Below are 92,682 nucleotides of genomic sequence, written 5' to 3' on the forward strand. Positions count from 1 at the left end.
CGCCATTGGGAGATCCGTTTGCGACGGGAAACACCATTCAGCAGGATGCCTATCTGACCTCCACGGCGGTGACCAGCACGCGCACCACCACGACCAAGACGACGGTGAAAACCATCACCTCGTTGTTTGAAGAAGGCATGGAAGGCTGGGATATTGAGGCGGCGATGCTGGTTCCCGGGGTGGATCAGTATCTGGATGTTTCGTTGATTGCCGGTTACTACAGTTTTGACAATCAGCCTTTCGGGCCCCAGCGCGGTGGGAGTGGCAACACGGAAGGTTGGAAGCTTGGGATTGAGGTTCGCCCGGTGCCGGCGCTGGTGCTGACAGCAACGTGGTATGATGATGAAGGATTGACCGGCAGCGACTGGGTAGCGGGTGTGGGCTTGCAGATACCGCTTGGCAAGGATTGGAAGGATGCGTTCAAGTCACGGCGGCGTCATTTGGCGGAGAGATTGGCTGAACCAGTGGCGAGGCAGAATGCGGCGATCAAGACATCGCGCAGTGTCGATGTTGATCAAGAGGTCAGCCAGACGAGCAGCACGCGCACGGCGGTGGTTCGGCGGGTGGTGAGTGAAGGTCAGGGACGCATCACGATCAAGGAAGACATCGTTTTTGTGAACAACGGTGGTGATGTGGGCAATGGCATCCAGACAGGGAGTGACATCACGGGGGATGGGACAGCGGAACAACCGTTCGAAACCATCCAGAAGGGGGCGGATCTGGCAGCGACCAACCACGTGGACAACCAGAAGACTTGGACGGTCTACACCCAGGGCGCAGGTGCTCATGGGGGCATTGGTTATGGAGAGAGCGTGAGCATTGGCAGCAGCACCGCCTTCATCAGTTCGGCCACGTCGATTGTGAGTCCGATCGGGGGAAGCTTTGGAACGGGTGATCGACCAACGGTGTTTGGTGGCTTTGCCGGAGACGCCTCGTTGTTTGTAGCGGGTTCGTCCCCGTCGACTTTTGTGGGGATTTCAGGTTACGAGATACAGGGTGGATACGACGATGACAGCATGTCTCCGCCCCATCCTTCGGTAGTGGCTCAGGCTGCCGGGGATGGCATCCATCTCCGCGATGTGGACCGGGTTGAGATTGTCGACAACATCATTGCGGAAGCGGAGGACGACGGGGTGCAATTGTATCATCAGGATGTGCTTGAAGCGCTCTTTGAGGACAACAGGATTGTGGACACCGTTGATGAAAACGGCATTGAAATTGACACTTATGGTTCCGACATCAATTTCATGAGTTTTGTGAACAACACGATCACCGGCAACGGGGACGACGGAGTGGATCTTGATATTGAAGGGGGACTGAATGGTTGGTTTGTCGACAATAACGTTTCGGACAACGGGGCCAACGGAATCAATGTTGGTGTCGGTCGCGACTTGATTGCGAACATTGTTGGAAACACTGTGAGCGACAATGAGGACGATGGTTTCTACAGTTTTGTCGGAGGTGATTTTATTGGGTCTGTAGTAGAGAATTCGGCCAGCAACAACGGTGCTTCAGGTCTGAATTTCGAGGTGCTGGGTTCGATGACAGCGGGCGTGATTGGGAATGTGGCGGATTCCAACGATCGGGCAGGAATTCAGGTGCTGGCCAATCAGTTTACTGGCTCGATGGCATTTAACGAAGTCACGAACAGTGACTTCACGGTGGGCATGTTGGTTTATTTGACAGGAAACTACACGGGAGACTTTGTTAACAATTCGGGATTGAACAATTATGCAGGGTCATTTTTGCTAACCTTGGGGTCTGACGGTGATTTCATTGGGAACTTGTCATACAACTCGGCCACTGGAGACGACGTTGGGATCTCGCTGAGTATGGATGCTCTAAATCTTTACGGCAACGTTGTCGGGAACAACATGAGCAACAACGGGAGCACTGGCATAGGGCTGAGCCTGGGAGAAAGGTTTCACGGTGATCTTTCCGACAACGTGGTTACTGGGAACGGGGCAGGAGGGGGGCAGGGAATCGTTGTGTCAGCGGCCGATTTCAAGGGCAACGTGATTAACAACGACACCAGTGACAATGCCTTCCGGGGCCTAAGCATCACCATATTTGACGGTGGAGGGATGTTGTCGGGCGATTTTGAGGGAAATGTCATCGGAAACCGTTCCAATAACATCTTGTCAGGCGATGGAATTGGTATTGTTGCCCAAGGGTCGTTTAAGGGTGACGTGGTTTCCAATATCGCCAACGGAAACAGGGTTGGCGGTATCAGCGTCCTGTCATTCGATGGAATTGAGGGTAACTTTTCCATGAATCAAACCTTGGACAACTCAGATAGTGTGGGATTGGTAATCAATACAGGCGGCAACGGAATCACGGGAAACATTACGCAAAATACCTCTACCGGGAACGGGATTGCGGGTTTCTTCCTCACTGCAAATGTCGGGAGTAATTTTGTCGGGAGCTTTTCGGACAACATTGCGAACAACAACAACACTCAGAACATTAATGGTGGAGGTGGCATTGTTGTTAATATCGACGGAATGTGGGCTGGCGACACTCAGAACAACGTCTCCAACAACAACCTTGGTGTTGGGTTTCGGATCAATGTCTCCGGTGGCTTCACGGGAACAGCCAGTGGAAACTCCTCCAACTTGAATGATGTCGGCTTCAGCACTGGGGCAATACTTGGGTTGGGGGCTGGAGCGGTGACCGGGCCAAATACGGCCACCGGAAACACGGTGTTCGATTTCGAATCTCCAGCGGGCTCGGCGATCTTAACCCCTCTGCCGTAAAAAACTTTGTAAGATTGTGCTGAAGGGAGGGAATTCTTGTGAAATTCAACTGACAGACCACATGGTTTTCGCTGTTGCTGATCCCCTGGGTGGACGTGGTCACCACGCCCGCTCTCAAGAAACGACTCTTGTCTGGTTGCTCCTCAATTTCACCTTCAGTTTCCCAAAAACTCTACCATCATGAACCTCACAAAACCTTTGTTTTTTCATCGTTGTGTTGCCGCCCTCAGTGCAGCGGCCATGCTGTCGGTAACGGGTCCCGTTGGGGCGGGTTCCGTCGCGAAAGCTCCTTTGACGGACCCGGTCAATGAGTATCACCCGATGTATTTTGGCACATTCAATACTGGGGTGAAAACCAGTGATGTTTACACGGAGGGCAACATTTCATTTGTGGTGCCGATCTGGAGTTCGATTGGCATGGATGGCACCCTTGGCGGAGGCACGGTGTTCCTGAGTCCTTATGTTTCGTTGGGTGAACAGGGCGAGCTGGCGACGTCACTTGGGTTGGGTTGGCGCTATCTTTTTAATGATCAGCCGATCGGGGCATTGAAGTCGAATGATCGTGCCGGATTCCTCACCGAAGGTTTTTATGTGGGTGCCAATGTGTTTGTGGACAACTTGCGCACCCAGTTTGACAACGACTTCTGGCAATTGGGCATCGGTGCGGAGATCGGCTCGCGCTATCTTGAGTTGCGGGGCAATTATTATCTGCCATTCAGCAGCGGTCAGAAGCTGGCGGAACGCACGAGTTCGACGGAGAAATTCACTTCACAAAGCCGTAGCAGCAGCACCCGTATGGAGCAGGACGCCGCGCCATTGGGAGATCCGTTTGCGACGGGAAACACCATTCAGCAGGATGCCTATCTGACCTCCACGGCGGTGACCAGCACGCGCACCACCACGACCAAGACGACGGTGAAAACCATCACCTCGTTGTTTGAAGAAGGCATGGAAGGCTGGGACATTGAGGCGGCCATGCTGGTTCCCGGGGTGGATCAGTATCTGGATGTTTCGTTGATTGCCGGTTACTACAGTTTTGACAATCAGCCTTTCGGACCACAGCGCGGTGGGAGCGGCAATACGGAAGGTTGGAAGTTCGGCATTGAGGTGCGCCCGGTGCCGGCGCTGGTGCTGACAGCAACGTGGTATGATGATGAAGGATTAACCGGCAGCGACTGGGTGGCGGGTGTGGGCTTGCAGATACCGCTTGGCAAGGATTGGAAGGATGCGTTCAAGTCACGGCGGCGCCATCTGGCGGAGAGATTGGCTGAACCGGTGGCGAGGCAGAATGCGGCGATCAAGACATCGCGCAGCGTTGATGTTGATCAAGAGGTTAGCCAGACGAGCAGCACGCGCACGGCGGTGGTCCGGCGGGTGGTGAGTGAAGGTGAGGGACGCATCACGATCAAGGAAGACATCATCTTCGTGAACAACGGCGGAGATGTCGGCAACGGCATCCAGGAAGCTTCCCCTCCCAACGGCGACGGCACGGCGGAGAATCCCTTCTTCGATATCCAATCCGGCGCTGATCTGGCGGCCACTAACTCCGCTGTTGACCAGAAAATTTGGACCGTCTACACCCAAGGTGACGGAGCGCATGGGGGCGGCAAATATGATGACCACGTCACCATCAGTTCGAGCATCAAGTTCACCAGTTCCTTGATTCCCATCGTCAGCCCCATCGGCGGCAGCTTTGGAACTGGCGATACGCCCACTGTTTCCGGTGGCTTCGCAGCAAACGCCGCTGACTTCATCTCAGCATCGACCACCCCCTCGGTTGAAATCCACGGTTATGAAATCATGGATGGTTACGACAGCAGCCTGACCACTTCCGTGAATATCCCCGGTGGCTTCAGTGCCGCCGACGGCGATGGCATTCACCTCAACAACATCAATCAAGTCGCCATCACCACCAACAACATCCACGATATTGTTATCGGGAATGGCGCCTACCTGGGCGGCAACCTCCCTGGCGGCCACCAGATCCTCGTCGCCGACAATGTCTTCAACCAGACCGGCGGCACCGGCCTGGAGTTGGATTTTTTCGGCGCCGACGTCAACGCCAACATCATCAACAACTCCGCCAACTCCAACGCCACCGGAATCGACATCGACCTGCAAAATGGCAACTTCACGGTCGTTATCGACGATAACATCACCAACTTGAATGGCGGCGACGGTCTTGTTTATTATCAGGACGGAACCGGCGACTTTGTCGGCAGCATCACCAACAACGCCGCCAACCTGAACGGCAGATTTGGGCTCAACATTGAACTCGATTCCGGCGACTTCGCGGGCGTGATTGCTTCGAACATCGTGCAGCGAAACGTGAACGATGGCATCTACCTCGAAATCGACGCCGGCGACCTCACCGGCTCGATCATCGGCAATACCTCGGCTCAAAACCTGGAGAACGGCATCCAAACCTACATCAGCGGTCTTTACCAGGGTTATACTGCCGACAACAACTCCAGCGGCAACAACGGGCACGGCATCTTCATTGAGCAGCGCGGCAATGGCAACTTTGGAGGCTCCATCATCAACAACACCGCCATTGGCAACGATTTGAGCGGCATTCAAATGGAGAGCCGCCAGGGTGACTTTACCGGCCTCGTCGCCAACAACACGGTCGAGGACAACAATGATGGCATCTTCCTCCGACTCACCGACGGCAACATCAACGGTTCCATCACCGGCAACATGGCTATGAACAACCGGGTGGGTTTAAATATCGCAACGGCTGTCGGCGACTTCAACGGCACCATCTCTGATAACACTGTCAACGAAAGCGGCGGAATAGGGATCAATCTTGCTTTGTTTGACGGTGACTTCGGTGCCGGAGGTCGTATCACCAACAACACCGCCAACGGAAATGATACTTTCGGCATCAATGTCTCCCTTTTTGCCGGAGATTTTGCCGGTATCATTTCTGGAAATACCGCCGGTGCCTCCCTGGCAAATTCGCAGCTTTATGGCATCTACATCACTTCAGTTGGAACCGGGGATTTTTCCGGTGCGATTTCTGACAACATCACCAATCGCAACTTGATTGGTGGAACTACACTGCTCCTGCAAAATGGGAACTTTTCCGGGTCCATCATCGGCAACACATCCAATGAAAACGAAGGTTCCGGCATCAATTTGAATGTTATCGTGGGGAACAGCACTGGCACCGTGTCCAGCAACACGACCAACTTGAACACCGAAATCGGCCTCAGTGTAAACCTTGGCACTGGCAACCTCTCCGGGTCCATCACCAGCAACACGGCCAACAACAATGCTGACTCCGGCGTCAGGCTCTCGGTTAATGGCACCTTCTCCGGGGACTTCTCCGGCAATTCTGCCATGGACAACACCAATTTTGGTTTCGACACGGGTGCCGTGGCCGTCGATCCAGGGGCCATCACCTCCCCTAACACCGCCACCGGCAACGGCATCAATTTTGGTAACTTAGTCTTCCCCCAGGCAATCGCCCAGCCATGATCGAATTGCTGGCATTTTGTAAGATCGATCCATCAGCCCCCAATCCCTGCATATGAAATCCAGTTCCCTTTGTGTTGTTTTTACGCTCCTAAGCATGACCTCTCTCGCTCATTCTCAGTCAGTGAATTTGGATGATCCCGTTGCGACGGTTCCGTTTAAAGAGGAAAAAGTGGGGGATTTTGCGGCGAGCGGTATTCTTGGTTCCGTGAAGGTAGAGGGAGCTTTTTCGGGAAGTCTGTTGACGGTCGATGAGGCGTTCACCACCAAGTATGAGAACAATCCACCGAGTGCGCCATTCAAGGTGATCGTTCCGAAGGATAAAGGTTTGCGTTTTCTTCCAGGGGGAAAGAAGTCGGGCGCGCCAGAGTTGATTCGTATCACGCTGCCGGACGCGGAGGAAAAGAAGGCGGTGGAGATTTTGCGTTTTGGTCCGCTCCGCTTGAAACAGGGGGCAGCCGAGGAACGGGTCAAGGCGGCGGTGAATTTGCTGAAGAAGGCAGCATTTCCGATGTTCACGAATGGATTCGAGAATGCCCGCGAACTCGAGGTCTATCTCACCAAAGTGGGTTCTTATGATGCGGCAGTGATGCACATTGAGATGTCAGCCCCCGCTGGAGGCCCGGACTATCTGGTCAAGGCCATCGCCATCCTTCATCCCACCAAGGATGGCGGCGCGATGGGTTTTCTGATGGCGGACAAGAACTTGAGCGAGGTGAAGTCGGTGGAGGATTTGAGTTCGAAAGGAGTCGGGATGCAGATCATTCACTCGCTAAAGTTCGTGGAGGAATAAGCGGACTCATGAGAACGACAATCGCACCAGCTGGACAACGCACGGAGATTTACAAAATCCGTCAGGGAAGCATTCCGATGCACTTCGACTTCACAGTAGAGCCGGTTGAGGATGGTGCAAAATTGAGTGGGGTGCTGGAGGTGACGTCTTCGGCGTGGATCATTCCACAAGCGCCGCAGCGTCTTCCCTTGCAGGCGAGGCATCAGGTGAAGCGGGGCATGTTCAACACGTTTTTCACCCTGGCGGTGATCCCGGATGTGGAGGTGAGGGTGGCTCCGGTCAGGGACGATGAAGGTGGGGGATCGGGCAAGATCTTTGTGCTGGTGCTGGGGTTGTTGATCGGCTTGATCCTGGCGATGGCGATAGGAATGTTCTTTCTTGGTGGGAGGTAAATGGTATGAGATATGTGTTTCCTTTTGATCTCCGGGTTTTGTGTCTTGGATGGGGGTTGTTGTCGTTTTGTGCCATGACGGTCAGTCAGGCCGCGGAACCGGCCGACATGAGTTCGTTAAACGCCGGGCAAAAAAAGGCGGTTCAGGAATATGTGGCCGAATCGAAGGCCTCGCTGGCGAAGCTGTTGGTGATTCTCAACCGGGGACAGGGGGCGGGCAACTGGCGCTCGGCATGTCGGGATGCGCAGTCGTTGTTGCAAGGGCTGCGTGATGACAAGCACATTACCCCGGCGTTGCAGAAGTGGTGGGATGACGAGGAGATTGCCTGGGAACGCATGGAAGTGGCGGGCGGTGCGGTGGCGGCCGCGAATGAGAAGCTTCTCGAGTTTTTGGATATTGTGGAGATGGACACGAAGCGCAGCGAGCTGGAGATCGAGACCATGTTTGAGTCGATGAAAAAGAACGTTGACCATCAGATCAAGCAACTCACGGATGGAGTGAAGGATGTCAACGATGGCGCCAAGGTGATGGAGGAGGTCAGGGAATTCCATGAACTGAGCAAGACGGAACTGAGTGAGGTGGCGGAGTCCTGGGGACTGATGAACATGGGCACCTCGTTTGTGATGAACTGGATGAACCGGATCACCGCGACCGAGAAGGCGATGTTTCGGATGGCGGACAGTCTGTCGCGCAACAAGGTGCGTTATGCGACGGAGCAGGAGCGGGAATTGGAAGCGTATCGCCGCATGCTGGATCGACTGGTGAACGAGAAGATCGATCCAGATGGGCGAGGTGCGTTTCATGAGGTGGAGAAAAAGATGGACGCGATGGTAGAAAAAAATCTCGATGCGTATCGGAAGGCGGTGGAGAAGTGGAGGGCGGTGAATGGTCCGTTATTGGAGAATGCCAAGGTGTATTTTAACGAGGTGGTGATTCCATTTGCGAACTCAGAGGTGGGGACGGCGTTGACCGTGGTGGGGCCCAAAACGATTGCCAGGGTGATGGTGGGAGTTGGAACCGCCGATGAGGCGTTGAGCGATTTTGCCAAGCGGGTTCATGATGCGTGCCGGGAGTTGACGGACCGCAGGAGTGGCGAGATTCATCAGAAGCGGTTGGAGGTGATCATGAACAACGAGGAGCGCAGGGACATCCTGACCGAGGCGGAACATCCGGTGCAGGACGGCAGGTTGAAGCGGGCGTTGTGGGAGAAGGAGGATGATGTCACGGAGGCCATGGAGAAGGCATTGGAGCCGCTCGAATCGAAGAAAGAGAAACTGCTGGATCAGATTGCCTCGGCAGATGTGGATCAGAAGCAGCTTGCCCAGTGGCGGTTCGAACTGCAAGGGGTGGAGAAGGAGATGGAGTTCAAAAAGGCGGGTGCGGCCAGGGAGAAGGCGTCGATCAGGTCCGGCTGGTATGCGCGTGAGAGGGCGGCGCTGGACAAAAAACAGAAGGATGAGCTGGCTGCGATTGATTTACAGATCAAGGAGGCGAACGCGCTGAAAAAGGTGGGTGGCTGATGATAGTCTGACGTTGTTGTTGTTGTTATGAAATGGTCCATTGTTATTTTTTGTCTGGCGGCTTTGATGTCGGGGCTGCCGCTTGGGTTGAATGGTGCTGAGAGTGCGCCGTCTGCGGAGTTATCCCGGGCGAGATACGAACTGGACAAGGTCGTGACGAAATCGAAGCAGCACGCGGGGCTGCCGTTTGAGCTAAGTGAAGGCGACCAGCGTTCGTTTCGCGAGGTTCAGCAGATTGCGGAGCGTTACCCGGATGATGTAAAGGTGCAGGAGCTGGTCGCGAAGGCGAAGGAAATTTACCGCAGCGCCAAGGGTGAGCGGTTTCAATTCACGCCCGAGATGCTTGCCTACCGTCAACGAGGTGCCAAGCTGGCGGAGGTGGTGGCCGCAGCGGGCAAGGCGCGGTGGGAGGTATTGCAAAAGGAACTTGGAGATGACGGGTTGCTGGTGGAGAAAATCTTTCCGACGGCTGACCCGCTTGAGGAGGGGCCCGATGGATTGTCAGGTCGGCGTGTGGTGCTGGCGGATGTGCCTTATGAGCAGGATTTGTTTGTCAGTGCAGGGGTGAACTGGGTCGGGGTGGGGTCGGCGGCTCAGGGACATTATTGGGTCAATGGTTCGGGCCCGCGGTTCAATCAGTTGTTTGAAGCACTGGGCCGCTATCGCGGATTGGTGCAGCAGAACCTTCCGCCCAAGTGGACCTTTGTGGGGAGCGTGGATGGTCCGGAGCTGCTGGCCCCGGGCGGGAGTGCGGCGGACATCAAGGAAGCCTACATGGGATGGGCGGTGAGTCCTGAAGTTATTTATATTCCGGGTGTGGTGCTGGTGGAATGGCGGGCGGATGCAAAAGCCGGGGCGGTTTTTGCGGGCGAGGAGGACATGGCAAAACGGATCACTTATTCAGTGAATTCGGTGCCGGATGATGTGGAGCCAAAGCAATTGCTGGAAATTTATATCACGGCGTTGAAGGAGAAGAACTTTGATCTTCATCTCGAGTGCATTGATCCCGAGCTGCGCAAGGTGGAGCCGCAGATTCATGGGTTGCGTTACAACTGGGAGGTTCAGCAGAAGGGAATTGAGCAGATTCATGTGCATGCGGAACCTTTCGAGATCGGAGAGGTCAAGGTGATCAAGGGGGGGACGGATGACGGGCTCGAGTCTTTCTTCGGCGATGCGGAGAAACCATTGAAGACCGCTTTTTCAAAAGAGGAGGAAGTGGTGGTGAACGTGCGGCTCTTTGACAAGGACGGGGTGCAGTCGGTGAGACCAAGGGTGGTGAAGCTGATCCGGCGTGAGGGAGGCAGATGGTATATCCGTTCGGGTGCGACGCTGACGTTTTGAGGGCCTAACTTTTGAGTGTTATGGGATTCTTTTCCAATTTATTCAATCCGGTGCCGGACAATCCGACGCGGGAGTTTCCGCCATTGACCGCGCCTCTGAAGTTGGTGTGGCACACGGAGCTTGGTCAGGTCAACCGAGTGTCTCCTGGCGCATCGGTGAATGAGCTGGTGGTGTTCGGGCCTTGCGACAATTTCCTGGAGCTGGGCGAGCACGCGTTCGAGTTTACTTATCCTGAGTTGGGTTTGATCTTGCAATGCTCGCAAGGATCATTGGAGTTTATTACTTTCATGATATCGGAAGACGATCTGGATGATCCTGAAATGCAGGTCACTTATGCGAGACCGTGGATCGAACCGATTGGCCAGTTATTGACACCGGAAACCGATGCGCGTGCGTTGACCGCAATGTTTGGAGCATTTGAAGTGGCGAGTGAAGATGAGGAGGAGGTGATTGGGAATTTTCGATTGGGCGGGATGGTTTATGAGGCGTCGTTTGGGGCGGATGCGCTGTTGAAGCGCCTCATGATTTATCTGGATGACGCCAGAAAATGACGTGTTGGTCGAGGTAGTTGGCTATCGTTTTTGTATTCAATTTAAGTGATGACTTCCAGAAAAAGCAAACGTGCTCCTGTTGCGCTGAAGGACTCCAGGGGAGTTCGATGGTTGTATCTGGCGATCATATTGGGGATCTTTGGCCTTGGGTGGTTGGTGGGACGCAGCGGGGAGGTGCGGAGGTTTCGATGAGCGAAGGGATAGAACATTTGAAAAAGCCGCAGGGTTCTTTGTCCACCGGCACGATCGTGCGGGTCCTGGTGCAATTGTGGTTTACCTGGCATGCGGTAATTTTGATGCCGGTGTTGGTTTACATGTCGGTGCGCAATATGATGCAGCCAAGGCCTGCAAACCTGATGGTCTATGCGTTCATGCTTCTGCCTGTTTGTTGTGTATTTTTGATGGTGAGCATTTTTGCTCCGCAACGTTGGTATCGACGACGGCGGCTGGGGTGGTTCTTGATGCTGATGCTGCTGTTGGGATGTGCTTGTGTGGGAGTGCTTGCAAGAATCTTTTTTACTGATGAGGATCTGAAGAGTTACAAGGACTATCACATGCTGTTCGGTCCGGTGGTGGTGGCATTGTGGAATGTTGTGCGCATTGCGAGGGTGCAATGGAAGACAGCGGTGGACCTTGAACCCCAAGCCATGAATCCATGATGGCATCGCGATCATCTTCAAAACGATGGGCTGTGTCAATGGCACTGCTGTTGGGACTGGCGGCAAGCGGAACGGCTCAAAGCATGGAAGATCTACGGAGGGACTATGAAGAGTATCGGTCGGAGTTGAATGAACTTGCGTTGCTTCGTCCCGATGCGGAAACGCCTTTGAGTGCAAAGGTTGAACTGCCTCCGGTCTTCATTCCGGACAAACCAGATGAGACCAACTCGGCCGTGGTGTTGCTGGATCATCTTGGCGCAAAAGGAAAAATTCAACCGGTGTATGGTCGGCTTAACCTGAAGTTTCCGGGGCCCATGCTGGCCTGTCTTGAGCTGGCCGGGCTTTCTGAGGACGAGTGGCTTGGTTTGTCGGAGGATGACGTTCTTGGATTGAAACGGGTGATGAGGCTACGTTATCTCGCGGTGGTGGAGGTCACTCATTACAAGTCGGGGGTGGCGCTTGCTGCGGGAAAGGTGGATCCGGGGTTGGTGGACATTAGGGCATGGCTGATCGATCGGAACTTAAACCAAATTATTTGTGTCACAAAGGCAAAGGCATCGAACCAACAATTGGGTAAGCGGATGAATGCAATTTCCAGGCAGCATGATCTGGCGGGTGATCTGGTGACGAATGCGAGAAAGTCCGTTTACGAGGTGTTGCAGGGTGCGACCGGAGGAGTGTTTCGAGACAGCGAATCCGAGTAATTGAATGATGCAAAATCGTGATCCAGACATGAATGATTTGGCAGCGCTTCGGGCTCGCTTTGATGCGGCGTTGGGAGCGAAGGAGGCGATTGTCTGGAAGGCGGGCGCGCCGGAGTATCCTGTGGCGGTGGGAGAGTTTTTTCGGGCGTTGAATTTGCCGCCTTGGAATCATCCGGGCTATGACCCTGCTGCCCATGGAACTTCGCTGGAAGGTCTAGATGAAGCAAGCCTGAATGAGGTGAAGTCCATTTTGACAGGCTGGGGAAGAAGTGAACGTTTTTCAGATGGTGCCTGGCAGGTGGCCCTGGAAAAGGCGCCGATCAGCAAGGTGCTGGATCGTGCTGGTGAATTGATCCATGGATCCATCGGCGATCCGAAGCTGAAGATGGTGCCGTTGAATCATCCGATGGTGACCGTGGCGGGGGGGATGATTTGGGGCTGGCTCGGGTTAAAGGGGTTCTTTGTGGGGCTGGGGCTTGTGGTGGAATTCTTGCGCAGTCAGGGGTTTATTCCGCGCGGGGAAACGCCCATGCCGCTGTATATGCTGGCCTGTCTGATGATGTTGGGGGTGATCTTCAATCTCGTCGTGGATTGGCGGGCGAAGCGGGAGTTCGCGGCCATTCGACGCGGAGAGTATTTTGCCAGGTGGACTTATGAAAAGGGTGAAGCGCAGATGATGATCACCATTGATGAGGGACAACGGGAGGGAAAGGTCAAGTTCCTGTTCTGGTTGCCGGTCATTGGATTGGGATTGGGGGCATTGATTCTTGGGGTGATCGGAGCGGTGGTCAAGGGCGATTGGATGCTGCCCTTGAAGGCAGTGGGCATAGGTCTGGGGATTGGTCTTGGGTTGGGGGTGTTGTTGTCGGTGCCCGCCCATTTTATGACCGGAGTGAAGCCCAGGCTGACACGGGAGATGGTTGCCGAGGTAATTTTTACGCGTGAGGGATTCTACCGGCCCGGGGAGTTCATCCCGGTGATGGCATACGGCAAAGGCATGCGCCTGTGCATTGACGATTTTGATCGGGGCATCGGTCGTGGTTGGCTGACGTTCCGACTGATCCAGAGTTCTCCAAACAATCCGGCTTCGAAAATGTCATCGATTTTTAAATTGCTGGTCCCAGCTGGTGAGGAGGAACAAGCCAAAAGTCTTGCCCATTATTATCAGAACAGCGAAGTTTAAGCATCATCAACATTCATCCCAACCATAAATATGAAAATAAGTCATTTATTACTCGTCCTGCTCCCAGCCTTGTTTCTGACATCCTGTGGAGGTGGATACAAGACGGATGTTCCTCCTCCATCCGGCAAGGAGACTTACAAAGAGATTCTGCCTGCCGAGATTGGCGGAGTGGCCGTTGATGGCAAGAAGCTGGAGCTGGATGCTTCACGTTATCAGGGAGTGGCGGCAAGTTATGGCGCCGGGGCGAAGCTGACGGTGTTGCAGTGCAAGGATCAGGCGGCGTTGGATGAGTATGTGAAGGGAACGGTGGTGCCGGGGTTGGAGGAGTTTGGCAGTCGTTCGAGCGGCAAATTCAACGGCGTTTGGAGCTTGAAAGGCAGCGGCAAGACAGGGCGCATTTATGGGTGGCAGAACGGCAACTGGCTGTTTGTGATCCAGGCGTCGAATGATGAGTTGTTTGACGAGGTCGTCGATAAGTTTGCCTACATCAGCAAGGAATAATTGATTTTCAAAAGAAAAGGAAAGCATGCCGAATCAACGCAAGCGTCCTCGTTCCTTCCCTTTGGAATATTCAAAGGGAAGGAATTGGTTGATCACGGGATGTATTCTGGCGATTGCTGGGGTGCCAGTCTTTGGATTGGCGGCTTACGAGTATCTCAACGCCAGTCCTGCGATGGGGTGGCCGACGACCATCGGAATGATTGAGTATTCGAGGGTGGGCAGCGGAGTGGATGCTTCCGGGAGGCTGGGCATAAGTTCTTCGTATTTTCCTGAAGTGGGTTATCGCTATGAAGTCGATGGGGTGAGTTATTCGGGGAACAACGTTTATCTTGGGATAGGTTCGCCATTTAAAAAAGAAACAGCGGCAGTGGTGGCAAAGTATCGACCGGGGCAGCAGACGAAAGTGTATTATGATCCGCTGCAACCCGACACGGCGGTGTTGGACCCAAAAGTGCAAGGGCAGAATTTTGTGGCGTTGTATCTCAGCGCATTGGCCTCGGGCATGGGGGTGTTGTGTCTTTCGGTATTTCGCACCATTCGAAGAAAGGAGCTTTGGGGATGAAGATCACGTTGTTGAAATGGATGATATTCACGGCAACATGTCTGGGGTTGATCTCTTGCAAGGAGAGGCCGGGGGAACGCGTGGAGGAGTATTGGGAGGAGCGCGTGCAGCATAACCTCAATGTGGCTGACCTGTCCCGCAGTCCGTGGAAGCTAATCGACTGGGGAGATTCGGAGATGCCGGTGACGGGTGATTTGCCCTGCATGTTGAACTTTGTCGGTCCCGACAAGGCGCTGGTGGTGAGCATGGGAGAAGGTCGATTTCAAGGGATTTGGAAAATTTCAGGATGGCGCATACAAATCCAGGAACTTGCCACCAAACCTTGGATCCCCTTGCCAGGGGAGATTGGTTCGAGAATCAGCAACGTAGCTGAGTGGGGTATTGACGCAAATGTTCTTACCCTGAAAGGCCGGGACGGGAAATGGATGAAATTTCAACGTGATACTCAGTCGCCATCAGGGGGATCGGAATCATGAAGCGACGCATTCAAAGCATGATGAGCGTGGTGGTGCTGATGTTGAGTTGGGACTGCTTGTTGGCGCAGCAACCGGGGGACGAAGTGATGGCAACCGTGGGGCAGGTCAGGCAGGAGTTGGAGAAGAACCAGGATAATCATGCGAGGCGGTTGATGCTGGCAAGGTTTTTGCATGGGTTCGGAGAGGTCAAGGAAGCGATGAAGTTTTGCGAGGGGATAACCATTGAAGCCCAGAATTCCTCCCTGCGTTGGAGGGCGCGGTTCGAGATGTTTTTGATGCGCAGTGAGCTTGGCGATGGGCAGGCGGCAAAAAAAGTTTTGCTGAAAGAGCTTAAGACACCTCCACCTGCCAATGAAAAATATGATCCGTGGATGTTGAAGATTGGGAATTATCTGGTGGGCAAAATGGAGGAGGAGGAGTTTGCAAAGCGAAGTTTGCCAAAGTTACAAGACCCGCTCTTTCATGATACCCACTATTACATGGGGATGAAAATGTGGATTGAAGGGGATCGGGATGGCGCGTTTGCTCAATTTAGGAACGCGATGGAAGTCAGCAAGGAATCGAGCGCGACTTATCAGGCAGCGAAGCTGAGGTTGGAGATAGATGAAACAGGAAAACCATTGTTGGAACCATGAAAAAGCAGAAGAAAACGTCCAGTCGTCCTTGTTCCGTGTGGATGTCGATTTTCATCACCTTGATCATTGGTGTGTTTGTCCTGCTCGGCATGCACCCTTTGTTTGAGATGGTCGCTCTGGCTGCGCCCACCAAGGAGGTGCCGGTGAAGTTGGTGGATCGGGATTTGGTGGAGACTTGGGGAGCTTCAACCCGGTTTTATACGTCCAAGCAACTGTCGCACCGGGTGACCGTTGAGTTTGAGGACGGGAGCACACGCCAGCTGGCGTGTGATAAGGAGTTGTTCGCGGCGGCGAGGGGGGCAGGCCGAAATCTCGCTGAGTTGAAACTGAAGATGTCGGTTTTTGGGGATCGTCCGAGGGCATTGATCATGACAACGAAATCCTTGGTGAGTGTGCCGATGCTCGGAGTGGAGGGCAAAACGAAAACGACTGAGTATCGCCTGGCGTGGACCAATGCAGCGTTGGTGATCGGATTGTTTTTTTGCTGGAGCATAGTCGGGTGGTTTGTGTGGCGACTTCCTTGTTTGGAGGGGTTTCAATGGAGTGTGTTTGTGATCGGTATGGCGGTGATTGTGGTGCTGTCGTATCGCTGGTGGGTGGGAAGTGTGTGAGGATTTATTTATGAGCATGATGTTGACGCAGTTGAGGGAATTGGAGCTGAAGGTCGAAGGCGGTGGCGTCGGCTCCGAGCACAAGAGGGCGCGTGCGCTTCCCTTGGCGATGTGCTTGTCGGTGATACTGTGGTGTTTGGGTGGTTGCGTGTCAGTAAAGAAAGATTGGGCTTTGGTGGGAAGCGGAGGGCTGGGACGGGTTGAAGTTGCTGTTCTTCACGAACAGGGTAGGGAGCATGTGGCGGCGTTGCTAAGTAGCACGCAGGATGACAGGCGGAGAAACCAGTATGCGTTCCTGTTAGGGAAGTGGGAGGCTTCTTATTGTCAGATGATGGTCTTTGAGCGGGACGGAGGGAAGTGGATCCGTATGCAATTTTTTCCGAAATCGCTGGCGACGCGGCAAGGGTTTCAAGGTTGGCGTTCCAGGCCGCTGTTGATTGGGGGTGGGGGGGAAGATTTTTGGGTGATTGAATATGACCCAACCCAGCGGAGGTTCTCCAGGCCGGTAGTGCATGAATCCATTTAAACTGATATTGATGATATGAACGCTGACGTCTCAAATAATTCGCCGCCTGTTTGGTTGATTGTGTTCATTCCATTTATCGCCATCGGGTGTTTTGGGATGTTTTGGGTGTTTGTCGTTTGGATGAGCAGCTGGCTAAGTGGCTGGAGGCGGCTGGCGAAGCTATATGGAGGCCATGCGCCGCCACAGGGAAAAGTATGGCCTGGTCTGTCTGGCAATATCGGTCTGATTTCTTATCGGGGTTCTCTCTGTGCGGTAACAAATGAGGATGGAATGTTCCTTCGTCCGGGGCATTTGTTTGGATTTGGCCATGAGCCGATCTTTATCCCTTGGTGTGAGTTTTATCAGGCGAGACGGAAGAAGTTCCTCCTTAGTAATTTGGTGTCGGTGAACATTGGTTCGCCGAAAGTGGCAGAGATCACATTGGCGGCGCAGGTTTTTGAACAATCAGAGGGGGCGAAGGTGCTGAATTAGGTTATGAGGCATTCCGGCAATTTCTATCTGTTTCGACTTGGGCCCGGCTGGCGTGGCCTGGTTACGCTGGCGGATGGGTTGGTGCTGGCGATAGCGTGGATGGGAGTAATTCTCTCGGTGGGCGGGGTGTTTGTTTTGTGCGTTTGGTGGTTCGGGGAGATGGGGATGTTGATTCCGCCAATGGTTGCGGTAGCCGGGGTGTTTATTTTGCTGCGAAAGGGGAAGTGGGGGGGTATTTCGAGGATGATGCGTAGATTGGGAGATTGCTTTCCAGGCTGGTTGGTCGTGATGCAAGGCTGTCACGCCAGAGTGAGATATCATGGCGAGATCTGGAAGTTGTCGGAACCCGGCGTGTATGGACTGAGGCCGGGGTGTCTGGTGTTTTTTAACGGAACAGAAGAACAATGGGATCGGTTTGATCCCATGGCGATGTAAATTTAAGAACCAAGATTTCCCATGATTCACGATATTTTGATAGATACAACGAACCCAATCACCAACCTTATTGTTTTATGAAAACTGTTCTGCTGCTTTGCATTGCATTCGCCTTTCTGCCCACCTTACTTCCTGCCCAGTCGATTCCTGGTGTGTTAATGGAAATGGACATCATTGAATCCAAGATGTCTACTGGTGATAAAGGACATCTTGGACGTATTCGTGTTGATTCAGTTGACTCCTCTGACATCCTGCAAGTCACTTGGAATTATGAAGCTGGCGGCGAAAATAAAGGTTATGCATTGATGCTTGATGGACGGCTTGCCATTTTCACTGGGCCTGCCTTGGAAACGCTTTCTATTTACAAGAGGGATAAGAAGGGGAATCATTTCATTGGTCGCAGAGCGGAATTTTTTGCCAATCCACCCAAAGTCAAAAAGCTCAAACTTACGCCAGAACCTTTCGTGCCCGAATACAAAAGCAGCGAACTTATGCGCTTTGTGCTCGACATCAATCTGGAGACTGGCTTCGGGGAGGCCATTGAACTGTTGGGAAACGAGCGAGTTGGACGGCTCATTGAAGATGAAGATTATTTGGTGAGTGCCACCATCAAGCCCCGCAGTTCCGGTGTGCTTTTGTTGTTAACTCCTTCGCCAGATGGAAAGAGTGCGCGCGTGCAATGGCACATGCTTCACAGCCCTGTCTCCGGCAGCTATGTATGCAACATCACAAGTTTGCCCGGTGGTGTCGATTCATTGTTCGCAGTCCGTCTTAGTTCCTCTGCGGGAATTTTTATTCCAGATGACGTGGCTACTGAAAAAACTGTGCAGACGCCCGAATCTGATATGATTCAAGCGGACCTGATTTTTGAACAATCCCTTAAGCTCGTGCAAGAAGGCAAAGCGGAGGACGCCATCAAGGGATTTACTCGTGCGCTTAAAGTCTATCCTGATCACATCAAATCTTTGGGCGCGCGAGGCGGGATGAAAGTTGATATGGGCGATCATAGTGGCGCGATTGCAGATTTTGAGAAACTGCTTCCCGGAAAACATCTCAACGCTTCCCTGTGGCGGGCACGAGGAATGGCCTACGAACGCGCAGGATGCCCGCGCTTCGCCATTCATTGCTATCATCGAGCGATCTCGCAAGATCCGAACTTCGGGAGAGCGTTCGCGAGTTTAGGCTTGATCCACGTCAATCTTGGACAGCCAGCCAAAGCCATTGAATACATTGATCGCTATATCGAACTCACGCCCAAAGGGATTGACATTTACCAATATCGCGCGGTTTCTTTGGCCCAATTGGGGCGTCACAAGGAGGCATTGGCCGACTTTGATCATTATCTCAAAAGCAATCCCGACAACCTGCATTTTCGTTTCAAACGCGGCACCACCCTGATAGATTTGCAGCAGTGGAATCAAGCCATCGAAGCTTTTCAAGGTATCATTGCAGCCAATCCTGCCGACGCTGCATTCCACGCTGAAGTCTGGCATCATATTGCCTATGTTCAACGTCAGCTCAAGCAATGGGAACTCTCCATTGCAGCCTCCACCCAGGCGGCGGCTCTTAACCCACAGGATCCAGTTTTTGTGCGGGAACGCGGTATTACCCACTTCATTTCTGGCAATAGTGAGGCAGCTCTAGCAGATGTTGAGCTTGCCCTAAAGTTGAATCCTTCTGACAAGATGGCACTGTCTTATCGCGGAAAAATTCGTCTTGTTTTAGGTGAGTGGAAAAACGCTGCCACGGATCTTGAACAAGCTCTGGAAAATGGCATTCCCAAAGGTGGAATACCTCATGCTCCGCTGCATCTGTGGCTATGCAGGCTTCAGTTGCGCGCCGACCGTGCCGCTGCAGATGATGAACTCATCCGTCATTACCGGACCGGCGGTGCCCCGCTTTCGCCGTGGTTCATTACTCTCATCGACTACATCACGGGGCATGCCAGCGAGGATCGAGTCGATGCCAGCATTGTTGATGCGACAGACGATTATCCCACCGCAGTGGTCTGGTTCTATGTTGGGATGGTCAAAGTTCAGGCCCAAGATGCCGCTGGTGCAAAAGCCGATTTTGCCAAGTCTGTTGCTACTGGTCGAACTGATTTAGCGGAGGTGAAGATTGCCAACATGATCTTGCAAAAGCGCTAGTTATAGAAGCATCCCAACAACACGATGAATATGAGCTTGATGATGCTTCAGGAAAATTGGTTCCAGCCGCTGTTGGCGAGATACTATTTTAGACGATCTGGCGAGTCTTTGGAGTGGTGGGGGTGGCTAGTCGTGTTGGGCATCGTTGCGTTTTTCCTCCTGGTGTTTTTTCCGCTGTGCCTGTTGTTGTGGCATTGGATGATGCACCGAATTGGAGGATGGGGGCGGTTGGCTGCGAATTACGGTGCGACTGTTGGCATTGAAGGCAAGCAGTTCAGGGGGTATGGCTCAGTGGGATTGATGCCGCAGAACTTTCTTTCGTTTACTGCCAATGATGAGGGTTTGCGGATCAAGAGGTTGCAGTTCTTTGATCGTGTCAACAAGCCGTTGTTTATTCCGTGGAAGGACTTTCATGGGTTACGACCAGGGAAGAGTTATACCAAAGAGACCATGGTGGTTTTGGACATAGGGCGTCCTGTGGTGGGCAGGTTGTTGTTGCCGGTGCGGGTGCTTCAGCAATCGGCTGGGAAGGTTTTGTTGGTTGAGGCTCCACCGGCAACGGCTGAAGCGGCTTTTAACAAGGAGATTTCATGATGATCATCGATATGAAGAATAAAGTTACAGCCGCAGCTTTTTTAGTTACGGTGATCACTTGTGCGCTGTCGGGGGATCTTTCGGCCCAGGCGGTGATGGTGTTGAATTCCCCCAAGAGTTTTCGATCTGATGGTGGGGAAGGTGGTGCGAGCACGGTGAGGCTTGAGGTGACGGGAAAGGATGCGTTGTTGGAGGTAAAGGAAGAGTTTGAAGATGGATCTTCGGTTGATGGGCATGCGATGTTTTCTGGTGGGCGGTTGGCGATGGTTTTGGGTGAGGGTGCGGAATATTTGTCGGTTTTTTCAACGGATGAGGGGGCGATGTTTGGGCATTCGTCAGTCATTCAAGCAGCTGCAAAGTTGAAGAGTGACAGGTTGGAGGCGACATCGGTGGACGAGGAGTTTGTGACGAATGATGGGAGCAGGTTTGTGGTGAAAATGAATAAGAATGAGGGGACGGGTTTGGTGGTGGCGGTGACGGATGATGAGAAGGTGGGCGTGGCTGTGGTTGATCCTGGTTTTCTGGCGATTGCGTTGGCGGGAGAGGAGGCTGAGGTGAGGCTGGAGTTGTTGAGTTTTCTGTCTGATGGGAAGTCGATGGTGGGTCGAATGGTGGTGTCAGGTTCTTTGGCGGCGGGGGTGCGTGAGTTACAGGTTACCAGTGGTTCCAAGGAATTTGTGGCATGGCTTGAAGCGCAGGCGGAGGTTCCGAGGGTGGCGGGGAAGACGGCGATCAAACCTGCGGATGCAGCCGCGAGGAAGGCGGCGGATGCGCTGTTTGATGGGGCGAGTGAAGCGTATGGAAGGGGTGAGCTGAAGAAGGCATTGGAGGGGTTGGATCGTGCGATTCAACTGGATCCGGGGTTTGGTGCGGCTTACACGAACCGGGGTGTCATCACGGCGAATCAGGGGGCGGTGGATGAGGCGCTGGGTGACTTTGATCAGGCGGTGCGGTTCAATGCTTATGATGTGACGGCTTGGGGGATGCGTGGGTTGATTCATTACAAGGCGAAGCATTTGCGTTTTGCGATTCATTGTTATGATCGTGTGCTGTCGTTGCAGCCGGAGAATGTCAAGTATCTGGGTAATAGGGCAAAGGCTAGGAGTGAAACGGGGGATTTGAAGGGGTCGTTGGAAGATTATGATCAATACATGGAGTTAGAGAAGGGCAATGCTGTGGCTTACAATAATCGTGGGTTGGTGAGGTTTGAACTTGGGGATGTGGAGGGGGCGTTGGAAGATTATGCGGTGAGTTTGAAGATGGATCCGAAGAGTGCGATGGCGTGGTCGAACAAGGCGGGTGCGCTTCTGGATTTGGGTCGGTATGATGAGGCGGTGGAGGCTTATGGGATGGCGTTGGAGATTGATCCCAAACGCAAGGTGGATTTGAAGGGGCGGGCTTCTGTTCAGGAGATCCTGAAAAATTGGGAGGGTGCGATTGGAGACTATGACCGGATTTTGGAGATTGATCCACGGGACGCGGAAGCTTTCGATGCGAGGGGCTTTGTGAAGGATTTTGCTGGTGATACGAAGGGAGCGGTGGCGGACTTGACGCTTAGTCTGGAGATCGATCCAGATAACGAACACGCGTGGTTTAACCGGGGGGCAATTCATCAGCGTGAAGGACGTTGGAAGGAGGCGGCGGATGATTTTAGAAATTGTTTGAAATCGGGGGATGAATATACCAATTATTCTCAACTCTACCTTTGGTTGTGTCAGGGGAAGATGGGAGAGATGGAGGCGGCGACGAAGGATTTTGAAGCTTTCCTGCTTTCAATTGAGAAGGGTGGGGAGAATCGGTGGTTTCATCATGTCGCGGGGTTTCTTCTGGGGCGTGTGAACGAGGAGGCTTTGTTTGCGGCTGTCGACAGGACGGGTGATGAGGATGAGGGGGCGCAGGATTGTGAGGCCTGGTATTATGTGGGTCTGAAGAGGATGGAAGCGGGCGATAAGAAGGGAGCGGTCGATGCATTTGGCCAGTGTGTGGCAACCGATCTTTGGATTCACCTTGAGTATGCTGCGGCCAAAACCCGGCTTGAGGAACTGCGGTGAACCAACTTTAGAAGTAAACAAACAAGTGACCAAATAAATAACCTTATGAATATAGTAACTTATCTGATCATGGGATTAGTGCTGACGTCTTTTGGTTTGCCAATGATGGCGCAGTCGGAGACTCGCAAGAGTGAGATTATTGGCGCGGTGGGTGAGCAGGCCGACGATGCGTTGTTTTCGGTCCATCAGGCGGTGAATGCGCTGGCGGATGGCTGGGTGAACAAGACGTTTGAGGAGAAACAGGCGCTGGAATTGGCGACGAGTTATCGGGGGAGTGCGGAGTTGGTGGATGGGTTGGTGAAGGGGAAATCGGAGGATGTGAAGCGGACGAGTGGTTTGCTGGTGAAGCAGGCGACGGCTTTGGAGGCGTGGATCAAGATCGGGGATGAGGCGTTGGCGGAGACTTATCGGAAGTTGAAGGAGCAGGCGGATGCAGCGATGGCGGGTGGTGCGGAAATGGGGCCAGAGATGGGAGCGACGGTGGCGCAGGGGGAAACGATTGAGTTGAAGATTGTGAAATCGGTGGCACCGGGTGGGAAGGAGGGAGACTTGGGGACGATGACGGTGACGCGGAAGAGCAAGGAACTGCCGCTGGAGGTCAAATGGGCCTATGCCGACGGTGGTTCTGATCAGGGGCTCTGCGTGCCATTCCCGAACAGCGGCGAAATGGCGGTCTTCTACGGTGAGGGTGTGAAGAGCGTCCATATCTTCAAAATCGATGGCAAAAACATCACCGGTTGCTGGGCCTCCGTCGAAGGCAATCCCAAGATCCGCAGCATCAGGCTCACCCAAGCCGACAATGTCAACGACTATGACATTGTTGGGGTTGAGGGAGGAAAATTCTCGGTCATGGCTTTCAAAGGTGGCATGGCCAGTGTCACCTGGAAATTTAAAGGCGGTCTAGAAGTCTCCGGCATTGGCGTGTGGAAGGGCGACTACCTGGCTGCCATCGATGTCGAACCCAAAGCAAAGGCCGGCGTTTTGCTTTACAGCATGGCTCCCGATGGGAAAACGGCCACCTGTCGCTGGATCATGAACGACGTAAGTGGCGTAGGCGAAGAAACCCTTGAAGTTACCGCCATGTCGCCGAATTTCCTCACGGGCGGTGGATCCCCAACTGTCACAGCGACAGCAGGCAACGTCCGGGATGAAGTCCGCCAGATCGCCGAACAGCTGCGTGAAAACCTGGGCAATGCGGTTCAATACCGGCCCAGCACCTCGCAGATCAACGCGATCTCTGCCACCCTGAATGATGCCGAATTGCTGCGTGCCTACGTCGAGGAAGTTTATACCCAGATCCCGTCTACAGGCCCCGCCGCCAAACCCGGCCAGAACGAGATCCTTGTTGAAGGCCCCGACCTTAAAGATCTCCCCGGTGGATATACCCAAAAGATCAAACACTTCCGTCCCGGCACTGACATCTACCGCTTTAAATATGTTGCCCCAGGCCAGGACATTGGCATGTCTTATGACGGACTTATCAAAGTCAAAGACCAATGGATATTCATTCCGAAAGCCTGGCGGGCTTTCAAGTAAACTACCCAACAACAACCGTTAGAGAAGGACGAAGTTATGAAGAAATTATCGACATGGATGGCAGTGGGACTCGCTATGGCGGGAACCAGTCTGAATTTGAACGGTCAGACTGATGAGCGCAAACAGGAGATCGTCAGTGCCGTGGGGGAGCAAGCTGGTGATGCTTTGTTTTCGTTGCATCAGGCGGTGAATGCGGTGGCGGATGGGTGGGTGAACAAGACGTTTGAAGAAAAGCAGGCGCTGGAGCTGGCGGCAAGTTATCGCGACAGTGCGGAGTTGGTGGAGCGGTTGGTAAAGGGGAAGTCGGATGAGATGGAGAAGGTGACGGGCTTGCTGGTGAAGCAGGTGACGGCGCTGGAAGCGTGGATCACGATTGGGGATGATGCGTTAGCGGGAACTTATAAAAAATTAAAGGCTGAAGTGGATGCGGGATTGGCTGGAGGAGGGGGCCTAGGGGCGCAAATGGGGGCGGCTGTGGCGCAAGGGGAGACCATTGAACTGAAGATTGTGAAGTCGGTGGCGCCGAATGGAAAGGCTGGGCAGCCGGGCACGATGACGGTGACGCGGACGAGCAAGGAGTTGCCTTTGGAGGTGATGTGGAAGTATGCGAATGGAGGATCGGATCGTGGATTGTGTGTGCCGTTTCCAAGGAGCGGAAAGATGGCGGTGTTTTTTGGTGAGGGGGTGCATTCGGTTTCGATTTACAAACGCGAGGGCAAATCGGTGACGGGGCGTTGGGTTTCAACAAAGCCGGGATCGACGCTCAAAGACATCAAGCTGACGCAGGGGGCGAGTAAGTCAGAGTATGACATTGAGGGGGGTGGCAGGATGAAGCTGGATCTGCGCGAGGGAATGATTGCGAATGTGACTTGGGAGTTTCAGGCGGGGAAGGTGCCGGGGATTGCGGTGGGAGATAATGAATATCTGGCTTTGATCTCGATGGATCCAAAAAAGAAGGCAGGGGTGGCGCTTTACACTATGGCAGATGATGCGAAGAGCGCGACGAGCCGGTGGACGATGGCGGGTGCGAATGGTGCGGGTGAGGAGGAGTTGGTGGTGACGGCGATGTCGCCAGGGTTCTTGTCGGGTCCGCCACCGGCTGCTGCGGCAGGGCCTATGGAAGAGGCACCGGGAGCGGAGGAGGGTTCGGTGGAGGATGAGATCAAGGAGGTCGCGTTGAAGTTATTGGCGGATATGGGGACTTTGGATGAATTGCGTCCGACGGGTGAGCAGTTGGCGGCGATTGCGGTGAGTGCGGAGGATGCGCAGTTGCTTTCGGTTTATGTGAAGTCGGTGTATGAAGGGCTGGCTCGCGGTAATCGGGTGGCGGGGGCAAAGCAGACGGAAGTCAAGGTGGGCGGACCGGATTGGAAGGATCTGGCGGGGGGTTATTCAGATGTTAGGGATCGATTCAAGCCGGAGGTGAAGATTTATGAGTTCAGTTATGTCGAACCTGGGAATGATGTGGGGATGCGTTATGATGGATTGATCAAGGTGGAGGGCAAATGGGTGTTCATTCCGAAGGCCTGGCGGGCGTTCCGGTGAATATCTGGCCTGGCGTTTTCGTCTTTGTCTGACATGAGACGACTTACTAGCATTTTGTGGTTGCTGATGGTGGGGTTGTGCCTGCCATCAAGCATAGGGGCGGCGGACAAGAAGGTGAACCCGGTGCGGGTTTATGGTCGCATCAAGATCGTCGAGAGCTTTGCTGATTTTAAGGTGAAGTCGGTCAGCAGTTTTTCGGATTTGCAGGTCAAAGTGGTGACGAGTCTGCCGGGAGTGGGGGAATGGATGATCGTTGATTCGTTCCCCGATTTTACGGTGAAACTGGTGGACTCGTTCCCGGATTTTACGGTGGAGTTCAAGAACGGGGTGCCGCGTCCGGCGAAGTGAGGATAGGGTTAGATGAAGTAGTCTTCGGTGATGGAGGCCTGCGCGTTTTCGTTGAGGCGTTTGCAGGCGAACTGGCACATTTCGTAAACGGAGTCTTCGGAGACTTTGTAGAACACCTGGAGGCCTTCGCGTTCGCGGGTGAGGAGGCCGGCCTGATGGAGAAGTTTGAGGTGTTTGGAGATGTTGGCCTGGGAGGTGCCGAGGTTGGCGACGAGTTCTCCCACACTGAGTCGGCCACCTCGCAGTTCCTGCAGGATGGAGAGCCGGGTGGCATCGGCAAAGGCGGAAAAAATCCCGGCGACTTTTTCCAAGGCAGGGCGCGACAGTTTTTGCTTTGGAGGGGGGGATGTGACAACGATGGGAGATTTCTTTATTGACCGCATAACTATATAGGAATATAGGTTTACACTGTAATATTGCAAGCTATACTATCACTGCCATGATTGATCAAGTTTCTCCCCAAGTTCTCGCTGCACGACTGAATGACGGCTCAAGACAGCCATTGCTGCTGGATGTGCGCACCCCGATTGAACACCAAGAGGTTCATCTTCCGCAGGCGCGTTTGCGTCCGCTGGATGAGCTGGATGCAGCCCAGCTGGCCAAGCAGGAGGGGCAGGATTGTGAGGTGGTGGTGATTTGTCGAAGTGGGGGTCGGGCGAGCAAGGCAGCGGAAAAACTTGCGGCGGCGGGGATGAGCAAAGTGAGTGTTTTGGATGGCGGTATGCAGGCGTGGACGGGGGCGGGGCTTCCGGCGAATCGCGGTCAGAAGATGATGTCGCTGGAGCGGCAGGTGCGCATCGCGGCGGGTTCGATGGTGGTGATTGGAGTGGCGCTGGGCACGTTGGTTCATCCGGGGTTTTACGGGCTGAGTGCTTTTGTGGGAGCCGGGTTGGTGTTCGCGGGCGTTACCGACTGGTGTGGCATGGGCTTGCTGCTGGCAAAAGCGCCATGGAACCAGACAGGTGGAAGCGGCTCGTGCTGCGCGACGAAAAGTGCCCGGTGACGGCTCTTTTTTGTCTAAAAATTAACCAATAGATTATATAGTTATGTTTTTACGCCAAGTTTATGATTCGCATTTGGCCCAGTATGCCTATGTCATTGGGTGTCAGAAGACGGGTGAAGCGGTCGTCATTGATCCATTGCGCGATGTGGCCCAGTATCGGGAGATCGCGGAAGGGGAGGGATTAAAACTTTCAGCGGTGGTGGAGACGCACATTCATGCGGATTTTGTGAGTGGGGCGCGGGAGCTTGCAGCACAAGGCGCGGCGGTTTATGTCTCTGCAGAAGGGGGGGCGGACTGGCAGTCGGAGTGGGCGAAGGATTTGCCGACGCTGCATTTGCTGCGTGATGGAGACAGTTTCTCTATTGGCAAGATCAAGCTGCAGGCAATGCACACGCCGGGTCATACACCGGAGCATCTCTGTTATCTGGTGACTGATGAAGGTGGTGGAGCGGATGAGGCAATGGCGTTGATCTCAGGGGACTTTCTTTTTGTGGGGGATGTGGGTCGGCCAGATTTATTGGAACAGGCGGCGGGGTTTGCGGGAACGCAGGAGGCGGGGGCGAGACAGCTTTACCAAAGTCTGAGGAAGTTGGAGTTTTTGCCGGATCATTTGCAGGTGCTTCCGGCGCATGGGGCGGGCAGTGCGTGTGGCAAGTCTTTGGGGTCGGTGCCGACATCGACGTTGGGGTATGAAAAGCGGTTCAACCGTCCGTTGAGGCTTGCGCTTGAGGGGAAAGAGGAGGATTTCGTGGCTTACATTTTGGATGGTCAGCCGGAGCCGCCGCTTTATTTCGCCAACATGAAGAAGGTGAACAAGATGGGACCGGCTGTTCTGGGTGAAGTGGCAACGCCAGATGAGTTGCAATTAACTCAGGTGACTGCGCGCTTGAAGGAGCCGGACTTCGTGGTGGTAGACACGCGATCAGACCGTGAGGCCTTTGCGGCAAGTCACCTGAAAGGTAGTCTGTATGCGCCGGCCAAAAGCGACTTTTCGGGATTTGCCGGTTCGTATCTGATGCCGGATGAAAAGGTGGTGATGGTGGTGGAAGATGGACAAGAGGCCGATAACTTATCGAAGCAGTTGCGTCGCATTGGGATTGATCACGTCTTAGGTTGGTTGCCTGCGGAGTCGCTGACAAAGGCTGGCAGTAATGATCTGGCGAGGATTGATACGGTGAAGTTTGCTGAGGTGGAGGACTATCTCAACACTCATGATGATGCGACCGTGGTTGATGTGCGCCGCGCGGGGGAATATGCGGAGGACCATGTGAAAGGAGCGGTGAATATGGCACATACACGACTGAGGGCACGTTCAAATGAGCTTCCCGTTGACGTGCCGGTGGTGGTGCATTGTCAAAGTGGCAATCGGGCTGCTGTTGCAGCGGCGTGGCTAAGTCGTGAAGGTCGGGAGGTGCTTTTGGTCAATGACTCCTTTGCGCATGTTGCCGATGCGATGTTGGCCTGAGATAACGTGGAAAGGTTCAAGCCTTCCTGATCATGGACGCTTTCAATTTGCTTAGTCTGGGGTTCGGTCTTTTGGTAGGTGCTGCGTTGGGACTTACCGGGGGCGGGGGTTCGATTTTTGCCGTTCCGCTGTTGCTTTACGGTTTGTCGGTGCCGGTCGGGACGGCGATGGGGTTAAGTTTGGCGACGGTCGGTGTGACGGCTGGATTTGGGGCGGCGTTGCGCTGGTTGCATGGGGAGGTGGAGTGGAAGGCCGGATTGCTGTTTGCCCTTGGTGGGATGGTTACGGCACCGCTGGGTGCTTGGCTGGGGCGGCTTTTACCATCGACCTTGTTGTTGACGGCGTTTGCGTTGTTGATGCTGTTTGTAGGCTGGCGAATGTGGCGGGGCCGGGGTGATGATGTGGTGACACCGGGTCGTTGTGTTTTGCAGGGGGGAGGTCGATTCGGGGTTGAGTGTTACGTCCGGCTGGGGAGCGGCGGTGCGGCGGCTGGTTTGTTGTCGGGGTTGTTTGGCGTGGGCGGGGGATTTATTGTGGTGCCGGTGTTGTTGTTAGTCACGGGGATGAGCATTCATCGTGCGGTGGCAACTTCGTTGATGGTGATTTTTCTGATTTCGATTTCCGGTGTGGTGGCGCATGTGCTTCACGGACAACTTTTTCCGATGCCATTGAGTCTTTGGTTTGTTGGTGGCGGATTTCTGGGGATGTTGTTGGGCAGCGCGGGGCGTTCGCGCCTGAGTGGTGGTGCCCTTCAAAAGATTTTTGCCATTGGCATGTGGGTTACTGCCGGATGGATGTTATGGAGAAACCTGGGTGCCCTCGGGTAGTAATGTCGATGGGAAAATTTGGGGTTTACCAGCCGGTGGCGATGGTGATGCCGATGGGGATGGACAGGAGGAGCATGATGATCAAGATGGGACGGGATACTCTGGGTTCTCTTATAAACCAGAGGGAGATGGCAAGTAGGGCGAGGCCGATTGGGATGGTGAGCCACCAACTCATGGTTCTGGTGTAGGTGACGGGTTGATGGCCTTCGGAGCGTCGTTGTTCGTCGGGTTCCCACGTGAGGGCGGCGATTTTGTTGTCGAGGGCGGGGAAGTGTCTGGCTTGAACGATCATGCCGATGGGCCAGGTCTCGTAGATGGTTGAGGGACAGCTGAAGATTTTTTGAGTTCCATCAGTGAATTCAATGGTCATGTTGTAGGCGGTTTGGCGAGCGGAGCTGCCGGTTCCTCCGGTGAGGCGGGTTTGACGGTCGATGATGGTGGCGGGTTTGGTTTCGCCTGGTGCGAAGGCGGTGTAGGCTTCAACGAGGAAGGCGGTGCCGAAGGTGAGCAGGAGGGCCGGGAAGGACGCGAGAAAGAGGCTGGCGATGCAGCCAAACTTTTTGGGTGGGGTGGATTCGGGTGTGGACATGACCGATCAGTTATTTATTGGTAGGTGAAGGTGCCTCCGGTGGCTTCAGCAAATTTTTCGGCGATGAGTTTGCCGGTTTGGTGTTTGAGGTCGACTTCGAGTTTTCCTTGGTTGTTGATTTCCTTTGGGAGGTATTCGTGGTCTTGGGAAAGCACGGTGCTGTTGTTGCGGGCGATGAAGGCGTCGGAGTAGACAATTTGACGGGTGTTGCGATCGATGAGCCAGAAGCGACCGGCGGCGTAGCCGGCTTCGAATTGGTTTTCGGCGAGGAGTTTGGGGGCTTTGTGTTTGAAGGGTTTGATGATGCCGATGTAACGGACGTTGAGGGTTCGCTGGTAGTTTTGTTCGAGGAAAGGTTCGGGAGTGACGGGATGTTCGGCGGGTGATTTCTGGAGGTCGTTGTAGAGGGTGTCGAATCCGTTGTTCATGAACAGATTGAAGGTGGAGTCGCGATGGGGGGAGGGGTTGGGATCGGTGAGTTGTCCGACGAGAAAGGTGGCGGTGTTGCAGGGGATGACGGGTCCGCTACGTGAGCTGGATGGAGAGGGATTGAGGGGGGCGCTTGGGATGACGTTTTCGAGGGGGAGGTTTTGGGCGTAGGATTCGAGCTCCTTGACGAATTGGCTGAAGGGTTCGCGGTGGCGTTCGAGGATGTCGCTGTGGGTTTCACTGCACTGGGTGAGCAGGGTAAGTGCGACAAGGAGGATGATATAGTAAGTGCGCATGATTGACTGAGTTAGAGCCGTTGTCTTTTGATGGTGATGCCGCTGCGGGATTGGAGGGTGTCGAGGAAGTGTTGGAGGGTTGGCGATGGAGGGAGGAAGTGTTCGATGGGGTATTGGTCCTCGTCTTTGGGGGTGACAATGAGGGTGTGGATGCGGATGGGTTGGGGTGGGGTTTTGCCGTGGGGGCGGAAGTTTTGGACGGAGAGGCCGAGTTTTTCGATCTCGGTGTAGGCGACTTTGTCGCGGGAGAGGAAGCGGTTGAGGATGATGTGGGTGGGGGTGATGATGGCGACTGGGCGGATGACGTAACGCCAGAGGCTGAGGCCGAAGAGGATGGCGATGATGCCGAAGGTGAAGATCATCCATTCTTCGGGGCCGCGCATGTTCCGATGGAGGGCGGCGTGGATGGAGAGGATGCCGAGATAGTGGGGGAGGCAGCCGAGGAAAAGGATGTAGACGCGGTGAGGGAGGGGTTTGTAGTGTCGAAGTTTTGGAGGTGTGCGAGCCGGGTCCATGGCTTGTTTTTTTCAGTTCTTGTCGCGACCGAGGGCTTCGATGAGGAAGGTGTATTGGAGGGCGACGCGTTCGAGGAAGCTGTAGCGACCGGAGGAGCCGCTGTGGCCGGTGTCGAGATCGACCTGGAGGAGAAGGGGGTTTTGATCGGTTTTGGTGGCGCGGAGTTTTGCGACCCATTTGGCGGCTTCCCAGTAGGGGACGCGGGAGTCGTTGAGGCCGGCGAGGACGAGGAGGGAGGGGTAATTCTGGGGTTTGATGTTGTCGTAGGGGGAGTAGGCGCGGATGCGGTTGAAGGTTTCGAGGGTGGCGGAGGGGTTGCCCCATTCGTCGTATTCGCTGGTGGTGAGGGGGATGGTGGGGTCGAGCATGGTGTTGAGGACGTCGACAAAGGGGACGTCGGCGATGAAGGCACGGAAGAGGTCGGGTTGCTGGTTGATGACGGCTCCGACGAGGAGTCCACCAGCGCTGCCGCCGTAGCCGCAGAGGTTTTCTTTTGAGGTGTATTTTTGCTGGATGAGGTGTTCGGCGCAGGCGATGAAGTCGTCGAAGGTGGTTTGTTTGTGGGCGAGTTTGCCGGCCTCATACCAGCGGCGTCCGAGTTCGCCGCCGCCGCGGATTTGGGCGATGGCGAAGCCGATGCCGCGGTCGAGGAGGCTGAAGAGGTTGCTGTTGAACCACGGATCGTTGGGGCTGCCGTAGGCGCCGTAGCCGTCGATGAGGATGGCACCGGTGCCGTCGGTGGGATGGTTTTTGGGGAGGAGCAGCCAGATGGGGATGAGGGTTCCGTCTTTGGCGGGGGCGTGGGTTTGTTCGACGCGATATTTGCTCGAATCGTAGCCGGGAGGGCTGGCTTTTTGTTTGACGGGTTTGATGTTGCCGGTGGTGAGGTCGAGTTCGGAGACGGTGTAGGGTTGGAGGAGGGTTTCGTAGCTGATGCGCTGGAAAGTGGACTGGAAGTGGGGTGTGTTTTCGGTGCTGAACCAGGAGCCGGGGCTGGGGGCGGTGAACCAGCGGGGTTGAGAGGGATTGGCGGGGTCGAGGATGTAGAGACCGGGGATGCCGTCTTTGCGGGCTTCGAGGATGACGTGGTTGGTGAAGGCTTCGACGGAGCCGTAGGAGATGGTTTCGTTGCCGGGGAGGATTTCGGTCCAGTTGGCGCGGGTGGGTTGGTCGAGGGGGGCGCGGAAGATGCTGCCGTTGATGGCGTTTTCGCTGCTGAGGATGAACCAGTGTTGGTCGGTGTCGGAGAGGGCGTAACGGATGCCGGTTCGGCGTGGGGCGACGAGGATGGGTTTGGCGTCGGGTTGGTCGAGGGGGATGAGCGAGGTTTCCATGGTGTCCTTGCTGCGGGAGGTGAGGCGCATGAAGCGTTCGCTTTTGGTGGCACCGATGGCGACCTGAAAGGTGGTGTCGTGGTCTTCGTAGACGATGGGGTTGTCGGTGGGGTTGGTCCCGAGGGTGTGGCGTTTGACGCGGCAGGAGCGTTCGGTGGCGTCGGCTTCGGTGTAGAAGAGGGTTTGATTGTCGAGGGCCCAGACAGGGGACTCGGCGAAGGCGGTGTCGGAGATCTGGTCGGGGAGGATTTTGCCGGTGGTCAGGTCCTTGATGTGGATGGTGTAGCGGTCGGTGCCGTTGGTGTTTTCTTTCCAGGCATAGAGGTTGCCGTTGGGGGAAATGGCGGCTCCGCCGAAGGTGTAGCCGTCGCTGGTTCCGGCGCGTTCGTTGAGGTCGAGGAGGATGGTTTCGGGTCCTTCGGGATAGGGTTTGCGGCAGAGGAGGCTGTGGTCTTTGCCTTCGATGTCGCGGCTGTAGTAGAGCCAGTCGCCTTTGCGGTAAGGGACGGAGATGTCTTCGCCGATAACGCGGGTTTTGAGTTCAGCGACGATTTTTCCGCGCAGAGAATTGAGGGGGGCGAGGACGGTATCGGTGTATTGGTTTTCGGCCTTGAGGTGGGTCAGGACGGAGGGGTCTTCGCGGTTGCGCAGCCAGTGGTAGTCGTCGGTCCAGTTGATGCCGTGTCGGCTCAGGGAGTGGGGGCGTTTTTCGGCGATGGGGGGTGGGGGTGACTGGGCGTCGATGACCGTGACGCAGAGGCAGATGCAAAGAACGGCGAGGAAGATGAATTTCATGGGCGACGGCATGGAAGGATTGCACGATGACAGGCGTGATCTTACATGGGTGTGTGAAATTTGGGCGCGGATTCCCAGCCTTGATCATCAATGACCAATTTCAAAAGCCGACGAGGGATTTAGGACCGGTGATCAGTGAAGGGCGATGAGTTCATCGGCGATGATCTCAAGGGCTTCACGAAGGATGGCTTCGGGTTGGGAGAAAGTTAGTCGGATGCACTGTTGGGAGTGATCCCAAGGTTCGTCGAGGCCATAGAAAAAGTAGTGGCCAGGAATGACGAGGACGTTGCGGGCTTTCAGACGCTGATAGAGTTCGGCGCTGGTGATTTTGAGTTTGGGGAACCAGAGCCAGAGGAAAAAAGCACCTTCACGGGAGTGAAGTGACCATTCGATTTTGTCCTGGAGGCATTCGTGCAGGACCTGGGTGGCGAAGTCGGACCGCTGTTTGTAGAACGGCAGGATGATGTCGCGGCTGAGTTTGAGCAGGGTGTCGTCGGCAAGCAGCGGATTGATGATGGCCTGGCCGAAGTTGCCGTTGGAAAGGGCGGTGCTGGCGTTCATGTTGCTGAGCGCGCGGATGATGGCGGGGTCGGCAACCACGATGGAGGTGCGGGTGCCGGGAAGGCCGAGTTTGGAGAGGCTGATGGAAAAAATCATGCCGGGCTCCCAGGAAGGCTGGAAGCTGGTATGGATGACGCCGGGGAACGGGTGACCGTAGGCGTTGTCAATGATGAGCGGGATGTGGTGTTGTCGCGCCAGATCGCGCAGGCGGTGAAATTCTTCCTGGGTGAGGACGTTGCCGGTGGGGTTGGTGGGGCAGGAGACGCTGAGGGCGGCGATGTCGGGCGTGATGCGAAGGCGGTCGAAGTCGACGTGATATTTGAATTCGTGGGCGCTGCGTTGCTCGATTTTGGCGGGATTGCCGCTGAGCATGCCGGCGCAGAGTCCCTGGCTGGCATAGCCGATGTATTCGGGCATCAAGGGAAAAAGGATGCGCTTCTTGGTGTTGCCAGTCTGGCCCGCCAAGAGATTGAACAGCAGGAAGAAGGCGGTCTGGCTGCTGGGGAGTATTCCGATGTTCTCGGTTTGCACGTCCCACTGGCATTCGCGTTTGAGGAAGGCGGCGAAGTTTTGACGGAACAAGGGGTTGCCGCCTGGCGGGTCGTAGTTGAGCAGCGTTTTGTCGAGCGTGGTCTGGTCGTTGACGAGCGACTGCATGCGTTCGCGCCAGAGGGCCTGGACGGCGGGAATGGCGGCGGGTTGGCCTCCGCCAAGCATGCGCATGTCGGGTTGATTGTTGAGCGCCTGACCGAGGTCATCCATGAGTTCCTGGATGCCGCTGGTGCCGGCGAGACGTTGGCCGATGTCGGAAAATGAAGTCTGCAATGACGGACGGAGTAGGGGTTTAGAGCTTTTTGATTAGTGAATTTTTAATTGATTATCGAAGATGCTAGTTCATGAACTGAATCCCGGCAATTTTTTCCGCCATGTCATGGCTCGCGAGGAAGACAAGTTCAACCGTGGCGGCGCGGCTGAGCCGGGCGCGCAGGGCGATGGCGGGGCCTTGACTGATGCCGTCGACGTAGGCGGTGATGGGGCGTTTTTCGGGAGACAGGTTGCGCACGGCGATGTGACTGTCGGTGGAGAGGAGGGCGCTTTTCCAATGCACGGGTTCCTGCACGTTGGAGCCGACGAGCAACCAGGCGGGGGTGTCGGCGAGCAGCGGGGCGCTGCCCATGCTGCGGGCGTAGGCGGTGGAACCGGCGGCGGTGGAGACAAGGACACCGTCGCTGACGAGGCGTGGCAGGCGGGGGACATCATTGACCTCAACTTCGAGCCAGGCGCTCTGGCTGCTGGAACGTTCCACCCAGGCGTCGTTGAAGGCGTAGACGTGATTGAGGGTGCCGTCCTGGTTTTGGATTTCGAGGTAGAGAAGGGGGAGTTGCCGGAAGATGACTTCGGTGGGGGGGAAGGTCGATTCAAACACGGCTTCGGGGGCATTCATGAGGAAGCCGAGCGTGCCTGCATTGACGCCGAAAAAAGGGAGCCGGCGACGCCAGTGTTCACGGATGGCGCGCAGCATGGTGCCGTCGCCGCCGAGGGTGAGGATGAAGTCGGGATTGGTGGAGTCGGCGTGGCAGACAAGGTCGGGAATCCAGCCCTGGGCTTTGGTGTTGTCGAGGTCGGCCTGGATCTGATGGTTCCAGTCGGAGAGTGAGCCGCGTGACCAGCTGGCGGGGTTGTTGCCGCGATAGAGGCCGTAGCGGCTGATGTAGCGATGAGCCCGCGAAGTCAGCAGGTGGGAAGCGTTGCCGCCGCGAATGAGGATTTCGCGGATTTGGGTGCTGGATCCGTCGATTTCGATGGGCAGCAGTTGGTGATGCGGGGGGAGATCGGCAGGGTTGAGGGGATGTCCGGGACGGGTGAGCACGGCGAAGTGGCTGCGGTGCCAAAGTTCCTCGCCTTTCTCCCAACCGGTGTGGATGGCGGATTTGCCGATGGCTCCGCCGGTAAGCCAGTCGGCACCGACGACGTGCCAGATTTCGCCACGGTGGGCGAAAAGGGTTTCGAGGGCGTGATTGCGGGTAAAGGTTTCCTGTTCGAGGTCGAAGAGTTCGACGCTGGTGTTGGGGATGCCTTCGAAAGTGATGTCGCAGAGGGCGGCGCGGCTGACGGACGGGACGTTGGTGACATCGGGCTTGTCGGGGCGTGGTCCGCAGGGGACGACGAGGACTTCGTCGAAGTGCTTGGAGAGCAGTTCGGCGATCTGACGATGGTGCAGTCCGGGTGGATTGAAGCTGCCTCCGAAAAGGGCGATGCGGCGGGGCATGGTGGGAGATTACGCAGGATGGGGTTGACGGAAAGAATAAACGCCGTGCTGCTCGGGGTTTCTCTGCGCAGAGGAAAACTTTTTTGCATGAATGTCATTACAGGGGTGGCTTGCCATGAGGTGGATGTGTTAGTAGTCTTTGTTTAATAAGCAAAAATACATGCCGCTGACTGAATTGGTTTGTCCTCATTGTGAATCGACTGTGGAAGTGCAGGTGACCAGCGTGACCCGTTCGCGTGAGTGTCCGCACTGCGGAAGGCTGATCGTTTTGCAGTTTGCAACCAAGGTGACGGGTTCCAAACGCCGGGCCTTGCTGATGCCAACGAAGGAAATTTCGCGCGCGTCGGGTGCGCCTGTGGCAGCCGCAGTGCAGCCGATTTCGCTGGAGAACGACGTGCAAAAACGTTTGATGCATGATCCTGAAGTGAGGTCGATTGCATCGATTCTACGGGTCGGCATTTTTGTGGTCTTGGGGCTGGTGGTGGTGTTGATGGCGGGTCACTGGTTGAAGTGGTGGCCGTGGCTGAATGGGGGGGACGAGGCGACGGTGGCGTCGACGAATGTTTCGCGTGAGCCGGTGGGGAAAAGTTCCAGAGCGGAGTTGGCGAAGGACGGCGTCGTTCAGTTGACGGGCAACGCAGAAATGGATGCGGCGCTGCTTAGGGCGCAGGAGTTTTTGGAGGCGAAGACGGTGGAGGATCGGTTGAAGCTGGTGCGTGACCGCGAATTGATGGAGGAAAAAATTCGTGGGTATTATGCGGCCAAGGGAGATGGGCCGATCGCCTATGAACGAGTGCTGCCTGATCGTGGGGCGGTCGCAGGTTCGACGTCGTTCATCTTCCAAGTGGTGCTTCCCACGGGTGCCGAGAGGCAGATGATGCTGACGACGCCGGCCGGCGGCAAACCGGTGGTGGATTGGTCGAGTTTCGTGGTCTACAGCGACATGGACTGGGTCGAGTGGATGAAGGAGAAGCCCACCTCACCGCGCGTGTTCAGAGTGCTGGCGGCGCGCGATGAGTTTTTTGCCGGGAGTTTTTCGGATACTGATACCTTACGCTGCTTGAAGCTGTTTGATCCACTATCGAAAGACTCACCGCCGATTTTTGCCTATTATGAGCGGGCATCACCCGTGGGGCGTGAGATGGAATTTGTGATGAGCCAGTCTGGGGGGCAGGCTTTGCCGATGACGCTGGCGCTGCGGTATCCGCCTTATGGTTCGGCTGAAAATCAGGTCTGGGTGGAAGAGCGGATTGCCGAGGGCTGGGTGGCGCGCGGTCGGTGAGATGAATCAATCTAAAACTCAAGGTGGGAGGCGAGCTTCTCCTTGAGATCGTTGCGGGCGCGGAACAACAGGCTTTTGACGGCGGGCAGGGACATGTTGAGGATGACGCAAATGTCTTCGTAAGGCATGTCTTCGTGACGGCGAAGGGTCACGGCGAGGCGTTGTTTTTCGGGAAGGCTCTGGATAGCGCGGTCAATGGCGGCTTCGAGTTCTTCGCGCTCGGCAGTGGCGTCGGGCTGGGCGCGTTGCGGGGAGGCGTGCTCGATGTGGTGCTCCTCCTGGGCGGCTTCGATGGAGACTTCGCGTTTGCGTCCGCGGCGGCGCATTTCATTGAAGACGAGGTTGCGGGTGATGGTGAACAACCAGGTGGTGAATTTGGCGCTGGGTTCGTAGCGCGGGGCGGAACGCCAGACGCGGACAAAGACTTGCTGGGCCACGTCGTGGGCATCGTCGAGGTTGTTGAGCATGCGCATCACCGTTCCAATCACGGCGCGTTGATGGGTCTCCACCAGTTGTTCAAAGGCGCGGGCATCCCCTTCTTTGACGCGGAGCATCAGGCGCACATCTTCCTCTTCGCGGAGGGGGAGCGGAGTGTCGGCACTGGCGATGGGAGGACTCCATTCCGACATGTTCCAAGAGGGGAGGGTGGTGATGGTGGGGAACATGCTAAGCGCTGACATGGCTCGTGTAAACACCCGAAAAAAAGGCAGGTTGCGCCGGAATGGGAATTTTTTCGGGGTTCGGCGACAAACAAAAAAAACCGCCATGGACGGGTTCCACAGCGGTTTTAGTGTGAGATTGAAGCAGCTCGGTGATCGGTGATGATCAGGCTTTGCCGAGATAGGTGCCGTCTTCGGTTTTGATGCTGATTTTCTGGCCAGGTCCGATGAAGAGAGGAACCTGAACGGTGAGGCCTGTCTCAGTGACGGCGGCTTTGTAGACGTTGTTGGCGGAGTCGCCTTTGACGCCTTCAGGGGCTTCGGCGATGGTCATCACCATGGAGGGGGGCAGTTCGATGCCGGCGACTGCGTCATCGGTGAACACGATGAGGTATTTCTGGCCTTCAAGCAGGTAAAGTTTGACGTCTTTGATGAGGTCTTCGTTGAGGGTGACGTCGTCGTAGGTTTCAGGGTGGAGGAAGTGGTAGCCGTCGCCGTCCTTGTAGCTGTATTCGTGGGCGTCTTTGTTGAGGATGACGGAGTCGAGCGACTCGTTGGAGGTCATGCGCAGGTTGTGAACCTTGCCGGAGACGAGACTCTTGATGGACATCTGCACGTAGGACGCCATGCGGGGAGGAGTTTTCAACTCGGTTTCGGTGACGACGCAGACGTCGTTGTTGTAACGGACAGCGTGTCCCTTGCGAAGGTTGATGACGGGTGTGTTGGCCATGGGAGGGGGCTACTTAGAGAGCTTTTGTGCAATTGCAAGGCGGGAAGTGCTTTTCGGAAAGGGCATCCGGGGCAGTCTTAGCCCGCGATGTCCTGGCGGATGGAGCGTTTCATCCGTTCCATGGCCATGGCGATTTCGGTTTCGCGGGCCTGAAGTTCAAAGTTCATCTGGCGCAGCAGGATCGGGTCGGCGGAGTTTTGAATCGTTTCGCGAAGCTGATGAACCTGTTTCATGGCTTCGACTTCGGGAGGGACGGCTCCGGCACTTTTGAGCAGGCCAAAACCGGCGCGTAGCGAAGAGGGACTAGCAAAGTAGGCGTCGAGATCCAGTGGCTTTCCCATGCCGGAGAGGGAGGTGAATTCACCTGACTCGATGGCTTCTTGAATGCGGGATTCGGCGATGTCGGCGAGACCTGACATGGGAAAATTTTCCACAGATAGCGCGGAAGACGAGAAAATTTGTTGGGCCGTGAAGATGATTTGCGCTCGCCAATGGGACAGGGCGGCGTATTTTAGACTATGACCGCCACCGAGACACCGACGATTGACTCCAAGATTCAAGACCTTTGCCAGGCCATTGTGACTGATACCGCTGTGCAGCATGCCCGCGATCAGGCCGAAGCTTTTCTGGCCGACGAGGCATCGGTGAGCCTTTATCGTGAAGTGATGAACACCGGCAACCGCCTTGACCGCCGTCATCGGGCCGGTGAGGAAATCTCGGATGAAGAAGTGGCTGCTTATGAAGAGTTGCAGGCGAAGTCGGATGCCAACGAAGGCATTCGTGCTTTCAACAACGCGCAGCAGGTTCTGCAGGAAGTGGCGAACAAAGTGAACGCGTATGTGATGAAGACCTTGGAAAAGGGTCGCGTTCCTGCTCCTGAGGAAATCGCCGCCGCATCAAGTGGTGGCTGCTGCGGTGGCAGTGGTGGTGGTGGCTGCGGCTGCTGATGAGTTCGCTGGGAATTGAAGTTTTACTGGCCGTGGGCATTATTGCTCACGGCTTTTTCATTTTTCGTGGTGATGGAAAAAGTTCGCAGATGGATTTGGTTAGTTGATCCGGCGCATGATACGGCGTGGCATCGGGTTTGGTGATTTTGTGCCCTGACTCTGGTTTGCACCGGCGGGCTTGACTTCATATCGCCGAACCAATTATTCTGACTTTTTATGTTCGACGCGTCAGCCCACCCCGCACCCGAGGAGTTGGTGTGATTGGACGACCGGTTTAAGCGGCCATTTGCCTTTCTTTCAACAAGCGATTTCACTTATTATGCCACCAGAAAAAATTTTGCAGATATCAAAAGCCCATGGGTTCTTGAACAAATGCATCCTCGCCTACATCATCATCTACATCCTATGTCTTGGATTTAAAGACAGCGAGTCGATACTTTCTCTTGTTTTGCTGATAACTTTGGTGGCGGTCATTTTGTTGTCCGCAGTAGCCACCGTAAGATTGTCATCGAAGATCAACCATCCTGCCGTGACCGTGATTTATGCATTGTTGGTCCTCATCCCTGTTGTTGGCGGTTTGATTTTGCTTCTCACCAGTAACAGCGCCCACAAAATTCTCCGCAAAGAGGGATATAAAATTGGTTTTTTTGGTTCGATAAAGCAGTAAGCGGGATGCTGAATCCAACCCGCGAATGATGTCGCAATGGCGATGTTGTGATGAAGATTTCATGACAAGGTCGGGATGGAAGACTCGTTTTGTCTTTGGTCGTTGAGGGCGTAATTTTATGAATTATCGAGCAGTGGCACTGTGGATGGTGATTGGGGGGATTCTTTGCAGCAACGCAGCCATAGTGGCTGCGGATGGTTATTTTGAGATTCAGGTGGTCGATGAGCAAACGGGGAAAGGGGTGCCGTTGGTGGAGTTGAAGACGGTGAATCATCTTCGTTATGTGACGGACAATGCGGGCAGGGTGGCGTTCTATGAGCCGGGTCTGATGAATGAGACGGTGTTCTTTTCCGTTTCATCACATGGGTATGAAATGAAGAAGGACGGATTTGGAATCGCGGGAATTCGGTTGGAGGTGAAGGAAGGGGGCCGGGCGGAGATCAAGGTGAAGCGGCTCAACATCGCGGAGCGTTTGTATCGGTCGACGGGGCAGGGTCTCTACCGGGACAGCGTGATGTTGAAGAAGGAGGTTCCGTTGAAGGAGCCCTTGGGCATGGGCGGGGTGGTGGGACAGGATTCAGTGTCGGGGGTTCCTTATCGAGGGAAGATCTACTGGTTCTGGGGGGATACTTCGAGAATCTCGTATCCATTGGGTTTGTTTCGAATGGCGGGGGCGACGAGCGAACTACCTGGCGGGGCGGGGTTGCCGTTTTCAGAGGGGATTGATTACCAGTATTTCACGGGCAAGGACGGATTTTGCCGGGCGATGGTGGAGGTGGCAAATCCAGAGGGTGTTGTGTGGGCTTTTGGTTTTGCAACAGTGCCGGACAAGGCGGGGAACGAGCGATTGGTCTGTCACTATTCGCGTCGCAAAGGGCTGACGGGCGAGATGGAACATGGGATGATGGTTTACAACGATGAGCGGGAGATTTTTGAAGTGGCGACGGTGTTGGATCTTGTGGAGAAGTGGCGGTTTCTGGATGGTCAACCGGTGAAGGTGAGTGTGGATGGCGTGGACTATTTGTATAGTGGAGTGCCTTTTCCGACGGTGCGGGTGCCGGCGACGCTGGAGGCGGTGTTGGATTCGACCAAATACGAGGCTTTTCGTGCCGAGGTGAAGGGCGGCGAGACGCGCTGGCAGTGGACGAAAGACGCGGGGCCGAGTTCCGTGAATGAAGTGTGGGATTGGTGGAAGGCGGGTTTGATGAAGGGGGAGCAGGCGAGGTTCTTGCCGCTGGATGGCGGTGATCCTGAGTCGAAGCGGCGGGTGAGGCCGCATACGGGGTCGGTGCGATGGAATCCGTTTCGGAAAAAGTGGGTGATGATTGCGGTGGAGCATGCCTATCACGAAGGCAAAGAGTATGCGTCGCCGCTGGGAGAGGTCTGGTATTCGGAAGCCGATGCACCAGAGGGGCCGTTTGAAAAAGCGGTGAAGATTTTAACGCATCAACGGATGACGTTTTACAATCCGGTGCACCACGATTTCTTCGATGAAGAAGGCGGTCGGGTGATCTATTTTGAAGGGACTTACACCAACCAGTTTGTGGAGAGCGAGCCGACGCCTGGGTATGATTACAACCAGATCATGTATCGGTTGGATTTGAATGATCCGAGACTGGTGAAGGTGTTTCAGCAGTAAGTCGGCGCGGAGCTGTGAGGCTCGCCAAACGCTCGATTCCCGAAAGGAGTCGATTGTCGAACGGTGATCGTAGTTTCAAAGCCGCCCCATTTCCCGTGGTGAGAGTTTTCCTTCCGCAGCGACCGGCGAATCACGAGACTTAATTTTTAGGAGCATCGTTCTTCGACAAGGCCGGACAACAATGCAAAATGACCGTCGTCGTGATAGAGCGGCAGCTGATGACGCTGGGCGGTGGCTGCGATCCAGATGTCGTTGTCAGGAATCGGCGTGCCTTGGCCGGCCAGATGCGCCCGCAGTTTGGCATAGTGAGCCGCCGTCTGATCGTCGGTCGCAATGATCACCACGTCTCTCAAAAACTTCTCCAGTGGCACCCTGGCACGTGGATCATCGCCAGACCGCTCCACCCCGAAGAGCAACTCTCCCAGTGCGACGGTTGGCAGGTAAAGTTCCTCCGCTTCGGCGAGTCTCTGGCTGATCTGGGGCGAGAGGCCGCGCAGATGTTTCACCACGACACTGGTGTCGAGTGCAAGGGATTCACCAGCCATTTTCGTCAATGCGTTCGCATTCTTCGACCGCAGCAGCAAAGGCATCTCCCACTGGGCCGCTGATTGCACCGGCGGTTTCGGCGATGCTCTGACTTCGGCGCTGGCGACGTGTTTCGCGCAACTGATGGATGTAGCGCGCCGCATCCTCCAAGTCTTGACTCGGCAGATGTTTGAGATCGTCGATGATGTCCACGAGTGCGGTCATGAACAGAATGTTACGCTCGCGATGTGGATTCGTCGAGTGCGGATTAATCTGCGATTGGGTGGTCCTGTTGCCTCAAAAGTGTTGACACCGGTGGCGGGGTGTATGGGTTGAGGGTATTGGTGATGGAGATTTTGCGATGAGGTTTGGTTGGTCGGGAAGTTTAGAACTCTGGGCTTGAATTGATGGTCGGGGGATGGACATTGGGTGGCTTATGTTTAAGACTGGCCAGGCCGTTGTGTGCATCAATGATGAGTTTGAACCTTGGGTTTTTGACCTTTACCGGTCGTTGCCGAAGAAGGGGAAGATTTATACGGTGCGCTCGCTGGGGGTGGGTCGGTCAAAGCCGCAGTTTACGGTGAATGATGATGCGGAGATCAAGATCAAGGGCGCGGAGTTTGACATCATGATTCTGCTGGAGGAGTTGCTGAATCCGGACGATCCGCATTCAAGCGTGAAGCAGGAGCTGGGGTTTCGTTCGGACCGGTTTGCGCCGCTGGAGGAGATCGAGGAAGAGGAGGAGGTTTATGAGATGGTGGGGATCGGCAAACAACAGAAGGAGTATGAGCCGCAGCCACGGTGAGTGGTTGAGGAGGCTTGAAGAGTGACAAAAGTAGAGGCGCGAACGCCGGGCGACTCTACTTGGGTTCATGGGGTTATCCCAAAAGTGATAGCGTGGACGAGGGTTGACCTGGAGAGGCGAGGGAAGGAAGGCGTTGTCCAGGTGTGATCGTGGCAAACAGCAAGGTCACCGTCGGGAACTGGCTGCGATCTGATCTTGCCGGAGTTTTTTGGGTCACTATTGGCTGCGGAATCGCGGCAGGTCGAACCGAAGCGAAAAGTGTCAATTTCCGCGTTCGGTGGCGGGAGGGATGGTCCGTTGGGTGCGATCCCTATGGTTCCAACGGATTGGGTTATGCGTGAGCGTGATACTCCTGAATAGTTTTGACGCTGATGTCGCGCTCGTTTAGGGAGCGAATGGCTTTCAAGGCGGAGTCGGCGGCGCGCATGGTGGTCATGATGGGGATGCGGTTGGCGACGGCGGCGGTGCGGATTTTGATTTCATCTTCACGCGGGGTTTTGCCGCTGGGGGTGTTAATGATGAAATGCATGTCCTTGTTCTTGATGTGATCAAGGACGTTGGGACGTTGGCCGCTGGCAAGTTTTGGGAGCTCGTTGACTTCAATACCTTCGGCTTTCAGGAGGCTGGCGGTGCCGGAGGTGGCGTAGATGTTGAAGCCGAGATCGGCGTAACCTTTGGCGAGTTTGGCAACGGCGGGTTTGTCGGTTTCCTTGACGCTGATGAAGATGTTGCCTTTGACGGGCAGGGTGCCGCCGGCGGCCATTTGGCTCTTGGCGAAGGCGAGGCCGAGGTCGGAGTCGATGCCCATGACTTCGCCGGTGGATTTCATCTCGGGGCCGAGGGTGATGTCGACGCCGGGAAATTTACTAAAAGGGAAAACGGCTTCTTTGACGCTGAAATGTTTTGGGATGATTTCTTCGGTGTAGCCAAGTTCCTTCAAGGTTTTGCCGGCCATGATTTTGGCGGCGAGTTTGGGGAGGGGAATGCCGATGGCTTTGCTGACGAAGGGGGCGGTGCGGCTGGCGCGGGGGTTGACTTCGATGACGTAGAGGTCGTCGCCTTTGACGGCGAGCTGCATGTTCATGAGGCCGCGCACGTTGAGGGCTTTGGCGAGTTTCTTGGCGGCTTCGCGGATGCGATCCTGCATGGCCTGGGTGAGGCTGAAGGGGGGGATGACGCAGGCGGAGTCGCCGGAGTGGATGCCGGCTTCTTCGATGTGCTCCATGATGGCTCCGATGACGGTGGTTTCGCCGTCGCTGATGCAGTCGACATCGACTTCGGTGGCGTCTTCGAGGAAACGGTCGACGAGCACGGGGCGGTCGGGCGTGGCGTCGACGGCGTTTTGCATGTAGTGCGTGAGTTCGGCGTCGCTGTAGACGATCTGCATGGCGCGGCCGCCGAGCACGAAGCTGGGGCGAACGAGGCTGGGGTAGCCGATGCGGGCGGTGACGGCGAGGGCTTCTTCGAGGGAAGTGGCGGTGCCGCTGGGGGCCTGGAGGAGTTCGAGGTCGTCGAGGAGTTTGGCGAAGAGTTTACGGTCTTCGGCGAGTTCGATGCTTTTTGGAGAGGTGCCGATGATGCGAACGCCGTTTTCTTCGAGGCCTTTGGCGAGATTGAGCGGGGTTTGGCCGCCGAACTGGACGATGACGCCGAGGACCTGATCGTTGACGTTTTCGCGTTCGTAGATGTTGAGCACGTCTTCGAGGGTGAGGGGCTCGAAGTAGAGTTTGTCGGAGGTGTCGTAGTCGGTCGAGACGGTTTCCGGGTTGGAGTTGACCATGATGGTCTCGAAGCCGAGTTCGCGCAGGGCGAAGGAGGCGTGGACGCAGCAGTAGTCGAACTCGATGCCCTGGCCGATGCGGTTGGGGCCGCCGCCGAGGATCATGACTTTTTTACGTTCGTTGTCGCGGACTTCGTCTTCGACGCCGTAGGTGGAGTAGTAGTAGGGGGTGAAGGCTTCGAACTCGGCGGCGCAGGTGTCGACGAGGCGGTAGGTGGGGATGATGCCGAGCTTCTTGCGAGCTGCACGAACTTCGTTTTCGTTGGCTTCAAGTTGGAGCGAAAGCTGTTTGTCAGAGAATCCTAATTTTTTCCTGGTTCGCCAAGCGCGCCGCAAACTGTTGAGTCGGCTTTCTTCAACATCGGTCAAGACTTGTCCAGCTTCCCACCATTTGGCAAATGGGTCTAAATCCACGCGACTGTCTCGCACTTCTGAAAGGGCGTTCCAGTGCCGTGATTCAGCCACCAATTCCTCAATCTGCCGCAGAAACCAGCGGTCGATTTTGGTGATGTCGAAGACTTGGTCGACGGTCCAGCCTTTGACGAAGGCTTGGGCGAGATGGAAAATGCGCTCGGCGTTGGGGACGCTGAGTTTGTTGGTGAGGGTGATGTCATCGACAACGACGTCGGCTCCGTCGCCGAGGAGGCCGAAACGTTTGATCTCGAGACTGCGCAGGGCTTTTTGGAGGCTCTCTTTGAAGGTGCGGCCGATGGCCATGGCTTCGCCGACGGACTTCATCTGGGTGGTGAGGGTCTGGTCGGCTCCAGGGAATTTTTCAAACGTGAAACGGGGGACTTTGGTGACGACGTAGTCGATGGTGGGCTCGAACGAAGCCGGGGTTTCGCGGGTGATGTCGTTTTTGAGTTCGTCGAGGGTGTAACCGACGGCGAGTTTGGCGGCGATCTTGGCGATGGGGAAGCCGGTGGCTTTGGAAGCGAGGGCGGAACTGCGGCTGACGCGCGGGTTCATCTCGATGACGATCATGCGACCGGTGTCGGGATGGACGGCGAACTGGATGTTGGAACCGCCGGTTTCGACGCCGATCTCGCGGATGCAGGCGAAGCTGGCGTCGCGCATGATTTGATATTCGCGATCGGTGAGGGTCTGGATGGGGGCGACGGTGATGGAGTCGCCGGTGTGGACGCCCATGGGGTCGAGGTTCTCGATGGAGCAGATGACGACGCAGTTGTCGGCGCGGTCACGCATGACTTCCATTTCGAATTCTTTCCAGCCGAGGAGGGATTCGTCAATTTGAACTTCGCTGACGGGCGAGAGGTCGATGCCGCGGGCGACGATGGTTTCGAATTCTTCGCGGTTGTAGGCGATGCCGCCGCCGGTGCCGCCGAGGGTGAAGGCGGGGCGGATGATGAGGGGGAAGGTGCCGATTTCTTCAGCGATGGCGATGGCGTCGTCCATTTTGTGCGCGACGCCGGATTTGGGCATGTCGAGCCCGATTTTGAGCATGGCGTTTTTGAAAAGGAGGCGGTCTTCGCCTTTGTCGATGGCTTCGGCGTTGGCACCGATCATGCGGACGTTGTGTTTTTCGAGGACACCGCTCTTAAACAGGGACATGGCGGTGTTGAGGGCGGTCTGGCCGCCGAGGGTGGGGAGGAGGGCGTCGGGCTTTTCGCGTTCGATGATCTTCTCGACGATCTCGGGGGTGATGGGTTCGATGTAGGTGCGGGCGGCGAACTCCGGGTCGGTCATGATGGTGGCCGGGTTGGAGTTGACCAGGACGACTTCGTATCCTTCTTCGCGGAGGGCTTTGCAGGCCTGGACGCCGGAGTAGTCGAATTCACAGCCTTGTCCGATGATGATGGGACCGGAACCGATGAGAAGGATCTTGTGGAGGGATGGGTCTTTGGGCATGGTCAGCGTGGCGCGGGCAAAATGGGGGTTCCATCTCGCATCAAGATGCGTGTGAGGAAAGGGGAAAGTGCGGAAGGAGAAGTGAAAAAAGCGTGAGGTGGGGAAGTTTGGCAGCCTGTTGCACAAGATATGCGGCAAGGAAAAACCCGATTGGTGGAGGCCCGAGGTAGGGACGTCGAACTCGTTGACTCCCAACGATGAGCTACAAAAACCAATGAAACCCGGGTTTCCTCATTTGTGGATAACTTCCAGCTTTTTGTGGAAAAGATTTAGTGCCTTAGCAAATTAACCCGGTGTGGATGCTGGCAGTGGAAATCTAAGACATGTTAGAGGGTGAACGCATGAACACCGATTTTAGTGGAAAGGAGGTGACAAGCGCGTAACTTGGAAAATCGGGCTAATGAATCGAACAATCCTATTTGCGATGATGAAAGACCAGAAGATCCGCTGACAATTAATAGCATTATCCAAATAGTAAAGAAATGCTAAGTGAAGCATAAACAGCTTGTAATGAACGAGTTGAGAGGAAATTTAGGGCGAAAAGCAATTTACCATTGCTTTTAGTTCCCGCATTTTTTGCGATTCAATTTTCCTGAAAATAATTGGCGCCAATGAGTGTCGTTTTCGTTCCACAGCCTGCTCAGGCGGGTTCCACAGTCAGAAACAGTTTTCCGAATGTCGAATGATTTTTTAATTGGGCCTTGGCACCTGCACGCCCAAATATCCACCTTCCTCGGATGTGAATAAGTTGTGAACAAGGGGTTAAAAACTCCGCAGTGGCCTTAACGTCAATGAATAAGGAATTTCCTGACCACACTAAAATCTTCAGTATGTTTTTCAGATTCACGGCACGGGAAGGTAATTCTGAACGCAAATTAGGGGGAATGCGTTGCATCGCTGACTCGAGTCCAGCAGAGAGTGGGCGATGAGCGCAGGCAATGCCTGAAATCGATGTCTTCGATCGCCAACATTGACTGCTTCAATGGTCGCTGCCGGAATCGGAGTCGCCTTCCCGGGGAACGAAACGCATGATTTCTGCGATGAACTTGAGGGGGACGTCGTCGGTGGGGCCGTTTCGGTTCTTGGCGAGAATGAGGAGCGCTTCGCCCTTACGGGATTCGTCTTCGTCTTCGTCCTTGTCCTTTTTGTCGTCTTCCTGTTTGGACCCGGCGTAGTCGGCGCGGGTGAGGAGTCCGACCATGTCGGCGTCCTGCTCGATGGAGCCGGATTCACGCAGGTCGGAAAGCATGGGGCGCTGGCCCTTGCGTTGTTCGACGGCTCGGTTGAGCTGGGCGAGAACGATGATGGGGATGTTGAGTTCCTTGGCGACGCCTTTGAGACCGGCGGAGATTTCGGCGATCTCGATCTGGCGGTTTTCCTTGGCGCGCTTGGAGCCGGAGGTCATCAGCTGGAGATAATCGATGGCGATGAGCTGGATGTTGAACTGCTTTTTGAGTCGGCGGGCCTTGGCGCGGAACTCCATGATGTCGAGGCCGGGGGTTTCATCGATGTAGAGTTTGGCCTTTTGGAGTTGGCCGCAGGCGGTGGTCACGGCGCGCATCTGTTCGCGGTTGAGCATGCCGCTTTTGAGTTTGCTCATGTTGACGCCGGCACGGGCGGCGATGAGTCGTTGCACGAGGACGGAGGCGCTCATCTCCAGGCTGAAGAAGGCAACGGGGCGGTCTTCGTTGACGGAGGCGTGTTCGACGATGTTCATCGCGAACGAGGTTTTCCCCATGGACGGACGGGCGGCGATGATGAACATCTCCCCGCCTTGCAGGCCGGCGCTGAGGTTGTCGAGTTTGGGGTAGCCGGTAGAGAGTCCGCGCAGCATTCCGGGGTTGCGCAGCAGCTCCTCAATGGCATGCATGGCTTCGTCGACATGCACGTCGAGGGTTTTGATGGCGTCGCGAGACTGGGTGTCTTCGCGGACGGCGAGGACGCGAGACTCTACTTGGTCGAGGAGATTGGGAACGTCTTCTTGGTATTCGTAGGCGGCCTGGATGCTGTCGGTGCAGGCCGTGATGATGCGGCGCAGCAGGTGCTTGTCATGCAGGATACTCTTGTAGTAGGAGTAGTGGGCTGAAGTGGGGACGAAGGAATAGAGTTCGGCGAGGGTGGCAGGGCCGCCGATTTTGTCCATCAACCCTTTGTCAATGAAGTAGGTCGACAGGGAGACGAGGTCGATGGGGCGGTTGCCATTGTTGAATTCGAGGAGGACTTCGTAGACGAGGCGGTTGGCGGGGTGGTAGAAGGCTTCGAGGGGGATGTTGACCTGGGCGTCGTTGAGGAGGTCGACGGGGTTTTGCAGAAAGCAGGAGAGAACGCCTTTTTCGGCGTCGTCGCTGCGGGGCATCGAGCGTGCGGAATCGTTGGCATTTGCCTGGTGCTGCGCAGGGCCATGAAGCTTGACTTCACCTGGATTGGTCCACGCTGTTTTGGGTGCATTGGCAGCTGGTGTCCTAGTTTCGGCGACCATGATGATTCGGGACTATAACAATTTTTTGGACATTCTCTTTAGAAATGTCAGCACGGTGGTGGTTTCATGAAACTCGAGACTGCCTTGATGAAGTTCTGAGGCAATTTCTTCGCAGAGAAAGTAGACCGGCGTGCCAGTAAGTTTGTGGATGCGGTGGGTTGCCTGACTTTGTGGCGGGAAGTGGCTCATGTTGATCTTCTTGGATTGAATCTCATGGAAATACCAGCCGAGCCATTTCCAGAAAGCCAGTTCGAAGCACTCTGAAGACCGGTAGTTTGCCGCGAACAGCAGGTCTTCGCATAACTGTTTGATTTCGGGATCGGCGATGTCGGAGACTTTGGTGCGATAGTAGGATGACATAGGGGATTTTTTAGATTGGTGAGCACAAAAAAACCTCGGAAGGAGACTTCCGAGGTCTTCGAAAATGGAAAACCTAGCTGTCGTCTTCGGAGTCGCCTTCAGCACCATCACCAGCGGTGACGGTGATTTTGAGGAAGCAGTTGATGTCGCCGTGGAGTTTGACGGGGACTTCGAAAACGCCGGTGGTTTTGATGGGTTTTTCGAGTTCGATCTGGTGACGGTCGAGCTGGATGCCTGCGGTGCTGTCGGCAACAGCCTTGGCAATGTCGCTGGTGGTGATGGAACCGAATGCCTTGCCGCCCTGGCCGGTGGCGAGGGTGAGCTTGAGTTTGAGGCGCTTGAGTTTGGTGGCGAATTTTTCGGCTTCGGCGAGTTCCTGTGCTTCACGTTCGGCGCGGACTTTTTGCAATTCGTCAAGCTGCTTGAGGTTGCGCTTGTTGGCCAAGAAGGCTTTGCCCTGGGGGACGAGGAAATTGTGAGCGTAACCGCCTCTGACTTTCACGACGTCGCCTTCGGCGCCGAGGGTGGCGATTTTCTCTTTCAGAATGATGTCTACGGTGGCCATATGATTGCGTTCTAAATGGAAATGGGGCGTGGAGAATACCCGGTGGGAATGGGATGTCAAGTGATGGATGTTAAATATCGGGAGGATCTTCGTCTCCCAGCATTCGACATCGCGTGCCCGGGGACCGAAAACCTCTCGTGCAGCTCAGTGCAGAGAAGGTTGGTTCAGCCACCAGTTACCAGTTGATCAAGGCTTTTCCTTGATGATCCACTCGAGAAAGCCTTTGCGGACGCTTTCGGGCTGGATGCTGGCGCGTTGGGCGAGGGAGGAAAGCCAGCGGTTGAGGGCCTCGCGACCCATTTCGGATCTGACCACGCGCTCAATCTGCGGACGGACTTTCTCAAGTGGCTCAAGATTGCCGGGCTGTTTGGCTTCGCAGTAGATGATCATGTAGTTGGCGCTGATCTCGACCACTTTGCTGACGCTGCCAGCTTTGAGGGTGAAGGCGACTTCGGCGAGCTCCTTGTTAAGGGAGGCGCGCTCTTGCAGGCCCCAGTCGCCGCCGTCGCTGGCGCGGCTGTCCTGGGAGTAGGTGCGGGCGAGGGTTCCGAAGTCGGAGCCGCTGACGGCTTTTTCGCGAATCTCTTCAGCAAGCTTGAGCTGGGCCTCAGGGGTGGCGGTGCTGTTGCCGATCGGGTATTTGGGGATGGTGATGGTGCTGAACTTGATGAAGTCTTTCTCGCGGAACTGGGAGTCGTTTTCGCGGTAGAATTTTTCGACCTGGGCCGGGGTTGGGGGCGGAAGGCTGCGGATTTGTCGGGAACGAAGGACGGAGATGATCATCATGTCCTGACGTTGCTGGCGAAATTTGCGCAGGGTCATGCCGTTTTTGGCGAGTTCCTGGAGAAACTTTTGGCGGTCGCCTTCGAAGTTTTCGCGAATGACGGAATTGACGTCGTCATCAATGTATTGGGCCTTGATGGTGCCGCCGAGTTTTTCGAATTCGGAGAGGACGAGCTGGCGTTCGATGAGGGTGTAGAGAGCACTTTGGCGCAGTTCCCCGAGTTTTTGATCGAGTTCGCGAGGATCACGAATGGTCATGCGCAGCAGTTGTTCCTGCGAGTTGACGGCGTCGCGAACTTCGGAACTGACGATGGGTTTGCCGTTGATGACTACTTCGACTTTGTAACTGTTCTGACCGAAGGCGCTGCTGATGGAAAAATACAGCGCGAGAAGCAATACAGGAGCCAGGGAATGGCGGGACAGGAGATTCATGGATTAGATGGTTCGAAGCAGTTGCAAGGCCTCGCGCAATAGTAGGGGGGGGGAATGCGCTGTCAATCGAGGAAACTTGCCATTGAGCAAGACGTAGCGGCCGTTGCGGGTGAGCATGAGCTTGGTTTCCTGGATTTCGACGGCGCTGAGATTGGCGCTGGCGGCGGCGAGGCGCAGGGCGGCGCAGAGGAGAAGGTGTTCCACGGCGGGAGGCGGGGGGCCGAACTGGTCGCGCCAGTCGCGCTCAAGGGTGTCGAGCTCCTTGCGGGTCATGGTTTCGCCGAGCATGCGATACGCGATGATGCGCTGGCGGGTGTCCTCAATGTAGCTGGCGGGAAGGAAGGCGGGAATGCGGTGGTCCGTGTTTTTCACGAGTTTTTGGCGGTCGGGCGGACGGTGGGCGGTCGCGGCGGTGGCGCGTTTGGTAGGGGCGGCATGATTGTCCTGGAGCCATTGGGCTTCGCTGAGACAGAGGAAGTCGATGTGAAGGCTGACTTCCATCGGCTGGGGAACGCGGCGGCCCTGAAGTTTGGCGGTGGTGGCCTTGAGCATCTGGCAATACAGGTCAAAGCCGACGGCGGCGATGTGACCGGATTGCTCGGTGCCGAGGAGGTTGCCGGCGCCGCGGATTTCGAGGTCGCGCATGGCGATTTTGAAGCCGGAGCCGAGTGCCGTGTATTGTTTGATGGCGTTGACGCGTTTGCGGGCGTCGCCGCCGGTCATGAGGTCGCGCGGGATCATGAGGTAGGCGTGGGCGCGTTCGCCGCCGCGACCAACGCGACCGCGCAACTGGTAGAGGTCGGCGAGGCCGAAGCGGTCGGCGCGGTCGATGATAATGGTGTTGGCGTTGGGGATGTCGACGCCGGATTCGATGATGGTGGTGCAGACCAGGACGTCGGCTTCGGCGTTGATGAATTTCTGCATGACGCCTTCGAGGACTTCGGCCTCCATCTGGCCGTGACCGTGGAGGATGCGTGCTTTGGGGCAGAGCTTTTGCAGTTTGGACTGCATGTTCTCGATGCTGGCGACGCGGTTGTGCAGGAAAAAGACCTGCCCGCCGCGGTCGATTTCGTGATCGATGGCTTCGCGAATGATGCGTTCGTCGTAACCGCAGATGGTGGTGTTGACGGGAGTGCGATTGGGCGGTGGGGTGTCGAGGGTGGACATGTCCCGGGCACCGAGCAGGGCGAGATAGAGGGTGCGGGGGATGGGGGTGGCGCTGAGGGTCAGAACGTCGATGAGGCGAAACAACTCCTTGAATTTTTCCTTATGTTTGACGCCGAAGCGCTGTTCTTCGTCGACAATGGCGAGGCCGAGATTTTTGAACTGGACGTCTTTGGAGATGACCCGATGGGTGCCGATGACGATATCGACGTTCCCGGCTTTGAGGGCAGCGATGGTTTCCCGGACTTTTTTGGGCGGGGTGAGACGGCTGAGCATTTCGACTCTCACGGGGTAGTCGGACATCCGCTCGCGGAAGGTTTGCCAATGTTGCTGGGCGAGGACGGTGGTGGGGACGAGGACGGCGACTTGTTTGCCGCTCATGACGGCTTTGAAGGCGGCGCGAATGGCGACCTCGGTTTTGCCAAAGCCGACATCGCCGCAGAGGAGTCGGTCCATGGGCTTTTCGAGTTCCATGTCGCGTTTGATTTCCTCGACGGCGCGGATTTGGTCGGGCGTTTCGCGGTAGACGAAGGATTGCTCGAACTCGACCTGCCACTTGGTGTCGGGAGTGTGGGCGTAGCCTTTGAGGGTTTGGCGTTCGGCGGCGATGGAGAGCATTCGCGCGGCGAATTCCTCGACGGAACGTTCGGCTTGGGCGCGGGTTTTGTTCCAGCGGGCGTCGCCGAGTTTGTTGAGTTTGGGGGCGTGGCTGCCGACGCCGACGTAGCGGGAGATGAGATGAGCCTGGGTAGGCGGGACGAAGAGTTTGGCCTGGTCGGCATAACGAATGATGATGACCTCTTCGGGAGGCGGGCCGGGGCGGATTTCGATGCCGTCGTATTTGCCGATGCCGTAGTCGGTGTGAACGACGAGGTCGCCGGGTTTGAGTTCGCGCAGGTGATCGCGGGCCTGGCGAAGGACGAGAGCTTCGTCGAGTTTGGAACCCTTGAGACGGCGATGATGCTGGTGGCGACCGAAGATTTCGGCACCGGCGAGAATGGCGAGTTTGGCTCCGGGGACGGTGAAGCCGCGATGGAGGAGGGCGAGGGGACGGTGGACGTTTTGCTGGTTGAGCCAGGGCGTTCCGATGAGTTCTTCGAAACGTTCGCGTTCGGCTTCGTTGTGGAAGTAGATGGAGATCTGCCAGCCGTCGCGGTGCCAGTCGGTGATTTGTTGGATGAAGCTGTCGCGGCGGTTTTGTTGAAGCACGAAGTCACCGGCGTTGAAGGTGCCGAGGGGGCTTTCGTAGATGGCGAGGGTGTGGTCTTCCTTGGCGGAGGTGCCTTGGGGCGTGCTGGAGATGGAAATGCGGAATGCGGAATGCGGAAGTGGGAATTGGCTGAGGTCTTCGAGGTGGATCTGGTGATCGTTGGAATGGAGGAGATCGGAAAGGGGAACGGTGGTGGTTTCGGGAACGGTGAGCAGGAGGGAGTGGCTTTGATGCCGACGGATGGAGGTCTGCGTGTGGATGTCGAAGGTGCGGATGGATTCGATGTCGTCGCCGAAGATTTCGAGTCGGAGTGGTTCTTCAGCCTGCCAGGGAAAGATGTCGATGATGTCGCCACGACGGGCGAACTGGCCGCGTTCGGCAACGACGGGGACGCGTTCGTAACCGGCGGAGTTGAGCTGAGTAAGTAGCGCTTCCGTGTCGAGGGATTCGCCGGTGGTGAGGAGCGTCTGGTGTGAGCTGAGGTCGGTGAGAGTGGGGACGTTTTCGGTGAGGGAGTCGGCGCTGATCACGATGACCTGGGCGCTGCTGTCATTGCCGGGGGTGCTGAGTTTGGTGAAGACCGTGAGGCGCTCGGCGATTAGGTCGGGATCGGTGAGCGTTTCTTTGTCGGAAGGATCGTGGGGAAGTCGGGGAAGAAACAGAGCCTGAATGCCCCAGATCGAGAGTTCGGCATGGATTTGTTCCTGAGTGCGGGCGTCCGGACAGATGATCCAGGTGCGTGTGCCGGGGCCGGGACGAACGCGGAGGGCGAGGGCGGTGGCGAATGCCCAGCCTTCGTGGGCGATGGGGGCGATGAAGGGGTGCGCGGATTTGGCGGCTTTTTTTGCCCAGGTGGCGAAGGGTTTCGCGAGCAGGACTTGCTGGACGGGATCGATCATGGAGTTTTGGTCATGAGCGAAATGGGGTGTGCAGACATCGGTCGACAGGCAAAATGCCTGTCACACCCACAGGCTGCAAGCCTGTGTCACGAAGCTTTGCGGGGGCGTGCGGTTTTGGCGGAGGCGACGCCGACGGCGGGCGCAGGGTCGGCTTTTTCTTCGACTTTGGAGATCGCAGAGCCTAGCAGGCGGGCGGCTTTCTCAGGGTCTTGATGGCAATGACGCATGGCGGCGCGGTTGAGTTCGCGGTCGAGCCAGGGCTTGAGTTCGAAGTCGGGAATGGAAGAAGCGTATTGGAGAAGGGTCTCCAGGGCATCCTGCATGCGAACCAGGGTGTTGATGGGGGTGGTGGTGCGCTGGGTGCTGCTGCCGAGGGGAACGTCGCTGGGCAGAAGGACGTCGGTATTGCAGAGGGCGCAGGCGCGAAGGATGGTGTTTTCGAGTTCTCGAACGTTGCCGGGCCAGTCGTAGGCTTCCATCATGGAGAGGGCGTCTTCGCTGAAGCGCATCTGCGGGGTGCGTTTGCGGGCGGCGATGCGTTGCAGGAAGAACTCGGCGAGGATGCGCGTGTCTTCGCGGCGTTCGCGGAGAGGGGGGAGGTGGATGCGGACAACGTTCAGGCGGTAGAACAAATCTTCGCGGAAACGGCCTGCTTTGACTTCGGCTTCGAGGTCTTTATTGGTGGCGGCGAGAATGCGGACGTCGGTGCGCAGGGTGGTGTTGCCGCCCACGCGGGAGAAGTCGCCTTGTTGAAGGACGCGGAGGAGCTTGCTCTGGACGGTGAGGGGCATGTCGCCGATTTCGTCGAGGAACAGGGTGCCGCCGTCGCATTGTTCGAAGCGGCCCATACGCTGCACGGCTGCACCGGTGAAGGCGCCCTTTTCGTGACCGAACAGTTCGCTTTCCAGAAGGTTGTCGGGAATCGCGGTAATGTTGATGGCGACAAATTCTTTCTGCGTGCGAGGGCTGAATTTGTGAATGGCACTGGCGACGAGTTCTTTGCCGCAACCGCTTTCGCCGGTGATCATGACGGCGGCGTCGGAGCGTGACACGCGACCGATCATTTTGAAAACGTCCTGCATGGCCGGGGAGCGACCGATGATGGTTTCCTGGATGCTGTCGTTGGTGACGGGATTGGTGGTGGCGAGGGCGGTTCGACGGGCGTCAATGGCGCTAAGGGCGCTTTCAACGACAGAGCGAAGGTCGTAGGGCATTTGTTCCTTGCGCAGGAAGTCGTAGGCACCAAGGCGCATGGATTCGATCACCACGGAGTTGCCAGCGACACCGCTGAACAGGAGCACCATGGCGTTAGGGTCGTTTTGGCGAAGACGTTTGAGGAGTTCAATGCCGTTGGTGCCAGGGAGGCGGGCTTCAGTGAGGACGAGGTCGGCGCGATTTTTGCTGTAAGCGGCGAGCGCGTCTTCGGCGCGTTCGAAACATTCAATGGTAACGTCTTGCGCCTTGAGGTGGGAGGCGGCCCACACGAGAAAGTCGGTGTCCGAATCCACGATGATCAATCTCGTGGGTGCGGGTTGGGAGGTGGTGGTGGGCATTGGAACAATCATCTTCTCACAAAACTGGCGGGGTGCAATGGTCTAGGCGGCTTGGGAATCTACGAATTGTCGTTTATGAGTTGAGGTTCTAGATCATACGCCGCCAAACCGGCGTTGGCGCCGGGAGAAGTCTTCGATGGCAGCGGTGAACTGCGATTCCCTGAAATCGGGCCAGAGAACGGGGGTGATGTGGATCTCGGTATAACTGAGCTGCCAGAGGAGGAAATTGGAAAGGCGCATCTCTCCGCTGGTGCGGATGAGGAGATCAGGATCGGGATAATAACGGGTGTATAAATGCTTGCTGAACATGTCGGTGTCGATCATGCCCTTGTCGAGATGGCCTTTTTCGATGCTGTCGAGCAGACTCTTGATGCCGTCGACAATCTCTTCGCGAGCGCCGTAGCTGAGCGCGAAGATGAGGGTGAGTCCAGTGTTGTTGGCGGTGGCTTCGATGGATTTGTGCAGCTGTCTCTGGCAGCTTTCGGGCAGATCGTGGAGTCGACCAATCGCCTGGAGGCGGACATTTTTCTCCAGCATTTCTTTGGTCTTTTCACGCAGAAAACGTTCAAGCATCTTCATGAGCGAATCGACTTCGCTTTTGGGGCGCTTCCAGTTCTCGGTGGAGAATGCGTAGAGCGTGAGGTATTCAACGCCGAGTTCGCCGCAGCATTTGACGGCTTCACGAACGGATTCCGCGCCGCGACGGTGACCTTCGGTGCGGGCGAGTCCACGTTCCTTGGCCCAGCGTCCGTTGCCGTCCATGATGATGGCGATGTGCTTGGGGATGGTAAGCGCTTTGGGGGTGAGGGAAGCGGTTGCGGAGGGCATCTGGCGAGGTTGGCAGCGAAAGGAGTGATCGATAATGTGGTGCGAACCTAGGGCACTCTTTGATTTGGCGATTCTGCCCAAGGAACGCAATGCTTTTTTGACAGCGGACAGTCATTTTGTGAATGAAATGGATTAGTCGGAGATTTTTTGGTCGCCAGCATTGCCAAATCATGCCGCTGTGGCTGAGGGCAGGTGCGTCGTTGAAGTGGCATTGATTCGAGGGCGCGTCGCAAAATTGAGAATATTTGTGTTTTATTGAACATTTTAAAAAAAGTGCTTGAAGGGGCCTTAATAGTTGGATAGCCTTGAATATCAGGGCGAAAGTTTTGGGTGTAATAATGGCAGTTTTTATGGTTATTGTAAAAAACACCTTGAAATTTAACTGGTGAGTATTTAAAGTTTGTAATTATTAGAATATCAGGTTTTCAGAACATCAACCAATACTCCTATGTCATCATCCAATACACTCCCCTCCCAGCATCTCAGTGATCCGGCTCAAGTGGCGGATTTCATTTTGTTTAGTCAGCGCGAGTTCCTGCTGAATCTTTCCAAGGATCTCAGTCGGGGGAACATCTCCTTCGCCCAGTTTTATTTGATGGGCTATCTGAGCACTTCAGGGGAGCTTACCATGACCGACATCGCCCGCAAAATGGGACACAGCACGGCAGCTGCCACGGGTTTGGTTGATCGTTTGGAAAAGTTGGGTTACGTCGAGCGCATGCACGCGGAAGATGATCGCCGCAAAGTTCTGGTGAAGATCACCGAGCAGGGCACGGATTTGGTGGCCAAGCTGCGCGGGGCGTTGCAGGACCGGGTGGCGGAAGCCATGAGCGGAAATGGTTCCGAAGTCACTGGGTTGGTCGGGCTGGCGAGCTAAGATTGAGGTTGGGAATGCGGATGGGTTTTTGATATTGATATATAAAAGCCGGTGAACTTCACCGGCTTTTTTGTTTGGAAAGTGAAACTGGAAGGCTCGTCCTGAGCCTTGTTGTGGGAATGAATGAAAGGCTCGGGACGAGCCTTCTACTTTGACTAAAACCGGATGGTGGCGCTGATGCTGATGTTGTGATTCGGGTCGTTGCGACCGAGGTCGACATTGTAGTAAAGGTTGGCGTAGAACCTCGGGCCGACCTGCAAACCGAGTCCTGCACCGATGAAGAGGGCGTCTTTGTCGTCTCGTTCGCTCTCGAAGTTGAAGTTGGGTCCGTCTCCGCCATTGAGGCCGGCGTTGAGGCTGTCGCCGTCGAGGAACTCGTGCTGCCAGAAGGCGCGCAGTTCGGGGATGATGGCGACGCGGTCGGTGGCCTGGATGGTGTAGGCAACGCGGGCTCCGAGATGACTGCGTAAGCTGTCGGATTCGGGGTCGTTCAAACGCAGATTGAGGCTGTCGGCTCCGGTCTCGGTGAAGCTGTCGAGGGAGACTTTGCTGTATTGGACGCTGGCCTGCGGACCGAAGGTCCAGTTGCCGCGACGGAAATCGTAACCGCCGCCGAGCAGGGCGAAGAACTCGTGCCCGTCGGGTTCGCTGCTGGCGCTGCGGTTGAGCGTGGCGAACTGGATGGGGCGGTTGATGTCATGGTCGACGGTGCCGATCCCGAGGGCGGTGTTGAGATAAAAATTGCCGATGTCGACGGTGGCGTAGGCACCGAAGAGGATGCGTTCGAGGTCGATCTCGCCGCCGTTGTCGTAGTCGCCCCAACCTTCGCTGTAACCGGCGAAGATGCCGAGGGCGAAGTGGTCGGAGAGGGCGTAGTCGGCTCCGGCGATGAAGGTGCCGGACTCGAAGTTTTCACCGGGGGCGAGGGAGAGGCCGCCGCTGCTGAACAGGCCGCTGCCTTGAAACCAGGTGGACCAGCGGTAATCGTCGGATTCCGGCTGGATTTGGGGGGCGGCGATGGCCTTGACGGATTTGGTGGATTTTCCGCCTTTGGCGGAGGATTCTGAAACTGCGGGTGGGAATGTCTGCGATCCTCTTTGACTGATGCGTCTTGCGCTCAATTGTTGATGGAGGAGCTGGCCCTGGCTGTGGGAGAGTTCGATGGCGGTGCTGAGGGCGGCGTCGTGGAAGCCAGGCATGATGGCCTCGAAGGCTTGCGGGTATTGGTCTTCGCGCAGGAGGTCGAGGGCGAGGGTGACGGCGCCGATGTCGCCGGATTCGATGCCGATCCAGTTGTCCAGGGCGGCGGCAACGCGGGTTTGATTGGGAGTTTCTGCAACTGCGGTATAGCTGGCAGGAGCGATGAGGAGGACGCCGGTGTTGCCGAGGTTGAGGAAACGTCCGCGGATGACATCAGAGTCGGGGACTTCGATGGTGTCGAAGGTGCCGGTGATGCGTCCGGCGCGAAGGAAAGGAATTCGGTCGCCGAATTTGGCTTGGTAACCCAGGGAAGCGATTTCAAGGGTGCCGTCGAGAACCGCGGTGCCGCTGACGACGAGAACATCGTGGTTGTTGACGCTGCCGACTTCGATTTGCAAGGTGCCCTGGCGGGTTTGGGTGTAGTTGCCGAGGATGGTGAGCAGTCCGATGGAATTGCCAGGAGCGACGGTGCCGCCGTTGAGCACGTTGCCGATGACGGTGCCATTGCCCATCAAGGTGCCACCGCCGAGGACATGGAGAAGCGGCGTTTGGAGCGTGCCGTTGAGGGCGAGAATGCCTCCTGAGATGGTCGATTTGCCGGTGATCGAGCTGAAGCCGGTGAGGATGACTTTTCCGCCCTGGAAATCGGCGGTGAGGAAGTTGGTAAAGGAATCTGCGTAAACGAAGGTGCCGCCTGAGGCGTTGATGATGAGGGCATTGGTGCCGCCGCCGCCGCTGACGTCGCCGACGATGGAAGCTTGGGGTCCGAGGACGCGAAGAGTGTCATTGCCAGTGCCGAGGTCGATGGCTTTGCCGTTTTCGCTGATGATGGCACCGCGATTGATGACGAGGTCGTCCCCGCCACCAGTTTGCAGGGTCGCTTCGAGTCCGGCTCCGCGGATGGTGCCGGTGCTGTTGTTTTCGATGAGGTCGCTGAAGGTGCCGATGATTTTCACGCCGAAACCGCTCTTGCCATGGATGAGACCGCTGTTGTTGATGATGGTTGAGGCGAAGGCGCTGCCGTCGTTGGAGTCGTCGACCAGAATGCCGTTGCCGACGGAGCTGTTGCCGGCGTTGTTTTCGCCGCTGATGACGGCTCCGATGTGGTTGATGATGGTGCCGCCGCCGATGGAGATGCCTTCGGAGTTGTTGAGGGAACCGTCGTTGAGTCCGCCGGCATTGATGCCCTGGATGACGCCGTAGTTTTGGAGATTGACGAGGCCATCGACATCCACGCCATCGCCGTCGCCGACGTCGTAGACGGTGAAGTCAAAGATGCCGGTGATGGTGCCGTAGTTGGTGATGTTGGCGAAGGAGGTGCTTTCGTCGATGTTGATGCCGGAGCCGTTGACGCCGGTGATGTTGCCGTCCTCGTAGTTGGTGACGGAGATGGTGAATCCGGAGCCGCCGTCTTCGCCGGTGATGCCATGGCGTCCGGTGATGGTGTTATAATTGAAGACCTGCACGCCGGTGCGGGTCTGGGCGTCGATGCCGTCGCTGCCGGAGACGACGTTGAGTCCGTCCTCAACTTCTACAACAGGGATGGCGCTGATGGTGCCCCAGTTGTTGATGATGCCGTTGGTGCCGGGACGGACGGAGTCGGCGGCGTTGGCGATGATGAGGCCCCAGTTGTTGACGATGTTGGTGCCGGTGGTGATGGCGTTGAAGTCGAGGGCTTGGGAGCCGCCAGCGCTGGCATTGAGGGACCGGATGATGCCGTAGTTGTCGAGGGTGATGTTGCTGTCAGAGCGGTTGATGCGGATGGTGTCGCCATCGGCAGACTGGATGACGCCGGTGGCGAAGTTCGTGATGAGGCGGGTGCCGGAGTTGCCGCCGCCGGTGTTGTCGATGGTGCGTCCGGTGCCGGTTTGCAGGATTTCGCCACTGTTGGTGATGATGGCGGTGCCGGTGCCGGTGATGCCGATGGTGGTGGTGCCGCCGCCTACCGAGAGGGTGGCGTCTTCTTCCACGTTACCGGTTTGTCCGCCGCTGACGGTCTTGGCGGTGTTGTCCGTGGTGTTGGCGGGGGCGTTGAAGTCGGCGGCGGTGATGGGGGCGTTCGGGGGGATGAGAGCCAGCGTGAGGAAGCCGGTGAGTAGTTGGATGCGCTTCATGGAGGTAGGACGGTTGATAAGCGCTGTTCATAGGCGAACGGGATGGCGTGATGAAGGGGCGGTGAGTGACAATTTTGTTGATTGGACCGGGTGATAGCAATTGAGGAGAGAGGTGGCGGTTTTTTTACCTCGAGTGTATTGAGATTGGTCGAGGCTGTGGAAGTATGTGGCAATATGGCTGATGAAGGAGTTCGAGAGCTTTGCATGTCGTTTGCTGGCTTGTCTGCGTTGGAGCGGTTTGTGCATACGTTTACCTTGAGGCATCCGACGGTGGATGTGCAGGCGGACCGTGCGGAGGTGCTCCGTCGGCTCGGGGGCTGGCATGCGGACGTGGTGGCGAGCCTGGGGTTTGAGCTGGAGCAGGTGGCTTCAGCGGAGCAGGTGCATGGCAACCAGGTGGCGGTGGTGCGGTCGGGAACGACGGAGCCGGTGCCAGGGGCGGACGGATTGGTCTGTGGCGAAGCTGGGGTGTTGGTGGGGATTTATGTGGCGGATTGTTGTGCGGTTTATGCGGTGGATCCGGTAACGGGGGCGTTTGGAGTGGCGCACGCAGGGCGCAAGGGGGCGGAGTCGGGCATCACGACGGTGATGATCGAGACGATGAAGCGGGAGTTTGGGGTGCTGCCCGAGAATTTGACGGTGCAGCTTTCGCCGTGCATTCGACCGCCGGTGTTTGAGATCGATTTTGCGAAGTTGATCCGGGATCAGGCCGCGAATGCGGGAGTGCCGGAGGAGCGGATTTTTGATGAGGGGATCAGCACGGCTTCGGATTTGGAACGGTATTATTCGTATCGGGTGGAGAAAGGCAAAACGGGGCGGATGTTTGCGTTGTTGGGACGAAGACAGGATTGAGCGGTGTTTGATTCGTCGCTCCTTCATGAGGAATACCTTGAGAAGCAATGGAGATGGAGCAGCAGGAGGGGGCGCAGTTGCAATGCGACGATGCCAGCCTTGGGAGAGGCTGGAGATTTCGCCAGCATGCACTACGCGCACCATCAAGACGAATCGCTTCAACGGGGCCGCGCTCGGGAGAGCGCGGAGATCCGGCGCAGCCTACCAATCGCGCATCGCTAAACTCCTCGCTTCAACGGGGCCGCGCTCGGGAGAGCGCGGAGATATGGTCGACTGTGGCGGCTTATCGTGCCTATGTGGAGCTTCAACGGGGCCGCGCTCGGGAGAGCGCGGAGATCCCGGCACGAAGCCACCGGAGCAGTCGGGAATCGGACGCTTCAACGGGGCCGCGCTCGGGAGAGCGCGGAGATCCCACATCGCCTGATTCTCCGCCGTCACCCCCAGCCGCTTCAACGGGGCCGCGCTCGGGAGAGCGCGGAGATGGCAGAAAACCACGCGCTCAAGGCGGAATTGCAACGCTTCAACGGGGCCGCGCTCGGGAGAGCGCGGAGATACGGCCAGACCGAGGGAGTAGAGGCCGATGAATTTTGCTTCAACGGGGCCGCGCTCGGGAGAGCGCGGAGATGGTCCACGAAACATCGCGGTGACGAACATCGCCGCCGTGCTTCAACGGGGCCGCGCTCGGGAGAGCGCGGAGATCTGGCGGCTCGCTGTCTTGCGGTGGGTTTGGCACCAGCTTCAACGGGGCCGCGCTCGGGAGAGCGCGGAGATTCAACAACGCTCACATCATCACCATGCCCATTCACGCTTCAACGGGGCCGCGCTCGGGAGAGCGCGGAGATCCCTCCGAAGTCTGGCACGCTCACACCCACAAGCTCACGCTTCAACGGGGCCGCGCTCGGGAGAGCGCGGAGATGAAGGTCTGCCCACACTCGCGGCACTTCACAACGTTGCTTCAACGGGGCCGCGCTCGGGAGAGCGCGGAGATTTCGGCAACTTGACCTCTTTTTGTTTCGGAGGCTTGCTTCAACGGGGCCGCGCTCGGGAGAGCGCGGAGATTCACAATGGAATTCTCGATAGGGACGCAGAAGTTTAGCTTCAACGGGGCCGCGCTCGGGAGAGCGCGGAGATGTGCCTGCATCTGTGCGGGAAGGGGGGCTGGAGAAATGCTTCAACGGGGCCGCGCTCGGGAGAGCGCGGAGATACGAAATTCAAGGTGAAAACGTGGTCGCACGTTGTGTGCTTCAACGGGGCCGCGCTCGGGAGAGCGCGGAGATGGCTTTGCGCTGGCTATCTTCCTCAACACGTCATTCTGCTTCAACGGGGCCGCGCTCGGGAGAGCGCGGAGATCGAAGGCATGGTTTCCAAATACCTGAACAATCGCTTCGCTTCAACGGGGCCGCGCTCGGGAGAGCGCGGAGATCGAGGGCTTTTTTCAAGTCCTCAGCCCGCTTTTTGGCTTCAACGGGGCCGCGCTCGGGAGAGCGCGGAGATTGCTTATGTGGGGCCGGTGGGGATGGGGAATGGGACGCTTCAACGGGGCCGCGCTCGGGAGAGCGCGGAGATCAGGCAGAAACAACCAAGGAACGGTCAAATGGCGCAGCTTCAACGGGGCCGCGCTCGGGAGAGCGCGGAGATGTTGGCGCAACGCTTTGAGATTCCTTTCGGCACGATGCTTCAACGGGGCCGCGCTCGGGAGAGCGCGGAGATGGGCGGGAGCCATGCATGTCGATTGCTACAAAAACGCTTCAACGGGGCCGCGCTCGGGAGAGCGCGGAGATACGGCAGCCTTGACCGCCTTCTGGGTAACAGGGCCGGGCTTCAACGGGGCCGCGCTCGGGAGAGCGCGGAGATAAATTTCAAGTCTTTGAGGATGGCGGCTTTCATGGGGCTTCAACGGGGCCGCGCTCGGGAGAGCGCGGAGATGACAATGTCGCGCTCAAGCCAGGTCGTGAAGGTTTGCGCTTCAACGGGGCCGCGCTCGGGAGAGCGCGGAGATGTGCTTATGGGGCTGACCCATGGGATTCATTCTATACGCTTCAACGGGGCCGCGCTCGGGAGAGCGCGGAGATCACCGCACCGCGCCAGCCCATTCCCCTCCATCAAGGTAGCTTCAACGGGGCCGCGCTCGGGAGAGCGCGGAGATTCCGCCTCCGCCTTGGACAACTTGCTTGGCATGCTTGGCTTCAACGGGGCCGCGCTCGGGAGAGCGCGGAGATTTCAGGGCGGTCGTGTTTGGGGAACACCTTGTCAGCGCTTCAACGGGGCCGCGCTCGGGAGAGCGCGGAGATCTGCTCAACGGGTGAATGATTATGGCAATTCAACCGCTTCAACGGGGCCGCGCTCGGGAGAGCGCGGAGATGTGGGGTTCCTGGTCAACCTCCTCCGCCCCGCACTCCGCTTCAACGGGGCCGCGCTCGGGAGAGCGCGGAGATCCGGCCGATCATTGGCTATTATGCGAACGAGCAGGGCTTCAACGGGGCCGCGCTCGGGAGAGCGCGGAGATTATGACCCAGAACCACCTCCCGTCCGCGACCATCAAGCTTCAACGGGGCCGCGCTCGGGAGAGCGCGGAGATGTAGACCCGGAACATGCCGCTGCTCGTCATGGTGACGCTTCAACGGGGCCGCGCTCGGGAGAGCGCGGAGATTCACCGCCGCATACTTATCATCGCCAACCACCTCCTTGCTTCAACGGGGCCGCGCTCGGGAGAGCGCGGAGATACAAGCCGCTGGGCGACGTGGAAGGGCTTTGATTACGGCTTCAACGGGGCCGCGCTCGGGAGAGCGCGGAGATAACAAACACAGCCTCTTCATTCGTCAGTGAGTCCATGCTTCAACGGGGCCGCGCTCGGGAGAGCGCGGAGATTCGAACTGATTAACCTTCAAGCTCAAATCACCAACCTCGCTTCAACGGGGCCGCGCTCGGGAGAGCGCGGAGATGCTTTTCTGATTCGCGTTTCATGCGCCCTCCACTTTGCTTCAACGGGGCCGCGCTCGGGAGAGCGCGGAGATCGCCCAATTAGGATCAAGAGGCCGCTCTCTTGCCCGGCTTCAACGGGGCCGCGCTCGGGAGAGCGCGGAGATTCTTGGTTTCAGCGAGACCGACGGCATTTATCGTATAGCTTCAACGGGGCCGCGCTCGGGAGAGCGCGGAGATACCGAGGCAGCAAAACTTAACCTCGTCGATGAGGTGACGCTTCAACGGGGCCGCGCTCGGGAGAGCGCGGAGATGCATCCAAATTTTGGAGAGCCTTACAACTACCGCATGCTTCAACGGGGCCGCGCTCGGGAGAGCGCGGAGATCTTTCAGTAACGCGCCTGCCGCATCGACCATGATCAGGCTTCAACGGGGCCGCGCTCGGGAGAGCGCGGAGATCGGAACCATCTATGACGGAGCGGGATCAACAGCCAGGCTTCAACGGGGCCGCGCTCGGGAGAGCGCGGAGATCCCTCACCGCATCGCTCGCCAACTTCGCGGACGACATGCTTCAACGGGGCCGCGCTCGGGAGAGCGCGGAGATATGCTCGCAAAGTTGGGTCAGATCCAGCCGTTGACAAAGCTTCAACGGGGCCGCGCTCGGGAGAGCGCGGAGATGCGCCGGAATCTCTACCGCCATGAAGGGCTTTCGATTGCTTCAACGGGGCCGCGCTCGGGAGAGCGCGGAGATTCCCCATGCCCTGATCGACCACCAGAAGCACGTCCCCTGCTTCAACGGGGCCGCGCTCGGGAGAGCGCGGAGATGTTCGAGCCTCCGAGCGTGAAGACCTCGGCGGCGGAGCTTCAACGGGGCCGCGCTCGGGAGAGCGCGGAGATTGCAAAAGCTCACGCTCCTCTTCGGTCAATGATTGGCTTCAACGGGGCCGCGCTCGGGAGAGCGCGGAGATGAGCGCGAGCGTGAATTGCAAGCCGCCAAAGCCATCAGCTTCAACGGGGCCGCGCTCGGGAGAGCGCGGAGATTTGGCTTCCGTAAAAGAGGCCTTGAGCAAATTTTGGTTGCTTCAACGGGGCCGCGCTCGGGAGAGCGCGGAGATGTCTCCGCTCACTTTTGGGCGGCATATTCATTGTTTGCTTCAACGGGGCCGCGCTCGGGAGAGCGCGGAGATCGTAGTATTCGGTCAGCCCGCGATCATGCTTCACTGGCTTCAACGGGGCCGCGCTCGGGAGAGCGCGGAGATATTGTTGGGCGCAACAATAATATGCAAAATAATGCAGCTTCAACGGGGCCGCGCTCGGGAGAGCGCGGAGATTTTGCGCGCTCAGACGGCGGGACTTCGTGCCATTCGACGCTTCAACGGGGCCGCGCTCGGGAGAGCGCGGAGATTGTTTTGCTCGCCACTGATGATTCACCCGGCAGCGCGTGGCTTCAACGGGGCCGCGCTCGGGAGAGCGCGGAGATGGCGGCGCCATGGACGCCCTCACTATTCGGCGGCGTGCTTCAACGGGGCCGCGCTCGGGAGAGCGCGGAGATGTTGCTTTTAAAAGCGAACAAGAAAACTATGAAAATGGCTTCAACGGGGCCGCGCTCGGGAGAGCGCGGAGATATGTCAGCATTGCGACTCACCGCCGGGAACAACATGCTTCAACGGGGCCGCGCTCGGGAGAGCGCGGAGATAGCGTCCGATTTTCGCCGCGATGAAACTGGTCGAAAAGGCTTCAACGGGGCCGCGCTCGGGAGAGCGCGGAGATCACATTCACGGACGAGCAAAAGCTTGCCATAGCAGGCTTCAACGGGGCCGCGCTCGGGAGAGCGCGGAGATCACGGCAAAAGCACGTTCCTTCGATTCCTCGTTATGCTTCAACGGGGCCGCGCTCGGGAGAGCGCGGAGATGCAGGCGGCTGATGCCAAGGACGTGGCCACGCAGTTGCTTCAACGGGGCCGCGCTCGGGAGAGCGCGGAGATAGAGAATGCGCTCTCGACGATCCGCGAGAAAATAGCGCTTCAACGGGGCCGCGCTCGGGAGAGCGCGGAGATAGCGTCATTTTCGCCGTCAAACAAGATAGCGCTCCGCTTCAACGGGGCCGCGCTCGGGAGAGCGCGGAGATCCCTCCAACGCATGAGCGCCTACGGCCTGCCGATTGAGCTTCAACGGGGCCGCGCTCGGGAGAGCGCGGAGATTCAGGTAGGCCGCGACATGGCGGGGAAGTTTGGTTTGGCTTCAACGGGGCCGCGCTCGGGAGAGCGCGGAGATATAGCCGCCGCCTACTATCCGCACTACAAGGGCATCCTGCTTCAACGGGGCCGCGCTCGGGAGAGCGCGGAGATGCATCATCATGGCGGAGAAGGCGACCACCGAGAAGTGGCTTCAACGGGGCCGCGCTCGGGAGAGCGCGGAGATCTATTGATTCCCTCCGTTCATTTGCCCAAGCCTCTCGCTTCAACGGGGCCGCGCTCGGGAGAGCGCGGAGATATCATCCTCCTAACCCTCCACCGCGCCCGAACCGTCGCTTCAACGGGGCCGCGCTCGGGAGAGCGCGGAGATTTACAGTCTCGTCGTTGAACAAATCGCCCGCATCACCGCTTCAACGGGGCCGCGCTCGGGAGAGCGCGGAGATTCCCGATCACGCTCACCGACGCGCTCGTTGACACCGGCTTCAACGGGGCCGCGCTCGGGAGAGCGCGGAGATCAAAGCCCCCAACGCTATGGCGGCGCATCTTTGGCCCGCTTCAACGGGGCCGCGCTCGGGAGAGCGCGGAGATTTCCCCGTCGTGGCATTGATGCTCAATCCTGCCGGCGCTTCAACGGGGCCGCGCTCGGGAGAGCGCGGAGATAGCAGGCACCCAACCGCTTGCAATCGAATGACTTGAAGTCGGGATTGCGAGGGGTGGGACGAATGCTTTGAGGAATGGGCATGAGAGACGCAGGGGATCATCGGAAACGATTGATCCTCAAGACGCGAGAGGCTTGGCACCCCTGATGGGGCACCTGGGTGCTCGCGGCGGAATGTTTAAGAAATGTCAAAGAACGAGCCGACCGGAAAGGAGTTTGATCTACGCGGTGCATTTACACCACATAACAGGGGGCGTCAAAGTGGGTGTAGGGTTTGCCTAGGGCGCTGATCACGCGATCACCACGACCTTCGGCGGGTCCCAACGAAACAAATAAAACCTGATCCTCGGTGGATTTGATCAGCGATTTTAACTCGACTTCCATGCGGGTGCGCTCTCGGGGACTCAGGTCGCATTCGAAAATGGAATATTGCAGGTGGTTGCCGTAGTTCTTGCAGAGCTTGAAGACTTTCTTCAATCGCTTGTCGTTGGCGATGTCGTAGCACACCAGATAGGTGACGCGTGAACTGAGGTTGATATCGCGGGCGGACATGATGCGGGGAAGGGGAAAAATCAACGGGTCATCATGGGGACGTATTCGGGAATTTCGCCGGTGAGATAGCGGGCGAGCATGCGGGCTTGTAACTCTATGATGCGTCGATAACTGGCTTTGTAGTCGAAGATAGGATGGGTGATGAGGCTGTTGATGCGCTGCTCGTAGGCTTGAAAAAAGGCTTTGCGTCCGTGTTGGGTGAGATTGATGGCGTCGCCGGCGCGGACAAAATGGGCGGGGGTGATCATGCGGTTGTTGATGGCGGTGAGCACAGCGCTTTCGGCGATGAGGGGTCGGAATTCTTCCATGAGGTCGAGGGCGAGGGCGGGTCGGCCATGACGGGGTTGATGGTAGAAGCCGATGTAAGGATCGTATCCCACGGCGAGGGCGGCGAGGGTGCAGTCTTTGGCCAGAATGCTGTAGGCGAAGGAGAGCAGGGCGTTGACAGGATCGGCAGGGGGACGTCGGCTGCGTTTGTTGAAGTCGAAGGTGAAAGATGGGTCGATGTCGGAGTTGTTTTCGCTGTTGGCCGTGGATGCTTGAGGTTCGAGTCCGGGGAGTTCGTCGTCGTCGGGATTGACTTTGATGAGGCCGGCGAAGTTTTGAAAATACAGGTTGGCGGCGGCGCCTTCGATGCCGAGGAGTTCGGCGATGGAGCGGGCGGCGAGGGCGTCGCTGGCAGCGCGTTTGAGTTTCAAGCTGACGCCGTCGGGGAGGCTGACGTGGTTGCGCATCAGCTGGGTGCGATGGTTGCGGATTTTTCCGTGAACAAATCGTTGGGCGAGGGCGAGGCAACGTCGAGGGTCCTGGGCGGTATTGAATTGTTCGATGCGGGTGAAGACATTTTTCAGTCCATGACCGCGGGTGATGCCGTAGAACCAGCCGCTCTGGCTGAAGTAAGCGACGGGGATTTCGGCTTCGCAAAGGGTTTGGATGGCTTGGGTGGTGATCTGGATGTTGCCGAACAGGGCGAGATGGCTGAGGTCTTTAAGACGGAACTCGCCTTTGGTGGCGGTCTCTTCTTTGACGATGAGAACTTCACCGCGTTGGGTGACCCTGGCACCCTGGGTGTTGAGATAAAGGGCGCGTTCGTCATCGCGGGCGGCGATGAGTCGACGTGGTGAAAGTTGGGTGGCTGTGGATGTGGTTGAAGATGTGAGCGTGGGTGAGAGCCGATTTTTCGAGAAGGAGTTGCGGTCGAGGTGGGGCGACGCTTCGGACCAGCGTTGCATGAAGCGGGTTTCGTCGGGTAGGCAGACGGGGGCGAGGGAGCAACGGACGCACTTGGGGCTGTTGAGCAGGGGTTCGGGTTTGACGGGCGAGGCGGCGACCTGGCGGGCTTGTTCGATATGGTTGATGATCCATTGCTCAAGCTCGGGGGTCATCTGCAAGGGCACACGCTGGCGGGTTTCCTTGTAATAAATGACGCCCTGATCGCAATGGTAGTGGTTGTCGCGCAGGATAAGAATTTGCAGGCCGAGCTGCATTTTGTCGGCGTCCCATAGTTGCACTCCGTTTTCTCCGATGCGGGGCGAGCCGACTTTGTAATCGACGGGGGTGACGCTTTGAACGTGGGTCTGGGTTTGGGTTTGGCTTTGGTTTTTTGATGAGGGCGGATCTGGAGTGGCGAAAAGATCGAGTTCGGGAGTAGTGGCTTTGGTTTTGGATTTGCCTGAGCTCGGGGGCAAGGACGCAGATGCAGGAACGGAGATGGTGGCGAGCTGGACTTCGACGAGGTCCATTTTGGCGAGGACACCGAGGCGGTCAGAGCCGAGGGTGGCCGAGCGGGAATGGATGGTGTCGGTCTGGACCGCGGTTGGTGTTGTGGAGGCTTCTTGTTCTTGTTCTTGTTCCGCTTCCGCTGAGGCCGGTGATGCTGGCGCAGAGGCGGCACTGTCTTTGACGCTTGGCATCGCTGAAGGCAGATCGCCGCGACCTTTGTCGACCTTTTTGTGGATGGCGCTGCCTCGTTCGGTGTCGATGCTTTCGACGAAGACATTGTCGACGAATTCGTAGTAGAAGAGGCGTGGGCAATAGACAAATTCATTGAGCATCCGTGCCGGGATGGGATCGGTGAAGACGGCGGAGGTTCGATTGGGGTCGACCGCTGAGGGATTGGCTTCGAGACGTTCGAAGAGGGGCAGCTCGGGGTGGTCGAGCGGGATGGGAATCGGATCGTAGAGGAATTCGGGCGGGTGCCAAAGATCCGGACGATGCGGATACATCGCACGGGCGGTCCGGTAGTCGAGGGCCATGTCGAAGTCGCTCATGGTGAAAAGTTTGTTCGAGCGACTATGGTGCCAGAGGGTTGGGATTTCGTAAAGCTAAAGAGAAAAATTCGCGTTTGGGAGTTCTTGGTTCTTGGTTCTTGGTTCTTGGTTCTTGGTTCTTGGTTTGGCGGAAGCCGGAAGTGGATTACACGTCCTCCTCATCATAATTGGGATATTGGGTCGGTGGGGTGCCTTGGGTGGTGAGCACGGAACGGAATCGACGTTTTTTCTCGGACGGTTTCACGGCCTTGCAGGTGACGAGGAAATGCCAGTCGTCGCCGTAATCGAAGTGAAAGATCATTTTTCGTTTCGGTTTGAAAACGGTTGAGACAAGGGTGTTTTGCACGCCTGGATCGTTGTAGTCGGGATCGTCGCCCATGTCAGCAAAGAGGGTGTAACGTTCCTTGCTCCGGTAAGGATTTTTCAGGTTGTCACAGAATTCAAACGAGTGATCGAAGTCGAATCCGATGGTCTTGATGATGTATTCTGCCAAGTCGTAGAGCGACCATTCTCCGCCAAGCACGATGTCAGCCGAGTAATCGCCGTGTTGAATGGTGAAGTGGTGTTGGTTCATGGAATTGATGAGTGTTGGTCGGCCGGGACAAAGAGACCGAGGCCGAAGTGGGAGCTGTGGCCAATTGCTATTGGACCGGAAATGCTAATAGGAAAGGTCAGGCGCAAGGCGTATCCGAAATCCTCCGGCGGACGTGCTCCCTTGCGGCGTGCGCGAACGAAATGGCGAAAGCCTATGCTTTCTTCGCGCAAAATTTCAATGGATTTCGGCGAGGGGAGACTGCGGCTGGTCAGTTCTTCAGTTATCTGTCCCTCAATTGTGTTGCGTCCGTTTTTCTTTGGATGGCGAGGGAGCAGAAATGGTGTTAGTGACTGCCAGACTTTGGCTTCGCCTAGTATGTGGTTGAGAGCGGGAATTTTTTTGAATTCTTCGCGGGTGCCGCTTCCCGCAAAGCGCACCTCCACTTCGCCGACGCCGCCTTTCATATAGGTTTTGCGCAGTGAGCGCAGAACGTTTTGAGAACTCTCGGAAAGACCGCCGGGAGTCCAGATGAGGATGTGATCGAGATGATTGTCCGCATTCAACAGTGTGAGCGGAAGAATGTGCGCGTGGCGATGTCCGATGGTGGGTTTACGCACTGCGTCCAAGCCGATGAGTTCGGAGACTGTGTCCGTGTGATTTGCTAGTTTTTGAACTTTAGAGGTAATGGCTTGGTGAAGGAGTTCGGCTTGTGGTAGAGTGCGTTCTCGTAACGGCATGGGAGAACGGCTGCGGGCGGATGAGGAAAGCGCGAGTAATACGAAGGGAACAGTCGGTCTAGCGGGTCGATTTGCTTTCGGCGTTGGCGCGATGGAAATCGCGCTGGCAGAAGGGTGGTCGTAGATGACAAGGCGAGAGCCGGGCGGTGCTGACCAGCCGTGCTTTTGCAGCCATGAAGTTTCAACCTGAAGGGCACAAAATAGAGATGGAGCCGGGGCTAGTTTTTTGTTCTTCGGTTTTGGTAGAGAGTTTACCCATTCAGAGTAGATGGGGGAGGAGACCGGCGCGATAAGAGGTATTTGGTCACAATGCGAGGGTAATGGTGTGCTGTCATCATGCGGAATGGTCCATCCATCGGCAAGAGATGAGGTGAAAGTTGGCACTTGTATGCTCTCACATTCAGTCCACGATTCGGCGCGACCAAGATAGGAGAGACGAACGGCGAGTGAGTCGAAAAGCGATTGTTCTTCCTGTGTTAATTCGACGGGCCAGTGAACCAGCATGGGCTCGTGGTCCGAGCCCAAGACCGCGCGTGAATCAAGCACGAGTGTTGGGTTCGAGTTGGTAGGCATGTAGTGCCGCGTGTGCGCTCCAGTGGCTGGTGGAAGCTTGTATGAGGGGAGGGCGGTGGCGAGGTGTTCGATAAGTGACTTGGCTAAAGGAGGTGGCGTGCCATCCAGCCACTCGGGTAGCTTGGCGTAACCTGTGGCGATGAGGGCGCGGAGGAGTCGCCACGGCGAGGGAGGCCACTCGACCGCGCCTTCGTTCTGGGCTTTGTCCCAGGGAGTGGCGTGGTAGTGCCCGCCGATGAAACGGATGGAAAGTGTGGGCATGTTGTTGTTTTCGGTTATTGCTCGTCGGAGTTCCCTACCTGCAGTTCGGCATCCTCGTCTTCGCCTTTGCCCTTGGTTAGTTCGTCTTCGTATTTGACGGTTGTTTGCTTGAGAGCGGTTTTGTTGGCGGCAATGGACGCTTTCAATTCTGTCTTCAGATCTTTGAGCGATGGGAGGCTGAACCCTTCGGGACGGACGGCAGTGATTTCGGAAACTTGGGGTTCCAAGTCGCATGAGGTGCGGAGGCGCAACGCTCCAGATAGGAGTGCCCGCACTTTGTAGAGTGCTAGAACCAGAAGCAGGTGAGTGGCTTTTTCATCAAGACCGTAACCACGAATCTGATCAAGGTCGAGATTGACGTAGAGCGTAATGGTTTGCGCCGTGTATTCATCACGTGAGAAAGGCACGTTTCCGAAGCCGGCTCCGGTGTCCCCTTGGGGATTCACATGATCGTTTTTCACTCCACCGGATGCGGCAACTTTGCTGCCGTCAGCCTCAATGAACGCTGAGAGCGCACGGGCGATGCGGAGGCGTCCTCCGGCGAGAGTTTCTTTCCCTTGCTTGGCTGCGAGAAATACGCCGTGAATGAGTGCGTTGGCGTCATATTCAAAGAGCGTTTGGGCTAGGAGTCGCCGGTTGATTGGTCCTTCGGCTAGGCCGCCAAGTGCGTCTTTAAATTCATCGAACAAGGTCTTGTTATCTATTTTACCTGCGAGCAGGTAAGGCGAATTAATTCGATGGGATTCTAGGATTGATGAGGTGAGGAATTCGCCCTTTCGCTCGACGCGAATGTAGGAGATGCCTTCGGCCGCACCAATGGGTTTCTGACTGGCTGCATCCCAAATTACGCCTTCAAGACGATTGGCCATTGATTGTGCAGATTCGACAAGAAGTGACTCGCCTTTTCGGGTCTGATAAGTCGCGGCACCGAGCGAAGGGAAGCCGGTGGGCTGAAACCGTTCGCCCTGAACTGGGCTAAGCGGGATGTTGAAGAGGATGCGATGTGCGTTTTGCAGAGAGTCGAGTTGAATGCTCATTGGTGTAGTTTGTTTTTGGGTTGGTTGTTATCGGAGACAGAAATGAACGAGCGCAATAGGATGTCGCGTGAGGCGCTGGAGAGCGGGAATGCGAGTGCTGCGGCGAGCAGGCGCGAGTCCCCAGCGGCGATTGATAGCGGAGGGATGAACCCATGGGCACGCAGATGAGAAGCGGCCAGTCGCGAAGCTGAGGAGAGATCGCCAGAAGATAGGCGGCGAAAGATGTCGGCGCGAACAGGAATGTCCTTCTGCAAATGGCGAGGATCATTCTGCCAATGACGAGGAGCGAGGCAGAAACGGAACAGAGTGAAGGCATCTTCTGGCGGCTCACTTCCGATGGGTGAGGCGATGAGAGATGAGTCTTTGTAATCAATCGCCATCAATGCGCGGGCTAAAGACATAATGCGTCCGGTATCTAGCGCTCCTTGAAGGAATGATGAGATGTCAGAGAGCGAGGCGAAGACGTCGGCAAATTGCATAAGCGTCCGCGAAGTGTCTTTTGCTGAATCAATTAGACGACGGTCGAGAAAGGCGATGGCGTCTGCGACAAAGTCGCGTCCGGAGCAGACCACGTTGACATCGCCTTTTTCGTCGAGTTGGTTTCCAAATTTGTTGAGTGGCAGAAAGTAGCGACGAATGCCTCTCTGAGATGCAAATGCCACAGCGAGGCGAAATTCGACAGAACCATCATTCGCTGAAACAAGCCAACCGCTGTGCAGTTTCGGCACAATGCCAAATCCGTTTTTTGACGGAGGAAGCGTGGCGGCAAGAGCGTCCGCACCGGAAAGCGCCAGGAGGACATCTTGCCAGCGGAAAGGTGATGTTCCATCTGCGGCGACGGCAAAAACGGAGTCATTCAATCTGCGAGCGGCAGTAGTGAGCGAGGCAGTGGCGCGTTTTCCGGCAGCCTCGCGGGAAATTCGGCGCAGATAAGTATCGAGATCGGAAAGCAGGCTTTGATTCGGCTGTGAGACAACTTTCCAACGGCCAAGAGGAACGGCGAAAGTGGACTGACCATTGCGTTCTATGTAACCGTAGCGCTCGAACGCGCTTATGCCTCGGGCGACTCCGAGCCGAGCAATGGCACGAGCCATGTCCACTGGTTCGCGAACTGTCATTGGTCCGAGTTGCGCGCGACCCTCTGAAAGCAAAGCGCGAATCTCACGCAGTGCTGCTGGACGATCCCAAAGCGGAAACCACTGCTCACCACGAGCAGATTTTTCCTTCATGGATACCGAGGCGTTGCCGATCGAGTTGGCGCGAATGGCGAAGGGAGCCGATGAACTGGAGACACCTGTGGCACCTAGGCGACGCGAGGCTGCTGCGGCAAATAAAACGGACCCTTCCATGAATAGAATGAAGTCCCATGGATTGACATTGCCTCTACCGTCAAAACCGTTCGAACTGTTTGCACCGCCTGCGGCTCCCGGCATATATTGTCCGATGCTGTGATTGCCCGTTCCGGTGACTGCGTTGCCATGAAGCGCGTGTTCAAGCAGTGGCGCGGTGTTTTCGGCTGGGGGCGCATCCGGCTTTGAAACGTCGAATAGATCGAGGTAACGCTGGCGAAAGTTGTCTGTGAAATCGAGGCGGCCATCGTTCCCGCCCGTTCCCAACAACGAAGGCCATGCCAATGAAACGTCTGAACCAATAATGACTGCGGCATCAAGCCATTCTAGGAGTGAGCCACGCCAAATCAGCCGACATTGCTTGATGAAATCTGGCTTCGTCTTGTCGAACTCTTTTTTGGAGTTCACGACTTTGCGCATTTTTGCAAGGAGTGGAACTGCACGAACCTGGACAATGCTATCGCGAAATGGTTTTAGTCGTGCGGCCTTTGAGTATTCGAAGGACGCTAGGTTCTTTGCAGCCTTATCTCCAGAAGAGAGAAAACCGCTACCTCGATTCCACGGATCAACTACGGGGGTGGGCGCGTAGCGAGTAAGGAAAAACTCTGCGAGTTCTTCTTTGGTGAGTTTTGTGGAGAGAACAAAAGCTTCATTTTTCCAATAGCCTCGTGCGGAGGAATCGGCTTGTTCGGATATAAGGCGGAACACGCCTAGTGCCTTGAGATACGAGGCTAGCGGAGTCGGGGAGCACCCAGAGAGAGGAATATCGTTCAGCATACTCATTTTGGTTGGGAAGCGCGGCAGTCGGCGGCGCGCAAAAGTGTTTCAAGATAGGCAAGACGGAATGCACCAAAGGTTTCCAGTAGGCCGATCACCCGCTCGGTCCATGCTGCACCTGTTTTTGGAGAGAACCCAATCGCTGCGGGATCAAGTGAGAGGGTGGCGTCGGGCAGTCCGAATGCTGCGCCTGGCACAACATCGTTTTTCATGATGCCACGAATGGGCATTTCGCCTCCCGCTTTGGCGACGGGGTGCTCTTGGTCGACAGGTGCGGAGGCGAGGCGGGCGCGGACTTTTCCGTGGTGCGCAACGACGACATATAGTAGTAAATTAAAATCCTCGTCGGTGAATTGCACGGGGAGTGATTGACGCAACATGAGCAGTGCCAAAGCAGAGGCGAGTTCGTGGCGAAAGCCTGGGCGCAGATCGTTGTCGGAGATTCTGTAAGTTTTCAGCCAGTGGCCAGGAGGAGCTTTCGCCGTGTCTTTTCCTGGGTTGTCTCTGATGATGGATTGAAATGCCGGATGGGCTTTTCCGAGATCGTGCCAGAGTGCGGCGTGTTCGAGCGCGGGGGAGAGTTCAAGGCCGATTTTCTGTAACTCAGCGAGGACTTCCTCGCCATGTTCCTTGATGGTTTGAAATGAAGCAGAAACAGACAGGGCATCGGAGTCTTGCCGTGAATCGGGAGATTCAATAGGAGGGATTTGCCGGGGCACGACTAAGACGGTATTTTTCGATGAAAGGTCGAATCCAGTATTCTCTGAGTATCCTCCGGCTGTAGCGAGCGCGATCAAGGTGATGCCAGGAAAAATGTTGTCTCTACCAGCGGTTTTCCATTCGCCATCCAGATAGTCCCAACGCCAGACCGCGTTTTTTCGTGTCTCAGCAAATTTCTTCGCATCACCAATCGGCACGGAGCATAGTTCTAGAGTTGATGGTGCGTATTCGGGCGCAGGCTTTTCGGCGATCCATGCGATCTGGCAGTCAGTGTCCGAGCTAGAACGGATGTAACGCGAAATATCGAGATCGGCACCACTCAAATCCGCTGTGGTGTCGAAGAGTTCGTCTATTTCGTGAGGAAGGAGCAAGAAGTCCGGCGAATATGGATAAAGCACAGCGCGGCGTTCCGGTGTGAGCGATTGTTCACGGACGACCAAAGATTCGATAGAAACATCGGTGAGTTGTTTGAGTTCGGAGCGGGCGGCTTCGAGTGCGGAGAAATCATACGGTGCGGCCTTTTTTTCGTCAGCAATGTCGATCACGGTGATGCTGGCCGTGCCCCCGTAACGTGCAGCTCGCCCGAAACGTTGCACAAGAGAGGTCCAAGGTGCGAGTTCAGTGATCAGCTTGTCAGAGGAAATGTCCACGCCGGCTTCGACTACTTGTGTGGCGATGATAACCCGTGGTTTTTCAATGGCCGCGTCTCGACTTAAGAACCGCGCCCGCCAAGCTGCTCTTTCTGCTGGACGGAAGCGCGAGTGTGCGAGGTGAATGTCGGCAACACTGACGAACGCTTTGTTTTTGAGCAGTGCCTCGTAAACGGCGTGCGCTCGATTCACGGTATTAAGAACAACGAGGGTAATGCGGGGTGGGTGACTGTCGGCGATGAGGCTGGCAATCCCTCTTTCGTCCATTGGGGGTGCCAGTGTGAGTGGTTTTGAAATCCCAGTAGGTGCTGAGGTTGTAATGATCGGCGGAAGTTCAGCGAGCAGATTCTGCGTATCCGGCGTGTCGAGCCATGATGGTTGCAGCGTGGCGCTCATCCACCACGTATGCGTGTTAGTTCCACTTGGTCGGAAAGCTTGCAGTTGTGCGGTGGTGGCAAGCCCTGCTCCCATGAGTTGCATTTCATCGATTATCCAGAGAGCATCGTTGTTGATGAGGCCAAAGTGCATAGGCCAACGGGCACGGGCCATGCCATAGCCGCGATTGAGGGCGCGAGAGAGGAGCATGTCTTGGGTGCCGATGAGGATGGCGGGTTTTTCGGGGTAGAGGTCCCAGTCACTTTTGTCTTCGCCGCCCATAAGGATGTGGACTTGGGGAGGGGCTCCTTGGGCCAGGTCGGCTTCGACGAGTTTGGCGATCCACTTTTCGGCTTCGTCGCGCGTTTGCTCGACCAGTGTGCGCATGGGTAGGCAGTAAACTAGGCGGCGGGGCCATTTGTCGGATTTGTTGTGCACGCGGTTCCAGAGCCAGGCGAGGATGACGGCGGCGGTTTTGCCGAGGCCGGTGGGGATGGAGATGAGACGAGACTCGCAATCGAGTTCGGCAACGCGGCATTGATAGTCGTAGGGCGGGTTGCCGGTGGCCTTTTCGAAGAAATTGGCAAAGTCAGAGGGCATGGGGCGGAAGGAAGGTTGGCACAGGAGACGGGTGAGATTTTTTTATTCCCTCAAAAAGCTCAGACTATCGGGGGTGTGGATTTTCGTCGATGCCGAATGGTGATTTTCTCGATCTTTGGGGGAAAGGTGGTGGTTGGTTGGGAGGCGATCTGGAGATCGCCTTTCCTTGGGTGGGTGGGAGTGATGGAAGTCGGAAGTCGGAATGCGGAGGTCGGAGGTCGGAGGTCGGAGGTGGGAACGGACTGGAAGTCCGTGGGACGCACAGACTGGAAGTCTGTGTTACTGTTGAGGGTGAATGCCAAGGGGGACTGAGACTGAGGACAGGCAGCTGCGAAGCCGCGAAGCGAATGCCTGACCCACCCACAGGCTGAAAGCCTGTGTCACGGTGGGGAGATGATGGGACAAGGGTTGAGAACGGTCGCCTTTTTCGCGGGCTTGTTGAAAATGGTTGAGAAAATGAAGATGAAGAAGGTATATTCCAGATATGAGCACAGTGGCCGAGATCGAGAAGGCCATCTCTCTTTTGCCGTCGGAAGATTTTCTGATGTTGGGGAGGTGGTTTGATGAACAGCGCAATTTGCGTTGGGATGGGCAGATGGATCGTGATGCGGAGTTTGGAGCATTGGATTTTCTTGCAGACGAATTGGATGGTCATCTTTCCAATGGGGAGGTGCGTCCGCTGAATGAAATCCTCCGCCACTCCTAGATTTTGGAAGTTGTATGAGGCTCTGCCGGTGGCGGTTCAGAGGAAGGCTGACAAGGCTTATGGTTTGTGGCATGAGAACCCTTATCATCCGTCGTTGCACTTCAAAAAGGTGGGAAGGTTTTGGAGCGTGAGAGTGGATGACAATTTCCGAGCCATTGCCGAGGTGCGGGACGATACGGCTTACTGGTTGTGGATTGGCGACCATGGCGAGTATGAGTTGTTGATTGCCAGGAAGCGGTGATGGCGGCGCAGAGGGCAGTGGTGGTGGGCCGGGCCGGCGGAGGGGCCAGTGTGGAACCTGGCGGTCCTGGGGCAAGGCGTTACATTCTGCAACGGTTTTGATGCCACTTTCGGGATGGACGTGGTGAAGGCAGGTGGCGAGTTCGGGGTCTTCGATTTCTTCCAAGCGTTCATAGCCGACTTTGGCGAGCCAGAGTTTGAAGGGTTCGGCCTTTGGGGAGGGGATGGACTGGATGAGGCGAAGCATGCTTTCGGCGTTCGCGGCGCGAATGGGGCGGATCTTGCCGTCGGCACCTGGCATGGCTACCAGGGGACAGTTTGTCCCCTGGTAGGTGTTGAGGGTTGAGTCACGCTTTCGGAGCTTTTTGATGTGGTCTTTGACGTTGATCGAGCCGGTCAGGACTTCGACGACATCGTCGATTGAGAAATACCATTTTTCATCGGTCTGATTCCAAGCGCGGCGGACTTGTTTTTCTTCAAAGAGGGCGAGGGTGCTCATGATTTTTGGGGGGCGGGGAGAAGTCGGGAGTCGGAGCGACGGGGGACGGATTGCACAGGCGGCAGGTGAGATTTTTTTATTCCATCAATATGTTCAGAGTATCGGGGGTGAAGATTTTCGTCGATGCTGAATGGTGATTTTTTCGATCTTTGGGGGAGATGGGGAGTTCTTGGTTCTTGGTGGTTGGTTCTTGGTTCTTGGTTCGGAGTGATGGAGTGATGGAGTGATGGAGTGATGGAGTGATGGAAGGCGGAAGTCGGAAGTGGGCAGTGAATATTTTCAATGTGTGACCTTGTGTCACGGTTTCCATGCCTTCGTTGGATAAATCTCGGCGACGGCGGATGGGGGCGAGCGATCCGCTGCAACGCCAACACGGTATGGCTCGATTGGAAGGGAGGTGAAAACTCTCCGGGCTAGTGAAGAAGTGCAGACTTATTTCTGAGACGCAATCACCGGCGAAAATGATCAGGCGGTTGTCGCGAAATCTGCGGTTTCCAATTCTGTTATGGCGATCCGTTTGGAACTCGGGGTGATGCTGGCTCGGAAATGAACTGGGATTTCTTCGCTTTCGCCGTCCACGGTTAGGGTGACGATGCCGGACCGGGCTGGGCTGCTGAAAAAGTCCTTGAGGATAAGAAAATCCGGTCCCATTTGTGCCACTTGCAGCAACTGGTTTTCGATGCGCAGGACCATGTTTACTGTGGAGCTGTGACCGATGGATTTTTGATTGACCATGTCGAAGAAAAGTTTGCTGTCTTCCGCCGAGTCCTACGTGGCGACCCAAGGGCTGGAGCTGACGGGCAGCCTTGGCAATGGTCTGGATGGTAACATTTGGAAGGTTCGAAGCAAGAAAAAGCGCATTTCCTGGGCTTTGAAGATTCACGCAGAGTGGCGGGGATATCGCTGCGAACGCGATTGTTATCAAAAGCTTTTGGAGCATCAAGTCAGCGAGATTGAGGGGTTTCATGTGCGGGTGATGGTTCGCACTGATGACCAGTGGCTTGCGATTGAAATGTCGATTGTGGAGCGGCCTTTTATTTTGGATTTTGCGCAGGCGTTCTTGGATATCGAGCCAGAGTTTCCTGAGGAGGTTTGGCAGGAGCGTCTGGAAACTTGGAGTGAAAACTACGGGGAGCACTGGCCTCGCGTGCAGCGGGCTTTGTATGAACTGGAAGGGATCGGTATTTACTATTTGGATGTGCATCATCAGAATGTTTCTGTCGCTGTTGCTGACTGATGCGGGGAGGTTTAATGAGGGGGTGAGAGGTTAAGGATGGGGATGATGAACCTGTGAGCTGTATCTTCTCATACCCGGCGGGTTGAGTTTTGTGACGAGATATTGGAATTTTTTGGTTTGTTGGTTGGTTATTGGTGGTGGGGTAACGAGGGGGTGGGAGTGAGGGTTGATGATTGATGACGGACTGGAAGTCCGTCTCACGCACCGACTGGAAGTCCGTGTTACCTTTGTGTTTGGCGGTAGAGATGGGGGACGGACTGAGGACAGGCAAAATGCCTGTCCCACCCACAGGCTGCAAGCCTGTGTCACGGGGGATGACGGGTGGGAGACTGAGGACGGGCTGCAAGCCCGGCGCACCCACAGGCTGCAAGCCTGTGTCACTCACGGACAATTTTGAAAGTGATTGATTGTTATTAGGTGGGGTTTTGGCATTTTAGAGGGGTGTTGAATTTTGATCATGCAAAGAAGAGGGGCGAGGGGGCGACTTTGATGTCGGACTTTGAGGATGATGGGTGGTCGGGGACGGTGGTGGTGTTTGAATTACAAGGGATGAAGCTGGGGGTGAAGACGGAGGTGGTGAAGAGGGTGTTGCCGAGGGTGGCGCTCAGGTTGGGGACTGAGGTGGTGCCGGTTCTGGAAGGATTTTTGGAGCTGAGGGATGAATGGGTGCCGGTGGTGAGGCTGGATCGGTTGTTGCGGTTGAATGCGGGGGAGCGGGAGGTGGGTTTGAGCTTGAGCTTGAAGGGGCAGTTGATGGTGGTGAGAGATGGGGAGAGGACTCTGGCTTGGGGATGTGATGGGGAGGTTTCGTTGCGGAAGTGTGGGGCGGGGGAATTGAAGGTATTGCCGAAGGATCATGCGCTGAATCACGCGGCGGGTTGGGTGCTCGATGGGGTGGTGATTTTGGAGCCCGAGTTGCTGCTTTTGGAGGAAGAACGGGTGAGGCTGAAGGAGCTCGGGGCGAGGATGGAGGAGCGTCGGAGTGAGGTGATGTCGGTTGGAGAGGAGGGCGCGAAGGATGGTCGAGAGGGTGCTTGAGGATGGGGGGTTTGGAGCGCTGAAGCACTACGTCATTGAGGTGACGGGGCTGGAGTATTATGTGGATCGTGAGAAGGACCTGGCGGCGGCGGTGGTGCGGGCGCTGGATGGGGGGGAGTGGAAGTCGGCAGTGAGTTATCTGGCGGGTTTGAGGCAGCCCGGAGGGATGGCGATGGACCGGCTGGCGGAGGAGTTGACGATTGGTGAGACGTTTTTTTTCCGTCACACGGAGATGTTCACGGCGCTGCGGGAGCATGTGTTCCCGGAGGTGCATGCAAGGAAGGAAAAGGAGCGGTCGATTCGGATCTGGAGCGCGGGTTGTTCGGTGGGGGCGGAGCCGTATTCATTGTCAATTTTATTGCGGTCGGAGCTGGCGCATTTGTTTCTGGGATGGCGGATTGAGATTGTGGGGACGGACATCAACCGGCGGTTTTTGAAGATGGCGCGGGAGGGGGTGTTTGAGCCCTGGGCGTTGCGGGGATTGAGTGAGGAGGTGAAGGGTCGGAGTTTTGAGAAGAGGGGCAAACGCTGGGGATTACAGAAGCGGTTCATGGAGGGGGTGCGGTTTCAGCAGCACAATCTGGTGAGGGATGCGTTTCCTTCGCTGGGGAATGAGTTGTTTGGGTTTGATCTGATCATTTGCCGCAATGTGATGATTTACTTTGGGAGGGAGAATGTGCAGCGGCTGGCGGATCAGTTTCACCAGACTTTGTTGCCGGGAGGCTGGCTGGCGGTGGGTCATGCGGAGCCGCATCAGGAGATTTTTAAGGAGTTTGAAACGGTGATGACGCCGGGGGCGACTTTGTATCATCGGCGGTCGGCGGGCGGAAGGGTGAGGAAGTCGGCGGTGGCGTTGTGTGAGGCGTGGAAGCCGGTGGTGTTGCCGAAGAGGGAGGTGGAGAAGGTCGAAGTTTTGCCGGTGCAGGAGATGCTGCTGTTGCCGCCGTTGCCGAGGCGTGAGGTGGAGGTGAAGGGCGGGATGGAGGAGTGGACGGAGTTGCGGGTGCTGGCGGATGCGGGTCGGTTTGCGGAGGCGAGTGAGGCTTGCAAACGGCTGCTGGCGTTACGGCATTTTGACAGTCCGGGTTTGTATTTCATGCATGCGTTGTTGTTGCAGCAGTCGGGCAAGGTGGGGGAGGCGCATGAGGCGTTGAAGCGGACGCTGTATCTGGATCGGGAGCTGGCGTTGGTGCATTACCATTTGGGGTTGGTGTTGCAGAAGCTGGAGCGGGGGGCGGAGGCGAAGCGGGCGTGGCGCAATGCGTTGCTGCTGGTGGAGGGTTTGGCGGAGGATGAGGCGATCCGGTATGGGGATGGTTTGACGGCGGGTGATCTTCGTTGCTTGATTGATCAGCAGGCCGGGCGGGTGATTTGATGCGATGATGTATTGATATGAGTGAGGTGACTTCCCCAATTTCTTCGATTGACTGGCAGGTGGTGCGTGCGCGGCTGGCGGAGAGCGAGGGGAAGCTGGCGGAGGTGATGAGTCCGGATGAGGCGCGGGTGCGGACGATTTTGGAGGAGCGGGCGGCGCGGTTGCGGCAGGAGGTGGGGGGCGCGGCGAGGAATCGGGAGGAGGAGCGCAAGTTGTTGCTGGTGAGGGTGGGTGGGGAGCGGCTGGCGCTGGAGTTGGGCGCGTTGCGTGGGGTGGAGGTGTTGAAGAAGGTGTCGCCGGTGCCGGGCGCGTCGCGCGAGGTGTTGGGGGTGATGAATTTGAATGGGGAGTTGCATGCGGTGTTAAATCCGCTGGGTGGAAAGGGTGAGGTGGGGGAGTTGTCGAAGTGGGGGGTGGTGTTGCGGCATGAGCGGCTGAGGGTGGTGCTGGCGGTGGAGGAGTTGTTGCGGATGGTGACGGTGGAGATGAAGGGGGCGGAAGAGGTAATGATGGTGGAGGGTGAGATGACGGTTTTGCTTGATGTGGCGGAGCTTTTCAACAAGCTGGAAGAATCGATGGTGGACAGGGCATAAACTTTTTTAACACTTCATGAGTTCGACGATAACTAAACCAAGGGGATGGATGTGGGGCCGGGTGGCGACGAAGATCACTTTGATCTCGGTGTTTTTTGTGGTGGCGCTTGGGGCGATCATCTGGTTCACGGCGGAGGCGGTGAATGCGCAGGAAAATGATGCGCGGATAATCCAGTTTGTGGGTCGGCAGCGGATGTTGCAGAAGCAGCATGTGATTGAGGTGCTGTTGTTGATGCAGGGCAAAACGACGCGGGCGGCGCTGGATGAAACACGGGCGCTATGGCGGGATACTCAGGACAAGCTGATCAATGGGGGTGAGGTGCAGGTGCGGATGGGAAGCACTGAGCGGACAAGGATTCCGGCGGCGGCTGATCCGGTGTTGTTGTCGAGGTTGGAGAAGCAGAGGGATAATATTGAGGAGGCGATCAAGAAGGCGGATGCGTTGCTGAAACTGGCGCCGGAGAGTCCGGAGTATGCGGTGGTGTTGCAGGAGTTGCAGGAGCTGGATGAGGTGATGCAGGCTTTGGGAAGTGAGAATGCGCATGGGTTTACGCAGTTGTTGTTGGACAAGATTAATGATTTGGTGGACGCGGAGGTGACGATTGGGATTATCGTCAGTGCGGCGGGGTTCTTGTTTGGGTGGATTATCAGCCGGGAGATTTCGAAGCCGTTGCAGCAGGTGGTGAGGTCGGCGCAGGCGATTGCGGAGGGGAATTTGCGGATCGATAAGCTGAATCTGGACCGGGCGGACGAGGTGGGGATGCTGGGGGAGGCATTTGATCACATGCTGGACAATTTGAAGGGGTTGAGCGGGCAGATCGCGGGGGTGACGGAGAATGTGAATTCGGCGACGGCGGAGATTTTGGCGTCGACGCAGCAGCAGGCGGCAAGCACGCGTGAGCAGGCAGCGACGGTGCAGGAGGTGACGACGACGATGCAGGAGATCACGCAGTCGGGCACGGAAATCACGGACCGGGTGAAGCAGGTGGCGGCTTCGGCGGAGGCGGCTTCGACGGCGAGCAGTTCAGGGATTGCGGCGGTGCAGAACACGAACCGGTTGATGGAGAATGTGCGTCAACAGGTGGAGGAGGTGGCGCTGAAGATTGTGTCGCTGAGTGAGAAGACGCAGGTGATTGGAGAGATCATCAACACGGTGAATGACATTGCGGAGCAGTCGAATTTGCTGGCGTTGAATGCGAGCATTGAGGCGGCTTCTGCGGGGGAGCAGGGCAGCCGGTTTTCGGTGGTGGCAGGGGAGATGCGCAACCTGGCGGAGCGGGCGAAGGAGAGCACGGTGCAGGTGAGTTCGATTCTGTCGGATATTCAGAAGGGGATTAATAGTTCGGTGATGCTGGCGGAGGAGGCGGTGAAGCGGTCGGAGTCGGGCAAACATCAGTCGGAGGTGGCGGAGAAGACGATTCACCAGATGATGCAGACGACAGTGGACAGCATCAATGCGTTCCAGCAGATCATTGGCGCGACGAGTCAGCAGCAGATCGGATTTGACCAAGTGGCGCAGGGGATGCGGGACATTCGGATGGCGGCGGAGCAGAACGCGGTGGGGACGGGTCAACTGGAGCAGGCGCTGTCGAACTTGAATGTGTTGAGCAGTCAACTGCGGCTGGCGGTGAGCCGGTATCAGGTGTGAGGTGTGATTTTTGAACGGCTAGCTTTTTTGTATCGTGGCTCCTGAAGATATTCAGCAACGTGTGCTTCGTGCTTTTCAGGAGGAGCACCGGGAGCACATTGCGGGGATCCGTTCGATTTTGCGGGGATGGCCGTCGTTGAAGGGGGAGGATTTGGAGGAGATGCTGCGGATGGCGCACAGCATGAAGGGTGGGGCGCGGGTGTGTGATTTGGAGGTGGTGGAGCGGTTGACGCATGATCTGGAGCAGGTGTTTTCGGAGTTGGGCAAGAAGGGGGAGGTGCCGGACGAGGGACAGCGGAGGAGGATTGAGCGGGTGATGGCGGCGGTGGAGGATTACATGGCGGTGCTGGCGGGCGGAGGGCAGCCGGAGGTGCCGGTGGAGGCGTTTGCGGAGCTGGGATTGAGGGTGCCTTCGAGGGTGCAGAGGGAGATGGAGGAGATGCCGGTGCCGGCGGTGAAGCCGGAGGGGAAGGTGGGCAAGGTGGCGAAGCAGGACACGTTGCGGGTGTCGGCGACGCATTTGGACCGGTTGTTGCAGTCGTCGAGTCAGGTGCTGGCGCAGTCGATGCAGCAGCATGGGGTGGGGGTGGAGTTGCAGGAGGTGGCGGCGGTGCTGGATGATTTGCAGAGGCAGTGTGACGTGGTGCGGTCGCGCGGTGAGGAGGCGTTGTCGCCGAAGGTTTCGGGTCCGGGGACCTTGCAGGAATTGCAGCGCGGGATGGCGAAGTTGTCGCGGGTGGTGAGGGGGTTGCGGACGCAGCAGCAGCAGAGTGCGCGGGCGTTGCGGGTGTTATCGGGGAGGTTGCAACAGGATGTGCGGGATGCGCGGATGGTGCCGGCGGGATCGGTTTTTGAAGGGTTTCCGAAGATGGTGCGGGACATGGCGGGGGATGAGGGCAAGGAGGTGGAATTCGTGGTTTCGGGCATGGAGCGGGAGGTGGACCGGCTGGTGTTGCAGGGGTTGAAGGATGCGGTGATGCACACGTTGCGCAATGCGGTGACGCATGGAATTGAGTCGCGGGTGGCGCGGGAGTCGGCGGGGAAAAATCCGGTGGGTCGGATCGGGTTGGAGCTGGAAGTGACGGGCAACCGGGTGGTGCTGAAGGTGTGGGATGACGGTCGCGGGTTAAATGTGGATTTTATCCGGAGAAGGTCGCTGGAGGCGGGATTGGTGAGTGAGGACGAGGCGCGGGCGATGAGTGCGGAGGAGGTGCGGGCGATGGTGTTTCAGCCAGGGTTTTCGACGAGGAAACGGGCGACTTCGAGTGCGGGTCGGGGCATGGGGATGTCGGTGGTGAGGGAGGCGGTGGTGAGGTTGCAGGGTCAGGTGGCGGTTCGTCCGGGCGTGCCGTCTGGAACGGTGGTGGAGATGGTGGCGCCGTTGAGTGCGGCGACTCATCGCTTGCTGCTGGTGAAGGCGGCGGGTCAGGTGTTTGCGATTCCGAGCGGGGCGATTCAGCGCTTGTTGCGGGTGAAGCAGGAGCTGGTGGAGACGGTGGATGGGAAGGCGGCGGTGTGGATGGACGGACAGGCAGTGTTGCTGGCGGGATTGGCGGATGTGTTGGGGGTGGGCAAGGCGGAGTTGGTGGTGGAAGCGGGCGGGGTGCGGGTGGTGGTGATGTCAATTTTGGGAAGACGGCTGGCGGTGGCGGTGGATGGATGGGTGAAGGAGATGGATGCGTTGTTGCTGCCGTTGCCTTATCCGGCTTCGGCTTCGCCGTTTTTCTCGGGCGGGGTGGTGATGGAGGATGGTTCGGTGACGCTGGTGGTGCAGGCGGCGGAGTTGATGGAGCGGTTCAAGGGCAAGGGCTTGAGTTATCGGGAGGAGGATGTGGCGGCGTTGATGGAGGAGGCGCGGCGTCCGGTGATTTTGGTGGTGGATGATTCGTTCACGGCGCGGACCTTGCAGAAGAACATTCTGGAGACGGAGGGGTATGAGGTGCGGCTGGCGGTGGATGGGGTGCAGGCATTGGCGGCGCTGCGGACGGGGCGTTTTGATGCGGTGGTGTCGGACATCCAGATGCCGCACATGGATGGGTTTGAGCTGCTGGAATCGATGAAGAGGGATGCGCGGCTGAAGGAGGTGCCGGTGGTTTTGGTGACGTCGTTGAACAGTGAGGAGGACCAGATGCGCGGGCTTTCGCTGGGGGCGGACGCGTATCTGGTGAAGCAGAAATTTGATCACAAGGACCTGCTGGGTGTCATTCGGCAGCTGGTATGATTATTATGGATGAGATAGGATCGATTGCGAGTGTGGGTGCGAATCCACAGAGCCAACCCCTATTATCTTAGTGAGTTAATGAAGATTATTTCAGTCATGATCGTTGAGGACTCGCGCGTGGTGCGGGAGTTTCTTGAATGCATCATTGAACGCGACCCACGCTTGAAGGTGGTGGCTTCGGTGGGGACGGGTGAAGAGGCGTTGAGGGTGATCCGCCACGCGGTGCCGGATGTGATTTCGATGGATATCCGGCTGCCGGGGATGAACGGGCTGGAGTTGACGAAGCGAATCATGACGGAGCAGCCGACCCCGATTGTGGTGGTGTCATCGGAGGTGGAAGATGAGGAGTTGAAAATTTCGATGAACGCGTTGCGGGCGGGGGCGCTGGCGGTGGTGCAGAAGCCGGTGGGGGTGTCGCATGCGGATTATGAAAAGGTGGCGCAGAGTCTATGCACGCGGCTGGCGATCATGAGCGAGGTGAGGGTGATCCGGCAGCGGGTCTCGCTTAGGTCGGAGGCGGTGGATGTGTCGTTGTCGGCGGGGTTGGTGAAGCGGATGGAGGATCGGGTGATGGTGAGGCGTCCGGCGATTTTGGGTCTGGTGGCGTCGACGGGAGGGCCGAGTGCGCTGGTGAAGGTGTTGAATGATTTGATGGCGAATTTTCCGGTGCCGGTGGTGTTGGTGCAGCACATCACGCCGGGGTTCATGCGGGGTTTTGTGAAGTGGTTGAATGAGGTGGTGGCGCAGGAGGTTTTGGAGGCGGAGGAGGGTCAGCGCATGGAGGCGGGGAAGGTGTATGTGGCACCGGCGGAATGTCATCTGGCGATGTCGGAGCGCGGAGTATTGCGGCTGGATGGGTCGGCGATGGTGTCGATGCAAAAGCCGTCGGGAACGGTGTTGTTCCGGTCGATGGCGAAGGTTTATGGCGCTGAGGCGTGCGGGGTTTTGCTGACGGGGATGGGCGAGGATGGGGCGCTGGGGATGAGGGACATTCACGAGGCGGGTGGATTAACGATTGCGGAGCACGCTTCGACGGCGGTGGTGTATGGGATGCCGGCGGCGGCGGTGGAGCTGGGGGCGGTTTCTGAGGTGTTGCCGTTGACACAGATTGGTGGTCGGCTGAATGAGGTGTTTGGAATGAAGGGGTCGATGACATGAGCGGACTGGGCATTTCACATATCATGCTGGTGGAGGATTCTCCGACGCAGGCGACGCGCATGCGTTACGTGCTGGAGGCGGAGGGCTGGCGGGTGACGTGGGTGATGTCGCCGCAGGAGGCTTTTGTGAAGCTGGCGGAGGACAAGCCTGACTTGGTGCTGCTGGATTTTTATCTGCCGGGGATGCGCGGGGATGAGGTTTGTCGACGAATTCGAAGGAACATTGACACGCGGAATTTGCCGGTGGTGATGCTGACTTCGGAGGATACTTCGGATGCGGAGTTGCGGGGGCTGGACAGCGGGGCGGATGACTTCATTGCGAAGTCGGTGGACCCGGAGTTGTTGATTGCGCGGTTGCGGAATTTCCTGGGTCGGGTGAGCAAGCAGTCGGAGATTTTGACGGATGCGGTGGCGTCGTTTCGTTCGCCGCGGTTGCTGGCGATTGATGACAGCCGGACGTTTCTTGCGAGGTTGCGGATTGAGCTGGAGAGCGAGGGTTATGAGGTGGAGACGACGGATGATCCGCAGCATGGGGTGGACCGGATTTCCAAGGGGGGATTTGACGGGGTGTTGGTGGATCTGATGATGCCGCGCATGGACGGATTTGAGGTTTGTCGACACATCGATGTGTTGAGGAAGCAGATGGAAGCGCCGCCGGTGACGGTGATTTTGACGGGTCGGGAATCGAAGGAGGACCAGACGCGGGCGCTGGAGGCAGGGGCGGATGATTTTATTGGGAAGTCGAGTGATGTGTCGGTGTTGAAGGGGCGCATCCGGGCGTTGTTGAGGCGGAAGTTTTTTGAGTTGGAGAACCGGCGGATTCTGGATGAGCTGAGGCAGAAGGAACTGGTGGCGGTGCGGGAACGGGCGGCAAAGGAGGCGGCGGAGGCGCGGGCGAGTTTGGTGGAGGAGTTGGAGAAAACGGCGGCAGAGTTGAGGAGGTCGGAATCGGCTTTGCAGCAGGCGAACGAAGCGAAGGACCGGTTTCTGGCGGTGTTGTCGCATGAGTTAAGGACGCCGTTGACGCCGGTGCTGGCGACGGTGTCAATGCGTCAGGATGACGCCCGATTGCCGCAGGAGTTGCGCGATGAGCTGTCGATGATCAAACGCAATGTGGAGCTGGAGGCAAGGTTGATTGATGATCTTTTGGATCTGACGCGGATCACGAGTGGCAAGCTGGAGATTCGTTGTGCGGCGGTGGACATGCGGGGGTTGGTGGAGCATGCGATGGCGATCTGCCAGGCACCGGATGCGAGCGCGGCGGCACCGATTTCATTTGAGTTTGAGGCGAAGGATCGGTTTGCGTGGGGCGATGCTTCGAGGCTGACCCAGATTGTTTGGAATCTATTGCGCAATGCGGTGAAGTTCACGCCGGTGGATGGTCGGATTGAAGTGCGGTGTTTTAATGAGGGGGGTGAGGATGGAGAGATTGTGGTGGAGGTGAAGGATACGGGGATTGGCATTGAGCCGGAGTTGTTGCCGGAGATTTTTAATGCGTTTGAGCAAGGGGGGCGAAAGGTGACTCGGGAGTATGGCGGGCTGGGGCTTGGGCTGGCGATCAGCGAGGCGATTGCGGAGGCGCATGAAGGGAAGCTGACGGCGCAGAGTGCGGGGAAAAATCATGGCGCGACTTTTCGGCTGGCGTTGCCGGTGTATCGGGGGGACCAAATTGCTGAGGCGGGAACAGCGGGGAGTGAGAGATTTGAGCAGTCAGATAACAAGGGGAAGGTGAGTGCGGAAGGACTGCGGATTTTGTTGGTGGAGGATCATGGGGACACGGCGAAGGCGTTGACGATGCTACTGAAGCGGCGCGGGCACACGGTGAATGCAGTAGACACGGTGGGAGAGGCGGGGAAAGTGGCGGGCGAGGGGGAATTTGATTTGTTGATCAGCGATTTAAGTTTGCCGGATGGGACGGGTTATGAAGTGTTTGAAAAGGTGATGGAGCAGCAGAAGATTCCGGCGATTGCGTTGAGCGGGTTTGGGATGGAGGAGGATGTGCAACGCTCGAAGAGTGCGGGGTTTGTCGATCATTTGACGAAGCCGGTGAGCATTGCGGCGCTGGCGGCGGCGATTGAGCGGTTGTTTCCGGTGAGGTGAAGTGAATGGAGTAGGAGGAAGAGTAGGAGTTGCGGGCGGGGAGTAGCTTGGCTACTTTTTTGGCATGTCTGGTCCTGGAGGTTTTCTTTCGAACTTGAGTTGGTTTGAGCGTTTGCGATCATCCTTCGCGGGGGTGTTGGTGGGGCTGTTGCTGATGGTGATCGCGCTGCCGATGTTGTGGTTCAATGAGGGTAGGGCGGTGAAGCGGGCGAAGAGTTTGAAAGAGGGATCGGGTGCGGTGGTGGCGGTGGATCATGGGCAGGTGGATGGGGCGAACGAGGGAAAGCTGGTGCATGTGAGCGGTCCGGCGACGACGACGGTGGCTTTGGTGGATGAGGTTTTTGGGGTGACGCAGCAGGGGTTGCGGTTGGTGCGCGAAGTAGAGATGTATCAGTGGCGCGAGAATTCCCGGGCCGGGAGTTCTTCACAGGAGGAGGGGAGCGATGAGAAGACGAAATCGGGGAAACGGTATGGGTATGAGAAGGTGTGGTCGGATTCGTTGATTCGGTCGGCGGAATTTGATCATGTTGAGGGGCATGAAAATCCGACGCAGATGCGGTATCGCGCGGAGAAATGGTTGGCGGGCGATGCGATGCTGGGGGCGTTTCGGTTACCGGTGGGTCTGGTGGAGAAGGTTCCCGGGATGGAGAAGTTGTGGGTGACGGAGGGGGACGTGACTTGGGAGGGTGGCGACGTGAAGTTCGCGGACGGAATGGTGTATTTGGGGGCGTCGGTGACGGAGCCAAAGGTGGGGGATTTGCGGGTTGGCTGGAGCGTGGTGAGGACGGGGGAGGTGAGTGTGGTGGCGAAGCAGGTGGGCGGCAGTTTTAGTCCGTATGGGACGAGATCGGGTTCGGATGTGGAGTTGGTGGAACGGGGTCGGTTGAGTGCCGAGGCGATGTTTACCAGGGCGGAGGAACAGAACAAGACGCTGACGTGGGGGATGCGTTTCGCCGGATTTTTGATGATGTTTGGCGGGGTGGCGCTGGTGTTTCGTCCGCTGGCGGTGGTGGGGCATTTGATTCCGCTGGTGGGGCGCTTGATGGATGCAGGATTGACGTTGTTTGCCGGGGTGATGGCGGCGGTGGTGTCATTGCTGGTGATGGCACTGGCGTGGATTGCCTACCGGCCGGTGCTGGCGGTGTTGTTGATTTTGTGTGCGCTGGGTTTGCTGTATGGAGCAACGAAGTATTTTGAGAAGCATGGGCCGCCGAAGTTGATCGGGTGATGGGGGAGGTTTTTGGTTCTTGATCTTCGTTCTTCGTTCTTCGTTCTTCGTTCTTCGTTCTTCGTTCTTCGTTCTTCGTTCTTGGGGGGTGGTGGAATGGCGGTGTCGGAATGCGGAATGCGGAATGCGGAATGCGGAATGCGGAATGCGGAATGCGGAATGCGGAATGCGGAATGCGGAATGCGGAATGCGGAATGCGGAATGCGGAATGCGGAATGCGGAATGCGGAATGTGGGATGAGGACTGTGGAAAGCAAAATGCGGAATGTGGAGGGCTTGGCCACATGGGACTCCAACGAACTCAAAGATGAAAC

General features: G+C 56.8%; 72 protein-coding genes and 1 CRISPR repeat array. Of the genes, 42 read left to right on the forward strand and 30 right to left on the reverse strand.

What is annotated here, in order from left to right:
* Window positions 1-203 precede the first annotated feature (203 nt).
* The 23 genes from FEM03_RS20695 to FEM03_RS20810 all read left to right on the forward strand — a co-directional run bounded on the left by FEM03_RS20695 (window position 204) and on the right by FEM03_RS20810 (window position 25,817).
* Window positions 204-2,756, forward strand: a complete 2,553-nt coding sequence (locus tag FEM03_RS20695; RefSeq protein ID WP_206171095.1) for a beta strand repeat-containing protein — start codon at window positions 204-206, stop codon at window positions 2,754-2,756.
* Window positions 2,757-2,936: 180 nt separating this feature from the next.
* The gene (locus tag FEM03_RS20700) at window positions 2,937-6,239 is read left to right on the forward strand and encodes an inverse autotransporter beta domain-containing protein (RefSeq protein WP_138088218.1); all 3,303 of its coding nucleotides are present in this window, start codon (window positions 2,937-2,939) and stop codon (window positions 6,237-6,239) included.
* A 94-nt stretch (window positions 6,240-6,333) separates the two neighbouring features.
* Window positions 6,334-7,029, forward strand: a complete 696-nt coding sequence (locus tag FEM03_RS20705; protein ID WP_138088219.1) for a hypothetical protein — start codon at window positions 6,334-6,336, stop codon at window positions 7,027-7,029.
* An 8-nt stretch (window positions 7,030-7,037) separates the two neighbouring features.
* Window positions 7,038-7,421, forward strand: coding sequence for a hypothetical protein (locus tag FEM03_RS20710; RefSeq protein ID WP_138088220.1), 384 nt, complete (start codon window positions 7,038-7,040; stop codon window positions 7,419-7,421).
* A 107-nt stretch (window positions 7,422-7,528) separates the two neighbouring features.
* Complete coding sequence (locus FEM03_RS20715) at window positions 7,529-8,941, forward strand: hypothetical protein (protein WP_138088221.1); 1,413 nt, start codon at window positions 7,529-7,531, stop codon at window positions 8,939-8,941.
* Window positions 8,942-8,968: 27 nt separating this feature from the next.
* Window positions 8,969-10,282, forward strand: a complete 1,314-nt coding sequence (locus tag FEM03_RS20720) for a hypothetical protein (protein WP_138088222.1) — start codon at window positions 8,969-8,971, stop codon at window positions 10,280-10,282.
* Between the two features lie 20 nt (window positions 10,283-10,302).
* Window positions 10,303-10,833 (forward strand): hypothetical protein, encoded by a 531-nt coding sequence (locus tag FEM03_RS20725; protein ID WP_138088223.1) that lies wholly within the window; start codon window positions 10,303-10,305, stop codon window positions 10,831-10,833.
* Window positions 10,834-10,850: 17 nt separating this feature from the next.
* Window positions 10,851-11,492 (forward strand): hypothetical protein, encoded by a 642-nt coding sequence (locus FEM03_RS20730; protein WP_138088224.1) that lies wholly within the window; start codon window positions 10,851-10,853, stop codon window positions 11,490-11,492.
* Entirely contained in the window at window positions 11,489-12,196 is a 708-nt protein-coding gene (locus tag FEM03_RS20735; RefSeq protein WP_138088225.1) for a hypothetical protein, read from the forward strand. The genes FEM03_RS20730 and FEM03_RS20735 overlap by 4 nt, the downstream gene beginning before the upstream one ends.
* Before the next feature lie 4 nt (window positions 12,197-12,200).
* Window positions 12,201-13,379: a DUF6508 domain-containing protein gene (locus FEM03_RS20740; protein WP_138088226.1), complete on the forward strand. Its 1,179-nt coding sequence runs from the start codon at window positions 12,201-12,203 to the stop codon at window positions 13,377-13,379.
* A gap of 69 nt (window positions 13,380-13,448) precedes the next feature.
* The gene (locus FEM03_RS20745) at window positions 13,449-13,880 is read left to right on the forward strand and encodes a hypothetical protein (protein WP_138088227.1); all 432 of its coding nucleotides are present in this window, start codon (window positions 13,449-13,451) and stop codon (window positions 13,878-13,880) included.
* A gap of 61 nt (window positions 13,881-13,941) precedes the next feature.
* Window positions 13,942-14,442, forward strand: a complete 501-nt coding sequence (locus FEM03_RS20750; protein WP_166443037.1) for a DUF3592 domain-containing protein — start codon at window positions 13,942-13,944, stop codon at window positions 14,440-14,442.
* Entirely contained in the window at window positions 14,439-14,918 is a 480-nt protein-coding gene (locus tag FEM03_RS20755; protein ID WP_138088229.1) for an META domain-containing protein, read from the forward strand. The genes FEM03_RS20750 and FEM03_RS20755 overlap by 4 nt, the downstream gene beginning before the upstream one ends.
* A complete protein-coding gene (locus FEM03_RS20760; RefSeq protein WP_138088230.1) occupies window positions 14,915-15,553 on the forward strand; it encodes a hypothetical protein in 639 nt (212 codons plus the stop codon). The genes FEM03_RS20755 and FEM03_RS20760 overlap by 4 nt, the downstream gene beginning before the upstream one ends.
* Window positions 15,550-16,164, forward strand: coding sequence for a hypothetical protein (locus FEM03_RS20765; RefSeq protein WP_138088231.1), 615 nt, complete (start codon window positions 15,550-15,552; stop codon window positions 16,162-16,164). The genes FEM03_RS20760 and FEM03_RS20765 overlap by 4 nt, the downstream gene beginning before the upstream one ends.
* Window positions 16,165-16,705: 541 nt before the next feature.
* Window positions 16,706-17,161, forward strand: coding sequence for a hypothetical protein (locus FEM03_RS20775; RefSeq protein ID WP_138088233.1), 456 nt, complete (start codon window positions 16,706-16,708; stop codon window positions 17,159-17,161).
* A gap of 3 nt (window positions 17,162-17,164) precedes the next feature.
* Window positions 17,165-17,596, forward strand: coding sequence for a hypothetical protein (locus FEM03_RS20780; RefSeq protein WP_138088234.1), 432 nt, complete (start codon window positions 17,165-17,167; stop codon window positions 17,594-17,596).
* Between the two features lie 77 nt (window positions 17,597-17,673).
* Window positions 17,674-19,743 (forward strand): tetratricopeptide repeat protein, encoded by a 2,070-nt coding sequence (locus FEM03_RS20785; protein WP_138088235.1) that lies wholly within the window; start codon window positions 17,674-17,676, stop codon window positions 19,741-19,743.
* A gap of 24 nt (window positions 19,744-19,767) precedes the next feature.
* The gene (locus FEM03_RS20790; RefSeq protein WP_206171096.1) at window positions 19,768-20,337 is read left to right on the forward strand and encodes a hypothetical protein; all 570 of its coding nucleotides are present in this window, start codon (window positions 19,768-19,770) and stop codon (window positions 20,335-20,337) included.
* A complete protein-coding gene (locus tag FEM03_RS20795; RefSeq protein WP_138088237.1) occupies window positions 20,334-22,388 on the forward strand; it encodes a tetratricopeptide repeat protein in 2,055 nt (684 codons plus the stop codon). Before FEM03_RS20790 ends, FEM03_RS20795 begins: the two co-directional genes overlap by 4 nt.
* Before the next feature lie 45 nt (window positions 22,389-22,433).
* On the forward strand, window positions 22,434-23,924 hold the full coding sequence (locus FEM03_RS20800) for a hypothetical protein (protein WP_138088238.1): 1,491 nt from the start codon (window positions 22,434-22,436) through the stop codon (window positions 23,922-23,924).
* 36 nt (window positions 23,925-23,960) lie between these two features.
* Window positions 23,961-25,469, forward strand: coding sequence for a hypothetical protein (locus FEM03_RS20805; RefSeq protein WP_138088239.1), 1,509 nt, complete (start codon window positions 23,961-23,963; stop codon window positions 25,467-25,469).
* A 33-nt stretch (window positions 25,470-25,502) separates the two neighbouring features.
* The gene (locus FEM03_RS20810) at window positions 25,503-25,817 is read left to right on the forward strand and encodes a 7(1) septoil knot domain-containing protein (RefSeq protein ID WP_206171097.1); all 315 of its coding nucleotides are present in this window, start codon (window positions 25,503-25,505) and stop codon (window positions 25,815-25,817) included.
* 8 nt (window positions 25,818-25,825) lie between these two features.
* Here the strand turns inward: FEM03_RS20810 and FEM03_RS20815 are convergent, their stop codons facing one another.
* Entirely contained in the window at window positions 25,826-26,128 is a 303-nt protein-coding gene (locus FEM03_RS20815; RefSeq protein WP_166443038.1) for an ArsR/SmtB family transcription factor, read from the reverse strand.
* A 131-nt stretch (window positions 26,129-26,259) separates the two neighbouring features.
* Here FEM03_RS20815 and FEM03_RS20820 point away from each other — a divergent pair, with 131 nt between their 5' ends.
* Genes FEM03_RS20820 through FEM03_RS20830 form a run of 3 tightly spaced genes read left to right on the forward strand, consistent with a single transcriptional unit; the run spans window position 26,260 to window position 29,112 of the window.
* Window positions 26,260-26,820 (forward strand): rhodanese-like domain-containing protein, encoded by a 561-nt coding sequence (locus FEM03_RS20820; protein WP_425501970.1) that lies wholly within the window; start codon window positions 26,260-26,262, stop codon window positions 26,818-26,820.
* 43 nt (window positions 26,821-26,863) lie between these two features.
* On the forward strand, window positions 26,864-28,285 hold the full coding sequence (locus tag FEM03_RS20825) for an MBL fold metallo-hydrolase (protein ID WP_138088242.1): 1,422 nt from the start codon (window positions 26,864-26,866) through the stop codon (window positions 28,283-28,285).
* 32 nt (window positions 28,286-28,317) lie between these two features.
* Complete coding sequence (locus FEM03_RS20830) at window positions 28,318-29,112, forward strand: sulfite exporter TauE/SafE family protein (RefSeq protein WP_138088243.1); 795 nt, start codon at window positions 28,318-28,320, stop codon at window positions 29,110-29,112.
* Window positions 29,113-29,137: 25 nt separating this feature from the next.
* Here the strand turns inward: FEM03_RS20830 and FEM03_RS20835 are convergent, their stop codons facing one another.
* From FEM03_RS20835 to FEM03_RS20860, 6 genes are all read right to left on the reverse strand, one after another.
* A complete protein-coding gene (locus tag FEM03_RS20835) occupies window positions 29,138-29,701 on the reverse strand; it encodes a DUF3592 domain-containing protein (protein ID WP_138088244.1) in 564 nt (187 codons plus the stop codon).
* A 14-nt stretch (window positions 29,702-29,715) separates the two neighbouring features.
* Window positions 29,716-30,426 (reverse strand): hypothetical protein, encoded by a 711-nt coding sequence (locus tag FEM03_RS20840; RefSeq protein WP_138088245.1) that lies wholly within the window; start codon window positions 30,424-30,426, stop codon window positions 29,716-29,718.
* A gap of 11 nt (window positions 30,427-30,437) precedes the next feature.
* A complete protein-coding gene (locus FEM03_RS20845; RefSeq protein ID WP_138088246.1) occupies window positions 30,438-30,941 on the reverse strand; it encodes a hypothetical protein in 504 nt (167 codons plus the stop codon).
* 12 nt (window positions 30,942-30,953) lie between these two features.
* Window positions 30,954-33,071 carry a S9 family peptidase gene (locus FEM03_RS20850; RefSeq protein WP_166443039.1) on the reverse strand — a complete coding sequence of 706 codons (2,118 nt, stop codon included), beginning with the start codon at window positions 33,069-33,071 and terminating at the stop codon, window positions 30,954-30,956.
* A gap of 132 nt (window positions 33,072-33,203) precedes the next feature.
* Window positions 33,204-34,457, reverse strand: a complete 1,254-nt coding sequence (locus FEM03_RS20855) for a valine--pyruvate transaminase (RefSeq protein WP_138088248.1) — start codon at window positions 34,455-34,457, stop codon at window positions 33,204-33,206.
* Between the two features lie 64 nt (window positions 34,458-34,521).
* The gene (locus FEM03_RS20860) at window positions 34,522-35,901 is read right to left on the reverse strand and encodes an NAD(+)/NADH kinase (RefSeq protein WP_138088249.1); all 1,380 of its coding nucleotides are present in this window, start codon (window positions 35,899-35,901) and stop codon (window positions 34,522-34,524) included.
* 160 nt (window positions 35,902-36,061) lie between these two features.
* On the opposite strand from FEM03_RS20860, the gene FEM03_RS20865 reads away from it, so the two are divergent.
* The gene (locus FEM03_RS20865; protein ID WP_138088250.1) at window positions 36,062-37,183 is read left to right on the forward strand and encodes a hypothetical protein; all 1,122 of its coding nucleotides are present in this window, start codon (window positions 36,062-36,064) and stop codon (window positions 37,181-37,183) included.
* An 11-nt stretch (window positions 37,184-37,194) separates the two neighbouring features.
* Here FEM03_RS20865 and FEM03_RS20870 read toward each other — a convergent pair whose 3' ends face one another.
* From FEM03_RS20870 to FEM03_RS20880, 3 genes are all read right to left on the reverse strand, one after another.
* Complete coding sequence (locus tag FEM03_RS20870; RefSeq protein WP_240772863.1) at window positions 37,195-37,863, reverse strand: RNA polymerase sigma factor; 669 nt, start codon at window positions 37,861-37,863, stop codon at window positions 37,195-37,197.
* A 145-nt stretch (window positions 37,864-38,008) separates the two neighbouring features.
* Window positions 38,009-38,572 (reverse strand): elongation factor P, encoded by a 564-nt coding sequence (locus tag FEM03_RS20875; protein ID WP_138088251.1) that lies wholly within the window; start codon window positions 38,570-38,572, stop codon window positions 38,009-38,011.
* Window positions 38,573-38,649: 77 nt separating this feature from the next.
* Complete coding sequence (locus tag FEM03_RS20880) at window positions 38,650-38,991, reverse strand: DnaJ family domain-containing protein (protein WP_166443040.1); 342 nt, start codon at window positions 38,989-38,991, stop codon at window positions 38,650-38,652.
* A gap of 99 nt (window positions 38,992-39,090) precedes the next feature.
* Here FEM03_RS20880 and FEM03_RS20885 point away from each other — a divergent pair, with 99 nt between their 5' ends.
* The 3 genes from FEM03_RS20885 (at window position 39,091) to FEM03_RS20895 (ending at window position 41,825) form a co-directional block, all read left to right on the forward strand.
* Window positions 39,091-39,519, forward strand: a complete 429-nt coding sequence (locus FEM03_RS20885) for a YlbF/YmcA family competence regulator (protein ID WP_138088253.1) — start codon at window positions 39,091-39,093, stop codon at window positions 39,517-39,519.
* Window positions 39,520-39,838: 319 nt separating this feature from the next.
* On the forward strand, window positions 39,839-40,186 hold the full coding sequence (locus tag FEM03_RS20890; RefSeq protein ID WP_138088254.1) for a hypothetical protein: 348 nt from the start codon (window positions 39,839-39,841) through the stop codon (window positions 40,184-40,186).
* A gap of 118 nt (window positions 40,187-40,304) precedes the next feature.
* Window positions 40,305-41,825 (forward strand): hypothetical protein, encoded by a 1,521-nt coding sequence (locus tag FEM03_RS20895; protein ID WP_138088255.1) that lies wholly within the window; start codon window positions 40,305-40,307, stop codon window positions 41,823-41,825.
* A 146-nt stretch (window positions 41,826-41,971) separates the two neighbouring features.
* On the opposite strand, the gene FEM03_RS20900 is transcribed toward FEM03_RS20895, so the two are convergent.
* Window positions 41,972-42,370: a PIN domain-containing protein gene (locus FEM03_RS20900; protein ID WP_166443041.1), complete on the reverse strand. Its 399-nt coding sequence runs from the start codon at window positions 42,368-42,370 to the stop codon at window positions 41,972-41,974.
* Window positions 42,360-42,575: a hypothetical protein gene (locus FEM03_RS24560; protein ID WP_166443042.1), complete on the reverse strand. Its 216-nt coding sequence runs from the start codon at window positions 42,573-42,575 to the stop codon at window positions 42,360-42,362. Before FEM03_RS24560 ends, FEM03_RS20900 begins: the two co-directional genes overlap by 11 nt.
* 211 nt (window positions 42,576-42,786) lie before the next feature.
* Between FEM03_RS24560 and FEM03_RS20905 the strand changes: the two genes are divergently transcribed.
* Window positions 42,787-43,155 (forward strand): hypothetical protein, encoded by a 369-nt coding sequence (locus FEM03_RS20905; RefSeq protein WP_138088257.1) that lies wholly within the window; start codon window positions 42,787-42,789, stop codon window positions 43,153-43,155.
* A gap of 331 nt (window positions 43,156-43,486) precedes the next feature.
* Here the strand turns inward: FEM03_RS20905 and carB are convergent, their stop codons facing one another.
* The 8 genes from carB to uppS all read right to left on the reverse strand — a co-directional run bounded on the left by carB (window position 43,487) and on the right by uppS (window position 57,077).
* Window positions 43,487-46,804, reverse strand: coding sequence for a carbamoyl-phosphate synthase large subunit (gene carB / locus FEM03_RS20910; RefSeq protein WP_138088258.1), 3,318 nt, complete (start codon window positions 46,802-46,804; stop codon window positions 43,487-43,489).
* Between the two features lie 979 nt (window positions 46,805-47,783).
* A complete protein-coding gene (dnaB, locus tag FEM03_RS20915) occupies window positions 47,784-49,160 on the reverse strand; it encodes a replicative DNA helicase (RefSeq protein WP_206171098.1) in 1,377 nt (458 codons plus the stop codon).
* A gap of 135 nt (window positions 49,161-49,295) precedes the next feature.
* On the reverse strand, window positions 49,296-49,643 hold the full coding sequence (locus FEM03_RS20920) for a hypothetical protein (RefSeq protein WP_138088260.1): 348 nt from the start codon (window positions 49,641-49,643) through the stop codon (window positions 49,296-49,298).
* Window positions 49,644-49,716: 73 nt separating this feature from the next.
* Window positions 49,717-50,208 carry a 50S ribosomal protein L9 gene (gene rplI, locus FEM03_RS20925; protein ID WP_138088261.1) on the reverse strand — a complete coding sequence of 164 codons (492 nt, stop codon included), beginning with the start codon at window positions 50,206-50,208 and terminating at the stop codon, window positions 49,717-49,719.
* 186 nt (window positions 50,209-50,394) lie between these two features.
* Window positions 50,395-51,423: a peptidylprolyl isomerase gene (locus FEM03_RS20930; RefSeq protein WP_138088262.1), complete on the reverse strand. Its 1,029-nt coding sequence runs from the start codon at window positions 51,421-51,423 to the stop codon at window positions 50,395-50,397.
* Window positions 51,424-51,426: 3 nt separating this feature from the next.
* Window positions 51,427-54,696 carry a transcription-repair coupling factor gene (gene mfd, locus FEM03_RS20935; protein ID WP_138088263.1) on the reverse strand — a complete coding sequence of 1,090 codons (3,270 nt, stop codon included), beginning with the start codon at window positions 54,694-54,696 and terminating at the stop codon, window positions 51,427-51,429.
* An 86-nt stretch (window positions 54,697-54,782) separates the two neighbouring features.
* Complete coding sequence (locus FEM03_RS25710; protein ID WP_166443043.1) at window positions 54,783-56,249, reverse strand: sigma 54-interacting transcriptional regulator; 1,467 nt, start codon at window positions 56,247-56,249, stop codon at window positions 54,783-54,785.
* Window positions 56,250-56,342: 93 nt separating this feature from the next.
* On the reverse strand, window positions 56,343-57,077 hold the full coding sequence (uppS, locus tag FEM03_RS20945; RefSeq protein WP_138088265.1) for an undecaprenyl pyrophosphate synthase: 735 nt from the start codon (window positions 57,075-57,077) through the stop codon (window positions 56,343-56,345).
* Window positions 57,078-57,525: 448 nt separating this feature from the next.
* Here uppS and FEM03_RS20950 point away from each other — a divergent pair, with 448 nt between their 5' ends.
* Window positions 57,526-57,954: a MarR family winged helix-turn-helix transcriptional regulator gene (locus tag FEM03_RS20950; RefSeq protein ID WP_138088266.1), complete on the forward strand. Its 429-nt coding sequence runs from the start codon at window positions 57,526-57,528 to the stop codon at window positions 57,952-57,954.
* A gap of 155 nt (window positions 57,955-58,109) precedes the next feature.
* Here FEM03_RS20950 and FEM03_RS25715 read toward each other — a convergent pair whose 3' ends face one another.
* Entirely contained in the window at window positions 58,110-61,268 is a 3,159-nt protein-coding gene (locus FEM03_RS25715) for an autotransporter outer membrane beta-barrel domain-containing protein (protein ID WP_138088267.1), read from the reverse strand.
* A 204-nt stretch (window positions 61,269-61,472) separates the two neighbouring features.
* Here FEM03_RS25715 and FEM03_RS20960 point away from each other — a divergent pair, with 204 nt between their 5' ends.
* Window positions 61,473-62,120 carry a purine nucleoside phosphorylase YfiH/LACC1 family protein gene (locus FEM03_RS20960; RefSeq protein WP_166443044.1) on the forward strand — a complete coding sequence of 216 codons (648 nt, stop codon included), beginning with the start codon at window positions 61,473-61,475 and terminating at the stop codon, window positions 62,118-62,120.
* 155 nt (window positions 62,121-62,275) lie between these two features.
* Window positions 62,276-67,893: a CRISPR direct-repeat array (repeat unit 36 nt; unit sequence GCTTCAACGGGGCCGCGCTCGGGAGAGCGCGGAGAT).
* 232 nt (window positions 67,894-68,125) lie between these two features.
* Here the strand turns inward: FEM03_RS20960 and cas2 are convergent.
* The 9 genes from cas2 to FEM03_RS21015 form a co-directional block, all read right to left on the reverse strand.
* Window positions 68,126-68,443: a CRISPR-associated endonuclease Cas2 gene (cas2, locus tag FEM03_RS20965; RefSeq protein WP_138088269.1), complete on the reverse strand. Its 318-nt coding sequence runs from the start codon at window positions 68,441-68,443 to the stop codon at window positions 68,126-68,128.
* A gap of 20 nt (window positions 68,444-68,463) precedes the next feature.
* Window positions 68,464-70,713 carry a CRISPR-associated endonuclease Cas4g/Cas1g gene (gene cas4g/cas1g, locus FEM03_RS20970; protein WP_138088270.1) on the reverse strand — a complete coding sequence of 750 codons (2,250 nt, stop codon included), beginning with the start codon at window positions 70,711-70,713 and terminating at the stop codon, window positions 68,464-68,466.
* A 145-nt stretch (window positions 70,714-70,858) separates the two neighbouring features.
* On the reverse strand, window positions 70,859-71,287 hold the full coding sequence (locus FEM03_RS20975; protein ID WP_138088271.1) for an IS1096 element passenger TnpR family protein: 429 nt from the start codon (window positions 71,285-71,287) through the stop codon (window positions 70,859-70,861).
* A complete protein-coding gene (gene csb2 / locus FEM03_RS20980) occupies window positions 71,284-72,819 on the reverse strand; it encodes a type I-G CRISPR-associated protein Csb2 (protein ID WP_138088272.1) in 1,536 nt (511 codons plus the stop codon). The genes FEM03_RS20975 and csb2 overlap by 4 nt, the downstream gene beginning before the upstream one ends.
* A 14-nt stretch (window positions 72,820-72,833) precedes the next feature.
* Complete coding sequence (cas7g, locus tag FEM03_RS20985) at window positions 72,834-73,856, reverse strand: type I-G CRISPR-associated RAMP protein Csb1/Cas7g (protein WP_138088273.1); 1,023 nt, start codon at window positions 73,854-73,856, stop codon at window positions 72,834-72,836.
* Window positions 73,853-75,982 carry a type I-G CRISPR-associated protein Cas8g1/Csx17 gene (gene cas8g1, locus FEM03_RS20990; RefSeq protein WP_166443045.1) on the reverse strand — a complete coding sequence of 710 codons (2,130 nt, stop codon included), beginning with the start codon at window positions 75,980-75,982 and terminating at the stop codon, window positions 73,853-73,855. The genes cas7g and cas8g1 overlap by 4 nt, the downstream gene beginning before the upstream one ends.
* A gap of 2 nt (window positions 75,983-75,984) precedes the next feature.
* Window positions 75,985-78,327: a type I-G CRISPR-associated helicase/endonuclease Cas3g gene (gene cas3g / locus FEM03_RS20995; RefSeq protein ID WP_138088275.1), complete on the reverse strand. Its 2,343-nt coding sequence runs from the start codon at window positions 78,325-78,327 to the stop codon at window positions 75,985-75,987.
* Between the two features lie 380 nt (window positions 78,328-78,707).
* On the reverse strand, window positions 78,708-79,772 hold the full coding sequence (locus FEM03_RS24850) for a BRO-N domain-containing protein (RefSeq protein WP_206171099.1): 1,065 nt from the start codon (window positions 79,770-79,772) through the stop codon (window positions 78,708-78,710).
* Between the two features lie 465 nt (window positions 79,773-80,237).
* Window positions 80,238-80,507, reverse strand: coding sequence for a hypothetical protein (locus FEM03_RS21015; protein ID WP_138088278.1), 270 nt, complete (start codon window positions 80,505-80,507; stop codon window positions 80,238-80,240).
* Between FEM03_RS21015 and FEM03_RS21020 the strand changes: the two genes are divergently transcribed.
* The 9 genes from FEM03_RS21020 (at window position 80,506) to FEM03_RS21060 (ending at window position 92,369) form a co-directional block, all read left to right on the forward strand.
* Window positions 80,506-81,009, forward strand: a complete 504-nt coding sequence (locus FEM03_RS21020; protein ID WP_138088279.1) for a hypothetical protein — start codon at window positions 80,506-80,508, stop codon at window positions 81,007-81,009. The two genes, FEM03_RS21015 and FEM03_RS21020, sit on opposite strands and share 2 nt — an antisense overlap.
* 441 nt (window positions 81,010-81,450) lie before the next feature.
* Entirely contained in the window at window positions 81,451-82,047 is a 597-nt protein-coding gene (locus tag FEM03_RS21025) for a chemotaxis protein CheW (RefSeq protein WP_166443046.1), read from the forward strand.
* A complete protein-coding gene (locus FEM03_RS21030) occupies window positions 82,028-83,422 on the forward strand; it encodes a CheR family methyltransferase (RefSeq protein WP_138088281.1) in 1,395 nt (464 codons plus the stop codon). Before FEM03_RS21025 ends, FEM03_RS21030 begins: the two co-directional genes overlap by 20 nt.
* A gap of 17 nt (window positions 83,423-83,439) precedes the next feature.
* Complete coding sequence (locus tag FEM03_RS21035) at window positions 83,440-84,015, forward strand: chemotaxis protein CheW (RefSeq protein ID WP_138088282.1); 576 nt, start codon at window positions 83,440-83,442, stop codon at window positions 84,013-84,015.
* Window positions 84,016-84,031: 16 nt separating this feature from the next.
* Window positions 84,032-85,663: a methyl-accepting chemotaxis protein gene (locus tag FEM03_RS25720; RefSeq protein ID WP_138088283.1), complete on the forward strand. Its 1,632-nt coding sequence runs from the start codon at window positions 84,032-84,034 to the stop codon at window positions 85,661-85,663.
* A 34-nt stretch (window positions 85,664-85,697) separates the two neighbouring features.
* On the forward strand, window positions 85,698-87,884 hold the full coding sequence (locus tag FEM03_RS25725; RefSeq protein ID WP_138088284.1) for a hybrid sensor histidine kinase/response regulator: 2,187 nt from the start codon (window positions 85,698-85,700) through the stop codon (window positions 87,882-87,884).
* A 78-nt stretch (window positions 87,885-87,962) separates the two neighbouring features.
* Window positions 87,963-89,042: a chemotaxis-specific protein-glutamate methyltransferase CheB gene (cheB, locus tag FEM03_RS21050; protein WP_240772864.1), complete on the forward strand. Its 1,080-nt coding sequence runs from the start codon at window positions 87,963-87,965 to the stop codon at window positions 89,040-89,042.
* The gene (locus FEM03_RS21055) at window positions 89,039-91,141 is read left to right on the forward strand and encodes a response regulator (protein WP_138088285.1); all 2,103 of its coding nucleotides are present in this window, start codon (window positions 89,039-89,041) and stop codon (window positions 91,139-91,141) included. The genes cheB and FEM03_RS21055 overlap by 4 nt, the downstream gene beginning before the upstream one ends.
* Before the next feature lie 64 nt (window positions 91,142-91,205).
* A complete protein-coding gene (locus FEM03_RS21060; protein WP_138088286.1) occupies window positions 91,206-92,369 on the forward strand; it encodes a TMEM43 family protein in 1,164 nt (387 codons plus the stop codon).
* Window positions 92,370-92,682 lie beyond the last annotated feature (313 nt).

It is taken from the genome of Phragmitibacter flavus, assembly GCF_005780165.1.
In the GTDB taxonomy this organism is placed as follows: Bacteria; Verrucomicrobiota; Verrucomicrobiia; order Verrucomicrobiales; family Verrucomicrobiaceae; genus Phragmitibacter; species Phragmitibacter flavus.

What these genes read in the sequence shown, in the direction of transcription:
- FEM03_RS20700 (WP_138088218.1), top strand. Translation starts at nt 2,937, where the DNA reads ATGAACCTCACAAAACCTTTGTTTTTTCATCGTTGTGTTGCCGCCCTC.
- FEM03_RS20705 (WP_138088219.1), top strand. Translation starts at nt 6,334, where the DNA reads ATGACCTCTCTCGCTCATTCTCAGTCAGTGAATTTGGATGATCCCGTT.
- FEM03_RS20710 (WP_138088220.1), top strand. Translation starts at nt 7,038, where the DNA reads ATGAGAACGACAATCGCACCAGCTGGACAACGCACGGAGATTTACAAA.
- FEM03_RS20715 (WP_138088221.1), top strand. Translation starts at nt 7,529, where the DNA reads ATGAGTTCGTTAAACGCCGGGCAAAAAAAGGCGGTTCAGGAATATGTG.
- FEM03_RS20720 (WP_138088222.1), top strand. Translation starts at nt 8,969, where the DNA reads ATGAAATGGTCCATTGTTATTTTTTGTCTGGCGGCTTTGATGTCGGGG.
- FEM03_RS20725 (WP_138088223.1), top strand. Translation starts at nt 10,303, where the DNA reads ATGGGATTCTTTTCCAATTTATTCAATCCGGTGCCGGACAATCCGACG.
- FEM03_RS20735 (WP_138088225.1), top strand. Translation starts at nt 11,489, where the DNA reads ATGATGGCATCGCGATCATCTTCAAAACGATGGGCTGTGTCAATGGCA.
- FEM03_RS20740 (WP_138088226.1), top strand. Translation starts at nt 12,201, where the DNA reads ATGATGCAAAATCGTGATCCAGACATGAATGATTTGGCAGCGCTTCGG.
- FEM03_RS20755 (WP_138088229.1), top strand. Translation starts at nt 14,439, where the DNA reads ATGAAGATCACGTTGTTGAAATGGATGATATTCACGGCAACATGTCTG.
- FEM03_RS20760 (WP_138088230.1), top strand. Translation starts at nt 14,915, where the DNA reads ATGAAGCGACGCATTCAAAGCATGATGAGCGTGGTGGTGCTGATGTTG.
- FEM03_RS20765 (WP_138088231.1), top strand. Translation starts at nt 15,550, where the DNA reads ATGAAAAAGCAGAAGAAAACGTCCAGTCGTCCTTGTTCCGTGTGGATG.
- FEM03_RS20775 (WP_138088233.1), top strand. Translation starts at nt 16,706, where the DNA reads ATGAACGCTGACGTCTCAAATAATTCGCCGCCTGTTTGGTTGATTGTG.
- FEM03_RS20780 (WP_138088234.1), top strand. Translation starts at nt 17,165, where the DNA reads ATGAGGCATTCCGGCAATTTCTATCTGTTTCGACTTGGGCCCGGCTGG.
- FEM03_RS20785 (WP_138088235.1), top strand. Translation starts at nt 17,674, where the DNA reads ATGAAAACTGTTCTGCTGCTTTGCATTGCATTCGCCTTTCTGCCCACC.
- FEM03_RS20790 (WP_206171096.1), top strand. Translation starts at nt 19,768, where the DNA reads ATGAATATGAGCTTGATGATGCTTCAGGAAAATTGGTTCCAGCCGCTG.
- FEM03_RS20795 (WP_138088237.1), top strand. Translation starts at nt 20,334, where the DNA reads ATGATGATCATCGATATGAAGAATAAAGTTACAGCCGCAGCTTTTTTA.
- FEM03_RS20800 (WP_138088238.1), top strand. Translation starts at nt 22,434, where the DNA reads ATGAATATAGTAACTTATCTGATCATGGGATTAGTGCTGACGTCTTTT.
- FEM03_RS20805 (WP_138088239.1), top strand. Translation starts at nt 23,961, where the DNA reads ATGAAGAAATTATCGACATGGATGGCAGTGGGACTCGCTATGGCGGGA.
- FEM03_RS20810 (WP_206171097.1), top strand. Translation starts at nt 25,503, where the DNA reads ATGAGACGACTTACTAGCATTTTGTGGTTGCTGATGGTGGGGTTGTGC.
- FEM03_RS20825 (WP_138088242.1), top strand. Translation starts at nt 26,864, where the DNA reads ATGTTTTTACGCCAAGTTTATGATTCGCATTTGGCCCAGTATGCCTAT.
- FEM03_RS20830 (WP_138088243.1), top strand. Translation starts at nt 28,318, where the DNA reads ATGGACGCTTTCAATTTGCTTAGTCTGGGGTTCGGTCTTTTGGTAGGT.
- FEM03_RS20835 (WP_138088244.1), bottom strand. Translation starts at nt 29,701, where the DNA reads ATGTCCACACCCGAATCCACCCCACCCAAAAAGTTTGGCTGCATCGCC.
- FEM03_RS20840 (WP_138088245.1), bottom strand. Translation starts at nt 30,426, where the DNA reads ATGCGCACTTACTATATCATCCTCCTTGTCGCACTTACCCTGCTCACC.
- FEM03_RS20845 (WP_138088246.1), bottom strand. Translation starts at nt 30,941, where the DNA reads ATGGACCCGGCTCGCACACCTCCAAAACTTCGACACTACAAACCCCTC.
- FEM03_RS20850 (WP_166443039.1), bottom strand. Translation starts at nt 33,071, where the DNA reads ATGAAATTCATCTTCCTCGCCGTTCTTTGCATCTGCCTCTGCGTCACG.
- FEM03_RS20860 (WP_138088249.1), bottom strand. Translation starts at nt 35,901, where the DNA reads ATGCCCCGCCGCATCGCCCTTTTCGGAGGCAGCTTCAATCCACCCGGA.
- FEM03_RS20865 (WP_138088250.1), top strand. Translation starts at nt 36,062, where the DNA reads ATGCCGCTGACTGAATTGGTTTGTCCTCATTGTGAATCGACTGTGGAA.
- FEM03_RS20870 (WP_240772863.1), bottom strand. Translation starts at nt 37,863, where the DNA reads ATGTCAGCGCTTAGCATGTTCCCCACCATCACCACCCTCCCCTCTTGG.
- FEM03_RS20875 (WP_138088251.1), bottom strand. Translation starts at nt 38,572, where the DNA reads ATGGCCAACACACCCGTCATCAACCTTCGCAAGGGACACGCTGTCCGT.
- FEM03_RS20880 (WP_166443040.1), bottom strand. Translation starts at nt 38,991, where the DNA reads ATGTCAGGTCTCGCCGACATCGCCGAATCCCGCATTCAAGAAGCCATC.
- FEM03_RS20885 (WP_138088253.1), top strand. Translation starts at nt 39,091, where the DNA reads ATGACCGCCACCGAGACACCGACGATTGACTCCAAGATTCAAGACCTT.
- FEM03_RS20890 (WP_138088254.1), top strand. Translation starts at nt 39,839, where the DNA reads ATGCCACCAGAAAAAATTTTGCAGATATCAAAAGCCCATGGGTTCTTG.
- FEM03_RS20895 (WP_138088255.1), top strand. Translation starts at nt 40,305, where the DNA reads ATGAATTATCGAGCAGTGGCACTGTGGATGGTGATTGGGGGGATTCTT.
- FEM03_RS20900 (WP_166443041.1), bottom strand. Translation starts at nt 42,370, where the DNA reads ATGGCTGGTGAATCCCTTGCACTCGACACCAGTGTCGTGGTGAAACAT.
- FEM03_RS24560 (WP_166443042.1), bottom strand. Translation starts at nt 42,575, where the DNA reads ATGACCGCACTCGTGGACATCATCGACGATCTCAAACATCTGCCGAGT.
- FEM03_RS20905 (WP_138088257.1), top strand. Translation starts at nt 42,787, where the DNA reads ATGTTTAAGACTGGCCAGGCCGTTGTGTGCATCAATGATGAGTTTGAA.
- carB (WP_138088258.1), bottom strand. Translation starts at nt 46,804, where the DNA reads ATGCCCAAAGACCCATCCCTCCACAAGATCCTTCTCATCGGTTCCGGT.
- dnaB (WP_206171098.1), bottom strand. Translation starts at nt 49,160, where the DNA reads ATGCCCCGCAGCGACGACGCCGAAAAAGGCGTTCTCTCCTGCTTTCTG.
- FEM03_RS20920 (WP_138088260.1), bottom strand. Translation starts at nt 49,643, where the DNA reads ATGTCATCCTACTATCGCACCAAAGTCTCCGACATCGCCGATCCCGAA.
- rplI (WP_138088261.1), bottom strand. Translation starts at nt 50,208, where the DNA reads ATGGCCACCGTAGACATCATTCTGAAAGAGAAAATCGCCACCCTCGGC.
- FEM03_RS20930 (WP_138088262.1), bottom strand. Translation starts at nt 51,423, where the DNA reads ATGAATCTCCTGTCCCGCCATTCCCTGGCTCCTGTATTGCTTCTCGCG.
- mfd (WP_138088263.1), bottom strand. Translation starts at nt 54,696, where the DNA reads ATGATCGATCCCGTCCAGCAAGTCCTGCTCGCGAAACCCTTCGCCACC.
- FEM03_RS25710 (WP_166443043.1), bottom strand. Translation starts at nt 56,249, where the DNA reads ATGCCCACCACCACCTCCCAACCCGCACCCACGAGATTGATCATCGTG.
- uppS (WP_138088265.1), bottom strand. Translation starts at nt 57,077, where the DNA reads ATGCCCTCCGCAACCGCTTCCCTCACCCCCAAAGCGCTTACCATCCCC.
- FEM03_RS20950 (WP_138088266.1), top strand. Translation starts at nt 57,526, where the DNA reads ATGTCATCATCCAATACACTCCCCTCCCAGCATCTCAGTGATCCGGCT.
- FEM03_RS25715 (WP_138088267.1), bottom strand. Translation starts at nt 61,268, where the DNA reads ATGAAGCGCATCCAACTACTCACCGGCTTCCTCACGCTGGCTCTCATC.
- FEM03_RS20960 (WP_166443044.1), top strand. Translation starts at nt 61,473, where the DNA reads ATGTCGTTTGCTGGCTTGTCTGCGTTGGAGCGGTTTGTGCATACGTTT.
- cas2 (WP_138088269.1), bottom strand. Translation starts at nt 68,443, where the DNA reads ATGTCCGCCCGCGATATCAACCTCAGTTCACGCGTCACCTATCTGGTG.
- cas4g/cas1g (WP_138088270.1), bottom strand. Translation starts at nt 70,713, where the DNA reads ATGAGCGACTTCGACATGGCCCTCGACTACCGGACCGCCCGTGCGATG.
- FEM03_RS20975 (WP_138088271.1), bottom strand. Translation starts at nt 71,287, where the DNA reads ATGAACCAACACCACTTCACCATTCAACACGGCGATTACTCGGCTGAC.
- csb2 (WP_138088272.1), bottom strand. Translation starts at nt 72,819, where the DNA reads ATGCCCACACTTTCCATCCGTTTCATCGGCGGGCACTACCACGCCACT.
- cas7g (WP_138088273.1), bottom strand. Translation starts at nt 73,856, where the DNA reads ATGAGCATTCAACTCGACTCTCTGCAAAACGCACATCGCATCCTCTTC.
- cas8g1 (WP_166443045.1), bottom strand. Translation starts at nt 75,982, where the DNA reads ATGCTGAACGATATTCCTCTCTCTGGGTGCTCCCCGACTCCGCTAGCC.
- cas3g (WP_138088275.1), bottom strand. Translation starts at nt 78,327, where the DNA reads ATGCCCTCTGACTTTGCCAATTTCTTCGAAAAGGCCACCGGCAACCCG.
- FEM03_RS24850 (WP_206171099.1), bottom strand. Translation starts at nt 79,772, where the DNA reads ATGAGCACCCTCGCCCTCTTTGAAGAAAAACAAGTCCGCCGCGCTTGG.
- FEM03_RS21020 (WP_138088279.1), top strand. Translation starts at nt 80,506, where the DNA reads ATGTCGAAGAAAAGTTTGCTGTCTTCCGCCGAGTCCTACGTGGCGACC.
- FEM03_RS21015 (WP_138088278.1), bottom strand. Translation starts at nt 80,507, where the DNA reads ATGGTCAATCAAAAATCCATCGGTCACAGCTCCACAGTAAACATGGTC.
- FEM03_RS21030 (WP_138088281.1), top strand. Translation starts at nt 82,028, where the DNA reads ATGGTCGAGAGGGTGCTTGAGGATGGGGGGTTTGGAGCGCTGAAGCAC.
- FEM03_RS21035 (WP_138088282.1), top strand. Translation starts at nt 83,440, where the DNA reads ATGAGTGAGGTGACTTCCCCAATTTCTTCGATTGACTGGCAGGTGGTG.
- FEM03_RS25720 (WP_138088283.1), top strand. Translation starts at nt 84,032, where the DNA reads ATGAGTTCGACGATAACTAAACCAAGGGGATGGATGTGGGGCCGGGTG.
- cheB (WP_240772864.1), top strand. Translation starts at nt 87,963, where the DNA reads ATGAAGATTATTTCAGTCATGATCGTTGAGGACTCGCGCGTGGTGCGG.
- FEM03_RS21055 (WP_138088285.1), top strand. Translation starts at nt 89,039, where the DNA reads ATGAGCGGACTGGGCATTTCACATATCATGCTGGTGGAGGATTCTCCG.
- FEM03_RS21060 (WP_138088286.1), top strand. Translation starts at nt 91,206, where the DNA reads ATGTCTGGTCCTGGAGGTTTTCTTTCGAACTTGAGTTGGTTTGAGCGT.